Raw genomic sequence first — 115,343 nt, 5'->3', positions numbered from 1 at the left:
TGCTGGCGAAGTTCGTTATGCTGTTAATTCACTAACAGTAAATAATCTACTTGATTTACGACGCCGTACTCGTGTGGGAATGGGAACTTGCCAAGGAGAATTATGCGCCTGTCGTGCCGCAGGGCTGTTAAATCGCTTTAATGTCACAACGCCCCATGAAACTGAGCAACAGCTAGGTCATTTCTTAAATGAACGTTGGAAAGGCATTCGTCCAATTGCGTGGGGTGATGCATTACGTGAAAGCGAGTTTACCAGTTGGGTTTATCACGGTTTGTGCGGTATGAATGAGGCAACGCTGGCTAAAGCACCTCAGAAGGAGGAGGCGGATAATGAAATATGATGCTGTTGTTATGGGGGGAGGCCTTGCTGGGTTACTTTGTGGTATTCGCCTCACTCAATCAGGTTTGTCATGCGCCATTGTGAGCGCAGGGCAAAATGCCTTACATTTTTCCTCCGGTTCACTCGATTTATTAACTCATTTACCTGATGGACAAGTCGCTGAAAAACCCTTATCGATGTTAAGCGCACTGAAAGCACAAGCGCCAACACACCCTTATAGTTTGATAGGGGAGGCGCAAGTTGCTGTATTAGCGCAAATGGCAGAGTCTATCCTGCAACAAACTGGTATTCGTTTAAAAGGCTCTTGTGAAGAAAATCATTATCGCATCACACCATTGGGTCATAAGCGTATGACATGGTTAAGCCCTGAGGTTGTTCCTACAGCTTCTTTACATCAAAAAATGGATATAGGCAAAATTGCGGTTGTGGGGATTGAAGGTTTTTTGGATTTTCAACCACAGATGGTGGCTGATGAATTGCAGCGTGAAGGGCTATCAGCAAGCGCCCATTATGTGCACTTGCCACTATTGGATCGTTTAAGAGAAAACCCAAGCGAATTTCGAGCCGTCAATGTTGCTCGTTGGTTAGATAGAACCGAAAATATGACGCAAATTATTGAGGAGATTTCGCCTTTAGTTGTTGATGCGGAAGCCGTATTTTTGCCCGCTTGCATAGGTCTTGATAGTGAGGAACCAGTATTAGAGCTACAAAGAAGGTTAGGTAAGCCCCTGTATTTATTGCCAACATTGCCACCATCCTTGTTGGGGATTCGCTTGCATGAATGCTTATTACGTCAATTTCGTCGCCAAGGCGGTATCGTTATGCCTGGGGACAAGGTAACTTCAGTGAATTGTATTAATGGAAGAGTTGAATCTATTCAAACACGCAATCACGGCGATATATCTTTAAAAGCAAAACACTTTGTTTTAGCCACCGGCAGCTTTTTTAATAATGGCTTGGTAGCTGAGTTTGACCGCGTTTATGAGCCACTTATGGAATTAGATTTGTGTGATATTTCTGAACGTGCCAAATGGACAAATAAACAGTTTTTTGCCTCTCAGCCATATATGGCCTTTGGTGTAAAAACAGATGGTAAATTGCGTGCTCAAAAAGGGGGCGTAACCATTAACAACCTTTATGTTGCTGGTGCTGTATTAGGTGGTTTTGATCCACTAACCCAAGGATGTGGCGCTGGGGTTTCAATGATTAGCGCATTATTTGCTGCAAATGAAATTATTGGAGAAATAAGTAAAAATGAAGCCATGCAGGCGGAGGTGGCACAATGAGTATTCTCGATACGAGCTTTGAAAGCTGTATTAAATGCACGGTGTGTACTACTTATTGCCCTGTTGCAAAAGTTAATCCATTGTACCCAGGGCCAAAACAAGCAGGTCCAGATGGCGAGCGTTTACGCTTAAAAGACCCAATGCTTTATGATGAAGCGCTGAAATATTGTACTAACTGTAAGCGTTGTGAGGTTGCTTGCCCTTCAGATGTTAAAATTGGTGACATTATTGCACGTGCGCGCAACACTTATAGCCAGCAAAAACCGAAAATCCGGGATGCTATCCTCAGCCATACTGATTTAATGGGGTCGTTATCAACGCCATTTGCACCTGTTGTGAATACGATCACTGGCCTGAAACCTGTACGCCAAATATTAGATAAGGCATTGAAAATCGACCATCGTCGCGAGTTACCAAAATACTCTTTTGGGACTTTCCGTCGTTGGTATTCCAAACAGGCTGCGGAGCAAGCAAAATTTGAAGAACAGGTGGCATTTTTTCATGGTTGCTATGTAAATTACAACCATCCTCAATTAGGTAAAGACCTGATTAAAGTGTTTAATGGTATGAACATTGGGGTACAGCTTCTTAAACGTGAAAAATGCTGCGGTGTCGCATTGATTGCTAATGGCTTTATGAAACAAGCGAAACGCCAAGCTAATGTGAATTTAGAATCATTGCAAGAAACTATCCTTGAAAAGCATATTCCAGTCGTTGCAACATCCTCCACCTGTACGTTTACTATTCGCGATGAATATACCCATGTTCTTGATGTTGATACTTCTAAGATGCGTGACAATATTGAGCTGGCAACACGCTATATTTATCGCCTACTGGAAGAGGGGCGTGAACTTAAGTTGAAACATACCCCATTAAAAGTAGCCTATCATACACCTTGTCATATGGAAAAAATGGGCTGGACTTCCTACACATTAGAGCTGATTAAACGAGTACCCGGTGTTGAGTTGATTGTACTGGATTCACAGTGTTGCGGTATTGCTGGGACTTATGGTTTTAAAAAAGAAAACTATGAAGTTTCTCAAGGTATTGGGGCAGGCCTGTTCCGCCAAATTGAAGACAGTGGTGTCGATATGGTGATCACTGACTGTGAAACATGTAAATGGCAGATTGAAATGTCGACAAGCAAAAAGTGTGAGCATCCTATTTCGCTCTTAGCACGCGCATTATAAAATTCTCGTCATACTTCGCGCTGTGGCGTTGTTAGCTTTATTCGCGACCCCTAGTCATATACTTGTGTATGCCCCTAGGGTTTCGCTCATTTGCCGCCTAGCCACAACACGAATTATTTGGAGAATTAAGAGGGATGAGGCTTGTGTGGTGTTGGCTTCGTTGGTGATTTAACTGTGAATTGAAATATTGAGAATATTCAATGATTAAAAATTATACGGAATATTCACGGAATTTATTGAATTGTAGGGGTGTTATTCTTTGTTTTAGCTCAGTTTAACCCTTTTGGAGATAGCATTTAGCTATCTCCTTTTTTATTTTCAATGTTGACGAATTAATTGCTTTTTATCTGCATTATTAAAGAAGTACTTTAAGATTAGGTTTAACAGAACCCCATAAGCAGGTAAGAAAAACAGCATACAAATAAGTAGTTTAAAGACATAATCAACCAAAGCAATTTCAACCCAATTTGCGGCCATAAATGGGTCGCTACTGCGGAAAAATGCAATAAAGAAGAATGCAATAGTATCAATCAGGTTACCAAAAAACATGGCACAAGCAGGCGCTACATACCAGCGTGCATTTTGCCGTAACCGGTTGAATACACCAACATCTAATATTTGCCCAAGGACATAAGCCATAAAGCTTGCTGCAGCAATACGCGCAACGAATAAGTTAAATTCAAATAAAGATGCAAAACCTTGCCATTCACCTTGGAAAAATAACGCTGAAATAACGTATGAAATCAGTAATGCAGGTAACATTACAGCAGTAATAATTCTACGGGCAAGTGGTGCGCCATAAATACGAACGGTTAGGTCTGTAGCAAGAAAAATAAATGGAAAAGTAAATGCACCCCAAGTGGTATGGAAGCCCAAAATATTAATTGGCAACTGCACTAGGTAATTACTTGAAGTGATAATTAGTACATGAAATAAAGATAGCCAGATTAAGGCGGTGGCTTTTTGCCGCACAGTAAAATCAAACATATTGTACCTTTTTAGTCGCAATGGGGTGAGGGAACCCATGAAATACATCCCTAAATCGGGAATTGCGCATCATACGCTTGTTGCGCAACAAAAGCAAAACTGTTCACTCATCGCGAGCAATTTTATTATATAATTGGCTCATTGATTACTTTGAGTAGAAGCGTTTTTATGTCTGACTTATTTGCAAATGCGAGCAAAACCCTTGACACACTTGGCTTACGTTGCCCTGAGCCTGTTATGTTAGTGCGTAAAACAGTCCGTAATATGGCTGAGGGTGAAACATTGTTAATTATTGCTGACGACCCTGCAACAACCCGCGATATCCCAGGTTTTTGCCGCTTTATGGAACATGAATTATTGGCTGTTGAAGCTGAAACGACACCTTACCGTTATTTATTGCGTAAAAAGGCGGGCGGGTTGTAATATTAAGTATGCCAATTCCTGCCATAAGGCAGGGATTGAGAATATCACTGAAATTTAACTTATGAAGTATGCTGTAAGTCCAATATTTCTTGGTAGCTTAACCCAGTAAGTTGGCTAATTAGTTCAATACTGGCCCCGAGTTCTAAGCCTTTAAGGGCAACTTCATGTTGTTTTCTATTTGTACCGATGTCAATTCCTCGGTTTACACCAATATCAATTCCTCGGTTTACACCAATATCAATTCCTTCTTGCATTCCTTGATTTTTTAAGCGTTGTGCAATGTTCATAATTGCCTCTTGGTTATTTTCAATTTGATTGATAAGTTGACTGACAACAATTTTAAAATGAGGTGAATCCATTGTAAGAAATAAGTAATTGAAAATTGTGATAATGTCATCATTGTTATGATAATTATTGTTCATCGCTTGAGCTAATAGTGTAGTCACTTTCTCAACATTTTCTCGTAAATCTTTATGCTTCATTGCTAATTCCATCACGGCAACCTTGCGGTGATTCACCAGTTCATTGTCATCAATAACGGTAATATCAACGACAGGAAATGGTTGGCTATATAAATCATTGGCTATGTCAGGCCAAGGAAAGCAATGGGTCCATGGCTGTGAATACGGGTAGGGAGTGACTTTCCCATGGTAGAACAAGATAGGGAAGACTAAGGGTAAATGACGATGCCCTTGTTGTAAGTGCTGATTCATTGCTGAAAATGCATAATACATCATCCTCCATCCCATAAATTTATCAGGTGTTGATTGATGCTCAACTAGCATATAAAGATAGCCTTCGCCTTGTAGTGTTTCCACAGTGTATAAAACATCTGATAACCGAGAGCGAAGTTGCTTATCAATAAATGAAGAATTGGTGATGGCCAAGGTATCAAAATTACATAACTGTTTAATATGCATTGGTAGGTGAATATCAAAAAAATCACGAGCGTTCTCAATTTTAGACATAAAGCCTTTAAATGCAGAGTCATGAGGTGTTGAGCTGTGACTTTTTACCATATTAACCTTCCCATAATTAGCCTTCCCAAAATGTGATGACCATGACTTATTTTCAGGGGATATTCTAGCGGGGTTTGGGATGGAATGGGGGTGAAGTTAGTCCTAAATCTTTAGTCAAGATGGCAATTAACATATTGTAATGGTTAGAGTTATTTTTTCTTCTACAAAAGAAAAACGCCCCTAAGGGCGCTTTGATTAGTTGATGAAACACTATTTTTTCACTTGAGGTAATTTTACTCGAAGTAACCGTACAGCATTTGCAGTGACCAGTGCAGTTGCACCTGAGTCGGCCAGTACTGCAACCCAAAGCCCAGTGATCCCTAATAAACTGGTTACTAAGAAAACACCTTTTAACCCAAGTGCGATAGCGATGTTTTCACGAATGATTTTTCGTGTCGCACGGGATAACGCAATGATTTCAGCTAATCCGGTTAAGCGGTTGTGGGTTAACGCCGCATCCGCGGTTTCAAGAGCCACATCAGTTCCGCTTCCCATAGCCACCCCAATGCTTGACGCTTTCATTGCTGGCGCATCATTGATGCCATCGCCGACCATCATGGTACTATGGTTACGGTTAAGCTCCATGACTGCAGTGACTTTATCTTCTGGCAATAGCCCTGCTCGGTATTCCATACCTAACTGATTTGCAATTGCACTAGCAGCGCGTGGGTTATCACCGGTTAGCATCACGGCGTTCACATTAAGCGCTTTAAGCATATGCATTGCATCAGTTGCATCATTACGCAGCGTATCTTGCAAAGCGGTTAAACCGATGACACGGCTATCTTCAAGCGTGACAACGACAGTTTTCCCTTCGGCCTCTAGGGCTTCAACTTTACCTTGCCACTCACTATTTAACGGGATATCAAGGCGATTCGGTGCGCTAACAAGAATATGCTTGTTGTTAAGGAAACCTTCAATCCCTTTCCCTGCTAATGCTTTGCGCTCTTGAGCTTCTAGAACTGTTAAAGATAATTCTTCTGCTTTATTAACTACAGCTTTGGCGAGAGGATGGTGAGAGCCAACTTCTACAGAAGCGGTAATTTGCACTAATTCACCTTCAGTCATGCCTTCTGCTGGCACTAAGTTAGTGACATGAGGCTTACCTTCTGTCAGTGTACCTGTTTTGTCCAAAGCAATTGTTGTTATAGTACCTAGTTGCTCAAGTGCTGCACCACCTTTAATTAATGCTCCACGACGAGTTGCAGTGGCGAGTGCCGAGGTTATAGCTGCTGGGGTTGAGATGACTAAAGCACATGGACAACCGATCAACAGCAATGTTAAGCCTCGATATATCCACGTTTCCCACAATGCACCAAAGAAAATAGGTGGAATGACAATCACTAACGCTGAAATCAACATAATGATTGGCGTGTATATACGACTAAAGCGGTCAATAAAACGTTCTATAGGTGCTCGGCGTTCTTCTGCTTCCTCGATCAGTTGTAAAATGCGGTCGATAGCATTTTGCCCCTGTTCTGACACCACTTCCATTTGAACAGCTCTATCAACAGACAAACAACCCGCCGCAACTTTCTCACCAACATTGCGTTCAACCGGAACGGACTCCCCTGTTAGTGCACTTTCATCGAAGCTAGCAAAACCCGAAACCAAAACAGCATCTGTTGGTAGACGACCACCTGGGGCTATTTCAATAATGTCGCCTGGTCGTAATTGCGCAACAGGGATAGTGGATTTTTCCCCATCTTTGATTAAGACCGCATCTTCTGGCACTAAAGCCATTAATGCGCTAACACCGCGTCGTGCTCTACCTGCAGAATATGATTCCAGCATTTCACCTAACATGAAGAGCAAGATAACCATCGCGGCTTCTTCAGTTGCTTGAATGAATATTGCACCGACAGCTGCAACGGTCATTAATGTTTCAATAGCAAAGGGGGAGCCTGTACGAATTAAACGTAACGATTTACGGGCAATAGGGTATAGCCCAAAAAGGGTAGTTAAAATAAAAGCAATGTTACCAATTTGCGGATTGAAAGACTCAATCCCCCAACTAATGGCCATTAAAATGGCTAAGATAATGACGGGTTTAGCTTCACTCAATAAACTCTGTTGAGGAGCAAGGGACGCAGCACTGTTATTACCAACTTCAAGTAATTCATAACCCGCAGCTTCAACAGTAGAACGTACTGCCGTGCTGATGTCAGTATTTGCATCAACAACTAATTTTTCTGTGGCAAACAACACCTTAGCTTGTTTAACTTCACTAATTTGTCTTACTGCGGTTTCAATTTTATTTGCACAACTTGGGCAATCCATACCACGGATGATCCAACTAAAGCGTTGTTTCGCTTCTAGAGTTGGTTCAACGTCGTTAATTGTTTGTGTGTTAAGCCCACAGCTGGTGCCGTGTTGGTGGTCATGACTTGTGTGTTGATGTGAAGAATGCTGATGAGATTCTTCGTCATCGTCAGGATATTCCTTCACATTATTATGTTCATGAGTATGTGAGTCATTACTAACTTTTTTGCTGTTATTCGCAATAGAGGATGAACAGCTGCTATTGCTTGAGCAGCAACTGCTCGTATGCGCATGGGTATCTTTATGTGTATGTGTGTGCATAAGTGCCCCTTATCAAACAAGATATTCTATCATTGCAGATAAGCTTACACTTTGGAGTCTACTCCAGAGTCAAACTAAAAGAGAGGTGCCAATTGATAAAATTCTCAAATAGCATTTTTTATCAATTGGCGTGAGACTTGAATGAGTTGTTGTTACAGATAAATGGCACGAACAATGAAGAATTGTCCAATAAAATAGAGCGCGGCAACAACGGCTTTTGAGGCTTTAAATGGAATACGGAAATGTGCTATTAGCCAAACACAGTTAGATAAGAACAGTAGTGATGCCCCTATCATAATGGAAAAATTATATTCACGAGCTAGCCCAAAGTACTGGTCACCTGCGACCCATGCCATAATCATACACATGATTAACGACGCAAAAACAATAGCCTGTAGATTTTCGAGCTTTCCCCAAATGAAAACAAGAGTAACGGCTGCAATAATCAGAGGGACAGCTAGCCAAGGTAAGAATAGGCCAAAATTTAATTGCATCCCAAAGCTAATGGTATAAATCAGGTAACTCAAGAACATCAATGCGACTGAAGTTAGTAAGCATTCACTAGATAACATGCGAGAAAGATCCGCTACTAGAGAAACTAATAGGCCTGCTAAAATCAGGTAGTTTTGAATATTTAAATCCTCAGAACTCCACCCCCAGAGTAGTAAGAGTAGCAGTGTAATAGGGCGAAATAACCAACGTTGCCACCCTGGTCCTCGATAGGCTGCATCGACATACAACCAACCGGAAAAGAGTACAGCGAGGAATGGCCAACTAATCATACACATATCCTTATAAGTTCAATGAGTGAAACTACAGTGATTAGGTTACTTAGATAACGTGTCCTATTTATATAAATAAGATAAACTACAGTTACTGACTTTTTAAACAAAATTCACATTATGAATAAGCCAATATTACTGATTATCGTTCTTGCGATCATTGCTGTTTTAGCAACAAAGCGCTTTTTTGACCAACGCAAGCAAAATGAAATTAATGATAACTCTTTGCCTGTGACTTATTTAGTTAAAGTCGATAATAAAAAAGATTACCCTTACCCTAACATGCGTTCTAGAGAGCGAGATGTTGTCTCTCCAGAAACTTTTCGTTATGAAATTTATTTCAAAACGCTATCAAGTGGTGAAATAATCAAAACTATTGTAACGGAAGAACAATACCAAGACGTTGAGTTAGGCCGCGAAGGTAAACTTATTATGCAAGGTACGCGGTTTGTTCGTTTTGAGCCAGCCTAGGGCCTTATTGGCCGGACTGTTTTTTCTTTGCTTCTTCCAACGCGGCTTTGGTTTTTTTCTGCATAGCTAGCATTTCAAAAACCCCAAAAAAGAAAATTCGTAGTTGAACTAGACCTGAGATTTTCTCCCCTTTAGGGAGGGTCGCTTTAAGAAAGATAGTTTGCAGTGCATGCATGAAAACCATAAACACCATTGCAATATCCATAAAGTATTTCAGTGGCTTAGGGAATGGGTGAATAAGGTTAAATACCATAAAGCCCCAAACACAAATCATCAGCAGGCGTCCAATGTTAATAAACATGTTTTTTTCCCTAAAGTAAAGTTCGGATGAAAAGACGATAAGCAACTTGCCCAGCTATTTTTTCGCGGTGAAGTTGCCAATTCGCTGGAATGTCAGTAAGTGGTGACTCCGCTTCTGACTCAATGTATACCCAGCTTTCCTCTGCTAACCATTGGTTTTTTTCTAATAATTGAATGGTTTCATTAAGTAACCCTTTTCGAAATGGTGGGTCAATAAAAACCACATCAAAAGGGGCCCCTGATTGGTTTAGTATATTAAGGGTATTATTATTGACAACAGAGGCATTATCGGCTTGCAAGCGGGTTTTATTTTCGGCTAATAGCTGTGCGTTTTGTTTATCAAGCTCAATAAAGGTTACAGTCTGGGCAAAGCGAGAAAGAGCCTCAAAGCCTAAAGCCCCGCTTCCTGCAAAGCAATCTAAGCAGCGAGCATCACGAATAACAGGCATTAGCCAGTTAAATAAGGTTTCTTTTATTCTATCTGTTGTTGGGCGTAAGCCTTCACTATCGCGAACAGGTAGTTTTCTGCCTCGCCATTTTCCACCAATAATTCGAATTTGCCCTAAAGGGGCTGATTGTGGTTTTTTTGCCATAATATTTATTGCTACTTAGCTGGTTTATGTACTTAAAATTGATTGTTACTATTGTATACCTGTCAGACGATAAGTTGCAGTGTTGTTATTCCTTATTGGTTGGATTTCAATTATAGCGTTTTATTTTCACAGTTTTAACACCCAAATTTAGATTAAATTTTCAGGATTTTTCTTTCAGATATGTGTTGCTGAGCGATGAAATGGTAGACTGGATGTAATTTTATCGCGATTTAATTATCGAGTGCCATATTTTTACCGCGAGGAGTGTAGTGGCAAATGGCTAAAGACAAGAAAAAAGGGTTCTTTTCATGGTTGGGGTTTGGTCGTAAAAATGAAGAAGATACTCAGAAAACAGACCATCAACAAACAAATACGGCTGACGAAGCTGAAAAACAGCCGCAAGAGCAAGAAGTTGCAATAGATATCGCAACCGCAGAAGCAGAACGACAACATCAAGCCGAGCAGGCTGCCATTAAAGCGGCTGAAGATGAAGCTCAGCGTCAGTATGAGGAACAGCAAGCTGCAATTGAAACAGCAACTGAGCAAGCAGAAAAAGAGCGTGAAGCACAAATAGCGGCGATTCAGGCAGCCCAAGAACAAGCAGAACTTGAACGCCAAAAGGCAGAAGAAGCACGGCTCATAGCAGAGCAGGCGGAGCGTGAGCGTTTGGAAGCTGAGGCAATGCGTGTGGCTGAAGTCGAAATGGAGCGCCAGCGCCAAGCAGAATTAGCCGCTATTCAGGCTGCAGAAGAGGCTTTAGAACAACAGCGTCAAGCTGATTTAGCGACGATTAAAGCAGCGGAAGAACAAGCAGAACGTGAACGCCAAGAAGCCGAAGCGGCACGGTTAGCGGAAGAACAAGCAGAGCGTGAACGCCAAGAAGCCGAAGCAGCACGGTTAGCGGAAGAGCAAGCAGAGCGTGAACGCCAAGAAGCCGAAGCGGCACGGTTAGCGGAAGAACAAGCAGAGCGTGAACGCCAAGAAGCCGAAGCAGCACGGTTAGCGGAAGAGCAAGCAGAGCGTGAACGCCAAGACGCCGAAGCGGCACGGTTAGCGGAAGAGCAAGCAGAGCGTGAACGTCAAGAAGCCGAAGCAGCACGGTTAGCAGAAGAACAAGCAGAACGTGAACGCCAAGAAGCCGAAGCAGCACGGTTAGCGGAAGAACAAGCAGAGCGTGAACGCCAAGACGCCGAAGCGGCACGGTTAGCGGAAGAGCAAGCAGAACGTGAACGCCAAGAAGCCGAAGCCGAGCGCTTACGTTTAGAAGAAGAAAAAAATAATTCGCCAACAGAACAAGAAAAACCCAAAAAAGAGGGTTTCTTTGCTAGGCTAAAGAAAGGGTTATTGAAGACCCGTCAAAATTTAGGTTCAGGCTTTTTGGGGTTATTTTCTGGTAAGAAAATTGATGATGACCTATTTGATGAACTTGAAGAACAATTATTAATTGCAGATGTTGGTGTAGATACCACTCGTAAAATTATTAATAACCTCACCGCGCATGCTAGCCGTAAAGACCTGAAAGATGCTGAGGCTTTATATGGCAAATTGCGTGAGGAAATGTCTGATATTTTAGCGAAAGTGGATAAACCACTCGTGATCGAAGATAAAAAACCCTATGTTATTCTAATGGTTGGGGTTAATGGAGTGGGTAAAACAACCACGATTGGTAAATTAGCACGTCAATACCAGTCGGAAGGGAAAAGCGTCATGTTAGCTGCGGGGGATACTTTCCGTGCCGCAGCGGTTGAACAACTTCAAGTGTGGGGTGAACGTAATAAAATCCCTGTGGTTGCTCAACACACCGGTGCAGACCCCGCCTCAGTTATTTTTGATGCAATTCAATCAGCGCAAGCTAAAGGTGCTGATGTCTTAATTGCTGATACTGCAGGGCGTTTACAAAATAAATCACACTTAATGGAAGAACTGAAGAAAATTGTTCGCGTGATGAAAAAATTGGATGAAAACGCACCGCATGAAATTATGTTAACGCTAGATGCGAGTACTGGACAAAACGCGGTAAGTCAGGCCAAACTTTTTGATGAAGCTGTTGGTTTGACTGGTATCACATTGACTAAGCTCGATGGCACAGCAAAAGGTGGGGTAATTTTCTCTATTGCAGACCAATTTGGTATTCCAATTCGTTACATTGGTATTGGTGAAGGTATTGAAGATTTACGTCCATTTAAAGCAGATGACTTTATCGAGGCTCTATTTGCCCGAGAGGAATAATTTTCGATGATCCGCTTTGAACACGTTAGTAAAGCTTATCGCGGTGGCCGCCAAGCTCTCCAAGGGGTTGATTTTCATATTCAACCAGGGGAAATGGCATTTTTAACAGGCCACTCAGGCGCAGGTAAAAGTACGTTACTTAAACTAATATGTGGCATTGAGCGCCCAAGTGCGGGCCACATTTTGTTTAATGGTCACGATATTAGCCGCTTGAAGAATCGGGAGATCCCATTTCTGCGCAGGCAGATCGGCATGATTTTTCAGGATCACCACCTGCTATTTGATCGAACTGTTTATGATAACGTAGCGATGCCATTGATTATCTCTGGGGCGAGTACAGAAGATATTCGTAGGCGCGTTTCTGCTGCATTGGATAAAGTTGGGTTATTGGATAAAGCGAAAAATTTCCCTATCCAATTATCTGGTGGGGAACAGCAGCGAGTGGGTATTGCACGAGCCGTGGTGAACAAACCAACGATGTTACTCGCGGATGAACCAACCGGTAACCTTGATGGCGAGCTATCGGAAGGTATTATGCGTTTATTTGAAGAGTTTAACCGCGTTGGCGTGACGGTATTAATGGCAACACACGATATTGCATTGATTGAACGTCGTAACTATCGTGTTCTTACACTTAGTGAAGGCCGCATGCTTGGAGGTCAACATGGCTAAGAATGTCCGTAAAGGCAGGCCAGAACGCACCATGCAATCGAAAAGTAAAGCACTAAAGGGCGGGTGGCGTGAGCAATGGCGTTATTCGTGGCTTAATGCACTTGCCGATATGCTTAGGCAACCTTTAGCCACCTTTTTAACGGTGATGGTGATAGCGATTTCACTCGCTTTACCAAGCCTTTGTTATATTGTGTGGAAAAACGTCTCACAAGCAGCAGCACAGTGGTATCCAACACCACAACTCACAGTTTATCTGGATAAATCTCTTGATGAACAAGGGGGTCAAAATGTGGTGACTCAATTACAGGCTCTTGAAGGTGTGGAAAACGTTAATTACCTTTCAAGGGACCAAGCAATGAGCGAATTTCGTAGCTGGTCTGGTTTTAGTACCGCACTTGATATGCTTGAAGAAAACCCATTGCCTGCGGTGGCGATCATAACGCCAAAAATTGACTTTGAAGGGTCAACGGTACTGACCACACTTCGAGACCGGGTCAGTCAAGTGAATGGTATTGAAGAAGTTCGCATGGATGATAGCTGGTTTGCGCGTTTAGCATCATTAACCAATTTGGTGGGGAGCATTGCTTCCGTGATTGGTATTTTAATGATTGTGTCATTGTTCCTTGTAATTGGTAACAGTGTGCGGCTAAATATTTTTGCTCGACGAGATACGATCAATGTGATGAAGTTGATCGGCGCAACTGATGGTTTTATCATGAGGCCATTTTTAAATGGGGGGCTTTTTTTAGGGGCTTTAGGCGCCATAATCTCCTTAATTATGACCTTCTTACTGGTTTGGCAGTTATCGGCTGGTGTTGCGCAAGTCGCAAGTGTGTTTGGGACTCAATTTAATATTGAAGGGCTATTGTGGGAAGAGTCATTATTGATCCTCTTATTATCTGCAATGGTAGGTTGGGTTGCAGCATGGTTGGCGACACTTCAACATTTACGTCATTTTACACCAGAGTAATAGATTGTTTTTAGTGGCTTTTATCGAGGGCTATGGGTAATGAATGCTTATTAGCCCTTGATTTTATTAGGTCTTTATTTTAAAAGTGAACTTAGTCTGGATTGTTTTGTCTTATATTGACCTACTGTTAACAATTCCTGTATATAATTTATTTAATGCCGTTAAACTGCTAAACTCTATGTTTACTTCATGATTAACCAATACGGTTATCGACATCAAACCAATCTGTTTTCCATTTTGTTTATAGAGGATCTGAATGACCAAAGATATGCAATCCTTAGCTCTTGTTCCACAAGGAAGTATTGAAGCCTATGTTAGGGCGGCTAATGCTTACCCGATGCTTACCGCTGAGGAAGAAAAGGAACTTGCTGAACGGCTGCATTACCACGGTGATCTGGATGCTGCCAAGCAACTTATTTTGTCGCATTTGCGCTTTGTTATTCATGTTGCTCGTAGTTATGCGGGGTATGGTTTGCCGCAAGCGGATTTAATTCAGGAAGGAAATATCGGCTTGATGAAAGCGGTGCGTCGTTTTAATCCTGAGGTTGGTGTTCGCTTAGTTTCCTTTGCGGTTCACTGGATCAAAGCAGAAATTCATGAATATGTGTTACGCAATTGGCGTATCGTAAAAGTTGCAACAACTAAATCTCAGCGTAAGCTATTCTTTAATCTAAGAAAAAATAAAAAGCGTCTTGGTTGGTTTAATCAAGAAGAAGTGGATATGGTTGCTGAAGAACTTGGAGTAAGCACGAAAGATGTCCGCGAAATGGAATCTCGCATGGCCGCACAGGATATGGCATTTGATATGTCAGATGACGACGATAGCGGTGATTTCGGCGGTCCAATTGCGCCAGTCTTATTTTTGCAGGATAAATCATCGGATTTTGCAGGTTCCATTGAAGATGATAACTGGGAAAGTCACGCGACTGATCGGCTATCTGATGCATTAGATTCCTTAGATGAGCGCAGCCAAGACATTATTCGGGCACGCTGGCTTGATGATGACAACAAAACGACGTTGCAAGAACTGGCTGATAAGTACGGTGTATCAGCTGAGCGTGTTCGTCAGTTAGAAAAAAATGCCATGAAAAAACTGCGTTTAGCCATGGAAGAAGATGACGACGAGATGTAATTTGTTGTTAAATAAACTGCGGTAAATAATTATCTGCATTTGTCTTCAATAAAATGGAGTATAAATGCAGATAATCACATCTTATATTCTGTTTTTATTTCTGGCCTTATAAATAGGCAAACAACCTACTCTTAGTCGCTATACAACTCTAATGGAAGGCCATCAGGGTCAGCAAAAAACGTGAATCTTTTTTGAGTGTAAGGGTCAATCCGTATTTCTTCACAAGTCACCCCTTGTTTTGCTAAATAAGCGACCCATTTATCTAAGTTATCAACACTAAAAGCAAGGTGGCGAAGCCCTGCTGCTTCGGGGTAGCTCAACCTTGCTGGTGGATCAATAAAACTGAATAATTCAATTTGATAATGTTCCCCAAAAGCTAAGTCTGCTTTCCATGAATGGCTTTCAGCACGGTAGTATTGTGCTAGTAAGTTTAAACCTAAAATACGGCAGTAAAAATCTTTACTGACTTCAAAATTTGAGGCGATGATCGCAACATGATGGATTTTATTTAACTTCATGTAGGTAGCCTATCTGTTTTTCCCATACGTCTGGTTGTATTGTCGCATTAAACCCGCAGGCGGTTAAAAATAATTGCATGTGTTGTTTTTCTTGTGGCAAAACATGACTGAAATTGAACTGCCAGTGTTCTACATCAGGATGAGCTCGGAAAATTTCTTGCATTAAATATAAGCCAACACCTCTGCGATGAGTCGCCTCACGAACACAAAAATCACGAATAATGGCATGATGATGGTCAACGCTCACTTTAGCGGCTGCAAGTAACCTTTCATTAAAGCGAGCAGCATAAAACTGTTCCCCAGTTTTAAGTATTTCAGTAAGTTCATGTTGGCTCTGGTCAGGCCAGATTTTATGTAAGTCTAGGTATTGCTGTTCAGTAGGAATGACCAAAGGGATAATAGTGAGTCTCATGATGTTTTGTCCGTTTCCCTGTAAGGGTTGCAGTCACTGATCCTGCCAGAGTGATCTACAACTGATTTTTGGGTTTTAGAGAGAAAAATTTGGTACGACTTAATTTTCCGAGTTTAGCTCGGATTAATTTAAATTTAACTAGAATATAACACTGGTATTTACATAAAAACCACTTAAACACATTAGTTTTTTATTCTGCATCTAATGTAATTACCTACCATATCCATTTGCTATTTAGCATAATTATCTTGTTTAATGTTATGAAATATATAGCCTTATTCGCTGTATTTTGAAATATCAGGCATTGTACCTGTCAACCATAATAATCTACTACAAATCAAATACAAACACTCAGAACCATGAAGACGGGGACGATAAAATGAAGAATATGAATAAAGCATTATTAGCGGGCTGTATCGCGATGGCATTCAGCTCTGCGGGATGGGCAAAGGAAATTAAAATTGCGGTTGTTGGCGCAATGTCAGGGCCAGTGGCTCAATATGGTGATATGGAATTTACAGGAGCGCGTCAAGCTATTGCAGATATTAATGCAAAAGGTGGCATTAATGGTAATACACTAGTTGCAGTTGAATACGATGACGCTTGTGACCCGAAGCAAGCAGTTGCAGTTGCCAATAAAGTAATCAATGATGGTATTCGCCATGTTATTGGTCATCTGTGCTCTTCTTCTACTCAGCCTGCATCGGATATCTATGAAGATGAAGGCGTGATTATGATCACCCCTGCGGCAACGAACGCCGACCTCACTACCCGTGGTTACCAAATGGTATTGCGTACGACGGGTTTAGACTCTGACCAAGGGCCTACCGCAGTTAAATATATTTTAGATGAGGTTAAGCCAACTCGTATCGCTGTGGTACACGATAAACAGCAGTATGGTGAAGGTTTAGCGCGCTCTGTTCGTGAAAACCTCAATAAAGCTGGTGTAAAAGAAGTGATGTTTGAAGGGGTTACCGCTGGTGACAAAGATTTTTCAGCATTAGTGGCGAAGCTGAAAAAAGAAAACGTAGATTTTGTATACTTCGGTGGTTATTACCCAGAAATGGGGCAAATTTTACGCCAAGCGAAGCAATCTGGTCTAAACATCCGTTTTATGGGGCCTGAAGGTGTTGGTAACTCGTCATTATCGAATATCGCTGGTGATGCTTCGGAAGGGATGCTAGTCACATTACCAAAGCGCTATGACCAAGTTGCCACTAACCAACCTATTGTTGATGCAATTAAAGCGAAAAAAGAAGATCCAACAGGGCCATTTGTGTGGACAACTTATGCTGCTATCCAAGGTTTAACTACGGCAATGGAGCGTACAGGTAGTGTTGAGCCTGAAGATTTAGTCAAAGATTTGAAAGCAAATCCAGTTGAAACTGTAATGGGAACGCTAAGCTGGCAGCCAAACGGGGACTTGAAAGGTTTCGAGTTTGGTGTATTTGAATGGCACAAAGATGGGACTTCCACCTCTGTAAAATAGTCGCGAGTCGTGTTCCAAAGTAGTGAATAAGAACCGGAAGAGAGTCACTTTCTTCCGGCTTCTGTTCTCTACATAGGACAAGCAGTTCGAAAGGATAGTCTTATGTCAGATCAAATTCTTTATTTTATTCAGCAATTCCTTAATGGATTGACTCTTGGCAGCACCTACGCACTCATCGCTATAGGTTATACCATGGTGTACGGCATCATTGGTATGATTAACTTTGCTCATGGCGAAGTGTATATGATAGGCAGCTATGTTTCTTTTATTGTGATCGCAGGCTTAATGATGCTTGGGATTGACGTTGGCTGGATCTTAGTCGCTGCGGCATTTGTTGCCGCGATCGTTGTTTCCAGTGCTTATGGTTGGAGTATTGAGCGTGTTGCTTATCGGCCTGTACGTCATTCTAAACGTTTAATTGCATTGATCTCGGCGATCGGGATGTCTATTTTTCTACAAAACTATGTCAGTTTGTCACAAGGTTCACGGGACTTAGCGTTACCAAGCCTAATTACAGGGCAATGGGTGCTCGGTGAAAGTGATGGTTTTGCAGCAACAGTTACGAAAATGCAGTTAACAATATGGGTGGTAACACTGCTAGCGATGCTGGCGTTAACCGTATTTATTCGTTATTCAAAGATGGGAAGAGCCTGTCGTGCTTGTGCTGAAGACTTAAAAATGGCGAGTTTACTTGGCATTAATACCGACCGAGTCATTTCGTTAACTTTTGTTATTGGTGCTGCAATGGCCGCAGTAGCCGGTGTTTTGTTAGGGCAATTTTATGGTGTTATTAACCCATATATTGGCTTTATGGCTGGGATGAAAGCCTTTACGGCAGCAGTATTAGGTGGAATAGGCAGTATTCCTGGCGCCATGCTAGGTGGTTTAATTCTTGGTGTGGCTGAAGCGATGACTTCTGCATATTTGAGCACTGAATACAAAGATGTCGTGTCATTTGGTTTATTAATCGGTGTGTTATTAATCATGCCTACCGGCATTCTGGGACGCCCGGAGGTCGAAAAAGTATGAGAAAAGAAAATTGGATTAACGCTATTGTAGCCTCAGCCACTTTTTTTGTGCTGGCGTTATTTATGATGGGGATGCAACTTACACTTGATGGAACAAAACTGGTTGTCACAATGGGGGATTCTGTTCGTTGGAATTGGATTCTTGCAGGGATTGTCGTCATTTTTGTGTACCAGCTTGTCCGCCCAACGTTAAGTAAAGTATGGAAAGGCGTTCCTAAGAAAGCTTGGTCTATTCCTGATTTTGATGGTTCCACAACAAAACAGAAAATCTTAGCGGTCATAATCATTATTGCTGCAATTATTTGGCCATTTCTAGTTTCACGTGGAAGTGTTGATATTGCGACTTTAACACTAATTTATGTGATGTTAGGGTTGGGGTTAAACGTTGTTGTTGGCCTTTCTGGTTTACTGGTTTTAGGTTATGCAGGCTTCTATGCGATCGGCGCTTATACTTTCGGGTTATTAAATCATTACTATGGTTTTGGTTTCTGGGAAAGTTTACCGATTGCAGGGTTAACCGCGGCATTAGCCGGTTTTTTACTAGGCTTCCCTGTTCTGAGATTAAGAGGTGACTATCTTGCGATTGTGACGCTCGGTTTTGGGGAAATTGTACGTATTTTATTACTCAATAATACTGAGATCACAGGTGGGCCGAATGGGATTAGCCAGTTACCTAAACCTACATTGTTTGGTCTTGAGTTTAGCCGTACAGCAAAAGAGGGATGGGACACATTCCATAACTTTTTTGGGTTAGATTATAGCCCTGGTGATCGGATTATTTTTCTCTATTTTGTCGCGCTACTGCTAGTTGTATTGACGCTGTTTATCATTAATCGGCTGCTTCGAATGCCGTTAGGCCGTGCGTGGGAAGCGTTGCGTGAAGATGAAATTGCATGTCGCTCACTAGGCTTGAGTCCAACGCGAATTAAATTAACCGCTTTTACTATTAGTGCCGCTTTTGCGGGGTTTGCGGGGACATTATTTGCCGCAAGACAAGGGTTTATTAGCCCAGAGTCATTTACCTTTGTTGAGTCTGCATTTGTACTGGCTATTGTTGTACTTGGGGGAATGGGCTCGCAAACATCGGTGATTTTAGCCGCTATTATCTTAGTTGTATCAAGGGAAATGATGCGTGACCTTAACCAATACAGCATGTTGTTATTGGGGGCATTGATGGTATTGATGATGATTTGGCGGCCACAAGGCTTATTACCAATGAAACGTCGACAAATGCAGGTTAAAAAAGTACCTGAAGGGGAGGGCGCATGAGTCAATTAACTTCCCCTTTATTACAGGTCAGTGGCTTAACCATGCGTTTTGGTGGCTTACTTGCGGTTAATGATGTCGAACTAGGGATTAATCAGGGTGAAATAGTGTCCTTAATTGGGCCTAACGGCGCAGGGAAAACAACCATTTTTAACTGCTTAACTGGCTTTTATAAGCCGACTAGTGGCACTATCTTATACCATGATAAACACCTTGAAGGCCTATCAGGGCAAGCTATCGCGCGTTTAGGGGTTATCCGAACTTTTCAACACGTGCGGTTGTTCAAAGAAATGACTGTCATTGAGAACCTACTTGTTGCGCAACACCAACATTTGAAAAGTGGTATTTTTTCTGGTCTTTTAAAGACTCCAGGTTTTCGCCGTGCAGAGTCAGAAGCTCTTGATAATGCGGTAAAATGGTTGGAGCGAGTTGACCTATTACCGTTTGCTAATCGGCAAGCAGGTAATTTAGCGTATGGGCAACAACGACGTTTAGAGATCGCACGCTGTATGGTGACTCGCCCTGAAATTTTGATGTTAGACGAACCCGCAGCAGGACTTAACCCTAAAGAAACTAATGACTTAGATGAATTAATTGCTGAATTACGCAGCCATCATAATGTTTCTATTTTATTAATTGAACATGATATGAAATTAGTGATGGGGATTTCAGACCGTATTTATGTTGTGAATCAAGGTACGCCATTAGCCAATGGTACACCAAATGAAATTCGCCAACATCCAGATGTGATTAAGGCCTATTTGGGGGAAGCTTACTGATGTTAGAGTTTAAAAAAGTTTCTACTCACTATGGGAAGATACAAGCACTGCATGGGATCAGCTTAAATATTCAAAAGGGTGAAATTGTGACCCTAATTGGTGCTAATGGTGCAGGGAAAACAACCTTATTAAGCACCTTGTGTGGCGACCCTCGAGCATCTGAAGGCCAAGTTATCTACCGAGGTGTGGATATTACTCAATTACCCACATCGAAAATTATGCGTGAAGATATTGCATTAGTGCCAGAAGGGCGGCGTGTATTTTCTCGTATGACGGTAGAAGAAAACCTCGCCATGGGGGGATTTTTCGCTAATCGCCAAGAGTATCAAGAACGTATTGAACGAGTATATACGCTATTTCCAAGGCTCTATGAACGTCGAAACCAACGCTCGGGGACGATGTCAGGTGGGGAACAACAAATGCTTGCCATAGGGCGTGCTTTAATGAGTCAGCCTGAATTGTTGTTACTCGATGAGCCGTCACTAGGGTTGGCTCCGATTATTATTATGCAAATTTTTGATACGATTCAACAGCTACGGGAAGAAGGCATGACCATTTTCCTTGTTGAGCAAAATGCTAATCAAGCTTTGAAACTCGCTGATCGCGGGTATGTACTGGAAAATGGGCGTATTGTCCTGGAAGACAGTGGAAAAGCCTTGTTAGCCAATGAGGCTGTCAGAAATGCTTATTTAGGCGGTTAGTGAGAATATATTAAATACTTCGGGCTGTGGGAGTGTAATAGCTCGAAGTATTTAATACCAATGCTTTCTGTATTATTTTTTTATAATAGTAATTTTAAGCTTATCTTTATTATCATTAATATGTTTTAAAACACCATTATTATTATTCATTAATTCAAGTGTGCCGTCGTCACGTTTAGTTAAATAGGTTTTTCTTTCGACTGAGATTAATAAGTTTGGCAATTCACGACCAAAACTAGTAGTTACATTTATATATTTAAATTTTTTATTAGCCGTAATGATACAATCGCCATTTTCTGTTTCTTTAATCGTAAAACTAGTTCTCATATCATCAATTGATTCATCATTTTGGATTGTATCTATAGCGTTATTTCCTATAATATAATTATCATCTTTGTTTATTTTATGTAAACGAGTGAGCGGGTCGGCAAGAAAGCCTTGATGAGTGATTTGTGATATTATTTGTGCGTTTTCTGAACCGAATTTTGCAGTAAGAACTCTTGCATCTTTAATATTTACTGTGTTTTCTTGGCGATATGGGGTGTGTAAATAAACATTCATTCTATTGAAATCTTTGTTGAATTTATCAGATAGTTCCCTATCAAAAGTAAATCCATCAGATTCAAGAATGTGACCCAGAGCGGTAGATGTCGTTTTATCATCACTATTTGGAGTAAATCTTTCTATTTTAGTTTTTAATATAATTGAAGTTGAATTTTTATCATGAATAATTTCTTTTTTATATTTACTAAGATTCTTAAAGTATTGCTTAAGGGAAATCATTTTACTTTTATTATTTAATGTCTGTTTTCTTTTATTTATTATTGATAACCTGAATGATTCTAAAATTGATCCTAACGCTATTTTAATTCTGTGAATAGAACTTGGGAGTGATTTTTTATTCGAGCTGTTATTTTTTATACAGTGAGTATTTTCGGGGGAATAGACAATATTCTTAGTAATTTTAGTCATAAAGGGTCACTTAGTAATATATTTAAATTTAGGGTAGATTATCCCACCCTAAATTTAATGTATTGCAAAAATAGATAACTATTAATTTGGTATTTATCTTTTATAAGTGACCTGTTTTGTGAAGAGCTTATCTCATTAGAGTGAGTTCTAGCCGTGTTATCTGTTCATTTTTCTATTTTTACGGAATGTGAAGTATCTCCCATTTCAGCTATTTGCTTGTTTCTATGTATAAAATTAAATGTATATACAACTTTTTCCATAGAAACAGAGAGCTACTTGTTGTTGTATAACTTTTCTGACTTCCCTTTTTCCACTGTTCGTATAAAAATTCAAATTTAAATGTATATACTTTGTGAATTAAATGTATATATATTTGAATGCAAGATAAATGATTTCAATGAATAGATAGTCTCGAGCACGTTGATATTGATTTAATATATTGATTTTAAATCAGTTAACTGACCTGAAAATAAAGGTGAATTGTCGCTAACAAGGTATCTCGTAGATTATCACCGTAGAAAATTGTTAATTTAAAGTTAATTGAAAATGGATGATAGGGGATACAACCATGCAAAACCGTACAGACTTAACTCGAGTGATCCGCGCTCCACGAGGCAGTGAAAAAGCCTGTAAAAGCTGGCTGACTGAAGCCGCGTACCGGATGATCCAAAATAATTTAGACCCCGATGTTGCTGAGCACCCTCAAAGCTTAGTGGTTTATGGTGGTATCGGTCGTGCAGCCCGTGATTGGGAATGTTATGACAAAATTTTAGAAGTATTAAAAACATTGGAAGACGACCAAACCTTGTTAGTTCAGTCAGGTAAACCTGTCGGAGTATTTCCTACTCATCCAGATGCTCCACGTGTACTAATTGCCAACTCAAATATTGTTCCACATTGGGCGAATTGGGAGCACTTTAATGAGTTAGATCGCAAAGGTTTGATGATGTATGGGCAGATGACCGCGGGTTCATGGATCTATATTGGTTCTCAGGGGATAGTTCAAGGTACCTATGAGACTTTTGTTTCACTTGCAAAACAACATTTTGATGGCAATGCTGCGGGCCGTTGGATTTTAACGGGAGGGCTCGGTGGAATGGGAGGAGCGCAACCTTTAGCCGCGACGATGGCCGGTTTTAGCATGATTGCGGTTGAATGTGATGAAAGCCGTATCGACTTCCGTTTAAGAACCCGTTATGTGGATAAAAAAGCCACTTCACTCGATGAAGCATTGCAATACATTGAAGAAGCAAAAGCGACAGGTAAGCCGGTATCTGTAGGGCTATTAGGTAACGCCGCAGATATTTACAGTGAGTTAGTCAAGCGCAATATAACCCCTGATTCTGTGACTGACCAAACGAGTGCTCATGACCCTGTTCATGGCTATTTACCTCAAGGCTGGTCATTAAATCAATGGCGAGAAAAACAAGAAACCGCTCCAACTGAGGTCACGAAAGCTGCTAAGAAAAGTATGGCGGTTCAAGTGGATGCCATGTTGACAATGCAAAAACGTGGCTCTGCTGCTTTTGACTATGGAAACAATATTCGACAAATGGCTAAGGATGAAGGTATCAGTAATGCCTTTGATTTTCCTGGGTTTGTTCCTGCTTATATTCGACCATTATTTTGTGAAGGGATCGGTCCATTCCGTTGGGTCGCTTTATCGGGAGACCCCGAAGATATTTATAAAACCGATCAAAAAGTCAAAGAGTTATTGCCTGACGACAAGCACTTACATAATTGGCTAGACATGGCCCGTGAGCGCATTGCTTTTCAAGGTCTGCCAGCACGCATCTGTTGGGTAGGGTTAAAAGATAGAGAAAGGTTAGGCCGAGCTTTTAATGAAATGGTGAAAAGTGGCGAATTAAAAGGACCTATTGTGATTGGGCGTGATCATTTAGATTCAGGTTCAGTGGCAAGCCCGCACCGTGAAACAGAATCAATGAAAGATGGTTCTGATGCCGTTTCTGACTGGCCGCTATTGAACGCATTATTAAATACTGCGGGAGGCGCTACATGGGTTAGCTTACACCATGGTGGTGGTGTGGGTATGGGCTTTTCTCAGCATTCAGGCGTAGTCATTGTCTGTGATGGAACAGATGCTGCCGATAAGCGTTTAGCTCGTGTCTTACATAATGACCCAGCAACGGGGGTTATGCGCCATGCGGATGCAGGTTATGACATTGCAATTAACTGCGCCAAACAGCAAGGGCTTAATTTGCCAATGGTTAAGTAATGTTGTTTGCCGGCGACTGTTGAGCCGGCAACATTCTGGAATAATAAGGAATTCAGTATGAATGCTGCATCAATTCAGAAAAAACAAGGGCCACTGGCAGGGATCAAAGTGATCGATTTAAGCCGTGTATTAGCGGGTCCTTATTGCACCGGTATGATGGCTGATCTTGGTGCTGAAGTCATTAAAATTGAAGTGCCTAATCATGGTGATGATAGCCGCCATTTAGGGCCTTTTATTGATGGTGAAAGCGTTTATTACGGCTTAATTAATCGTGGGAAACGTAGCATTGAGCTGGATCTTAAAGCGGATGAAGACCGCGCTATTCTTTTTCGATTAGTTAAAGAAAGCGATGTTGTTGTTGAAAACTTCCGCCCCGGTGTTACTAAAAGGCTCGGTATTGATTTTGATAGCTTAAAAAATCATAACCCTAAATTAATCTATGCCAGTATTTCAGGGTTTGGTCAAAACAGCCCATTAGCAAGTTACCCTGCGTATGACATTGTGGCACAAGCGATGTCAGGTTTAATGAGTGTCACAGGGTTCCCTGAAACGGGGCCAACGCGTAGTGGCGAATCTATCGGAGATGTCTGTGCTGGTATGTTTGCTTCATGGGCGATCAGCAGCGCGTTATTTGCCCGAGAACGACACAATGAGGCGGCACAATACATTGATGTTGCTATGGTTGATGTGTTACTGAGTATGCAATTAACCGGGCTTTCAAACTTATTTGCTCATAATAAAGCACCAAGTTTAGTTGGGAATCGCCATCCTGTTTCTACGCCATTTGATACTTACCATGCAAAAGATGGTTTAGTGGTAATAGCGATTGCCAGTGAAAAACTATTTCAACGTTTTTGCGAGTGCATGGGGAAAACTGAGCTTTGTCAAGACCCCCGTTATTTTGATGACCCCACCAGAACGCAACACCAAGCGGATTTAAGAAAAGAGATCGAAAGCTGGACTTGCCAAAAAACCGTTGAAGAAGTGTGTGATTTATTGTTAAACGCAGGGGTACCGGCTTCACCAATCCATGATTTACAGCAAGCAACACAGAGCGAGCATGCACAAGTACGCCAAGTACTCACTTATTTAAATGATGGTGGTACCCCGTTGATTTCTCAGCCCGTTTTTTTCAATGGTAATAAGCCACATTCAACATTACGAGCCCCTGTATTAGGTGAGGCAAATGCTATTTATAAGCCAGCGAAAACAACAACTAAAAATGCGGAGACAATGTTATGAGCTTTGAAATTAATGAAACTGAACAGGCAATTGTTGATGCAGTAGAAAAAGTATGTCACGACATTTTGCAACCTAATGCACAACGCTATGATGAAACCGAAACGTTCTGTGCTGAAAGTCTACAAGCGTTGGGAGAAATGGGGTGCTGGGGGATCAATTTACCTGAACAGTATGGTGGTTTTGGTATTGGTAGTATTGCGATGAGTAGGGTTGTTGAGGCTGTGGCGGCAGCTTGTGCATCTACCTCATCTGCATTAACAGCCCATTTCCTAGCAACAGATTCAATTTTAGTGGGGGGAACGGAAGAACAAAAAGCATATTGGCTACCGAAAGCGGCAACAGGTGAAATGTTAGGAGCATTCGGTTTAACAGAACCAGCTGCTGGCTCTAACCCAGCCGATATGCGAACAGTCGCTACACGTGAAAACAGCGGCTGGCGTATCCGAGGTAACAAACACTATATTACCAATGCTAAAGAAGCCGATTTTATCGTGTTGTATGCCAAAACAGATGTTGAGGCAGGAGCCCGCGGGATCAGTGCTTTTATGATCCCAAAAGGCACAGAAGGCGTGGCTTTTTCACAGCCAGAGAAAACCATGGGGCTACGTGGCAGTACGATTTATGAATTAGCTTTAAATTGTTGGCTACCTGAATCTGCCTTATTAGGTGAGGAAAATAAAGGGTTCCATACGGCAATGGAAGTACTAGATAAAGGCCGTGTCGAAGTGGCAGCAACCTCGCTCGGTATTGCTCGGGCAGCGATGGAAAGTGCTTTAGGTTGGGTCAAAGAACGTCAAATTGGTAAAAAACCATTAGCTGCATACCAAGGGACACAATGGCGTATCGCCGATATGCACACGCAACTTGAAGCCGCACGTATGTTGACATGGCGCGCCGCTGAGTTACGTGATTCAGGAGAGCGCTTTAGCTTGCAGTCAGCCACAGCAAAATTATTTGCTGCTGAATGTGCTGGTTTCGTGACTGATGCTGCATTACAGCTTCATGGTGGGTATGGTTATATTCGTGACCTTCCATTAGAACGTTATGTACGTGATGCACGAATTTTACGGATTTTTGAAGGTACTTCGGAGATCCAAAAGATCATTATTTCTCGTGCGGTTTTAGATGCGATTTAATTTATTTTAAAAATAATGAGCGAGTAGGCGGGACAGGCGGCTACTCGTTCATAAGGCAGCATAGGAGCACTACCTGACAACAGGATCATGGAATTAAAACACAACAACAATCAGGTTTAAGAATGTATTTCAATTAGTTACTGTGGGTGAATAATAGATAAAACATCATCCAGCGTAATGGTTAATAACTGTACCTTACGATTGTAGTTATTGCGGGTTCATTACGATTAATTGGTTCATTCTTTAGGCCAGCCTTGCTTAAAGAGGAGTTACCATGACAGTATCAAACGACATCGCGACAGGGCAAAAAAGTCGGCAGGAGAATGTACCACTAATCGAAGCTCGTTCCATCGATTACATTCCTGAGTCTGAACGCCATGGCACCTTATCGAGTCAATTTACACTTTGGTTCGGTTCTAATTTGCAGATAACAGCAATTGTAACCGGTGCATTAGCTGTAGTACTTGGTGGGGACGTGTTCTGGTCATTAATCGGCTTATTTATTGGCCAATTGCTAGGTGGTTCAGTAATGGCTTTGCATGCAGTGCAAGGGCCAAAGCTAGGGTTACCACAAATGATTTCTAGCCGTGTGCAGTTTGGGGTATACGGTGCCGTTATCCCTATTTTATTAGTATGCATGATGTATGTTGGGTTCTCTGCCAGTGGCACGGTATTAGCGGGGCAAGCGGTTGGTCAGCTTATGCATGTAAGTGACTGGATGGGGATTTTAATATTTGGTGCCGTGATTATTGGGATCACCATTTGTGGCTACCGAATTATTCATATTCTCGGAAAAGCAGCGAGCGTGATTGGAGTGATTACGTTCTTTTATCTATTTTTCCGTCTGTTTTATATGAATGATGTTTCGGTATTACTGGAAAATCGTCATTTTGATTGGACGCACTTTTTATTAGCCATGTCATTATCAGCATCTTGGCAAATTGCATTTGGCCCTTATGTTGCGGACTACTCGCGTTATTTACCAACAAAAACGCCAACAATTAAAGCATTTATGGCAGTAGGTGCAGGGACTGTTATTGGTACGCAAGCCTCTATGATTTTAGGTGTATTTGCGGCGGCCCTTGCAGGGAATAAATTTGCGGGTAATGAAGTTGCTTATATTGTGGGCTTAGGTAGTACAGGGTTAATTGCGGCGTTGTTATATATCAGTATTTTCTTTGGTAAGGTCACAATAACGGCTCTAAATGCTTACGGTAGTTTTATGTCGATGGCTGCGATTTGGTGTGGCTTCCGTGGTAAAAGCCAAATTTCTCGTGGGCAGCGGTTATTTTTCATTATTCTGATGGTGAGTTTTTCGACAGCTTTAGGGTTGGCAGGGCAACATTCTTTTCTAAAACTGTTCTCTTCTTTCTTATTATTTTTACTGGCATTTTTCACTCCTTGGAGTGCGATAAACCTAGTGGATTATTATTGGGTGACAAAAGGTCGCTACGATGTACCTGAACTTGCAAACCCTGATGGCCGTTATGGTCGCTGGAATAAAGTAGGGATCGTGACCTATGTTGTTGGGGTATTGATCCAATTACCTTTTATTTCAACAGGTTTCTATACCGGTCCTTTAGTTGAAAAACTGGGTGGTGTTGATATTTCATGGATTGTCGGTTTAGTTGCAACCAGTATTATTTATTATATCGCGATAAAAAAATGGCCAATGTCTGTTGCTGATAAATTGATATTACCTACAACAAAATAATGTGAAATACCCCTTATTTAATTATTAACAGATTTATTTAAAAGATAATTGAGCAAGCCAATAGTAGTGAATTTTTCACTGCTAGGGCTTCTCTCAACCTAAAAACGATTTTGAATCCTCTTTATATAAGCCAATCGTTGAAGAATTGGATAGGAGTTACGATGAAAATTTTAGTCGCAGTGAAGCGAGTGATTGACCATAACGTTAAAGTGAGAGTTAAAGCTGATGGCTCTGGGGTGGAATTGGCTAATGTCAAAATGGCAATTAACCCATTTGATGAAATTGCTGTAGAAGAAGCAGTACGTTTAAAAGAATCCGGCAAAGCGACTGAAGTGATCGCTGTTTCTGTGGGGGATATTAGTTACCAAGAAACGCTGCGTAGTGCGATGGCAATTGGTGCCGACCGCGCCATTTTAATTCAGCGACCCGCAGAGTTAGCGTTAGAGCCGTTGGATATTGCTCGCTTACTACAACAAATTGTCGATAAAGAACAAGCTGACCTGATTTTGTTAGGTAAACAGGCAATTGATGATGACTGTAACCAAACAGGTCAAATGTTATCGGCATTATTAGATTACCCACAAGCGACATTTGCTTCACAAATTAAAATCGACGGTGGAACACTGCAAGTGACACGGGAAATTGATGGGGGGTTAGAAACGTTAGAAATGCCATTGCCAGCAGTCGTGACAACAGACTTACGGTTAAATGAACCTCGCTATGCAACTTTACCTAATATTATGAAAGCAAAGAAAAAACCTCTAGATATCATTGATATTGCTGATATGAATTTTTCACCATTGGGGCAAGTTAAAACGCTCAAGGTCAGTGAGCCGAAAAAGCGTGTTGGGCAATGTACATTACTAAGTAGTGCAACCGCATTAGTCAGTGAACTGCAAGCGAAAGAAGTGATTTAACAGAGGGAAATGAATATGAGCCAAACATCAGTGTTAGTGATTGTCGAACATGATAATCAAACAATAAAATCATCAACTTATCATAATATTACCGCTGCTCATGAAATTCTTGCTGCTGGTGGTGAACTACACTTATTCGTTGCTGGGAGCCAGACAGCTTCAGTTGCTCAATTAGCTGCGAGCATCAAAGGTGTTAATAAAGTTCTAGAAATTCAATCTGATGAGCTTGAAGGGCAATTAGCTGAGCCAATCACCAGTGCGATTGTTGCGGTTGCTAAAGGCTATACACATTTGTTGTTTCCTGCGACAACATTTGGGAAAAATATTGCTCCGCGTGTCGCCGCAACACTAGGTGTTGCTCAAATTTCAGATATTACTCAAGTCATTGACTCACAAACATTCATTCGTCCTATTTATGCGGGGAATGCATTGGCAACAGTGCAGAATAATGGTCAACAAGTCGTGATCACCGTGCGAAGCTCTGCATTTTCTGGCGCAAAAGAAACGCAAAATAGCGCTCAAATTGAAAATGTTACCCTTGCACAACTCCCCCAGCGAGCACTATTAAAGAGCCAATCGTTAACGCAAGTAAGCCGTGCAGAATTGAGTTCCGCTAAAGTCGTGATTTCTGGTGGTCGCGGTTTAAGTTCTGGTGAGAATTTTGCTTTATTAGAAACCATTGCTGACAAACTGGGTGCCGCAGTAGGGGCTTCGCGCGCGGCAGTCGATGCCGGTTATGTTCCTAACGATTATCAGGTTGGGCAAACAGGGAAAATTGTGGCGCCCGATTTGTATATCGCAGTTGGAATTTCTGGCGCAATTCAACATGTTGCAGGTATGAAAGAAAGTAAAGTGATCGTCGCCATTAATAGCGATCCTGACGCGCCTATTTTCCAAGTGGCGGATTATGGCATTGTTGGCGATCTATTTGAGATCTTACCTGAATTTGATAAAGCATTGGCGTAAGAGAGGGCATATGGCTATCGACAACATTGAGAATATAAACGAGGCTCCCGAGCGGGAATCGATGGAGTTCGATGTCCTGATTGTCGGTGGTGGGCCTGCAGGGTTATCGGCAGCAATTCGTTTAAAACAGCTAGCCGCAGAAAAAGGGGCTGAGCTCTCCGTTTGTTTAATTGATAAAGGGGTAGAAATAGGGGCGCATATTTTATCAGGAGCCGTAATTGACCCTCGCGCTTTAGATGAATTACTACCAGATTGGCAGCAAAAGGTAACAGCCCCTTTAACTGCAGTAACCCAAGACCGTTTTTTATGGCTAAAAGAAAATAAATTCAATCAGTTACCATTATCTTTATTACCAAGTAGTTTAAAAAATAATGGCAATTTAATTGGGAGTCTAGGTCAAATTAGCGCGGCTTTGGCGGTTGAAGCAGAGGCGTTAGGTGTAGATGTTTTCGCTGGGTTTGCGGCTACTGAGGTGCTATTTGATGACGCAGGAAGCGTGATTGGCGTGACGACAGGGGATATGGGATTAGATAAAGCTGGCTCGCCCACCGCGATGTACCAAGCTGGGATGAATTTAGTTGCTAAAATGACCTTTTTTGCCGAAGGGTGTCGGGGGCAACTAGGTAAACAATTAATTGAACGTTTTGATTTAGCTGCAAACAGCGGTAAGCAAACTTATGGGTTAGGGATCAAAGAAATTTGGCAGATCCCAAAAGAACAGCATCAGCCAGGGGTTGTGATCCATTCAGTAGGGTGGCCATTAGATAATCACACTTATGGAGGTGGTTTTGCTTACCATTACGGTGAAGACCTCGTGGCTGTTGGATTAGTTGTTGGTCTGAATTATGAAAACCCATATTTATCTCCCTTTGAAGAGTTTCAGCGTTTAAAAACGCATCCTGCTTTTAGTGGTTTTTTGTCTGGTGGTAAACGGATTAGCTACGGAGCAAGAAGTATGGTAGCAGGAGGCCTTGCTGCATTACCTGAGCTAAGTTTTCCTGGTGGTGCATTAATTGGTGATGATGCAGGCTTTTTAAATGCTGCACGCATAAAAGGAACTCATTGTGCAGTTAAAAGTGGGTCATTAGCAGCTGAGGCATTGTTTGGTTCTTTACATCATGAAACGGTAGATTATTCGCGATTTAAATCATTATTTCGCCAGCTATTTGAGGATAGTTGGCTATATCAAGAACTTTATCAAACACGCAATTTTAAGCCATATATGAAAAAAGGGTTAGTTATTGGCTCAATGTTATTTGGGGCTGAACAGCTACTGTTGAAGGGGAAAAGCCCTTGGACACTGAAGCTCAAGCAAGCTGATCATGAAAATATAAAAGAAGCGAGTAAATTTCAACCAATAATATATCCAAAACCGGATGGTGTGCTGACTTTTGATAAGGCTTCATCTGTATTTTTATCAAATACTAACCATGAAGAAGACCAGCCTTGCCATTTAAAATTGGCGGATATCACAGTGCCAATCCAAATTAATTTAGCTAAATATGCGGCTCCAGAAACGCGTTATTGCCCCGCAGGTGTATATGAAGTCTTGGGGGAAATTAACCAAGAAAAACTGCAAATTAATGCGCAAAACTGCCTACATTGTAAGGCTTGCGATATTAAAGACCCATTACAAAATATAACTTGGACTGCACCACAAGGGGGAGAGGGGCCAATTTACCAAGGAATGTAAGGGGGAAATTATTGTTTGTGATGTAGATGTGCTTGATGTTTTTTTATTTTTATCAGTCGTTTTGGGGCATTATTGCCCCATTTTTTTATAGATTATTATCAATACGGGTATGTAATTTTAATTTATAACGAGAGCCTGCAGAGGTCATGTTGACGTAGCTAATTAATGTATTGCCAGTCCAAGTGCGTCGACTGAGTTGTAAACAAGGGGAATTTTCTTTTACTGATAACGATTGTGCAATTGATTTTGTCGCAAGTGCCGCTTCAATGGTATGTTCCATTTCACTGACAGGAAAATGGCGTTGTAAATAGCCGCTTGGTGTTTCCGTATCGCCGTATTTTTGTTTTACAAATTCAGGTGCAATAGCATGGTTCACGTAGCGTTCTTCTAACATTAAAGGGATATCATTTTCAAAGTGGAGCACTTTACAATATCCGACTTCACTTCCTTCTGTAATACCAAGTTGTAATGCAATTTCTGCGGAAGCAAGGATGACTTTCAGTTGCAACTGGTGACCACTATATTTATTACCACTTACAGATATTTCATCAAAAATATCAAACGCCTTGGTAACAGGAAGCTCATGTTTTTGAGTTGCAACAAAAGTGCCCTTTCCTGCAATACGATTTAGAATACCTTTCTGACTTAATTCTGAAATAGCTTTATTTACCGTCATACGGCTTACATTGAACTGTGCACAGAGTTCAAGTTCGGTAGGGATTTGAGTTTCTGGCTTAAAAACCCCTAAATCAATACTGCGTAAAATGTAAGACTGAATTTGCTTGTATGCAGGTTGTGATGTCATCGCTTTTATTCAAAATTATTGTTAGAAGAAGGGAGAAAATGGCGCTCTTGCTACATTTTACCCACCAATTTTGTATTGAATGCAAGTTTATCAGTAATTATTGGCTTTACTAGTAGGAGTCGCCTATTTATAGGGGAAGGCCCCGAGTAATTGTTATTTACAGATGCTCGTCATTGTCTGAATTATTTTATTATAGTGTAAGTTTTTCTAGGGCAATATACCTTTATTTAATATCATAATGTTAAATTTACTATAACAAATAGGCATCATTTATGGGCGTTCAGTATTTTCAAACGACTTTAACACAGTGTGATTATAAAAATGTCACCCCGATAGGTATGGTGAGGTTGTTAGCATCAGATAAAGTGTTTTTTTTCAATCAAGATGACTTTAAAAACAGCCAAATATTTTTGGATAGGTTGAAAAAGGGTGATGTACTGATTATTTGTGCAGAACAGATGAATGATGGCAGTTATTGGGTAAACTGGGTATACCATGAAACCAAAGGACGCTTAGAGCCAGATAGAACGGTCGGTTTTACTCGTAAGCTTGGAATACAATTTTTAATTTCATTGTTTTTAATGGCACTAATACCTGCAGTGTATTACTGTTTTATTGAAGCTGATGATAATTTTTTAATGATAATACTTGTGGCAGTGTTAGGCTGCGCAGCTTTTACTGGTATTGTATTATTTGTGTTAGTGCTTGCAGAAATAAAACATATTTTAAGTTCGAAGCGTAAATTAATTTTGAAGGCACTGGATTTAGTCATTGATGAACAATATAAAACTAATGGCCAAGACCAGCAAATTGATATTTTAGGTATAAAAAAAACGAAAACTAAGCCTGCCAAATTACATAAAGCCACTAATATTGGCATAGAGCAAACCTCTTTATCTTCTACGCGTGGTAAAACCAATATTACTGCTAACCTCAGTGTCACCATTGCAGCAGGAGATACAGAACAAAAGCTTAATCAAATCAGCTTACAAATAAATAAAGAACATCTGGATGTCTTAGTGTCGGCGAATGAGCCACTCTTTAATAACCATAGTTTGTTTATCGCTCAAGGGGATGAGCTTGAGGTTTATCATAAAAATCTCCAAGAGAACTCAAAAGAGCAAGTCGTCTTTGGCATCTACAATCATCAAGATGGTTTAGCATATAGCCTTATTGGTAAAGGTGCGCCCCAAGAACGAGGGTTTTATTACGGCTTATGGGGATTCACTGGTTTGATTCTTATTTTCTTAGTATTAATGGCTCTCGGACTATCTATTGCTGAAACTATGGAAAAAGGAGGGTACTGGGACTACTGGGATTGGATAAATCTTGTTGATACGGGTGGGTTATATATCAGTTTTGCAGTTTCAATTGTGTTGGGAATTAGTTTTCTTATCGGTTTGTGTGTGGCGGTCTATTTTAAAATATCTAAGCGCGGTAATGCGTATTATCAAGCTCAGTATTTATTGAAGCATTTACGTCGACAGCAAGGCAAAACTGATTATGTCACGGAGGTTCGGTCATGAATCCATTTCTCAGTAGGCATTTTATCTTATTAACGTTGGCTTTTGCGCTAAGTTTTATTTTTATTGTATTCGTATTTGTGCGTGATGGTACAGTTGATTGGCAGTGGGAAAAACATAATGAAAATGGGCCTGTTATCGCAAATTATGACTGGGCGACTACTTTTCCTGCTGAGAATGGCATGTTGATTATTGCTCAAAAAAGTAATAACCAAAGTTACTATTATTCGTTGTATAACAACTATACAAATTTTAGTGAGTATAGCTATCAAGTTTTGTTTGCAGATAACCAAGGTGTGCGTTTTATTACTCGTGCTGATGATAGTTTTTACAATGCAGTCTGTGAAAGAAAAGAGTGTTTAATTATTTTAAGAGATGGCTACCGAAAAATTAATTTAATTGATTTCTCAATCAGTGAGTTAATACCTTGGCAAGATAAATCTGGAGAGTTATTCTCTGCGTTGATCACGGGGAAAATCTACCAATCTAAAGGCCTACCTGCATATATTGTTGCGAGTAATGAGAATATCTTTATCAGCCAAGATAAAGGTATAACTTGGGAACACTTTATGAATGTGAGAAATTTAGCCAAGTCGTTATTTCCTGAGGAAATTGAAGGTAATTCAAATTTTTCCTATGCAACGTATCGAGATAAAGTGGTGATGTGGTACAGCTACGGTAATCAGATGGGGTCACTTGAGGTTATTATGGATATACCAACGAAACAGGTGGTTAGTAGTAAATGGTTACCTGTTCGCATTAATGAAGCAGCACAAAATCTTAATGGTGATATTTTTGTTATTGCTCAAGAGCCTTCTCGCCGGTTATTTTCTTTAATGCAATTTCATACCAATGGGACTTTCGAACTGATCGCCGAAAATGGTTATAATAATATGCATGAGCTAAAAGTTGGTCATAAAGGTGTCATTGTTTCAGAGTGGGTTAGGGGTTCTCAGCAATATCTAATGATGGATTTAACGACAAAAACGCTGCGTCATCGTCCGGAATTATCACTGTATAACAAAGTCTATAATGATAGCGACCAGTCTTTTATTGATATAGGCAGTATTTATTCAGATGAAAGCACCATAGAAAAAGGTGCATCTGTTTCTTATCAATCAGTACATTAATGCTATTGTAATATATTATTAATAATATAGTTAATAAAAAAGGATAAGATTCCTCTTATCCTTTTTTGGTCATGATCTATTGCAAATTCATACAAACCCTACCAATAAAGTAATATATTGGGTTAAATTAAAAGAGCTATGATGTACGACAAGGAAATAAGCTAACGATATATAGAATGTGATTGTTTTTTATACTTTGGTTAGCTGCATGTTTATAATAATCTACTATTTGAGTGAAAAATAAACAACAGTGATTGGTTATATTATTATCTACCATTTGGCTATATAAATGGTAGATAATTTAGAATAATTTAGTTGGATGTTTTTATTGGGATAGAATAATAGTGATGATATGAAATATTACATCATTAAAGATTACTGATTAAATAATTTATGTTACCTCCATTTTTTAATCAAACAGTTGATTTCATCTAATAAACCTGAGTTACTTTATGAATATTATCAATTGGATGAAATAGAAATAAAGATAAAATCACTGAATAGGTGATATTGACTAGACCCTGTTTTATATTTGATGCAAAATAAAGCTGCAATAATTAATTCTAATTAAATTTTAATTGAGACAGCTAAATGAATATATCTAAAATCAGCATCGCATCTATTTTTATTGCTAGTGCATTATTAAGTGGTTGTGCAAAGGAATCTTCCCGTTCTTTAGCAGTAGAGAAAGTTGCGACTTATAATACTAATTACTCGGGTCCTAAAAGCCCAATATCAATTGGCAAATTTGATAACCGTTCGAGTTATATGAATGGCATTTTTTCAGATGGCGTTGACCGCTTAGGTAATCAGTCAAAAACAATTTTAATGACGCATCTTCAGCAAACTGGGCGCTTTAATGTATTAGACCGGGCTAATATGCAAGAGTTAAAAGAAGAAGCTGGAATTAAAGGCCAGTCCCAGCAATTAAAAGGCGCAACATATGTTATTACCGGTGATGTCACTGAATTTGGTCGAAAAGAAGTCGGTGATAGACAGCTATTTGGTATTTTAGGCCGTGGTAAATCACAAGTCGCATATGCAAAAGTTAATTTAAATGTTGTGAATGTCCAAACTTCCGAGGTGGTATTCTCAGCTCAGGGAGCAGGCGAGTATGAATTATCAAATAGGGAAATTGTCGGTTTTGGTGGAACTGCAAGTTATGACTCTACGCTAAACGGTAAGGTGCTAGATTTAGCAATAAGGGAAGCGGTGAATGATCTCGTAGTTGGTATTGAAAGTGGTGCATGGCAGCCAGCTAAATAAGGGAATATGATGAAATTTAAATTACTTCTTATTTTTGCTGGAGCCATTTTATTAAATGGTTGTGCTAACGAGCCAAAACCATTATATAACTGGGATGGTTATCAAACTACAATTTATCAATATTACCAGCAAACAGATACTGGCCCTCAAGAACAAATTCAAGCATTGAAAAAAAACCTTGAAATGAGTAAGGCAAACGGTCTTGCTACCCCTCCGGGGTTACACGCCCATTTAGGGTTATTGTATTCCACAACCGGAGCCATCGACCTTGCAATGCAAGAGTTCAACGCTGAAAAAGAATTATATCCAGAATCTGCGGCGTATATGGATTTTCTAATGAAAAATAAAGGGAAAGCAAAATGAGGCGTTTATTCATACTCAGTGGGCTGGTGATGGCTTGGTTATTAACTGGTTGTGCACAGCCAACAAAAGTTGATTATACTGCGTTTAATCAAAGTAAGCCAAAAAGCATTTTAGTGTTATTACCTCAGAATAGCTCTCCAGAAGTACAGGCTAGTCATGGTTTATTATCACAAACAGCCCTGCCTTTAGCGGAGGCTGGCTACTATGTTTTTCCTGTAGCGGTAGTGGAAGAAACATTTAAGCAAAATGGTTTAATAAACGCAGGGGATATCCAATCTGTTCCGCCCGCCAAAACCCGAGAAATTTTCGGTAATGATGCTGTGTTATATCTTAATATAACAGAGTACGGTACTAGCTATCAGGTTATTTCCAGTGATACACGTGTCACAGCGGATGCAAAACTTGTTGATGCGAGGACAGGGGCATTATTATGGAGCGGTTCGGCATCTGCATCGAGTGCTGAAAATAACTCTTCTTCCAATGGCATTATTGGTGTTTTAGTTTCGGCGGTTGTTAATCAAATTGTTGATACCATGACAGATAAAAGTTACACAATTGCAGGTATAACAAGTGCAAGGTTATTATCTGCAGGTACGCCTAATGGTATATTATATGGGCCTAGATCTCCTAAATATGGGAAAGATGCTCAGTAATTGTTAATTATTTGAATCATAGGTAAAGTATTCTAATCATACTTTACCCATTTTATTTTTGTTAAGTGTTATTTAAATAAAGCCAAATTACTCTTTATAATTATTAAATTACAGATATGAATAATAATTATTTTTTGTTTTTTTTATGTTTTAATATTTACAAGCTTATAAAAAATAACGAATAAAATTAAATGTGTGACTTGAGTCAATTTGTCTTAGCATTATCTAATGATTATGTGATATAGGTATAATTATATGACAATCTCTATTACTTTATATTTTTAACTGTTATATATATGATGCTGTTGGTTGTACTAATTCCTTTTTGATAGGAGTCATAGTATGTTTTCGTTAAGCAAGTCTCTCATATCAAGGCATTTCTTCTATATGAAGAAATGGTTCAATATTGATATTTCTTTAGCCTTCTTTTTCCCAAATAAATAACCTTTTTTGTTTTTCTAAACTAAAAGTTTCGTTATAGCTTATTTTTTATAAGTACGATCCTTTGTATTTATTATTTAATGAAAAATTAAAGGTATTATCATGGCTAAAAGAATTGTAGAACCATTCCGTATTAAAATGGTAGAAAATATCCGTATTCCAAGTAGAGAAGAGCGTGAAGCTGCGTTAAAAGAAGCTGGATACAATCCATTCTTGCTACCAAGCAGTGCTGTGTATATTGATTTATTGACCGACTCAGGTACTAATGCCATGAGTGATCATCAATGGGCAGCAATGATCACTGGTGATGAAGCCTATGCAGGATCTCGTAACTATTATGATTTAAAAGATAAAGTTAAAGAGATGTTCGATTATGACTATGTGATCCCTGCTCACCAAGGTCGTGGTGCTGAAAACATGTTATTTCCTGTATTATTGAAAGTAAAACAGGAACAAGGTGGTGCTAAAAAACCTGTCTTTATTTCTAATTTCCATTTTGATACTACCGCTGCTCATGTTGAATTAAATGGCTGTAAAGCAGTTAATATTGTTACAGAAAAAGCTTATGACTCAGATACCTATGATGACTGGAAAGGTAACTTTGATATTCAAAAATTAAAGGATAACATTGCACAACATGGCGCTGAAAATGTTGTGGCGATTGTATCTACTATTACTTGTAATAGTGCCGGCGGCCAGCCAGTATCAATGGCTAACTTAAAAGAAGTCTATGAAATAGCAAAACAACATAATATCTTTGTTGTTATGGATTCAGCGCGTTTCTGTGAAAATGCGTATTTTATAAAAGAACGTGATCCTAAATATAAAAATTCAACAATTAAAGAAATTATTCTGGATATGTACAAATATGCTGATGCATTAACTATGTCAGCTAAGAAAGACCCATTATTGAATATTGGTGGATTAGTTTGTATTAAGAATGATGAAAAGATATTTACGTTAGCTAGACAGCGCTGTGTACCAATGGAAGGGTTTGTTACTTATGGCGGTCTTGCTGGTCGTGATATGGCTGCCATGGTTCAAGGCCTTGAAGAAGGGGCTGGGGAAGAATATTTACACTATCGTATCGGTCAAGTTAAATATTTAGGAGACCGTTTACGTGAGGGAGGGATTTCAATTCAATACCCTACTGGTGGTCATGCGGTATTTGTGGATTGTAAGAAACTAGTACCGCATATTCCTGGCGACCAGTTCCCAGCACAAGCGGTTATTAATGCATTATATTTAGAATCTGGTGTTCGTGCGGTTGAAATAGGCTCATTCTTATTAGGGCGCGATCCCGAAACAGGCAAACAAAAACATGCAGATATGGAGTTTATGCGGTTAACTATTGCAAGACGCGTTTATACCAACGACCACATGGATTACATTGCAGATGCTCTGATTGGGTTAAAAGACAAATTTGCTACTTTGAAAGGGCTTGATTTTGAATATGAACCTCCAGTATTAAGGCACTTTACTGCAAGATTAAAACCAATCAAATAATAGGTCGCTCTTATGGTTCCCGTGCAATGCGGGAACCTTATCCTTATTCTTAAGGTGAACACCATGAATAATTTGGCAGCCAAAAAAGAACCCTCCATATTGGTAGGGGGTTTTGTGCTAGGCGGTGCAATGATAGGGGCAGGGATGTTTAGCTTGCCAACTATTATGGCAGGTGCTTGGTTTATTAACTCTGTAGTTGTTTTATTAATCGTTTGTTTCTTCATGTTTCATTCAGGAATTTATATTTTAGAATGTATATCTAAGTATGGGGCGGGAACGAATTATTTTTTTATTTCTAAAGAATTATTACCAAAGTGGGCATGCTATATTGCTAATATAGCACTAATATTTGTTCTTTATATATTAATTTACGCCTATATATCAGCAGCAGGATCAGTCATAAAAGAGGCTGCGGCTATTTATGGCTATAATGTTAATTTAAGATTAATATTTATTGTATTTACATTGATATTAGGAGCAAGTATTTGGTGGAGTGGGGTAGGAGCAAGCCGGTTAACATCTTTATTTTTATTTATTAAAATAGTTTTATTTATTTTGGCTTTCTCAGGGTTATTTTTCATTGTAAAAACAGATTTGTTATTAACATCACCAGTTGAAGGTGGGAACACATCACTATTGCCCTTTATCTTTATTATTATCCCATATGCAATTACTTCTTTTGGTTATCATGGCAATGTATGCAGCTTATATAAATTGTATCATGAAAATGAAAGGAAAGTGGTTAAAAGCTGTGTGATTGGGTGTGTATTAGCCCTTGTTCTTTATTTCTTATGGATATTAGGAACAATGGGGAATTTACCAAGAACAGAATTTTTAACAATTATTAATAAAGGTGGTAATTTAGATGCGTTTATTGAGTCGCTTTATGCGGTCCTCAATAGTAAGAATATTGCGACATTCTTACTATGGTTTTCAATAAGTGCAGTATTTTGTTCATTTTTAGGTGTTGCTATTGGGTTGTTTGATTATATTCTTGCTTCATTAAACTTTAAAGATAACCCATCAGGTAGAATGAAATCCGCCTTATTATGCTTCTTGCCACCACTTGTTCTTTGCATGTTATTCCCAAATGGTTTTCTCATTGCAATTGCATATGCAGGTATGGCCGCATGTATCTGGGCGATTATTTGCCCGGCAGTTATGGCATTAAAAGTAAGAGAGCGTTTCCCTGATTCTAGATTCAAAGTATGGGGCGGAAAAGGGCTAATCTATGCCGTTATCGCCTTTGGAGTCGTTGGCATTATTTGCCAATTTTTAGCGCAGTTTAATTTGTTACCGATATACCGTTAATTTTTCAAAATACAAGTTGTAGAATAACTGCAAAGGTACAGTGAGGGTTTGCTGTGCCTTTTTTATAACTGTATGTAATTTTAATATTATTCACTAACTCTTTTTATACAAAAATAAATAATTTCTTATATCAGTTTGTTTTTTCAATGATTGTATTATTTTGAGACTTGTATCAAGTTTCTGGAATTAAATTCCAATATCGATATTCGATAATTCTCATAACCAAATAGTAACCCCTTTGAATTATAAGTGTTTTTACTTAGTCCCAGCCTGATTCTGTGATTATCTACTTCAGTTAACCCTAAAATTATTCTCTTTATCGCCGATAAAGTTAAATATCGTCATTTTATCTCACCGAAAGAGAAATTCTATGCAGAAACTTCGCGATTACTCAATTCGTACTGCGGTCTTCGTATTATTAAGTATTTTATGCCTGATTTTGGGGGGGACAAATGTTTACAGTGGTTGGTCACTATCACGTATTGCAGATGGAAATGATATCGATAGACAATTAGTCCAGCAAATGACAGTACTTAGTCAGGGAAACGATCAATATTTTCGATTTGTCACACGACTGACTCGGGTAATGGAAAGTAAAAGTGAAGGAAAAACAGTAGATTATGCCCCTGTAAAAGAGGCTCTGTCGAATATGGAAAAATATTTAGAACAGATGAAGTCTATCTCTCCAGGACCAATGGACCCTGAAATATCAGAGCAGGTAATTTATAGTTGGCAGGCGCTATTCGATGATGGGGTAACACCTCAACTTATGCTAAGCATGGACAATGATCCGAATAAATATTTAGCCCATGCTCACAACATTACTCCTGCTTTGAGCCGCGCTTTTGGTGCTTCAATTCAAAAGTTTAATCAGACGGCTGATGCATTGATTAGTCATACTCGGCAACATGTTGATAATGTGATGGATATTACGCGTATCGTCATGATTATTACGGCAATACTAGGAATATTGATGCTCATTTTTACGGATCGCTATATGGCGACTATGATGCAAAAGCCATTAGGGGTGTTGAGACAGCACTTTATTGAAATTGCAAAAGGGAATTTAAGCCAGCCAGTGCTACCGTTTGGTAACAACTGTGTGGGGAGATTATTTCCGATCCTTGAAGAAATGAGAAAAGATCTGCATGAATCAGTAGGCTCGATCAGGCAAGGAAGTGAGAATATTTATCTGGGGGCGAGTGAGATTTCTAATGGTAATAATGACCTTTCATCGCGTACTGAAGAACAAGCGGCTGCCTTAGAAGAAACCGCTGCGAGTATGGAACAAATCACCGCCGCAGTTCAGTTGAATATGGAAAATACACTTCACGCAAACCATTTAGCTAGCGAAGCTTCTGTGGTTGCGAATAAAGGCAATGAAATTGTTTACTCTGTCGTTACAACGATGAGTGAAATTTCACAAAGTTCACAAAAAATCTCAGATATCATCAGCATGATGAATGACATTAGTTTTCAAACAAATATCTTAGCTTTGAATGCATCTATTGAAGCGGCTCGTGCTGGTGTGCATGGTCGAGGTTTTATGGTGGTTGCGGCTGAAGTTCGTAAATTGGCAAGTCACAGTGCAGATGCCGCTATGGAGATTGAAAAGTTAATTGCTAGTTCAGGTGCTTGTGTGGAAAAAGGAACGGGGCTAGTTAATGAGATGGGAAAAACGATGGAAAGTATCCTGCGAGGTATTAACGAGGTCACTGCTATTATGAAGCAAATTACGGTAGCTTCAGAGGAGCAAAGTAAAGGGATTGCACAAGTCGGTGTCGCTATTACGCAGATGGATAGCGTTACCCAGCAAAATGCGTCTTTAGTTGAACAAGTTGCTACGGCAGCTAATTCATTAAGCCAGCAAACCCAAGAGCTACAGCAGTCTGTGCAACAGTTTAATTTATCCGCATAGTAAGGTGAGATTGCGCCATTTTGTAGAGAATAAAAAGCCCTCACTGCATTACAATGAGGGCTTACAAAAGCACAGTATTTAGGAGCTAAGATTATTATTATAAGTCAGCAGTAGGCCTAATATTATTAGCTTCGTTTAAAATATTGTTTATAAATCGTAGTCGCGTGTTCTTTTAAAATACCTTTAACTACAGTGGGCTTAAATGGGCTTTTTGCGAATATTTCATCACTGCCGAGCATGATATTAAAGCCCGCAATTTCAGCTAATTCATCATGTGAAAGGCTATAAACCATTCGTCCTAATTGGCTCCAAACCATTGCTCCCGAACACATGCAGCAAGGTTCACAGCTAGTATAAAGAGTATACTCTGACAAGTCTGTAATTTTATGCTCTGAACAAAACTTTCGTATAAGACCTATTTCTGCATGATAGGTGGGGTCGCTCTCGGTATGAATATGGTTTTCTCCTATCATCACAATTTGGTTAGCTTTCACTAATATTGCCCCAAAAGGTTCATTGCCTTTTTTAGCAGCATCAGTTGCAACAGCTAAAGTTCTCGTCATAAATTGAATATCCAATTCGTGCTGTTGAACTTCTTTTTTCGAATTAATGACCATATTTATATTCCTTTATCGAGCTAGTTTATTTCATTCTATTTACATATTAACATGTTAATGCTATTTATATTTGTCGTTTCTTGATTTAAAATTATCTTAATGAAATTATAATAATTTAATTGTCCATTTTTGATGGCTCCTTTATAGACAAATACTGATTTAAACTTTTGATATACTAAAAAACTATTGATGAATCAGTAGTGTATGCTAATAAGCTAATCTTATTAGCACAATAGCTCATGAGATTATTAATAAAAATCATTTAGTCTAAGGTGATTGGGGTGTTTACACATTAATTAATGTTTTATGCTCATCTATTATTGAAAAAAGATTAAGACTAACTGTTATTTTTTAAAGTTACATGAATTCAAAAACTTTTTATTTATAGAGCCTCCAATATTAAAACCCCCGTTGCATTGCTGACTCCAGCAGACGAAGCAGATCCCATTAGAGTCGCACTTACTGGAATCGATTTACTCGTTAAGTTATCTAATTGGATCCCCATTCCATTAGCTTGAACTTGTGTACCATTCAATGATACTTGGGCAGAAACTCCATTACCAAAATTAAGACGACCGTTTGTTACATTACTTCCCGTCAACTTAAGTTTGTAATTTTTTGCACTACCCGAGGTACACGAAATCATTAAATTTACATTTTGAGTGAGGCCAGTAACATTAAAGTTTGTTGATGAGTAATTTAAATTTAAGTTTTGACTATTTAAGCTACACACTGCAGAATCTTCTAATTCTGGAGGAGTTATATCATTTGGCCCTCCTTTTGTGCATGTTGATTCAAAATCTGTCGAATAAATATCAGAAACACCTGTTGTAGATAACTGGTTTTGAAAGAGAATGCCTCTATTGCATAGCGGATATTTACTTAAATGTTTCCACACAGCTGCACTTTGTGAAGTCATAAAGTTATGTTTCACAGTATACGTATTTCCCAAATATCGACTTAGACATTTTTGATAACTAGCATTATCATTTGGTGTACAGATTAAACCCGGTACTGTTTCAGTCCATTCAATCCTCAGACCATATCCACCTCCTACCCAGTCAAATTTACCTTGACGAGAAATAGTGGTTGAATTATTTGTCGCATTAATTCTATTATTAATAGCTTGGTTTAAAGTACCCTGGGTAAGGCGTATCGTTATTTCAATTTCACCATCTAAAACAATATCATTATTATCTCTACAGTTTGCATGTGGATTGCTTGGGCCAATACAATTTGAAAGTGTGTAATGAAGCCATTTTGTTGATATTTGTTTAGGGTAAATAAATGAACTGCCTGCAGGCAATTCGGTAAGTTCTTCCGATAAGCATTGCCCTGAAAATAAAAAAAACAGAAATAATAGTCTATTCATTATTGCTTTCCATATTTATCTTTATAAAAAAATTTTATTCATATTCTAGTGTAAAAGTAGTTGTAGCTACGAAATCACCCAGAATAATATTTTTTTCTTGTAGTGCTTTAGGCTCACCTTGAATATATGCTTTAAAATTCAAATTATTACCATTACCAGAATGCAATCCTTGAATGTGACCTTTCATTTTGTTCAGTTTTATTGGCGTACCATTAGCTGATTCTAATCCCACTGCAATACCTTTTGCGTGACTTACATTATTTAAAGCTAATAATCCAGGTAAAGTTGTGCTTTCATTACCTGTAAAGGTAACTTGAACTTCTTTTCCTAATACCAAATCACAATTAATTAAGCGAATAGTAAAAGGCTGACTATGCGTACGTGTATTGAGATATAGATATTCATCAATTACAGTCCCAAAATCGAGTTCAATATTTTCATCCCCTGGGTATACTTCGCAGGCATCCTCTACCAGCGTGCCATCAAAAAGTACGTCATCTGCAAATGTTGGGAATGATATACTTAATATTACCCAAGGAAGCCAGCGGCCTAGTTGTATTTTCATCTCTTAGTCCATGGTGTATTTATTGAAATGCAATCGCTAATGTACCTTGTGCTGTAAAATCATCTCCCACTAAATCAACGCCAGTTCGCTTAATCGGAACTGCAGATAGTACTGGTAAATGCCCTGTATCAATAGCAAATGCCTTATTTAACTCCAGCGGTACACCATCTTTTTGTATTTGGATGCCTAGCTTGTTTACATTCAGTAAGCTAGAAGTACGCAATGTTGCATTATCAAATCCTGAACCGGCTAAAGTTGCATTAAAAGATAAAGTGATATCCCAAGGTTGATTTAAATCTCCTTGGCAATTAAGTTGATAAGGAATATTTTGCTTAAATAAATGCCCATCAACTTTTCGCACTCCCACCTTCCCAAAAGAAACTCTGATCGGGTCTTCATGTCCTAGCTGACAGACTGGCGGAATAATCAATGTCCCATCAAATAGCCAATTAGCTTGTGAGTTCCATGAGACAATAGTGAGGAGTATTACTCCTAGCCCGTTACGTAAGAAGCAAATTTTTTGTAATAATGTTCCCATTATGTCCCTCATTGATAATCTACTTTCAGGGTTGCTAACGCAGTAAATGCACCTCCATCCGTATTACTGTAGCTCGCAGTTAGATTTTTTATGGGGGCCACTTTAATTGTAGGTAATGCAGTATAATTCACGTTTATAGTCTCATTAATTGCTTGGCGTACATCATTTAGATAAAATGCTATACCCAGTTTAGAGTGACTAGTTTTGAGCGCTCCATTGCTATTAAAACTAGTTACATCACCTTGAATCGTAAGTTTAATTGCATTCTTCGCCAGCTGTGTGCATGTCAATTTAAATACCAATGTCTGCTGGTAGTTAATTCCATCGATACGCGTTAATAAAATATCGTTAAAATGCACAGCCTGCTGTTGTCCATTATTTAAAATACATTCTGGAGGTGTTACTATTAGGTTTCCGGATAAATTAGCTCCGATACCGAATGCCATACCAGAATTAATCAGAATAACGAAAGTTAAAATTGACTTTAAGCACCGATTTAATTTCATAAAGATTTCCTCAGCGGTAATCAACAACCATCGTTAATACACCATTAAATTCACCACCGTCAGTGAGTACTGTTCCTGTTGGTTTTACTGGGACGGCATACAATGCGGGCATGCTCCCACCATAGGTGAAGTTCAATGATGTTCCATTATTCAAGCGAGTATTATCTTGATAAATAGCTATTCCTAAATTACTTCGATTAGTGCGCACTACATTTTGGCCATTTAACGTGATGGCATTCCACGTTAAGGTCATTTTTAGCGCGTTGTTGTATACCTGTGTGCAATTTAATGCATACATAATTGGCGTGCGTTTATAACTGCTATTATTAATCAATGTTTCATGTACATCGCCAAATTGTACATCGGTTGTTGAACCTCCATTAACTGTACATTCTGGCGGTGTGACAACTAACGTACCATTAAAATTCACCGTAAACGCGGCTGATGCTGGAAATGACACTATATTGAATGTGATAAACATGTATAACCAGCTGTGGATTTTTGCCCTCATTTTTTCATCCTATTGATAATTTAAGGTCATGGTCATGGCACCAGAAAATGCCCCCGCGTCTGATAACATAGTGCCTGTCGGTTTGACTGGTACGGCATACAATGCGGGATGAGCGCCAAGTAGGTTGAAATTTAGGCTGTCTCCATTACTTAATCGAGTTGCATCTTGGTATATTGCTATTCCTAAATTAGTACGATTGGTTTGAATAGCTGATAACCCATTGAAAGTCACCGCACTCCAAGAAAGTGACATTTTCAAAGCATTTGTTGCAACACTAGTACACGCTAACCTATAGTCAATTGGAGTACGTTTATAGCTGACGCCATCTATTAACCCCTGTTGAACTTGCCCAAATGAAACCGTTATTTCATCACCATTACTGATGGTGCACTGGGGGGGTGTAATAATTGTTAGTTTTAAATTTAAATTTGCAGTATCTGCCTGTGTTTGATTAAGTACTCCTGACAATATTCCAATTACCATCATCCCTTTGAATATGGCAAGGCGGAATTCTTGTTTGTTTTTTAATGACATGTGCATTGCCTTTCTGTTAATCATAATTCAATTGAAATCGAATTAAGGCGGAGTAGGCGCCTGCATTTAACCCCATGGTTGTTCTCACTGGAGTCACGTAATACGTTAACTGATTTTGCCCAGGTGATACTAAATGAGGCAAGCTATACTGCCCTAATGCAATGGGAGAGTGAGTTGCATCACTGAATTCTAATGCTATTCCTTTTGCTCCAATAACTGCCGCTAAAGATGGATTTTGTTTATCAGCTGGTGCTAAAAAACGGATTTTCATTGCAGGCATATCGGGGCTCCAAAGTAAGTCACCCAATTGGTTTCGATTACGGCTTTCCCCACTTAAACAATCTTCCAAACGTAACACGACAGCTATGGGGGGGCCTGATTGCCCGACTTGCTGAAGTTGCCCCGTCCCGATTGTACCTAGGTCGATTGTTTGATTTGCAGAAGTCATCGCTAATCGGCAAGCACTTTCAGTTAAAGCTCCGTGAACATATAGAGTGCCATTTGCCCCATCTACATCCCAATTATCCACTTTGTCCAATTCCGTGGCGTTAACAGTAGTGGCTAGTAACACTAGCAGCATCCCTCCTAACGCATGACGATATCGTTCTAATTCCAGTACTATATTCATGGTGATTTCTCCTACTCAAACACAGTAATTGCGATTGATATCGTCTCGTTTTAAGGTTTTTGTGAAGGGACGACATAACAACTCTGAGATTGACACTGGAAAGATAGTACCGGGCGCCCGCCGTAATCATTGATATAAGTTAAAACTGGCTTGTTACCCAATGCATCAGCTGCTCCACTTATCGTTTGACTACTTTTGGGGGCAATCATAATAGGTTCAAAGCCATCAACGGTTTTACCTTCTGTGCTCGGTGCTGCATCTACTATAGTGACGTAGTAAGGCGTTGGGTTGGTCACTGTATATTGGTTATCTTTGCGCGTTAATGTCAGCTTTTCTTGCCACGGGGTGTTCATTTGTTCACGTGTCGGAATAATCGTTTTCGGGCGATAGAACAATTTAATTCGTGTTTGTAATGCGAGTTGTAACGTGTTTGGCTTATCACTTTTAGGTGGGATCTCACGCAAGTTAAAGTAAAACACCGACTCTCTGTCTTGTGGTAACACAGCTGTGCCAGGAAGTGATTGTATTTTCACCTGACTCTTAGCGCTAGGCTCTAGTCGCTGAACTGGGGGAAGAACTGTAAATGGTTCGCTGATCTTTTCCCCTTTTTCATTTTCAATCCACCCTTGCGCTAAATAAGGCAGTTGTTTATTTTCGTTACTGATGTTTAGGCTAATTGATTTATCATTTTCTGTAATAATAGCCCGTGTTCTATCTAGTGCTATTGCAGCTTGAACTGGAGATACTCCAATTATGCTGAGTATGCTTCCTAATAACCAAATAGAAGAATAGGGTAATACCGAGCCAAATAATTTATGGCATAATTTATTTGTCATTAATAATTTCATTATTTATTTTCTCATTCTGTAAAAGCAGAGTCTTTTATTTACGCTGCATTCATAAATATCGAACGAATAAAATTATTCATTCGCATTGATTTACTAGAAAAGTAGGTTGTCTTGAATTGACAATTTCATATTTGATGAAAAAAGTGCCTGTAATTGTATTGATATTTACTCAATTCATTTCCTCGAAGGTTGTGTTGATTGAGTTTTTATTACCAGCAGAGAGACACGGTAATAACCAGCTAGAAAACAATGCTTCTCCTGTTGGTAAAGTTTCCGGTAATGTCACTTCACATTGAGTTCTCTCATCCCAACGTATCTGCAAAATATCATTTGGGTTTAATCCAGTTAAATAGGCGCTTCCTTCATCACCAATCATTCCTACCTGTTGGCCTCGTCGATTAAATACCAAAGCACCAAACGGTGGGTAACTGTTATCAGCGAGCCGTAATATGGCCATGGCACTTGCACCAGCAACGACTTCAAATTGACGATAACCTATAGCACCTTCCGTTAATGTTCCTTGTTTAACCGATTGTGTTACTTGTGCATCATTGGGTAGGGCATTTAAGTCTACGCTCACTTGATTACGGTAATAGCTATTCACATCAGTTAAGATTGCTTGCCCAAAACGATTAGAGTCAACTGTTGCGCCGTACCCTCGTAAGGGAATGCCAGCTATGCCATCAGTATCGACAAAAATACGTGTTCCCCCCATTTGGTTATTTCTGTGGAATACAACACCGTCTCGTATTGCGGTGATCCCACCTTGTAAAGACAATCCAGCAGAGCGGTAGCGGTTTTGTTGATAAGTAGCATTTGCATTTAATGATGCAATATCACCTTGATGAGAATAAAAACCACTGACTAAAGCACCAGTACGAGAAATCCCTGTGCTTAGTTGGTAATTACTGCGCTCATCCAAACGGTCGTAATACCCGATCCTTTGAGTGTTATCATTTTTATTCCAACTACTATTCATATTGAGAGAACCAGAATTTCCCCATGGCACTGATAAAGAGACATATACCCCATCATCGTTCGTATTTTGATAACTATTACGATACGCCGTCAGGTTAATGCTTAAATTTTTTAGCTTATCCATGTCAAAATACTTGGCTATAGATAGGCTATAGCGGTCATTATCTGGCTGATCCCAATAGGTTTGGTGATAATAATTAAGATATGCACTTAATCCGATACTCGGAAATTGTTGGTTATATGAAACGGTATACATTTCTTTGCTGCTATATTGCTGAACCCCACTCATTTGCGCATTTAAGTACTCTGACATACTCATAAAACCTTTTTCCGCGAAACGATAACCTGCAAAGGTTACTTGGCTGTTATAAGCATCAAAGTGTTTTGAATAACTTAGGCGGTATGAGTTACCTTTATAGGTTTTATTTCCAACATCAGTCATTCCTTTTAAATTAGAGCGTGCATGTGTAATATCGAACGATAATGCTCCAAACATCATTAAATCACGTCCGATACCGAGTGCTGCAGAAGCATAATTTTCAGCGCCAATTGCGCCACCAAATAATGACCAACCGTTGTTGACTCCCCAAGAAAATTCACCGCTCGCAAAAGTTTCACCATTTACATGGTGTTGCCAATCAGTAGGACGTCCTACTGCTAACTTGTAACGTAATTGCCCCGGACGAGTTAGGTAAGGGACCGTAGCTGTATTTATTGTGAAAGTTTGGATTGAGCCATCTTGTTCTTTAACTTCAACATTTAATTCACCTGACATGGCATCATTTAAGTCCTGAATACGAAAGGGGCCAGCCGCAACTTGTGTTTGATAAATAATACGGCCTTGCTGGCTCACTATTACTGTCGCGTTACTAGTGGCAACCCCATTAATTTCAGGAGCATACCCTCTTAAATTAGGAGGGAGCATATTAATATCGGTAATTAAACTCATTCCCGTAAATCGGAAGCTATCGAAAATATCTGACACCAGATAATCTTCACCTAAGGTTAATTTTGCACCCAAAGATTTAATGGCTCGGTAAATATAATAACGAGACCAATCTAACGAATGTGTTACGCTTTGGCTTTGTTGTTTATCTAATCGCATTTGCCAATCAGCACGAGCACGCCATGCACCTAGGTTTACTCCAACTACGCCATTTCCACTGGTGTTGTAATTAGTTTGCTCGCCACCGCGTGTTTGCTGTGATACTTGTGTATTGACGTTATAATCAAAGACCATCCCTGATACGCCATCTTCCCAACGTGCAGGAGGGTCCCAATTTTCAGCGGTATATTCCAAATATGCTTGCGGCATATTGATATATAATGTTGAACTAGCTAAATCAGCTTTAACATCGGTTCCCTTTAAGCTATCAAGTGACAAACATTCTCCTTCATGCCACCATGACAGTTTGCTCATCACCTCGGGTTTCAGACCAAATTGTTCGACAATACTTGGCGTTAAGCACACTAAACTATCACCTTCATCTATAGGCGAGGTGTAGTAATAAATAGGTTGTTCTGGTAACGTCTGCTTATTCACATAAATAGCAAAACTATATTCACCTGGCATTAAATAACCGGATTTTGAAAACTGGCTCAAGTCAATGTTAGCTCGGTCGTTTACATCCAAAATATCGGTATTAAACTCAATCTCTTTCGCCTGCCCAGCAAAGCTTACTACCAGTGTAATACATAGCCCCACTACACTTGGATGAAACCACCCAAGTAACGGGGTGCGAATGAAATCCGAGGTCATTGCCCCACCTTCTCTTATTTTTATCTATGATGTTTATTTAATAACCGAAATGAACAACGACTTATGCGGTCTATTCGTAATCTAATTTAAAACGTATGTGGCTAGAGTATTGCCCTGCTATCAACGCATTTTTATTTGCTACTAACCGTAAATTGTATGACAGGTCGCGTTCACCAATTGAAAGTGTTTGGTGCGATAAACTTTTTCCTGGGATGGCAATTTCACCGTCTTCGCGTTGAATCTGCAGTCCAACACCGCTCGCCTGGCCATCTACTTGAAATAACCCTTGCGATTGTGAGCCGTCAAAGGTGACTTGAAAGTATTGCCAATTTGGCTTAGCGGGGTTTTGCCGAGCTAAAACACAATTAACTAAACGGATATGAAAAGTACGAGCAGGTCCTTGGCCATCTCTATGAATGGCGGCTAAAGGTAAACTTCCCATATCAATAGTTTGATTTCGGCTTCCAACATCAATAGAACAAGCTGTTTCAATAATAGAGCCTTGCATTTTGATGCTCGCTCCAGCATTCGCTGAAAAGGCCAAGACGATACAATGCAATCCAAATGTACCTTTGATAATTCTCATTTTATTTATCATGCGTACCTCTCACCGAATTTTAAAAGCCTGAGCGATATCCTTATCTCATCAGGCCATTTATTCGTTTACTCGTAGTTCAGTGTAAAATCAGCTATAGAGCTAAATTCACCTGTTTTTGCTTTATCACCATCACCAATCAAATATGCGGCAAAACGTAGAGTGTTGCTGCCATTTTGGATTATTTGGAATGGAGAAGGTTTGCCCAGTGTGATTACTTGGCCAGCTGGGTTAGTAATTTGAACACCTGCTCCGGAAGCTGTACCGACAAGTCCTAATGTCTTATTTGTTGTATCAAATGCTGCAGCTGCACCACTGAAAGTCAATTGGACTCCACTTTTTAAGTTTTCGGATTTGCAGTTTTCTAATGAAACATCAAATGTACGTGGGGTTGATCTACCTCCGCCCATTAATGTTGAATCTGCAATTTGTCCTAACTCAATAGTTTGATCGATAGAATTAGGCGATATTGAACAAGGTGCTGTAATAATAGCGCCTTTAAATGTAACTTTACCGTGCCCCATATCAGCGGCTAATACAGAAGCGCTCATTGCACTCGATACTAAAACTGCAAAAATAACTTTATTCATATATTCCTCAGAGAATCATAATAAATATTTGATGTGTTTTTGTTTGAAAATGTTTAAAGCCACTTTAATTATTAAACTTAATAAAGTTACTTAATAAAAGTAGATGGTATCAGATGCCGTGATGCTTTTTCTTAAAGTTACCACGTCATCATAATTTGATTTGTTTATTTCAATAATAATGTTCTTGATTAAACTTTCAAATGAGATGTTTAAAGCTACTGAGATATTAAATAACATATCGACTGTTAGCTTATTGACACCTCTTTCATAGCGAGACATTTGCTGTTGTGAAATATTTAATTTTGTTGCTAATTGAGCTCCAGTAATACCAGTTTCTTTTCTTATTCTTTTTATTACAACTCCACAATAAGAAGAAAAACAATTGGCAGAATTCTCACTTGGAGCATCTTTATGTTCTTGTAAGTTCATACAACTATTTTCCAAAAGAAAACTACTAATTTAAATTAATAAATTAGTAACTTATTATTAATATTAGTTCTTTAATTAAAGAGAAAGCTAATAATATTCATCGTTGCCTTGATTTCCTACAATTATAAAGAGTGAGAAATTTAAAAGCAAACTCACTAATTTGAAGTTTTTAATGAATAACCATAAATTTACACTTTTTACAGTTTTTATAATTATATATAAATCAATGTGTTGTGATTTTCTGCGAGATGTGTGTTTTTTAATTTATCAAAAATTGATAAATCAATGACGATACAAAAAAGCAATTCTAAAGATAAAAACAGAATATTAACTCGATATTAACATTTTTTTCATACTTTATCTTTATTTGTAACGTTTAAGTGTGTAAAAAGCAAAGAAAACACATAATGTGAGTAATCAAAACGTGGTATATATAGTGAAAAATACTTAAATATCATGGGGTTTAGTTTAAGTAAAGAAAACTCTCATTGTGAGTGAAAAATAAATATTAACTAACATAATTATCAGATAATAATAAACGCATAGGTACTTAACATCACCAATATCCTATGAGTAAACCGCTATGGTAATAATTTTCATTCAGTTTTTCCTCAATAAGTTGTTCATTGTTTTTTCTTGTTCAACTAATTCTTTTTAAGGTATATAAATCTGTATATACATCAGGAAATGACATTGACCTATTATGAAAAGTAGGTACTGTAATAAATGCTATCTTTACTAATAAAATAATTTAAATTCTTGTATAACAATGAGTTCAGAATTTATTATATAAAGTCAAATGGAAGGGTGTTAGTCAGTTATGTGATTTTTAATCAGCGTAGACTTATGTAAGTTGAACAAGGGTTATTAGGTTGGGCTATAGTTTTATTTACTATTTGAAGAGTGGTGAAATAATAATTTTTTAAACTCAGTGAGTGATTAATATTTTTTGTGTTTTAGCAAACTATTAATAATGACTGAGTACTTTAAATATTAAATTTCCTTCTGTTTTAATAGCTTATTATTAATAATTAAATTTTTTGATGTGTTTGCTGTGATGGTAAGCGCACTGTGAATTTTATTTACTGAATATAGTATTTATTATTATATTTTAGATGATGTGATTTATTGAGGCTATTTAAATTTATTATATTTAAGTTAAATCAACCTAGGGTTAACAGGGAATAAAATAGGTTATCTAATAAAATAGGTGAGTGAAGTATAAGTTTATAGGGGCTTTTAGGGATTGAAAGGGCATTGGGGGGAATGGTAATTTAACTGGTAGGGAGTAAAGCTAGGTTAGTCTAGAGCAGTACATTTTGTGTATTTAATGAGAAATACTAAATACCTGCAATAGAAGAGTAAAATATACTAGCCGCATGCGTCGCAGTACTGTGGCGTTTCTGGTGCCCAGTCATTTAAACAAAAAGGCACCTTCTAAAATATAGAAGGTGCCTGTAAAAACACTGCATTAACTGACTAGGATTAGTTCATGCCGTATTTTTTCAGTTTCTTACGCAGAGTACCGCGGTTGATACCCATCATCAGGGCTGCACGGGTCTGGTTTCCACGGGTATATTGCATAACCATGTCCAACAAAGGCTGTTCTACCTCAGCCAATACCAGCTCATATAAATCGTTAACATCTTGATTATTTAATTGAGCAAAATAGTTCTTCAGTGCTTGCTTGACTGAATCACGTAACGGTTTTTGAGTTACTTGATCTTGTGAATTTACAGTAGCAACGGTTAGTACGTCAGAATTTACGCGTTGTTCGAACATAGTTCTGTCAGCTCTTATCTTTATTTACGCAAAAATTTTCAAAAAATGCTTCCAACACCTCCAGCTGTTCGCTGGCATCCTCAATGGTGTTGAATGAGCGCCGAAACTGGTCATCAGGTGCATGTTCCTTTAAGTACCAAGAAACATGTTTGCGCGCTATACGGGCTCCTTTGCCTTGACCATAAAAGTCGTGCAATTCCTGTACATGCGCTAGCATAATGCGTTGTACCTCTGCCATTGGCATCGGTGGCAATATTTCACCTGTGTCCAGATAATGCTGGATTTCCCGGAAGATCCATGGTCTTCCCTGAGCCGCTCGTCCTACCATCAAGGCATCAGCCCCTGTGTAGTCCAAAACAGCTCTGGCTTTTAGCGGGTCAGTAATGTCGCCATTGGCAATAACCGGAATGGTAACAGTCTGCTTAACTGCCCGAATATTGTCATATTCAGCTTCCCCATTAAACAGACAGGCTCTAGTTCTGCCGTGAATGGTGAGTGCTTGAATGCCGCAATCTTCGGCCAATTTGGCAATTTCTATGCAGTTTCGCTCTTCAGGTGACCAACCTGTGCGGATCTTAAGAGTAACAGGTACATCCACTGCTTTTACGACACCTTCTAGAATCGACTTAACGATTTCTGGATAACGTAGCAGTGCAGAACCTGCAAGCTTACGATTCACTTTTTTAGCTGGACAGCCCATATTGATATCGATAATTTGAGCGCCACTCTCAACATTAATTTGAGCAGCAGCAGCCATCTCATCGGGATCATTGCCAGCTATTTGAACGGAACGTACCCCAAGTTCATCACGATGAACCATTCTGAGCCTAGATTTGTCTGTCTTCCAAACCTGAGGGTTAGAAGAAAGCATTTCTGATACCGTCATACCTGCGCCCATGTCATAACAGAGTGACCTAAAAGGTTTATCTGTAATGCCAGCCATTGGGGCAGCAATAAGACAGTTTCTCAACTGATATTGTCCGATTCGCATAACTAAATGGGGGCCATACTGTGACTGCAAGGGCGCGTATATTACGCATTTTTTACGAGATATGAAAGGACAAACTTTGAGCAAACGGTTATTTATCACTAATTTTTTTATCTTGCATTCTAGCAACTAAAAAATTAGTTATATTTAACAAATAGTTAAGCGTACTCGATAACGATTTATTAAAATAACTGTTGCGTTGTTCAAATCTCGTGCAGAACAGATTATCACCAGCTATTGAGCAATATTTGAGCTATAAGATAATCTATTCTGGCGTTATTTTCAAAGGAATTATTCCCTAATTTTGATAAAAAAAGCCATCAAAAGTGCTTGACACCGGTAATACGGCACCACTCATCTTTTTCAGCCACAGGGTCAATTTCAAACATGGGGCGATAAGCATCAGCAACCCCTTCTGCTTGAGTGGCTAATACCCCAGAAAGACCCAGTAAACCACCTGCACGAGGCAATACGCTTATCATTGGGGCTAATTCACGTAGAGGGCCAGCAAGGATGTTAGCAACTACGACATCAGCTTGTAGCGCTTCCGGTTGGTCTTTCGATAAGTAGAGAGATAAACGCTCGGAAACGCCGTTACGTTGCGCATTATCGCGACTTGCAGTAATAGCTTGAGGGTCGATATCGATACCAATGGCATGAGCGGCACCTAGTTTCAATGCTGCGATCGCCAAAATGCCCGAACCGCATCCGAAGTCGATTACCGTTTTCCCTTCGAGATCAAGGCTATCTAACCATTGAAGACACAGTGATGTTGTTGGGTGGGTCCCTGTTCCGAAGGCTAAGCCTGGGTCTAACATGACATTAACGGCAGTTGGGTCCGGAACATCGCGCCAACTTGGGCAGATCCATAAACGCTCACCAAAGCGCATTGGGTGGAAGTTATCCATCCATTCTCTTTCCCAGTCTTTATCTTCTAATTGTTCGATTTTATGAATGAACCCAGTTCCAAGAAGAGGGCTATTTTCCAATTGAGAAACCACCCATTTCATGTCGGTTTCTGCATCATATAAACCAATGACGTCAGTATCACCCCAAAGACGAGTTTCTCCAGGTAGGGGCTCAAAAACAGGGGTATCATGGCTATCTTGAAAAGTGACGGATACCGCCCCAGTTTCGATGAGTTCATCGCCAAGAGCTTCTGCTTGTGGACCTGTTGAGTTGATGCGGATCTGTATCCAAGGCATATTTATCTCTTATGTTAAAATCTAATTTGTTGATGTCTTAATTGTGGGCAATTGTACTGGATTTTTGCCAAAAAAGTTACCTATCAAGAAGGCTATGAGGCTGAAAATTAGCGATGGAACGATAGCGTGAAAGCCCATAAGTTCTATCTTAAAGGAAGCAAAAATGGCATAACATACGCCACCGACAACCATACCGCAAATTGCCCCTGTACCATTGGCTTTTTCCCAATATAGCCCAAGAACTAATGGCCACAAGAAAACCGCTTCAAGACCACCAAACGCTAATAAATTCAGCCAAATAATCATTTGAGGTGGGTTCCACGCAGCGATCAAAAGCAAAGCCCCTAAGATCAAACTAGAACAGCTAGAGATCCGAGCCAGTTTTTTCTCATTTTTAATTTGCGTGGGCACTGCATTGAGGTAAATATCTTTTACGATAGTGGCTGAGGACTGCAAGAGCTGAGCATTAATAGTCGACATAATTGCTGCCATCGGTGCTGCTAAGAAAATCCCAGCGGCAAATGGAGGAAGGACTTGTACCATCAATGTTGGTATCACTTGGTCAGGGATGGTCAGATCAGGCAAAATTGCGCGCCCTAATGCACCCGCAAAGTGCATACCAAACATCAATATTGCCATCACGATAGTGCCTAAAATAATTCCTCGGTGAACAGCTTTGCTGTCCTTGTATGAAATACAACGCACCGCGGTGTGGGGTAAACCAATCACGCCAAAACAGACTAGAACCCAAAAAGAAGCTAAGAAAGGCCCACTCAGAATATCGTCAGCCCCTTCGGGCGACACTAATTTAGGGTCAATGGCATGCATCTTTTCGATGGCTGTAGGGAGCCCACCAGCATGGTAAATGATGGCAACAAGTAGGATCACTGTCCCGATAAGCATAACTAGCCCTTGCAATGCATCATTCAATACGCTGGCTCTGAAGCCACCAATAGCTGTATAGAGGGCGATAGATACCCCAAAAATTATCAAACCATAGGTATATGGGATACCAGCTGCTGTTTCTAATAGCCTTGCGCCGCCAATAAATTGCACTGTCATGGCGCCAAAAAAAGCAATGAGTAGGCTAACACTTGCAAACCAAACTAAGAAGCGGCTTTGATAGCGAGCGTAGAGCATATCGTTAAGGGTCACTGCATTATAGCGGCGCGCTAAAATAGCAAATTTCTTACCCAGTACGCCAAGGGAAAGCCAGATTGCCGGTAGCTGGATCATCGCTAAAAGTACCCAACCTAGACCATATTTATAGGCGGCTCCAGGGCCTCCAATAAATGAACTCGCACTGATATAGGTTGCGGTAATTGTCATTGCAAGGACGAAACCGCCCATGGAACGATTACCTAAGAAATACTCATTCAGAAATTCGCCTGTTTTCCGCTTTTTATAGGCATAAATTGATAACAGAAAGACGAGGGCAAGGTAACCGATTAATGGTAGGAGAACTTCAATCTGCATCATTCTCCTCCAGAGAGATATCTTTGAATATGAGCTTAACCATCATAATACACAGTAGAATAAAGATGACGGGCAAAATTAGGCATGACCATTCAAACCATAATGGTAACCCAGTAACTCCCATCGTATTGCTAGGAAGGTATGCACAAATAACCCAGCCTATCATATAGGCTATCGTTAAATAGAGTGACCAACGGGCCTCTTTATTTGATTGAAGAAAACGTTTGTCCATCCGTTATTCCTCCTCATTCTCACAAAAATAATCGGGGATTGTACGATAATCTGGGAGTGGAGTGTGAAAAATTCAGAGAAAAGCGATTAAAGGCAGTGATTTATTTAAGATGAACTTAGCTAAATATTGAGAGATAAAGTCAAATTAAGTAGATAAAATCTTAATAACCAGCATAAAAGACATAAAAATAAGGGTGTATGACGCAAAAAATAAGAATATAGAATTGTTTATTTTTAATCCTATTTTAGGGGAGGTAGATGCATTATGTCTTTTGAATGTAATGATCAAAAATAATAATGCGCCAGCCGCAGCTGCGGTTAGCATTAGGTATGAATGATTGAGTAACCCAGAACGCAGAAATAGCAATATATTTAGTGCTAAAACAAGTAGCGTTCGGCTCCAAGCTTGCTGTGTTCTTTCTGGTTGTAGTCCGGGGTCTCGCATTGCACTGCCTATAGTAAAATATATAAGAGTGCGAAAGAGGCTGCGGTCATGATAAACAATGTAATTAACAATAAAAAAGAAGTGTATTGAAGGGGTTTATCTTGCCGCATTGCTAATTCGTTTTGTTTCCAGCGATACAATGCCATCGCCGCAGTCAGCCCACCCGCCACAGCGAGCACTAATGCCAGTGCCATTTTTATCCATGGAAATTCGATAGATTGAAATAGTTGTTCGATGGCAATTGCACCAGCTAAAAAAGCCAACGCTGTTCTAATCCAGGCTAAAAATGTTCTTTCGTTAGCTAATGTGAATCGGTAATCCGGCGCTTTCCCAAGTATTTTCCAGTTTTCTTTTTTTATCGTCATTGGAATTCCTATCTTTTTTAGAAAAAGTGAGAAGAAAATCACAAAACATTAATGTAAGTGTGGGCTTTCTTTTTCTGATGATATATTAATCTAAATGTTATAACAATATAACAAAGCATTTTGCCTTACTATACCGTAAGAGAGGATCTATGGATCTCGATAAAATATCAAAAAAAATTATAGAATTATCAGGCGGTTCTGAAAATTTCATTCACGTCACAAATTGTATGACTCGAGTGAGAATGACATTAAAAAATGAAGAAAAGGCGGATATTGCAGGTTTGAAAGCACTACCTGGCGTGCTAGGAGTGGTGAGTGATGAAACATTGCAAGTGATTGTCGGACCGGGAAAATGTAACAATATTGCTGACGCAATTAATCAACTACTATCTAACGGGGACTCTGAAAGCACTGTATTGCAGGATGATAAACCTGAAAGCGATGTATTAGCTAAAGCTGAAATCGCTAGAAATAAAGCGAAGAAAAAAACGCCAGTTAAAGCCGTGCTAAGAAGTATAGCGAATATTTTTGTTCCATTATTACCCGGCTTAATTGCTGCTGGTACTTTAATGGGGATCAATAACATTATTGTTAACTCGGCACATGCCGAGGCGCTAGCTCAGGGAATTCAAGCAACCGCTAATATGTCAGCAGCCCAAGTGGTTTTGCAACAACAAGGGTTGTTAGAAATAAGTACTATTATGGGGATTATTGCGAGTGGCTTGTTTAGCTTACTAGCTGTATTCACCGGTATTTTTGCTGCTAAAGAGTTTAAGGGAACTGAAATCTTAGGGGGGATTTTAGGGGCAATTACGATTGCGCCTCAAGTTGCTATTTTGGGACTAACTCCGGGACAAGGTGGGTTAATTGGGGTTATTTTTGCGGTTTGGATTAGCTGTTGGTTAGAAAAGCGATTACGCCGCTATATCCCGAGTATGATAGATGTTATTGCAACCCCAACGTTGACAATCATCATTATGACTGCGCTTTTGCTATTTGGTATTATGCCAGTAGCTGGCGTTGTATCTAATGGTATTTTAGGCTCATTGTCCGGAATTTTACAGCATGGTGGCTTAGCGGCTGGTTTTATCTTATCTTCTTTATTCCCATTTTTAATTTCTCTTGGTTTACACCAAGGGTTAATTCCTATCCATTTAGAATTAATTCAAGCAACAGGAAGTTCGCAGTTATTTGCGATTCAAATCATGAGTAATTCCGGTATGGTCGGCGCTGCAATTGCCGTCTTGATAATGACAAAAGATCCGGTAATGAAACGTGTCGCTAAAGGGGCTATCCCGACCAGTATTTTAGCCGTAGGTGAACCGACTATCTTTGGGGTAAACATCCCAGCAGGCTTCGCATTTATCACAGGATCGATAGGTGCTGGTTTTGGGGGAATGATGATCGTCTTATTGGATGTAACAGCCAATGGGGTCGGAGCCGCAGGGCTATCCGCACTACCACTGATAGCGGATGGTAAATATCTCCAATACATTTTTAGTTGGTTAGTCGGTGCGAGTATTGCTTTCGTATTGACTTATGTTGTTGGACGTATCAGAAAGTACCAGTAAAAAGGAAATAACAATGAAAGCTGTAATGTTAATGTTTGATTCATTGAATAAACATATGTTGTCGGCTTATGGCTGCCAAACAACCATTACTCCTAATTTTGAGCGATTACGTAAACGCGCACTGAAGTTTGATAATTTTTATGTTGGCAGTATGCCTTGTATGCCTGCAAGGAGAGAATTGCATACCGGGAGATATAATTTCCTTCATCGTAGCTGGGGCCCGATTGAGCCATTTGATGAGTCGATGCCTGAAATACTGAAAAAACAAGGTATTCATACTCATTTAGTTACGGATCACAAACATTACTGGCGAGATGGCGGTGCAACCTACCACTCGCGTTTCTCAACATATGAATTTATTCGGGGGCAAGAGGGGGATAACTGGAAAGGTGTTGTGAATAAGCCAGTTGTTCATTATGAATCAGGTGAACCTGATGAAAATAAACAGCGTAAAATAGCCAGTCGTACCCAGCACCTGATTAATCAGCAATATATGCAGGATGAAAAAGATCATCCACTGGTACAAACAATTAGTCACGGTATTGAATTTATTGAAACTAATCACTCGGATGATAATTGGTTTTTACAGCTCGAGTGTTTTGATCCTCATGAACCGTTTTATGTACCTGAAAAATACCTACAACTTTATGGTTTATCCAATGCTCATTTTGATGGCTGGCCGCCGTATTATTTTGTCACTGAGGATGAGTCTAGGCAAAAAGTGATCCGTGGTTTTTATCAAGCACTAGTAACGATGGTCGATGCATATGTTGGTCAGGTTCTTGATATATTTGATAAATACAATTTATGGGAAGATACGCTATTAATTGTAAATACGGATCACGGTTTCTTATTAGGTGAACATGATTGGTGGGGGAAAAATATCATGCCACTTTATAACGAAATCGCGAATACACCATTTTTTATTTGCCACCCTGATTTGGATACCAATGGGGTATCAAGGCAGATGTTGGCTCAAACTATTGATATACCGGCTACGTTACTTGATTATTTTAATGCACCAATCCCTAAAAATATGCAAGGAAAAAGCATATTAGCTGGGCTTGCTAAAGATGAACCTATTCGCGAATATGCGCTGTTTGGCTACCATGGCTGTCAGATTAATATCACAGATGGTGAGTATGTTTATATGCGCTCTCCTGTTGTTCAAGGAACCGAGGGGCTTCATGATTATACTTTGATGCCAACACGTATAAACCGGCGGTTTACGCCTAAAGAGTTACAAGGAACAGAGTTATATGAGGGGTTTGATTTCACACAAGGTTGCTCAGTATTAAAAATCCCTGCAACGAGTGTGATGACAACAGACTCAGACCGTTTTGGACATCGCTTATACCATGTTAAGCAAGACCCGGCACAAACGTCACCAATCCTCAATGTGGCAATAGAACAGCGTTTACTCGAAAATATTCGTTTAATGATGTTACAAAATGATGCTCCTGAAGAGTTGTATGCTCGTTATGGTTTATCGAAAGAGCAACCTGTTTCCCTTGAGCAAATTGAACAAGAGCATAAGCAGGCTGGAGCAGCGAAAACTGTATTTGACCAATATCCGCTCACGCAGGAAGTTAAATATGGTGCGATGTCATTATTACAATATATCGAAACCCGTCATTTAAAGACGATAAAGGACAGGTTTATCAAACAATTAGAAGGTGGGTTAACACAAAAACAGCTAGTTGATTTCATTATTGATAATTTTCCAGTAGAAAACCATAATGAGCTTTTATACCGGGTAGCTCTGGAAATGCGATTAAAATAAATAAGAGCATTACCCGGTGGGCTAACATCGGGTAATTGTGATTAATATATGAAAAAACAACTAGATTATAGTACGCATTCAAAACCGTTATACGCGCAAGTGTATGATATTTTAGTCGATAAGCTAAATAAAGGTGAATATAGGAAAAACGATACTTTTCCGACAGAAGCTGAATTTCAAGAAATGTTTGGGATCAGCAGGATCACGGCAAGAAGGGCACTTTCGGAATTAGAAAAAGAAGGGTATGTAAAGCGATCTCGAGGGGTTGGCACTCTTGTTATTCGAAATTCTAAAAAAGCCTATGCAACAATCCATACCCAAGTATTGGGGGCTGCAACACAAAGAGTAAAACGTAATATTATTTCGATAAACAAAGTTGCGGCAAATAAAGATATCAGTGAAATTATGAAATTGCCGGAAGGCTCAGTCCTGACCAAAGTGGAAAGGGTTATTACAAAAGGAAATAAACCGATTCAATACAATTGTTTTTATTTTCCACCTTGTATTGAAAGCATTACAGCAGAGGATTTAGAAGAGTCTATTTATCTTTTTTTAGAATCCAAAGGGCTAAATTCAAACCATTATACTGAAAAATTATCAGCACTTGTTCCAACAAAACAAGAAATGGAATTATTAGATATCGATGAGAAAACCCCCATATTTTCTCGTTGCCGTATTGACTACAACAAAGATAATGAAGCCATTTTATATATGGAAGGTAGTTATTTAAGCAACTATTACGAGTATAAAGTGAATGGCAGCTAAGATGTCCGTTGCCAAAACTTAAGAGGTTACTATGAAAAAAGCGTTTCACATAATGGCTAAGCCAACAAGTTATCAGTGCAATTTAAAGTGTGATTACTGCTTTTATCTAGAAAAAGAACACCAAACTGATTTTAATAGTAAAAAATTAAAATGTATGGACGACAATACATTACGTGAATATATTCGTCAGTACATTGAATTATCACCAAGCCATGAAATTGATTTTACTTGGCAAGGGGGTGAACCGTTAATGGCGGGGATGGATTTTTTCCAACGAGTGATCCAATACCAAAAGCGGTATGGAAAAGGAAAGCAAATCTACAATAGCATACAAACAAATGGGGTATTGTTAACCGCTGAATGGGCTAAGTTTTTAAAAGAACATCATTTCTTAGTCGGAATTTCCCTTGATGGCCCACAATGGCTACATGATATTTATCGAAAATCCAATTCAGGTAATTCGGTTTTTGATAAAGTTATCAATGCAATTCGCCTACTCAAAGAGTATCAAATTGATTTTAATATTTTGACGGTGATTAATAATGAGACGGCAAAATATCCAGAAGAAATCTACCGTTTTATTACCGAAGAACTTCAAGCTAATTACTTGCAGTTTATTCCTGTTGTCGAATATGAAATGAACAATAGTAAATTTCAACATTTGAGCTACCCACAAGAAGCGGGAGAGAAAACGCTAACCTCATGGTCAATAACAGGGAAGCAATACGGCGATTTTATTAATAAAGTCTTTGATATTTGGGTAAGAAAAGATGTTGGGAAGGTCTTTGTCCAGTTGTTTGATAACTCGCTTGCGGCTTGGTCTGGTGATATGCCTAGTTTTTGTGTTATGCAGCCGGCGTGTGGATACGGTTTAGTGGCTGAGCAAAATGGGGATATTTATAGTTGCGACCATTTTGTCTATCCCGAATTTAAACTGGGTAATTTATTAAGTAAGCCTCTCAATAAGCTAGTTTATAGTAAGCAGCAGCAACGTTTTGGCCAACAAAAACTCAACCTTTCTTCATTGTGCCAAAAATGTGAATTTAAGTTTGCTTGTCATGGGGGATGCCCAAAGCATAGGACAGAAAAAGTTGAGAATAAATGGCATAATCATTTATGTGAGGGTTATAAGGCAATTTTTAGCCACATTGACCCCTATATGCAATATATGGCGAATGAGCTACGTTTTCGTCGCCCCCCAGCCTCGGTGATGGATAATTTACACTTATTCCAGCGTGCTGCACCTATCGAAAATACAATCCCAATTCGCCATATTAATTAAATTCAATAAAAAATACCGCGCAGCTGAGCTTCGCGGTATTTTTTGACGATAAATAAAACGGGCTATTTCAAAAAATTATTCAGAAATACCCAGTTTTTTCTCCAGATAGTGGATATTAGTCCCACCTTTTTGGAAGTTTTCATCATTCATAATCATCTGGTGCAATTCAATATTGGTTTTAATACCATCGACGATCAGCTCGTTTAATGCATTTTTCATACGAGAAATGGCAATTTCACGAGTTTCACCGTAAGTAATTAATTTACCAATCATTGAGTCGTAATAAGGAGGTACAGTATAACCTGCGTAAATATGCGACTCCCAACGCACACCAAAACCACCAGGAGAGTGGAAACGGGTGATTTTACCTGGACTTGGAATGAATGTATTCGGGTCTTCAGCGTTAATACGGCACTCAACAGCATGACCGTGAACAATAATGTCTTCTTGTTTTACAGATAGCGGTAAACCAGATGCGACACGTAACTGTTCTTTAATTAAGTCGACACCAGTAATCATTTCAGTAACTGGATGTTCAACTTGAATACGGGTATTCATCTCGATGAAATAGAATTCACCGTTTTCGAATAAGAATTCGAAGGTACCCGCACCGCGATAACCAATTTCAATACATGCATTTGCACAGCGCTCACCGATATTACGGCGAATTTCAGGCGTGATACCTGGTGCTGGAGCTTCTTCTACCACTTTTTGGTGACGGCGTTGCATTGAACAATCACGCTCTGCTAAGTAAACAGCGTGACCCTGACCATCCGCCATCACTTGAATTTCAATATGACGTGGGTTTTCAAGGAATTTTTCCATGTAAACCATGTCATTATTGAATGCAGATTTGGCTTCTGCGCGTGTGAGGTTAATCGATGATTCTAAATCTTTTTCGTTACGAACCACACGCATACCACGACCACCACCACCACCTGATGCTTTGATGATTACAGGGTAGCCAATACGTTTTGCGATGGATTTATTCTTTTCTGCATCATTGCCTAGCGGGCCATCTGAACCCGGAACGCAAGGAACACCTGCTTTTTTCATCGCGTTAATAGCAGAAACTTTGTCGCCCATTAGGCGGATGGTTTCAGCTTTTGGACCGATAAAAATAAAGCCTGAGTTTTCAACTTGTTCTGCGAAATCAGCGTTTTCAGCCAAGAAACCATATCCCGGATGGATCGCTTGCGCGCCTGAAATTTCCGCTGCTGAAATAATCGCAGGGATATTTAAGTAACTTTTCGCGGATGCTGCAGGACCGATACAAATGGTTTCATCAGCCAGCAACACGTGTTTTAGATCGCTATCAGCCGTTGAGTGAACCGCTACAGTTTTGATGCCAAGTTCTTTACAGGCACGCAAAATACGTAGTGCGATTTCCCCACGGTTAGCGATAACAATTTTTTCCAGCATGGAGACGCCTCGTTATTCGATAACAACTAGTGGCTCGTCAAATTCTACTGCATCACCGTTTTGCAGCAGAATAGCTTTAACTACGCCTGCTTTATCTGCTTCTATTTGGTTCATCATTTTCATCGCTTCAACGATGCAAAGAGGATCACCAACGCTGACAGTTTGGCCAACTTCAACAAACGGTTTTGCTTCTGGGCTTGGTGCACGGTAGAAAGTCCCTACCATTGGTGAACGGACTTGGTGACCTGCAACTGCAGCTGGAGCCGCTGGTGCAGCCATTGCTTCTGATGGAGCAACAGCATTTGCTAATGCAGGCTGTTGTGCGACAGGTGCTGAGTAATATTGTTGCGGTGCTGCCATAGCCTGAGAAGCGGCAGAAATGCGGCTGATACGTACTGACTCTTCACCTTCAGAAATTTCCAGTTCAGAAATGCCAGACTCTTCGACCAGCTCGATCAGCTTTTTAATTTTACGAATATCCATGGATATGATTCCGTACTCTTATATTTGGATTGAATTAATTAGACGCACACGGTTAACTGCAGCCTGCAAAGCAAAACTGTAGCCATCCGCGCCTAGACCACAAATTACACCGACAGCTTGGTCGGATAAATAAGAATGTTGGCGAAATGGTTCTCTGGCATGCACATTCGAGATATGGATCTCGATAAATGGAAGACAAACTGCCAGTAACGCATCACGCAGAGCTACACTGGTATGTGTGAATGCAGCCGGGTTGATTAGAATAAAATCAACATCATTGCGGGAAGCATGAATTTTATCGATTAACTCATGTTCTGCATTTGACTGAAAATGGCTCAATTTTACCCCTAACTCATTGGCTTCCTGCGTCAGTTTGGAAACAATGTCTGATAGGGTTTTGCTGCCATAGGTACCTGGCTCACGCGTTCCTAGCAGGTTCAGGTTTGGCCCATTCAGGAGCAAAATGTGAATATCTTCTGTCATTATGCTGCTAACTCCGACGATATATCAATAGCCCGACAACATAACCCGATGTTGAGGGTTTGTCATCATTTATCATAAAAATAAATGTTTTTTTGGCTGACAAGGGGAGCCATTATAATTATTTCGTGGCATTTAGCAGCAAAATACTGGTCTTATCAGAGAAATTACCCGAATTTATTTTGTGAATTGTGCGGTAATCCTTATTTTTGGAGAATACCGCAGCAAATTTGTGATTAGGTGCGTAGATTGACAAGGGTACGCCCTGTTACTTCATTTTTTAAGAGTTTTTGTGCAAATTCAGCAGAATCTTCCAGTTTAATCTCTGAACTGACGTGTTCATAGAATGAGGCTGGTAGTATTTGAGAAAGCCGTTCCCACACTTTAGGGCGGTTTGCCGCTGGGTAGTAAACAGAATCAACGCCTTGTAAACGCACATTACGTAAGATAAAAGGCATCACACTGGTTGGTAAGTTAAACCCACCGGCTAAACCACAAGCTGCTACTGCCCCGTTGTAATTGGTTTGAGCAAGAAGATTGGCTAGCAATTCCCCGCCTACAGTATCAATGGCGCCAGCCCACAGTTGTTTATCTAATGGTTTGGCCGCGTGGGTGAAATCGCTGCGAGGTAATACCCTTTTAGCCCCTAAGCTTTGCAAGTAAGCGTTATTCTCTTCGCGCCCTGAAATTGCGACAACGTCATAGCCTAAAAGGGAGAGTAATTGCACGGCAGTGCTCCCTACGCCACCACTTGCCCCACTAACAATCACTTCGCCTTTATCTGGAGTGATGCCTGCTTCTTCTAACGCATTAACACATAGCATGGCAGTGAAGCCTGCCGTACCAATGACCATGGCTTGCTTCAAGGATAAATTTTCAGGTAATGGGGTTAAATACTTCGCAGGAACTCTCGCTTGGGAGGCTAACCCGCCCCAATGAGTTTCACCGACTCCCCACCCTGTTAATAACACATGCTGACCAACTTGAAACCTTGGGTCTTCACTGTGGTGGACTACCCCTGAAAAATCAATACCAGGGACCATCGGATACTGGCGTACTACGCCTGCTTTCCCACAAATGGCCAAAGCATCTTTATAATTTAACGTTGACCAGTGAATATCGACTATAATGTCTCCGGCTGGCAGCATTTCTGTTGTCAGAGATTGAATATTTGCGACAATTTTTTCATCTGCTTGATTTAGGACGAGAGCTTTCATCGTTCACTCCTAGTAAAATGATTAAATATGTCATGTAAAAATGCCGAAAATTTAACGGTATTTCATTGACGTAATAACGGTTCTTAAGCTATTAATAATGTAATTATTTTGTAAAAATTTATTTTTTTCTGGCATACATAGGCTTTTATCATGCAAAATAACGCATCGCGACTAATTCATTTTGCGTACTGATACAAATTTGCCTTATTTTTGGTAGATAATAGAGCTAACACTCGTGAAATTCATCTAATTTGTAGTGAAAATAACCAGTGAGTAGCAATAATAAAAAGATATCAATATTATTTGAACTTGTAGTTATAATTACTTGTCACACTGGGAATACAAACAATGGAGTATATAACAGCCAAAGAATAGGTTTTTTTACGTAATTTCATCTAATGATGGAAAAAGTAAAATAAATATCTATTTTTGGGGCTTTTATCTGCTTCGTTTTGATGAGAAGCATGTACAGTACAGTACGTGATAATAGATGAATTAACCATATTTTTAGAAGTCGCCCATTAACGCCTTGAGGCAGCTTCAAGTGGTTGGTAGAGTAGACGGGTTTATATTCGTCCCCAGCTTGCAGGATAACTCTTTCATTATGTTTAAAAAATTTCGTGGCATGTTTTCTAATGACTTGTCTATTGACTTGGGTACGGCCAATACCCTTATTTATGTTAAAGGACAAGGCGTCAAATTAAATGAACCCTCTGTAGTTGCTATTCGTCAAGACCGCTCCGGTTCGCCAAAAAGTGTTGCGGCGGTCGGTGGTGAAGCCAAGCAGATGCTGGGACGTACACCTGGTAATATTTCTGCAATCAGACCAATGAAAGATGGCGTAATCGCCGACTTCTTCCTGACAGAAAAAATGTTACAACACTTCATCAAACAAGTTCATAGCAACAGTTTTTTACGTCCAAGTCCACGAGTATTAGTTTGTGTACCAGTTGGGGCAACGCAAGTTGAACGTAAAGCTATCCGTGAATCCGCACTGAGTGCAGGGGCACGTGAAGTATTCTTAATTGAAGAACCAATGGCAGCAGCAATTGGCGCAGGTTTACCTGTATCTGAAGCAACGGGTTCTATGGTTGTTGATATCGGTGGTGGTACCACTGAAGTGGCGGTTATTTCTTTAAATGGTGTTGTTTATTCATCTTCAGTACGTATTGGTGGTGACCGTTTTGATGAGTCCATCATTAACTATGTGCGCCGTAATTACGGTTCACTGATTGGTGAGGCAACCGCAGAACGTATTAAACACGGGATTGGCTCTGCATTCCCAACGGATGAAGTTTATGAAATTGAAGTCCGTGGTCGTAACCTTGCAGAGGGCGTACCTCGTGGTTTCAAAATGAATTCAAATGAAATTTTAGAAGCATTACAAGAGCCACTGACTGGGATTGTCAGCGCGGTAATGCTAGCGCTTGAACAGTGCCCACCTGAACTAGCATCTGATATCTCAGAGCGCGGTATGGTATTAACTGGTGGTGGCGCACTGCTTCGTAATTTAGATCGCTTATTGATGGAAGAGACTGGTATCCCAGTTATTGTTGCAGAAGATCCGCTAACTTGCGTCGCTCGTGGTGGCGGGAAAGCATTAGAAATGATCGATATGCACGGTGGTGACCTGTTTAGCGAAGACTAAATGGCCAGCTATAAGCAGCTAGTAAACCCTAGCTGCTTTGACTATTTTTGATCCTCTGACATTAGCGAAACTTAGCCACACATGAAGCCAATTTTTAGGCGAGGTCCATCCCTACAGTTACGCATTATTTTTGCGGTAATCATTGCACTTGTGCTGGTGGTGATTGACCATCGATTTGAGCCTTTCAATAAAATCCGTACCTACTTAGACACGGCGGTTAGCCCATTCTATTTTTTAGCAAATGGGCCACGTCAATTTTTGGATAACATCTCTGAAAGTTTCACCTCTCGCGAACAATTACAGTTTGAAAACAGGGCATTACGTCAAGAATTGTTGCTGAAAAAAGCGGATAATCTTTTACTAGAGCAACTTAAACAAGAAAATGCACGTTTAAGAGAGTTGCTAGGTTCGCCACTTCGTCAAGATGAACACATGATGGTAACGCAAGTTATCTCAGGGGCGAATACACCATATCGCGACCAAGTTGTGATAGATAAAGGCAGTAACGAAGGGGTTTACGAAGGGCAGCCTGTTATTAGTGATAAAGGTGTTGTAGGCCAAGTTGTCGGCGTCAGTAACTTCAATAGTCGTGTTTTACTCATTTGTGATACAACTCATGCATTGCCCGTACAAGTACTACGAAATGATGTGCGTGTTATTGCTGCTGGGTCTGGTTGTACGGATGACATACAATTAGAGCCATTACCTGAAAATACCGATATTCGCATAGGGGATGTATTAGTGACTTCTGGGTTAGGGGGGCGTTTCCCTGAAGGTTACCCAGTTGCCGTTGTTTCTGCGGTTAAACACGATACACAACGCGCTTATACGATTATTAGTGCCAAGCCGAGTGCAGAACTACAACGTTTACGTTATCTGCTCCTTTTATGGGGAAATGATAACGACCCTAAAACTCCGTTAAAGCCGTCAGAGGTATATCGTGCGGCTAATGAACGCTTAATGAAAGTACTGCCTCAAGTATTACCTAATCCAAGTGAAATTCAGGGGCCTCCACTGCCGCCGTCAATGTCTCCAGTATCAGAACCATAGAGAGGGGAATTGAGTATGGTGAGGAGGGGAAAATAGAATGGATGAGTATCGTGGTAACGGGCGAGCCATCATTTGGTTATCTTTTTTTATTGCCTTAATTTTGCAAGTCATGCCTTGGCCTGAACAACTAAGTTTTTACCGCCCTACATGGTTATTATTGATCCTCACTTATTGGGTCATGGCATTGCCGCATCGTGTTAGCGTAGGCACAAGTTTTATTTTGGGAATTATCGTTGATTCCATTCAAGGTTCTGCTCTGGGGGTTCATGCCCTTTCTTTTAGTATAATTTGCTATCTTGTTGCTTATAAGCACCAGTTATTGCGTAATATGGCTCTGTGGCAGCAAGCTTTAGTGATTATGTTACTGACAGTCATTCAGGATTTAGCTGTTTTTTGGGCTGAGTTTCTGTCTTCACAAGTATTATTTCACCCACAAGTATTCTGGAATAGCCTAGTGAATGGTATTCTGTGGCCATGGCTATTTTTGCTTCTACGAAAAATTCGCCGACAATTTTCAGTGTGTTAAGGCTTTAGGTATCCGTTCTGACAGGGAATACAGTTTATGAATTTAATTTATCTTGCATCTGGCTCACCCCGTAGGCGTGAACTAGTTCAGCAACTTAACTATACCTTTGAGGTTTTACGCCCAGAGGTAGAAGAACAGTGGCAGCAGGGTGAGTCCCCTCAAGATTATGTCCAACGCCTTGCGCGCGATAAATCATTGGCTGGTGTTGCAATTGCCCCTGAAGATTGTCCTGTATTAGGTGCAGATACGATTGTGGTGCTTGATGGGGAAATATTGGAAAAACCTCAAGATAACAAACATGCGGAAGCCATGCTAAGCGCGCTATCGGGGAAAACACACCAAGTAATGACGGGTATCGCATTATCTAACCGCCAACAGACTATACAGTCACTGATTGTGACAGATGTGACCTTTCGCGAGTTATCTTTACTTGAAATACGGGATTATATACAGTCAGGCGAGCCTATGGATAAGGCGGGAGCATATGCAATACAAGGAATTGGTGGGCGTTTTATACGGAAAATTAACGGTAGTTACCATGGAGTTGTTGGTTTACCACTGGTTGAAACAGATGAACTCATTCAGCGATTTTTAGCGTTAGGTGATGGTAAGGGGAAGTCATGACTGCGGAACTATTAGTAAATATTACACCATCTGAAACGCGTGTTGCTTATATTGATGGTGGGATCTTACAAGAAATACATGTTGAACGGGAAGCCAAAAGAGGGCTAGTAGGGAATATTTACAAAGGCCGTGTGAGCCGCGTGTTACCCGGTATGCAGGCGGCCTTTGTTGATATTGGTCTAGATAAAGCTGCCTTTTTGCATGCCTCTGATATTATGCCGCACACTGAATGTATTGCTGGCGATGAGCAAAAAAACTTTCATGTCAGAGACATTGCTGAATTAGTAAAACAAGGGCAGGACTTGATTGTCCAAGTTGTTAAGGACCCTCTAGGAACCAAGGGGGCTCGTTTGACGACAGATATTACATTGCCATCGCGCTATTTGGTTTTTATGCCTGGGGCATCCCATGTTGGTGTTTCACAACGCATTGAAAGTGAAGAAGAAAGAGAACGGCTAAAACAGTGCGTTTCTCAATATTGTGATGAAAATGGCGGTTTTATTATCCGTACCGCAGCGGAAGGGGTGGGCGAGGAAGAAGTTAAACAAGATGCCGCCTTCCTAAAACGGCTTTGGGCTAAAGTGATTGAGCGTAAAAAACGTAATGTTACTCGGACTAAAATCTACGGTGAACTGGCTCTCGCTTTTCGTATTATTCGTGATTTTGCAGGTGCTCATCTTGATCGTATTCGCGTTGATTCCCGTTTGACTTATACTCAATTACAAGAGTTTATTGCAGAATACGTACCTGAAATGACGGCAAAATTGGAACTCTATCAGGGGAATCAACCCATTTTTGATTTGTTTGATGTCGAAAATGAAATCCAACGCGCGATGGATAGAAAGGTCGAGTTAAAATCAGGTGGTTATTTAATTATCGATCAAACTGAAGCGATGACGACCATTGATATTAATACTGGGGCGTTTGTTGGGCATCGTAACCTAGAAGAAACCATTTTCAATACTAATATTGAAGCTACTCAAGCAATAGCAAGGCAACTTCGTTTACGAAACCTTGGTGGTATAATTATTATCGATTTTATCGATATGGTTGATCCAGAACATCGCCGCCGTGTGTTAGCATCATTAGAACAAGCACTGGTTAAAGATAAAGTTAAAACGACCATTAATGGCTTTTCTCAGCTTGGTTTAGTCGAAATGACGCGTAAACGGACAAGAGAGAGCCTTGAACATGTTTTGTGTGATGATTGCCCAACTTGCCAAGGTCGAGGTACAGTTAAGTCAGTAGAAACTGTGTGCTATGAAATTTTACGGGAAATAGTCCGAGTTCATCGCACTATCGATGCAGATAGGTTCCTTGTTTATGCATCTCAAGCGGTTGTGGATGTACTTAAAGGGGACGAATCTCACGCACTTGCCGAAGTTGAAATTTTTGTTGGTAAGCAGGTTAAAGTCCAGATTGAACCACTATACAGTCAGGAACGTTTTGATGTTGTCATGATGTAGCATTATTGTTTGAAGGAGAAATGAGTGAAACGACTACCACGTGTAGTACTAGTAACCACTGCGGTTATCTTATTGCTGTGCGCACTAGTGCTGACAGGCTTGCGTTTCCTCTTGCCGAATATTGATAGCTACCGCCAAGATATCATTGCTTACATTGAAAAAAATAATGATGTCACAGTGCAAATTGGCAAAATTGAAGGGGCTTGGCAGTATTTTGGCCCAACCTTCATGTTATCTAATGTGGAATTACAAAATGAAACCACAGATATAACCGCGAGCGTGATTGACGTCGAATTAGATATTTGGAGTTCAATATTATCGTTGCGTTGGCGCTTTCGTGATTTAACCTTCTATCAGCTCAATGTCGATTATAAAGTCCCTTTTAATTTCGAAGGTTCCTCTGAGGGGGAGTCATTAGATAGCATTGAAGAATTGTTTTTACGTCAATTCGACCACTTTATCTTAAAAGAAAGTCAGTTAACTTTTCTCACGCCCTCAGGGCAAAAAACCACCTTAATTTTACCTGAACTCTCTTGGCTAAATGAAAATGAACGTCATAGGGCTCAAGGTTTTGTCAGCCTCGAAACAATCAATAAACAACATGGTTATTTGCAAGTTAAATTAGACGTATCGGATAAAAACGGTGTCTTAAGTGACGGTATTTTTTACCTGCAAGCCGATAATATTGATATGCAACCTTGGCTTAGTCGCTGGCTACGAGAAAACACGTCATTACGAGATGCTAACTTTAGCCTCTCTTCATGGATTAGCTTGAAAAACCAGCAAATTGAAAGTGGGCTAGTTCAATTGCGTCAAGGGGAAGCTAACTGGGGAACCGGCAGTTTATCGCAAAACCTGCAAGTGAATGATTTATTGCTACGCATGAAAAGGCAGGGGAATGGCTGGCTATTTAATATCCCTGAACTTGATACGTTGAAAACCAATGAATATATTTGGCCGCAAGGTAATGTTTCTGTTTTGTATTTACCCGCTTCAAAAAAATATCAGGATAACGACCACTGGCGTATACGAGCAAAAAATATTGAATTAGAACGCTTAAGTGAAGTATTACCCACTTTTTCATTTCTAACGCCCGAGATGGTACAGGATTGGCAGCATCGCCAACCAACGGGTGTCGTCAGTGAGTTTGCCCTTGATCTCACACAGAATATGCCAGAACTCATGCAAATTAGTATGGATTGGCAGGATGTTAGCTGGAAAAAATGGAAAGCGCTTCCTTCGATTAATCATTTTTCGGGTGTCTTAGCGGGTAGCATGCAAAGTGGGGGAGCCTCAGTTAGCTTACAAGATAGTCAGGTGGATTATCGTGACGAATTTAAAGCTCCTTTTGAGATAAAAATGGCTAATGGGCAGCTTTATTGGTTGGATAATGACAGTGAATTTAAGCTCTGGAGCCCATCTTTAGATGTACAAGCCAAATCACTTTGGGCAAACGGGGAGTTTCGTTATGCCAAAGCGAAGAAAGGGAATTATGCAGATTTAGCTATTTTAGCTGGCTTACGTTTGGATGATGCGGGAGACGCATGGCGTTATTTTCCACAAAAACTGATGGGGCAAGATGTTGCTGATTACCTAACAAAGGCGGTTATTGCAGGAAAGGTGGATAATGCAACCTTAGTGTATAAAGGTGACCCAGCAAATTTCCCTTATGATAATAATGATGGTCAATTCCAAGTTTATGTCCCGTTACGTGATGCAACGTTTGAGTACGATCATGAATGGCCAGCCTTATTGGATTTAGATATCGACTTGGACTTTAGGCGTGCTGGGTTATTCATGCATGTGCCAAGCGTCAAACTCGCCGATGCGACTGCAACTAACCTTGATGCCAATATCCCTGATTACACGAAAGAAATGCTGTATATCAATGCTGATGTCAGTGGAACTGGAAAACAAATCCAACAATATTTTACCCATACGCCGATGAAGCACTCAATTGGTGACACTCTAGAAGAGTTACAAATAGGTGGTACGGTGAATGGCCAGTTGGGGCTATCTATCCCACTGGTGGCCGGGAAAGATGTTGTAGCAACAGGAAGCGTTAACCTTAATAAAAATGATTTATTCATTCAGCCGATTGATAGCACAATTTCTTCTCTCACAGGAAGTTTCGTCTTTAATAATGGTGACTTACGAGGTGGGAAACTCCAGGGGCAGTGGTTTGGTCAACCTATTTCCGTAGATTTTAACACATCAGACGGGGCTAAAGATTATCAGGTAAACGTTGATATTGCGGGGAATTGGGCACTGAATAAGTTATCAATGCTACCTGAGGAAATAAAACAACGGGTTTCTGGTAATAGTGATTGGAAAAGCCATGTTGCTATCACAATACCCGAGTCGGCGAAACAACAGGTCGGTTTACAAATTGATGTCACCGCGGGCTTAAAACAACTCAAAAGCCAGTTACCTGCATTGAATAACCAATTACTGGCTGAGCTTGGGGAAATAAATGTACAAGCTAAAGGAACAACAGAGCAATTGACGGTAGGTGGTGATATTGGCAAGCGTCTTGGTTTTAACACGCTGTGGAGTTTGGGTGATGAGCCATTAAAGTTATTAAAAGCGCATGTTGCACCATGGCAAAATAAGCTCCCAGAGCTACCAAAACAATCAGTTTTTGCGGTGGATTTACCGCCTATGACCGATGAGAATTGGCAGAGCCTTGCAGGGCTATTAATGTCATCTAATCGCGGCCAAGGGGATATGAGTATCCGTTTACCTGAATCACTTGATATCCATATTCCAACAATTAACCTTGGCGGGCAAGATTGGAAAAATGTCAATTTTACCTATGATTTGCAGCGTGCAGAGCAGCAAGTCAACATTGATAGCGAAAATTTAAAAGGGTCACTACAAATTTTTGCTAATCAACCATGGCAGGTCGCTATTGATTATTTGTATTACAACCCAAGTTCACTTGCAGGTAATCAAGATAGCTTAGCGGGGCCTACTCAGTTTGATTTCAGCCAATGGCCACAATTGCACTTTAATTGTAAAGAGTGCTGGGTTGCAGGGCAGAAATTGGGGGAAATCAGCGCCAATATTCAGCCTATGGGGCACTCACTACGCTTAACGGGTGGTACATTAAATAATAGTGCGACACAGTTAAAATTAGATGCAATTTGGCACAGTCAGAACGGTAATAAAACAGAAATCGCGGGTTCTCTGACGGGGGGCGCATTTGATGAAACAGCAGCCTATTTCGGGATATTAGTGCCCATTATTGAATCACCTTATACCATACAATTCGATTTAGACTGGGCGAACCTTCCATGGTCACCGGATATTGCTACCTTAAATGGTAAGTTGTCAGCGAAATTAGGTAAAGGTGCAATAGCACAAATGGGCGGAGGTCGAGCTGGGCAAATTCTACGTCTAGTGAGTTTTGATGCGTTATTGCGTAAGTTACAACTCGATTTTCGCGATACGTTCAGTGATGACTTTAATTTTGACTCTATTAAAGGTGATGCCACTATTCATAATGGTGTGATGGCATCCAAAAATACTTATGTTGATGGGTTGGTCGCAGATATTGCGCTGAGTGGGGAAATCAACCTCGTTAAACGGCAAATTAACTTAGAAGCGGTCATCACTCCTGAAATTTCTGCTACAGTAGGTGTAGCAACCGCATTTGTGTTAAACCCTTTTGCAGGCGCTGCTGTTTTCGCAGCGACAAAAGTGCTCGGTCCATTATGGAGTAAAGTTTCTGTTATTCGTTATCGCGTGACAGGTAGCTTGGACGAGCCAAAAATTGATGAAGTATTACGCCAACTGAAGGAGACTCAAGAGTAATGAAAAATGGTAATGTTGCACTTTTGCAGTTATGTAGCGGAAATAATACTAAACACAATTTGGCACAAATAGAGCAACAAATCAAACAGTTACCTGACACTGTTAAGTTAGTACTGACACCTGAGAATGCATTATTATTTGCAGATGCAGCGGCTTACCGCAAACAAGCTGAAGCTCAGGGGAAAGGCCCGCTTCAAGATGCCGTCATTGCAATGGCTAAGCGTTATAATGTTTGGATTTTAGTTGGGTCTATGCCATTGATTAGCCGTGAAGACCCTGAGCGTATTACCAGCAGTAGTTTATTATTTGATTCCGAAGGAAATATTAAAGCACGCTACGATAAAATTCATATGTTTGATGTGAACATTGAAGATGAGCAAGGTAATTATAACGAATCCGTAATTTATCAACGTGGCGAACATATTACGGTTGTTGATACCCCGGTGGGTCGCCTTGGCATGACGATTTGTTATGATTTGCGTTTCCCTGGTTTGTTCCAAGCGTTACGTGAGCAAGGCGCTGAAATTATTTCAGTTCCAGCGGCATTTACTCGTTATACCGGTCAGGCACATTGGGAACCTCTGTTACGTGCTCGTGCGATTGAAAACCAGTGCTACATTCTAGCGCCAGCCCAAGTTGGGGTTCATGGTACACGTCGCACATGGGGGCATAGCCTCGCAGTCGATGGTTGGGGTAAAGTTATCAAAAAGAATGTGGATGCGGTCGCATCTACCGTCTTGAATATAAAAACGGACAGCTTAGGTGTCATGCGTGAGCAAATCAGAGTGGTAAAACATAACCGCTTTAGGCCGCAACTGACATCATTAATTAAAAAAGAAACCAAAGAGTAACGAATATGAGTTTAGTTTCTGTCAGCGAACATTTGCTGGCCGCCAATCGCCTTGAACAAGAAAATCTGTATGACATCTTAGGGATGTTATCTGAACGCCATCTGGATTACGCAGATCTCTTCTTCCAGTCAAGTTTCCATGAGTCGTGGGTTCTTGAAGATAGGATCATTAAAGATGGCTCTTACAATATTGACCAAGGTGTTGGAGTCAGAGCAGTGAGTGGTGAAAAAACAGGTTTTGCTTACGCTGACCAAATTTCACTGCAAGCGCTGGCACAAAGTGCGAAAGCGGCACGCAGCATTGTCAATGAACAGGGCTCTGGCAAATCACAAATTTTAACGGGTGTTGAGTATAAAAAACTGTATTCAGTGACCGACCCGCTACAGAGCCTATCTCGAGAGCAAAAAATTGATTTGTTGCACCGTGTAGATCAGGTCGCTCGTGCAGAAGATCCTCGTGTAATTGAAGTCAATGCAAGTTTAACGGGGGTTTATGAGCAAGTGCTGGTGGCTGCAACAGACGGTACACTGGCAGCAGATATTCGCCCGCTAGTTCGTCTATCGGTCAGTGTACTTGTTGAGCATGATGGTAAACGTGAGCGTGGCGCAAGTGGCGGTGGTGGCCGTTATGGCTATGAGTACTTCTTGGAGATCCATCAAGGGCAAGTTGTTGCTGAGCAATATGCACGTGAAGCTGTGCGTATGGCCTTGGTGAATTTATCTGCGGTTGCCGCACCAGCGGGTATGATGCCTGTTGTTCTTGGCGCTGGCTGGCCGGGTGTCTTACTGCACGAAGCGGTAGGGCATGGCTTAGAAGGTGACTTTAATCGCCGTGGTACCTCTGTTTTTTCTGGCCAAATTGGTGAGCAGGTGGCGTCGTCACTGTGTACTGTTGTAGATGATGGCACTCTTGTTGGTCGTCGTGGCTCTCTTGCAATCGATGACGAAGGTGTACCGGGTCAGTATAACGTTCTAATAGAAAATGGTATTTTGCGTAATTATATTCAAGATAAACTGAATGCACGCCTGATGGGAGTCTCTCCAACGGGCAATGCACGTCGTGAGTCTTATGCGCACTTACCAATGCCTCGAATGACTAACACCTATATGTTAGCGGGGTCTTCAACACCTGAAGAAATTATTGCGAGTGTTGACAAAGGTATCTATGCACCGAACTTTGGTGGTGGTCAGGTGGATATTACCTCGGGTAAATTTGTATTTTCTACATCAGAAGCTTATCTGATTGAAAATGGGAAAATTACTTCTCCAGTGAAAGGGGCGACATTAATTGGCTCTGGTGTTGAGGCTATGCAACAAATCTCAATGGTCGGTAATGACTTAGCCCTTGATAAAGGTGTCGGGGTTTGCGGTAAAGAAGGGCAAAGTGTCCCTGTTGGTGTCGGTCAACCCACATTAAAACTGGATAAACTTACCGTTGGTGGTACCGCGTAATTTTTCAGGACTATAATATAAAATAGGCTTTGTTCGCCCTAGTGACGCTATTGTGACTGGGGCGATTGTGTCTTTGCAAAGCACAAAATAACAGAGGTGTTATGAATAAACGTCTTTTATCCGTAGTGTTAATGGCTATTTTGATTGTGATTAGCCTCTATTTTAATGGCGGGGACAAAACGGCACCGGAACCACCGGCGACTCAAAATAACCCGCCTTCTCGTGAAGCGATAACGCCAAAGGAAGCTCCGCAAACCATCGATAAACTCACTGCGCAAGATAATGTAGTCAGTTTTATGGAAAAATACCAAAAGCTTCCAGCCTTTTATATGACGAAGAAACAGGCTCGTGAAGCAGGGTGGAATGCGAAAAAAGGTAATCTCTGCGAGGTTCTACCCGGCAGGGCAATCGGGGGAGATCGTTTTTCTAATCGTGAGAAAAGGTTACCTATTGCACAAGAACGCCAGTGGTTTGAAGCCGATATTAATTACCGTTGTGGGCATAGAGGGGCTGACCGTTTGTTATACTCGTCAGATGGGATGATTTTTATCACCCAAGATCATTATAAAAGCTTTAAACAAGTAAAATAAGACAAGGGGCGAATGATGAGTAAAAATGTCAGTTTTGACTTTAGGCACATTAATACATTTGACGATTTTTATCATCAGTTTGCCCAGCAATTTTCGTTACCAGATTGGTTTGGATATAACCTTGATGCCTTATGGGACATGGTTTCCGCAGGTATTGAATTACCTGTAACGATTACATTTTCACATATGACATCTGAACAGCGTATTCAATTTTCAGACATTATTGACGTTATGAATGATGCGCAAGATATGTGGGAAGAAGAGTTTATTTTTGCTTTAGATATAACAAAAAGCTCTAACTGATCTACCCATTACTCATGGTAAAGTTTAAGTAAGATAACTGAGTTGATAGGGATTTTAGAATGAGTGATTTCACATCAACACCATTACCACTGCAAAACAAAAAATTTGTTATTGTGCATGGTTATACTGCTTCACCTAAAAAGAATTGGTTTCCGTGGCTAAAATCTGAACTTGAAAATTTGGGCGCTTTTGTTCATGTTCCTGCTATGCCTGAGCCATTATCACCTGATCCGCTAAAATGGCAGCAAAAATTGCAAAGCTTACCTTTTGATATTGATGAGAATACTATCTTTATTGGTCATAGCCTTGGTTGTGTGACGGCATTACAATTTATTGATAGCCAAAACCAAGCTGTTGCCGGCTATATTTTAGTGTCGGGTTTTGATGAAGAGCAGCAGACGCTTCCTGAACTGCGCAGTCATACTACCAGCCCGCTCAATTACGCTTCATTGATTGGTGTGGCTGATAAACGTGTTTCAATCATATCAACCAATGATGAAATAGTGTCACCTCAGTCATCAAAAGCGCTGGCGGAACTGTTAAAAACGCAGGTGATTTTTGAGCAAAATGCAGGCCATTTCCTTGATAGGGAAGGTTATACAAAGTTTCCAACGCTATTAGAGACAATCAAACGCCATTTCAGCTAAAGGGAAAGCAAAGCAGACGGTGTTGTGCTTGCTTTGCTAACCTAATTAGGTGTCATCAAATGGCAAGCCTTTTAGCAATGAATCAAATCGTTGTTTAGTTTCCTGATTTGGTTCAACCTCGTAGCAATTAGCTAAAAATGCCTCTAAACCTTCCGGCCATGTTTCTCTTTTCCAACTGAATAAAGCCTTTAACGCCATATTACGGTTACGTACAACGGGGCTTTGCAAAGCGCACTGAATGAGTGGGAAGCCAATACCTGGAAAGCGATGCAGTTCTTGTAGAATAAAATCCAGTTGACCGTGTGGCAGGTAGTTGGACCCAATTCCTAAGTCATCACGAGGGCCTGTAGCAATTTCATCTAAAGCAAACTGCTCTTCAGCGAGTGCAGCTACTTGCTTAACTTTTTCAATATCATCAGTTTGCATTAACTCATACCATAGATTGCTTTCTGGTTGAGTATATTGTTTTTCATAGAGGTATGGAAAAACGTCTTGTTTGCGTGACTTTGCAACATAAGTGGCTTGGCGAAATAGTGAACTGTCATGACTGTTTAGGCCATGATTGATTAAGGTATCCCAATATGGATTATCTAAAATTAATTGTGCTAATGAAATAATGTCAGAACTGTTGTCATATTGGTTATTATGTTTTTGGAAGAACTCAAGAATTCCTTGAACAGTAAAATAGTATTCTAATGAATAATCATGCTTTTTGACTTGCTGTAAATAATTTAAGCAGCAGCGTGGTGCATCTTCATAATCATGGATATCACGGGCTGGACCACCATCGAGTAGAGCTTGGATGATATGAGTCGCCGCGGTTAGCAATGTTATATTGCTCAATGTCTCAAGTTCATCTGCAAGGTGACAGTAAGTCGCACATTGCCAAGCTGTGTATTCAATCATTACCTGATTCATATAACCGTCAGTGAGTATCCACTGCCGCGTTTCTTCACTTAACTGTTCGGGCAGGCGTTCAATAAGCTGCACTCGTCCCCAACCTTCAACTCGCTTAGCCATTTTTATCCACATTACTTCATATTCTTCAGGTGACTCAATGATGGTGTGAATGGGAAAGATAGCATAAAGGGTAAATTCATCGTGTGCTGCAAGGGTATACAGCGTGTTTAGCCGCTCGTGGCTAGGAAAAAATACACAAAAGGCAATTGCCAGCTTCACTGTATTTTTATCGGGGCTATTGTGTAACAGCCAGTCGGTAAATTCGGCTAATTTAGCGGCAGGCAAGTCTTGTTTCTTGACGATAAGCTCAATTAAATCATCAATATAAGAAATTGGCGTGTTTTGAGCCACATATTGATAAAATTGATTAACAGAAGGTTTATCCCCTTTTTCAACAGCTGCCTTTAATAGCGAATAGAGTTCATGTATATCGGTTTCACTGTTACCGAAGCCGCCATGATGCCCTAATACCCCATCTTCTGCCCCATTTGCCCAGCGAACTTGGTTATCATCCACACTTGGTGTATTAGGAAGTTCAGAGAGGGATTCAGGTAAGGGAGAAAGTTGCTCTTGCCACGGGAGTAATTGTTGGTAAATCGACGGCTTATTTGTATCCCATACACATGGGTAACCAGATTGTTTTTGGCCAAAAATTGAGGACAACCATTTTTTCATAATATCAACCATTTCATTGATTATATTCATAATATCAACCATTTCATTGATTATATTCATAATATATTGTTGAAATAGTGCAAAACTTGCAAAAAAATAATTGGCTAAGTTTACGCTACTAAGAAAGATAGCTCGGAACAGTGTCTTGTAATATTTGAACCAATTCAGGGTCCATATATTGATAATTGTCAGGGATATCAAGAATATGAAGTGGCTTGTATTCAAGTAAGCGTGAAAAATCAGCTTGTAAGCGGTTTTTATGTTTTTGTTCCATGACAAAAATCACATCTGCCCAGCGGATCAAATCCGCATTTACAGGGCACCTTGCATTACGGCTTGTTCCCGCTGAACGGGTGACCCAATTCTCATGGTTGCGCCAGATCTGTTCAGCGGTTGGACTACGCCATTGATTTTTACTGCAAATGAATAGAATATTCACTGGTTATTTTGTATCTCTTCAAGGCTATTACGTACAAGTTGGCTACGACTAACTTGCGGGTAAGCCATGCCTAGTTGAGCTGCACGGACCATTTTTTCACTTCGACCGTACATTTGTTTCCAGTTTTTTTCTGGGGTATAACAGTCAACTAAGCGTGCGTTAAGTTGATCACGTGATTTATTGATGCGAGCTTTGGCTCTGCGCCATGCTCTATCTCGGGTATTATCCATATCTTCCTCATTATTTATCGTGGTTCAGCAGCCGCGATAATACGGGTCAGAGTATGACTAACAGGGGGATAATACGTGGCATTCGGCACGCTATCAATAGCAAGGAAGGGACTTTCAGACTATTGCTTAATTTCCCCTAGCTATAAGGTAGCCTAGGGGAAAAGGAGTTAAGAAATTTCAGATTGCTCTTTCAAATATTGAAATATTTGGCGAAACGCTTTTGGTGGTTTATTGGTTTCGCGTTCTTTTTTAGCATTACGGACTAATGCACGCAGTTGTTGCCTATCAGTACTCGGGAAAAGCGCAACAACATCTTCAATCACTTCATCACCGCCTTCTAACAAGCGGGTGCGTAGATCTTCTATTTTATGTAAGATCACGATCTGCTGGTTATGACGATTTTTAAGTTTATCTAGCGCCTCGGTAATCGGCTCAACTTCTCGTGAACGCAGTAATTTGCCAATAAGTTGTAATTGACGGCGGCGTCCCTCACGCTTAATTTTTTGAGCAAGCTCAATTGCTTCAAGGAGTTGAGTATCTAATGGGATGCGCTCTAATTCGCTTTTACTTAAATCGACTAGCTCAGCACCCAGTTTTTTGAGGATCTCAGCATCGCGTTTGATTTCGCTTTTACTGACCCAAATGATCTCCTCTTCTTCTTCGTCTTGCGGCGCTGGGATATCATCCAGCCAGTCATCAGGCTGTTTGGCCATATCAATTTTCCTTTTTACCAAACACAGTAATGTAATTACGAGTAATTAGCATGATTTACTGCGTTGTGAGTGTTAACATTTGACTATTATCTATTGTAACTGGGAAAACCCCTTTATGACTACCTAGCATTTGCTTGTTAGGGTAGAAAATCACTTTTCCCCACATTATTGGATTAATTGCATGAGTATAACTGAACAAGTCACTGAACAACGTAAAAAACTCGAAGAAGCGGTCGCACGCGCATTAGAATTTGCACAAACACGTTGCGATGCTGCTGAAGTGGCAGTGAATAAAAGTACAGGGATCAGTGTAAGCACTCGTCAAGGTGAAGTTGAAAATGTTGAATTTAACAGTGATGGCGCATTAGGGATCACCGTTTATCATCAACAACGCAAAGGGAGCGCGTCTTCAACCGATTTAAGCCCTGAAGCGATTGAGCGTACCGTACAGGCAGCAATTGATATCGCAAGTTTTACCTCGGAAGATTTATGTGCGGGACCTGCTGAAAAGTCATTATTGGCCTTTGATGCACCTGATCTCAAGCTATTTCAAGCTACTGAATTTTCACCTGAAGAAGCTATTCGCTTAGCCTCTGTGGCAGAAATGTCAGCGCTAAATGCAGACTCGCGCATTGTAAATACCGAAGGTGGAAGTTTTAATGGTCACTACGGTGTCCGTGTATTTGGTAATTCCCATGGTATGCTGCAAAGCTATTGTTCGAGCCGTTATTCGATGTCTAGCTGTGTAATTGCGGAACAAAATGGTCAGATGGAACGGGATTACGCTTATACGATTGGCCGTAGCATAGATGCACTGCAATCCCCTGAATGGGTAGGTCAAGAATGCGCCCGTCGCACATTGTCACGTTTATCACCAAGAAAATTACCAACAATGAAGGCTCCCGTGATTTTTGCTGCAGAAGTCGCCACAGGGTTATTTGGTCACCTCGTTGGGGCGATTAGTGGCAGTAGCATTTATCGTAAGTCGTCATTTTTGTTAGACAGCCTAGGAAAGCAGATTCTGCCTAGTTGGTTAACCATTAATGAGCAGCCGCATTTAATTGGTGGGTTAGCCTCTTCGCCATTTGATAGTGAAGGGGTACGCACCGTTGAGCGTAATATTGTGGAAGATGGCGTTCTGCAAACTTGGTTGCTGACTAGCTATTCAGCAAGAAAACTGGGCTTACAAAGTACCGGGCATGCGGGGGGAATTCATAACTGGCGCATAGCAGGGCAAGGTCTTTCTTTTGATGGGCTACTCAAGCAAATGGGGACAGGCTTAATCGTGACCGAGTTAATGGGGCAAGGTGTGAGCGGCATTACCGGTGATTATTCGCGTGGTGCTTCAGGTTTTTGGGTAGAAAATGGGGAAATCCAATATCCTGTAAGCGAGATCACTATCGCCGGTAATCTAAAAGATATGTGGGCAAATATGGTGACTATTGCGGATGATATCGAAACTCGTAGCAATATTCAGTGTGGTTCAGTCTTGATCCCCGAAATGAGCATTGCTGGGGAGTAACACGCCTCTTATTACTAACGGTTTGACAATAAAACGCCTAATATATTTTATTAGGCGTTTTATTTTAGTATAAAGAATTCTGTTAATTAGTTGATTTTAAATTTATTATTTGAATAGCATCAGCGTGTCATATTGCAGTGGCTATTCTCAGCGCCTATTTTTATCACTGTTTAGCTATATAGGTTTAGTGGTTAAAGTAGGAAAGGGGGGTTACAAGTGTAACTTGCTCTGCAAAGTAGTCAGTACAAAAAAAGCACTCAGATGAGTGCTTGAATAGGTCAGAGGCTTTAGCCAACAGTGTGTTCCGCTAAACTCCCCTTAATTCTATTGCCATAAACATTAACGATGAAATTCACCGGCTGCTTCTGGCTGATAAACGATTTCTAGTACTCGAACTCGAGTTTGCACGCCGTTAGGTAATTCCCAGCTGATTTCATCATTAACATGTAAACCTAACAGTGCAGCACCGATAGGCGCCATTACTGATAATTGTTCAGCGCTATCTTTTAAGGAAGCCGGGTAAACGAGTGTACGCGTATGCTCTTCATTACTGATTAAATCTAAAAAGCGAACGGTACTGTTCATTGTGACGACATCTGCTGGGATTTCTTGTGGGCTAAGAATATCCGCACGGTCAAGTTCATCATTGAGTGCTTCTGCAACAGGTGTGCCCGCATAAGCCGGCTGTTCCATCAGTGCATCCAAGCGTTCAGCATCTAAATCATTGATAATAATTGTTGGCTTTGTCATACCACACTCCAATAGAGACGTACAAAGCAAACACCCCCCACCCAAAAGGTAGGGGGTGTCGCTGTAAATAAATTTGTTTAAAATATTAGGCGCTATACGCTTTAAAGGGAAGAGATCGCGATCACGATCTCTAAGCCTGCCTTTGTAAAAATACGCAGATTGAAATTTTATTGTTACAGCTTAGCTTGACTATTGTTTCTCAAATTTCATCAAACCCGCTTTCGAACAGGTTAATAATTGCGGATAAAGCCTGATTTTCATCGGGGCCGCTAACCTCAATATCAATCTTACTACCTTGTTCCGAGTCTAACATCAACATCGCAATAACGCTATCGGCCTCAGCCTCAATTTGGCTATTATTACGCAAAATAACCTTTGAGTTAAATTGTTTAACTAAATCATAGAGTAACATAGCCGGCCTTGCATGCATACCGAGCCGATTTTTTAGTGTAATAGTGGCTTTTACTGCCATTTATTTACGTTTTTCCAGTGTTCTGTGGCGAGATTGTACATTTTTGCCACGGGAACGGAAATAATCGGCAAGTTGCTCTGCAACATAAACAGAACGGTGCTTACCGCCCGTACAGCCAATCGCCACGGTCAAATAACTGCGGTTATTGGTTTCGAGCATAGGTAACCATAACTCTAAGTAGCTACGAGTCTGATAAATAAAGTTATGCACTTCAGTATGCCTATCTAAAAATGCGGCAACAGGGCGGTCAAGACCTGTCATTGGGCGCAATTTGGGGTCCCAGTGTGGGTTTGGTAAAAAGCGCACGTCAAACACATAGTCAGCATCGATAGGAATACCGTGCTTGAAGCCAAAAGACTCAAACACCATGGTTAGCTCACGCTCACGTTTGCCCATTAAACGTGTTCTTAGCATCTCAGCTAACTCATGGACTGACATCTCAGAGGTATCAATAACTAAGTCTGCTCGAGAGCGCAGTGGCTCTAGCAATTCATTTTCTTCATCTATCGCGCTTTCAAGAGAAAGGTTTTTACTCGAAAGAGGATGCAACCTGCGAGTATCACTGTAACGGCGAATAAGAGTGTTGCGATCGGCATCCAGAAACAATAGCTGAGGAGAGAAGCTTGATGGTAGTTTATCAATAGCCTCTTCGAAGATTTCTGGATTGTCGGGCATATTACGCACGTCAATGCTCACTGCTGCTGAAATATTACGATCAGCCAATGAATTAGCTAGCTCCGGTAGTAATACAACCGGTAGGTTATCCACACAATAGAAACCCATATCTTCCAGCGCACGTAAGGCAACGGATTTTCCCGAACCGGAACGGCCGCTGACAATCATCAGCACCATGAGCTTACTCCCTTTTGTTTCCTAATGATGTGTTTCTTGATAAGCGGTATCTTGCCATTTCTACATTAGAAATCATAATAATATCATTTAGCTATGACAAGAAACATAATTTATCATTTACTCTATAATTATACTGTATAGCTCATCATCGCTTTGTGCGCTGCGTAAGCGCTTGCACAATGTTTTATCTGCTAGTTTTTTAGCGATAAGTGACAATGTATGTAGGTGCGTTTTACATTGGTCAGATGGCACCAGTAACGCGAAAAGCAGGTCTACAGGCTGATTATCAATTGCATCAAAAGCAATTGGTTCCTCTAAGTGTAAAAATACACCGACAGCGCGTGCGCTATCACCTTCGCTTAGCTTTCCATGAGGAATGGCAATTCCACCGCCAATACCTGTCGTTCCTACTTTTTCTCTGGTTAATAATGCTTCAAATACCGTATTTTCAGGTAATTCCAATTCAACGGCAGCCAGCTCACTAATAATTTCTAAGGCTCTTTTTTTACTCGTGCACACAACATTATTACGTGTACAGGCTGATGATAAAACAACGCTTAACTGGATTTCTATATCACTATTCATTTTATTGTTCACTTAGGACTACAAAACCAGATGGTGTATGCCACCATCTGGTTCGAAACATTCATCGGCTCAGTTGCTAGCCGGATAAATGTATTAGTGTTGTCTCAGTTTTTCTTTGTGCTTAGTTAATTGGCGCGACAGTTTATCGACAAGTAAGTCGATAGCTGCGTACATGTCGTTTTCTTCCGCTGATGCATGGAGATCCGCTCCATTGACTTGCACGGTTGCTTCAGCAATTTGCTGAACCTTTTCAACTTTCAAGACAACTTGGATACTATTAATACGATCAAACAATTGCTCTAATTTTTTGAGTTTTTTCTCAACAGTTTCGCGCAATGCTGGAGTAACTTCAATATTGTGTCCAGTAATCTGAAATTCCATACAACCTTCCTTATTTTATCAATTAAACCAGTTGCTTACGCTGGTTTGAGGGCGGAATAGATAACGATTCACGATACTTAGCGACAGTTCTACGAGCCACTTGAATGCCTTGTTCGGCCAGCATACTCGTCAATTTACTGTCACTCAATGGTTTTGCAGGGTTTTCTGCAGCAACCAATTTTTTCACCAACGCTCGAATTGCGGTTGAGGAGGCTTCGCCACCTGTATCCGTACTGACATGGCTGGAGAAAAAATATTTCAACTCAAAAATGCCTCGCGGGCTATGGAGAAACTTTTGAGTTGTCACTCGAGAGATGGTTGATTCGTGCATATCGACCTGATAGGCAATATCAGCCAATATCATTGGTTTCATATACTCTTCACCCAGCTCAAAGAATTCTTGTTGCTGTTCCACAATACAAGTCGCCACTTTTAATAGTGTTTCATGACGGCTTTCTAGGCTTTTTATTAACCATTTTGCTTCTTGAAGATGGCTACGAATATACTGTGTGTCATCCTCATTCGCTGAATTATTAGCCATAGAAGCATAATGATTATTAATACTCAGTTTAGGGATGCTATCTGTATTTAGCTCAACTTGCCAGTGTCCTGCTATTTTTTTCACTAAAACATCAGGAATTACGTATTCTGATTCCCCAGTATTAATGGATTGGCCTGGTTTAGGGTTAAGCGTTAAGATCAAATCGATGGCGGTTTTTAACGCATCTTCTTTTAGACGCGTTAATTTACTGAGTTGCCTAAAGTCACGATTTGCAAGCAAATCAATGTGGTTGCTAATAATTAGTTTGGCTTCTTGTAGCCCGTTGGTTTCTTTGGGGTATAACGAAAGCTGAATCAGTAAACATTCTTTTAAATCTTGAGCGGCGACGCCTAATGGGTCGAAATGTTGAATTCGTTTTAAAACAGCGACAACTTCTTCTAAGCTAATTTCAGGGTTAGCAATTCCTTCATGTATATCAGAAATTGTAGTGGTGAGATAACCTGAATCATCAATTGAATCAATAATTGAGGTGGCTATCGCACGGTCTGTATCAGTAAAGGGCGTCAGCTCAGACTGCCATATTAGGTAATCTTGTAAAGTCTGTGTGGTTTCACCTTGATAAACGGGTAATTCATCATAACTGTAATCATTAGTGGTGCCTGAAGGCGTACCCGCTGTGTAGATTTCATCCCAATCAGCATCCAAAGGAAGCTCATTAGGCATGTCTTGGTTTTCAAGTGCGTCTTTGGTATCAAGTTCACTGCTGTCAGTATTATCACTCAGAGATTCAATAGATTCGGTTTCAGAATTTAATTCTTCTTGTTCAAGAAGCGGGTTAGTTTCTAACGCTAGTTGGATTTCTTGTTGCAGCTCAAGTGTAGACAGTTGCAACAGGCGAATAGCCTGCTGCAATTGGGGTGTCATTGCAAGTTGTTGACTAACTCTAAGCTGCAAACTTTGCTTCATGAAAGTGTTTTATTCTCCTTGAAAAAGAAAGCTGACACGTAATTTATAACCGGAAACCTTCACCTAAGTATACCCGTTTCACTTGTTCATTTTCTAAGATCATGGTTGGCGTACCATGAGCAATTAGGTGCCCTTGGCTCACAATGTAAGCTCTTTCGCAGACATCTAATGTTTCGCGTACGTTATGGTCTGTAATTAGAACGCCAAGGCCATAATCCCTTAAGTGCTGAATAATCTTTTTGATATCGAGCACTGAAATTGGGTCAACCCCAGCGAAGGGCTCATCTAATAAAATAAATTTGGGGTTCGCTGCCAGTGCACGCGCTATTTCTACACGACGGCGCTCACCTCCTGATAGAGACTGCCCTAGGCTGTCACGAAGATGGGTGATACTGAATTCTTCCATCAGTTCTTCAGCTCGCTGTTTACGTTGCTGTGAATTCAAATCTTCGCGGATCTCTAATACAGCCATCAGGTTATCATAAACGCTTAGGCGACGGAAAATAGAGGCTTCCTGAGGAAGGTAGCCAATACCGCGACGCGCACGTTCATGTAGCGGTAGGAGGCTGATGTCTTCGCCATCAATCAAAATTTTGCCTGCATCCCGCTGAACAATGCCGACCACCATATAAAAGGTTGTTGTTTTACCAGCACCATTTGGCCCTAGTAAGCCAACAATTTCGCCTGATTTAACTTCAAGGCTTACATCTTCAACAACCTTGCGTTTTTTATAGGCTTTTGCCAGATTTTCCGCGGTTAGTGTCGCCATAACGATTATTTACTCTTACTCGTAGTTGCTGATGAATTTTTCGCCGCTGGGCCTTTTTCTTGCAATTGTGCTGGGAGTAACACGGTTGTTACGCGTTTGCCCTTATCACTAAATGCTTCCATTTGTTGCGTCGGCACCAAATAGGTGATTTTATCACCTTGGATATTGCTATCTAACTGCTCGAGGTATGCATTACCCGTTAGTGTAACGAGCTGCTTATCAACCTCATAGCGTGCCTTACTTGCATGCCCTTTAATTGGTTTACCATCATCTTGTAATTGATAAAACGTGACTGGGCTACCAAACGCTTCAACAATTATTTTATCAGAGTCACTGCTTGGACGAGTCACAACCACTTTATTGGCTCGAATATCAATTGAGCCTTGTTTAATGATCACGTCATCTGTAAAGGTGGTGACGTTTTTTTCTAAATCAAGAGATTGTTTGACCGAATTAATCGTCATTGGCTGCTGTGTATCGCTTTTCAGTGCTACCGCAGGTAGGCTAAGAGCTAACATTGCACTGGCAACAGCCCCTTGAATAAAACGCTTCTTAGTTACTTGATTCATTTTAATGCTCTTCTGGTTGTAACACATAATGAGTTTTTACATCTTCGATTAATTCTGCCGTTCTTGTACGAAGGTTCCCCTTCATTTTCAAGCCCGTTGAATTTAGACCATGTCCAATAATGGTCACTTTATCGTCAGATGAAACGTCTTGTGTTGTCAAATTGACAACTGCACTTTCAGTTGTAATTCGTTGGATCTGTGACTCTTTAGTTAAGCTATCGACCTGAACATCACTATATAGATAGAGAATTCTATCGTTTGTTAATCTAGCTTTGAAGGCTTTGACCGTCCATGTAGGCTGACCTGCCTCGTTATAAGTGGTTAAAACAGGTTTTGAAAACCAAGTGATTTTCCCTTCAGTGTAGTTATCTATTTTATCTGATACGAGCTTATAAGCTAAATTTCCCGCTGGATTATAGACAAAAGTCACCGAATCATCAGTTTGATAATTAGGTTGCCCATCATTAATTACTTTATCCTCTGGGTTAATAGCATCATTACCGGCTAAGTTCCAGCCAATAAGCCCTAATGCAATCAAGGATAAAATAATGATTAACCACTTCTTCGCATTGCTCATGAATTTAATCTATTCGTTATATTGATAAACCTTTCGCTTCTTCCAATTTACCTTGAGAAAGAAGAATAAGGTCACAAAGTTCGCGGACTGCACCTTTGCCACCACCAAGTCGGGTGATGTAATCAGCTTTTGGCAGTAACAACGGATGTGCATCCGCTACGGCGACAGATAAGCCTACTTTTGCCATAACTGGCCAGTCGATCAGATCGTCCCCAATATAAGCTATTTGTTCATCTGATAGTTGTAGTGTATCTAACAGTTGCTGATACGCCAAAAGCTTATCGCTTTGCCCTTGGTAAAGATATGTAATGCCTAGTGTTTGTGCTCTATCTTCAAGGAGTTTGGCTTTTCTACCTGTGATAATGGCAACTTCAATATTTGATGTTAATAGGCAGCGGATACCATAGCCATCACGAACATTAAAAGCTTTAAGCTCTTCGCCATTATTTCCCATATAAATCAAACCATCAGACATTACACCATCCACATCGCAGATCAGTAATTTCACTTTTGCTGCTTTTGTGAGTATGGCGTTGGCAACAGGGCCATAGCAGGTTTCTATATTTCCCGAACTCATTGTATTTCCTTATGTTATACAACACCCGCTTGAAGCAAATCATGCATATGTAGCACACCCACTAATTGATTACCATCGGCAACTAATAAAGATGTAACATGTTTAGATTGCATTAAATTAAGGGCTTCAACAGCCAACAGATTTGGAGAAACGCGGATACCTCCAGGGGTCATCAAGTCGGCAATTTTAGCATTATTTAAGTCAATACCCATATCAAATATACGGCGTAAATCCCCATCAGTGAAAATGCCTTCAATATTCATGTTGTCATCACAAATAACGGTCATTCCAAGTTTTTTGCGTGTAATTTCGACTAAAGCCTCACGCAAAGACGCGCTTTTAGGAATATGGGGGATATCATCACCCGTATTCATTAAATCACGAACTAAGAGTAAAAGTTTGCGCCCTAGTGCGCCGCCTGGGTGAGAAAGTGCAAAGTCATTAGCTGTAAAACCTCGAGCGGTTAACAAGGCTATCGCGAGTGCATCACCCATGACCAGTGTTGCAGTCGTACTCGTGGTTGGTGCAAGTCCTAGAGGGCACGCTTCTTGTGGCACTTTTATACACAAATGGACATCAGCATATTTCCCCATATTACTATCAGGGTTGTTGGTCATACAGATTAAGGGAACCTTAATTCTTTTTAAAACAGGAAGTAAAGCTAAAATCTCCCCTGATTCACCGGAGTTGGAAATAGCTAACACGACATCTTTATGGGTAATCATCCCGAGGTCACCATGGCTGGCCTCTCCGGGGTGAACAAAAAACGAAGGTGTCCCTGTACTTGCGAGTGTAGCGGCAATTTTACGGCCAATATGCCCCGATTTTCCCATCCCCATAACGACGACTTTCCCTTCACAGCCAAAAATAAGCTGGCAAGCGCGGTCAAAGTCTGTATTGATGTATTGCTCAAGGTTTTTTATACCTTCGTGTTCGATATGGAGAACTTCTTTACCTACTTTCTGAAAATCGAAGTTTGACATTTCTAGTTCCATGCGTAGCTTTTAAGTTAATCGGATAAGCGGAATTAAATTGTATAACGAATACTTAGTATCAGTAAGTATTTTGTCTGTTAAGCTATCTTTAAGGATAGTTTTGCGTCTAATTGTTATTTCATTGCGAGACGATGTTTAATTGGTATGTAAAGTGAGATCCCATAGCATCTTGGACCAAAAAAACATGGGTAAATTCGCGTATTCTTAAGTACAATAAATTACGGAATTCTAAGAGCTGTCTGCTGTTTTTACTGATAATTTTTACTGATTATAAGTAAATACTATTGTTTATAGCCTGTTTCATTTATATAAATATACAGTTGTAACACTAAAAGTCACATTTTCGACGCTATAATACTATAAATTCTATTTGGTTGTGATATTTGACGATTTTCAGTTTATCTTTCGGTAACATCTGAACGGATAAAAAATATTCAAGCACGATGTATAACGAGTTATTTAACAATGCAAGCACAGACAGACAACTTAATTGAAGTTCGGAACATGTCCTTTACTCGAGGAAGTCGGAAAATATTTGAAAATATTAACCTAACAGTTCCTCGTGGGAAAATTACGGCGATTATGGGGCCATCAGGGATCGGTAAAACCACACTGCTGCGCTTGATTGGTGGTCAATTAAGACCAAATGAAGGTGAAATTTGGTTTGATGGTGACAACATTCCTAGTTTGTCACGTTCAAAGCTGTACCAATCACGTAAAAAAATGAGCATGTTATTCCAGTCAGGTGCTTTATTTACGGATATGGACGTATTTAATAACGTCGCTTTTCCACTGCGTGAACATACTAATTTATCGGAATCTTTGATTCATACTACGGTAATGATGAAATTAGAAGCCGTCGGGTTACGTGGCGCAGCAAAGCTAATGCCGTCTGAGTTATCTGGTGGTATGGCGCGACGTGCGGCTTTAGCTCGGGCAATTGCTCTTGATCCTGATTTAATTATGTTTGATGAACCTTTTGTGGGGCAAGACCCGATAACAATGGGGGTTTTAGTCAAACTGATCGATGAGCTTAATCAAGCACTTGGGGTAACATGTGTCGTTGTATCCCATGATGTTCCAGAAGTGTTGAGCATCGCTGATAAAGCATATATTGTTGCGCAGCAGCATGTTATTGCACATGGCTCAGGGGATGAATTACGTGAAAATCGAGATCCCCGTGTGCGGCAATTCCTTGATGGTATTGCCGATGGTCCGGTACCATTCCGTTTTCCCGCCAATGATTATCTGGCTGATTTATTAGGGTAAAATAAGATGATAATAAAGGCGATCGCAGCCTTCGGACGCCGATGGATTGATATTTTTTCTGCGTTTGGTCGAGCTGGTTATATGCTGTTTCGCGCTTTACTTGGCAAACCAGAGTTTCGTAAACAGTGGCCATTATTGATGAAACAATTGTATGCCATTGGCGTACAGTCTTTACTGATAGTTGCTGTTTCAGGTTTGTTTATTGGAATGGTTCTTGGGTTACAAGGTTACCTTGTCCTGACAACATTTAGTGCAGAGGCAAGCTTAGGGATGATGGTGGCGCTTTCCCTATTACGTGAACTTGGTCCTGTTGTGACAGCTCTATTATTTGCTGGGCGGGCAGGGTCAGCATTAACGGCCGAAATTGGTCTAATGAAAGCAACTGAACAAATCTCTAGCCTTGAAATGATGGCAGTTGACCCTTTAAGGCGAGTCATTGCTCCGCGTTTTTGGGCTGGTTTTATTAGTATGCCATTGTTATCACTGATTTTTGTTGCTGTCGGTATCTTAGGCGGCGCATTGGTTGGTGTTGATTGGAAGGGTATCGATGAAGGTTTTTTCTGGGCGTCAATGCAATCCTCAATTGATTGGCGGCTAGATTTGGTTAACTGTGTGATTAAAAGCTTAGTTTTTGCTTTAACAGTAACTTGGATAGCGCTATTTAATGGCTATGATGCAATCCCCACTTCTGAAGGGATAAGTCAAGCAACAACACGAACCGTTGTGCATGCATCATTGTCTGTTTTAGGACTGGATTTCGTACTTACCGCACTGATGTTTGGGAACTAAGTCATGCAAAGTAAAAAAAGTGAAATATGGGTGGGTTGTTTTATGTTGCTGGCGATAGCCGCAATCATTTTTTTGTGTTTAAAAGTTGCTGATTTGAAGTCGATTGGGAGCCAATCTACCTACCAAATCTCTGCCTCTTTTGAAAACATTGGAGGTTTAAAAGAAGGCTCACCAATTAAAGTCGGTGGGGTGGTTATTGGTCGAGTTGCCAGTATCACTTTAGACAAAAAAAACTATATTCCCGAAGTTAAAATTGATTTATTGAGCGAGTACGACAATATTCCTGACTCTAGCTCACTTTCAATTCGTACTTCTGGGTTACTAGGGGAGCAATATATCGCAATGAATATTGGCCCAGATGATGAAGAGTTAGGTATTGCAATATTGAAAAATGGCGGGCGTCTAGAAGACACTAAGCCTGCCATGGTGCTAGAGGATCTCATCGGACAGTTCTTGTATAAGAGTGGTGATAGTCAAGGTACAGAGCCTGCGACAGAGTAATTTGAAGCTCTCTTTGAATAGTAAAGGAATTAATTATGTTTAAACGTTTAATGATGGTTGCCATGCTTGTTATTGCTCCATTTGCTATGGCGGTAGACCAAACCAACCCTTATAAATTAATGGATGAAGCGGCAGCGAAAACTTTTAATCGATTAAAAGCAGAACAGCCGAAAATTAAGCAAGATCCTGAGTATTTAAGAACGATTGTTCGTGAAGAGCTTTTGCCTTATGTTCAAATTAAATATGCGGGCGCTTTAGTGTTAGGCACCTACTATAAAGGTGCAACCCCAGCGCAGCGTGAAGCTTACTTCAAAGCATTCGAAGCTTATCTAGAACAGGTTTATGGCCAGGCATTAGCGATGTATCATGGGCAAACTTATCAGATTGCACCAGAGCAACCTATCGGGGATAAAAACATTGTTGCTATCCGTGTAACAATCGTTGACACCAATGGTCGCCCACCTGTACGTCTAGATTTCCAATGGCGTAAAAATAGTAAAACAGGTTACTGGCAAGCGTACGACATGATTGCAGAAGGCGTGAGCATGATCACCACCAAACAAAATGAATGGGGTGATATTTTACGTAAGCAAGGCGTTGATGGCCTAACAAAACAGTTAGAAGCTAGCGCAAAAGCCCCGATTACTTTAGAAGAGAAAAAGTAATATGAGCCACCCGTTAGCATGGGAACAAACAGAAATGACATTGCATCTAACGGGGACGTTAGACCGCGATTCTTTAATGGTGTTTTGGGATAAAAAGACGGTATTACTAGAAAGCATAGGTAATATCAATGTATCCGGTTTAACACATGTTGACTCTGCAGGTCTTGCGATGCTAGTTCGTTTAAAAGGCGAGTTCCAAGCTAAGAACCGCTCGCTGAGTATTACTGGTATTAGTGAGAACTTGAAAACATTGATTGAACTATATGGGGTTCAAACGGTGATTGCGAGTTAGGTTAAATGTCCTAAACTAAGTCAAGTTATGTAAAAATAAGCGCCTCTATGTGCTTTTCAGCTCGAGAGGCGTTTTCTTTGGTTTAAGTGTTAAGCTTAATCCTTTAGGATAGGGTCTTGCCTTGACTGCTCCGATTACGATGTTTTGATATAGGCAACGAAACATGGTGAGTTAGGGTAATATTATAAATCACAAATAATTAATAAAATTGAGTCATTATGGATACCAACGAAATTAAGCAAGTATTGATGGATAAGCTGTCTCTGGATGAGGCTATTGTTACTGGTGATGGCAGCCACTTTCAGGTTATTGCCGTCGGTGACATGTTTGACGGCATGAGCCGTGTTAAGCAACAGCAAGCAATTTATGCGCCTTTGATGGAGTATATTGCGGATAACCGCATTCATGCTTTATCAATTAAAGCGTACACCCCTGCGCAATGGGAGCGCGATCGTAAACTTAGTGGTCTTTGATTTCAAAGCCTAAGCGAACAGCCTGTAAAATTCGACATACGAGAACACTTGAATGGATAAGTTTTTAGTTAAAGGGCCAACCCGGTTAGAGGGTGAGGTGACTATATCTGGCGCAAAAAATGCGGCATTACCAATCTTGTTCGCTGCTTTATTGGCTGAAGAGCCAGTAGAAATTCAGAATGTCCCTCATTTAAGGGACATTGATACCACCATTAAATTACTGAATCAGCTTGGTACGAAAGTTAAGCGTAATGGTTCTGTGTATGTCGATGCCAGCACTGTGACAACTTATTGTGCACCTTATGATTTGGTTAAAACGATGCGTGCTTCTATTTGGGCATTGTCACCATTAGTCGCGCGTTTTGGTCATGGTGAAGTTTCTTTACCAGGTGGTTGTGCTATCGGTGCGCGCCCTGTTGATTTACATATCTCTGGTTTAGAACAATTAGGCGCAAATATTGTTCTAGAAGATGGTTATGTAAAAGCAACAGTAGACGGCCGTTTGAAAGGCGCATGCATTGTGATGGACAAAGTCAGTGTGGGTGCGACTGTTTCTATTATGACAGCAGCAACGTTGGCTGAAGGTACGACAACGATTGAAAATGCGGCTCGTGAGCCAGAAATTGAAGATACTGCTAATTTTCTTAATACCCTTGGTGCCAAAATTACAGGTGCAGGTACTGACCGTATTGTGATTGAGGGGGTTAAGCGCTTAGGTGGCGGTGTCTACCAAGTTCTACCTGATCGTATCGAAACAGGGACATTTTTAATCGCCGCCGCAGTTTCTCGTGGGAAAGTGATTTGTCGTAATGCACGCCCAGATACACTTGATGCTGTATTAGCTAAATTACGTGAAGCTGGTGCGAAAATCGAATTAGGGGATGACTGGATTAGCTTAGATATGGAAGGTAAACGCCCGAAAGCAGTTACTTTACGTACAGCACCACACCCAGGTTTCCCAACGGATATGCAGGCACAATTTAGTTTGCTCAACCTTGTTGCTGATGGTGCAGGGATGATCACCGAAACGATTTTTGAAAACCGTTTCATGCATATTCCAGAGTTGATCCGAATGGGCGCTCATGCTGAAATTGAAAGTAATACTGTGTTGTGTCATGGCGTTGAAAAACTGACCAGCGCCCAAGTGATGGCAACAGATTTACGCGCTTCAGCAAGTTTAGTTATTGCGGGTTGTATAGCCGAGGGGACTACGACGGTTGACCGTATCTACCATATTGACCGCGGCTATGAGCACATTGAAGATAAATTACGTGGTTTAGGTGCCGATATTCAGCGAGTACATTCTGACGATTAGTCATATTGTTAGCACAGGTCGGTAGTAAACCTATTGACTTAGTTAAACCCAAAAAAAGGTTGTTCTTCGAATGGAACAACCTTTTTTATTACAAAGAGAATGAATAAATTAACCCGCTTGGCCTTCAGGGATTTCCTCAATAATAACATCAATATTTTTGACTTCGCCATCCCGTAATATTTGTACTGCGGCTTTACTTCCGGGGCGAATTTCAGCCACTAAATCCATGGTTTCTGCCGCAGAAATGGCAGGCTTACCATCAACGGATAAAACAATATCACCTTGCAAAATCCCCGCTTTGGCGGCAGGCCCATTCGGAGCCACTTGGAAAACACGTAAACCTTGTATTTGATTGATATTATTATTGTTTGACCTAATTTGTGGTAGTTCGCGGGCGGTGATCCCAATGTAACCACGGATCACCCGACCATCACGGATTAGTTTATCCATGATTTTAGTCGCTAGTGCCGTTGGAATAGCAAAACTTAGCCCTTCAGAGCTAATACCTTGGCCTGCGGTAAATGAAAGCGTGTTAATACCAACTAATTCCCCTTCAGTATTGATTAATGCACCACCTGAGTTACCTGAATTAATTGAAGCATCAGTTTGTAGGAAGTTTTGTCGGCGTGTTGAGCTTAGCCCTACACGGCCAGTTGCGCTAATAATACCTTGGGTGACGGTTTGACCAATATTATAGGGGTTACCAATAGCAAGAACGACGTCACCAACATGGGTAACACGCTTGGTGTTAATGGGGATTACAGGCAGGTTGTCTGCGTCTATCTTAAGCACAGCGAGGTCAGTTAATGAATCCGAACCGACTAACAAAGCATCAAAGATAGCGCCATCTTGTAAGGCTACAAGGATTTGGTCTGGGTTATCAACAACATGTTTATTCGTAATGATATAGCCATTTGGGCTCATGATTACGCCAGAACCGAGAGATTTTAGTTCACGACCAGATTGGGAAAAACTGCCCTTGGAACTACTATACACATACACTACAGCTGGAGCCGCACGGCGCACAGCTTTATTATAACTGACGGGTTCGCTATTTGTTTTACCATACAGTAAGTCAGCTAAGCCTTGAGGACGCAACGAAGGAACCGCAACGATAATAATCAATGCAGTTAACAGGCCAAGCATGACGGATAAAGTTAGCTTCTTAACCATAAAATATCGAACATTCAGTTATTTTTTCAACGTACCCTTGAGCATAACATAAAAAAACAGGCACAGCAGAGTGATACTGTACCTGTTTTATTGATTTTAAGATGGAGTTTAATAAATTAATTTTTCATTAATAGATACAAGGTTTCCCCATCACGCAATACTTTCATTGCCAGCACTGGTGGCTTACCGTCAATAATTTTACGGAATTGGTCAATGGTCTCCACACGTGAGTCATTGACACCAAAGATTAAGTCACCTTTCATTAGGCCAATTGCAGCCGCAGGTGATTTTGGAGCCACGCTATCTACTTGGACACCTTTGGTATTACTGATAATTGCATTAGAAATAGTTGCACCTAATAAGGATTCACTTAGTTTTTCTGCTTTAGTTGCCGTACCTTCATCGTTCTCTAATACCACTTTGACATCAATTGGTTTACCAGAGCGGATTAAGCCAATGGTAATTTCTTTACCTATTTGGCTAGTACCAATTTTAGCTCTCAATTCAGCGAAACTGTTAATACGTTTACCATCAACTGAGACTAAGACGTCACCAGATTTAATACCCGCTTTAGCAGCAGATGATTTAGGAATAACTTCACTTACAAAGGCACCGCGTTGTGCATCAATGTTAAATGCTTTTGCGATATCGGAGTTCATCTCCGTACCTTTAATTCCTAAAATACCGCGTTTAACTTCCCCATGTTTAATCAGTTGTTCACTTAGGTTTTTAGCCATATTACTTGGGATAGCAAAACCGATACCGATATTACCGCCACCAGGGGCTAATATTGCAGTATTAATACCGATTAGCTCACCATTTAGGTTAACTAATGCACCACCTGAGTTACCACGGTTAATTGAGGCATCTGTTTGGATAAAGTTTTCCAAACCTTCAAGATTTAATCCACTACGACCTAATGCTGAGATAATCCCTGAAGTTGCCGTTTGGCCTAACCCAAATGGGTTACCAACTGCGACAGCAAAATCACCAACACGTAGTTTATCTGAATCTGCAATGCTAACAGCCGTTAAGTTTTTAATATCTTTGTTATTCGTGATTTTCAGTAATGCGATATCTGTTTGTGGGTCTTTACCAATCAATTTTACCGCGATTTCACGGCCATCATTTAATTGGATTTGAATTTTGTCCGCACCATCAATTACATGGTTATTAGTTAAAATATACCCTTGTTCTGCATCAATAATTACACCGGAACCAAGCCCTTCAAATGGGCGTACGCTTTGTTGTTGTGATGGAACATTTGGGCCAAAAAAGAATTTTAGCTCTTCAGGGATTTGTTGATTTTGTACACGAGTCCCTGATACATGAATATTGACCACTGCGGGTAATACTTTTTCAAGCATTGGGGCTAGGCTTGGTAAATTTTGACTTTGTGCTGTTACGGGTAATGAAGCGGGTAATGCTGCACTGCTAACGGCAGGAATAGCGGCTAATGATAACCCTAGGCTCATTGCTACAGCGGTAAGAAAAAAGTTTTTTCTTTTCATAATTTAGTCGATTCTCTCAAAAATAATTATCAATTCACTGTGGATACATTTTTGGGAGTAACACAATGAGTTGAGATATTGGTTGGTATCAGATTCAATTTTACTGAAGACTATGACTATAGATTATGCGCAAAAGTTCCCTTTACGGGTAGCGAATATCCATTCTTTTACATCTATTTACATGCAACTTAAGTGAAACTTTAACTTCTATACAGTTGCTAAATAAATCATTAAGTTACATTTAGATGGAAATTTTGTTCAGATTTATTAAATGAGTATTTAAAAGCAGAAGATACAGGTGGAATAATAAAATTCAGTGAATGTTATAAGAAATCACCAGTAAGTGGCACTTACTGGTGATAAACGAAGAAAATTACTTTTCTTTCTCTTCAAGAGGGCGGAACAAGCCTGATGCGCCATCAGAGTAATCTCTTGGTGGCATTTTAACTGGTGCTTGGTCGTTATCTGCCTCAGATTCCGTTAAGCGATAGTTAAATGGGTTATCTTGTGCAGGCATATCAGGCATCAATTCAGACGAACTTTGTGCCATGTGTTGATACAGTTGACGGTAGTCACGCGCCATTTTATCCAATAGTTCTGCGCTGCGAGCAAAATGGCTAACAAGCTCTTTACGGTACTCTTCAAGTTCAGTGCTTTTTTTGTCTAACTCAGCTTGCGCTGTTTTTTGTTGGCGAAGTTTTGGGTTACCATAACGGACAACTAGTGCGCCGATGATAAAACCAACAATTAATCCTATTAATGCATACTCCCAGGTCATGCTGACTCCTTCATTACTTCAATGTTCACAGATTCAATGTTCGCAGAAATTAAGTGTCGTTACCGTTACTATACCTTAAATAATTCAAGTTGCATGTAAGCGTCAAGTAAAGCATTTCAACATATTGTAATTTGACAATTAAGTGATGAGAAAACCCACAAAACTTGAACTAGCTAAACTAAAGTTATTCAGAACTTAAAGGTAGAATCTTAAGTTGAATTTCCTTACTCTATATCGATTCGTTAACCGAAAGTTAAATGATAACTGAATCTGGTTATAATAAAGGCAGTGTATATCAAATAACGGTAAAAAAACCGAAATTTTTAAGGATTATTCAGTTAATGTCACCAATGAGCCCTACAATGCGTTATCAACAAGCGTTAGCTGATGGGAATTATCAGCCTGATGACGTACAAAAGCTTGCTGTCGAACGCCTAGATAAAATTTATCAGAACCTCGTTAATGCACCTTCAATTGTTCCTAGTGAAAAACCTTCTGGTTTAAAGCAACGTTTTAGCCGCTTATTAGGCAAAGCTCCGACTACATCGATAGTGCCTGTACAAGGGTTATATATGTGGGGGGGAGTGGGCCGTGGAAAAACATGGCTAATGGATATGTTTTACGAAAGTTTACCAGGAACACGTAAACTTCGTTTGCATTTTCATCGTTTTATGAAAAAAGTACAAGAAGATTTAATGGCGTTACAGGGGCAAGAAAACCCGTTAGATATTATTGCCGATGAGTTTAAAAAACACACTGACGTGTTGTGCTTTGATGAGTTTTTTGTCTCTGATATTACTGATGCAATGATTTTAGGTACTTTACTTGAGGGGTTATTTGCTCGGGGTATAACGTTAGTGGCTACCTCGAATATTATTCCTGATGATTTGTATCGTAATGGTTTGCAGCGTGCTCGTTTTTTACCTGCGATCGAGCAAATTAAAAAGTATTGCGATGTAATGAACGTCGATGCAGGGATTGACTATCGCTTACGGACTCTAACTCAAGCTCACCTATTCTTGTCGCCAATTAATAGTGAAAATCGTCAACATTTGGATGACATTTTTGTTAAATTGGCCGGGAAGCAAGGTGAACAATCACCGGTGTTAGAAGTTAATCACCGCAAAATGCAGGCGATCCGTACCGCGGAAGGGGTTTTAGCAATAGAGTTTAAGGTGCTTTGCGAAGAGCCTCGTAGCCAAAACGACTATATCTATTTATCGAACTGTTACCATACTATCTTGTTATATAATGTACCCGCCATGGGTACGAACGATGAAAACTCCGCTCGCAGGTTTTTGGCCTTAATTGATGAGTTTTATGAGCGTAAAGTTAAATTAATTATTAATGCAGCAGTACCGATGGAATCGCTTTATCAAGGGCAATTACTGGCGTTTGAATACCAACGTTGTTTGTCCCGTTTACAAGAAATGCAAAGTGAAGAATACCTTAAAATCCCACATTTGGCTTAAGTGGACAAACCCTTAAGTCGATAAACCATTGGTATTTTATCGAGCAAACGCCTTGGAATGCACAATTTAAGTACAAATTAGGGTGTTTATTCGAATAAACGTAAAAAAAATGCATTTGGGGTCGATTTTTGTTGCTGACTTCTCTATAATCTTGCGACCCCACGTTACAGCATTGTTTTTTATTTCCCAAAAAATAATGCATTAATGCCAGTTAGGCTGCTCGAAGGGGTAGGTTTACTGGACAAAGAGTCGTGTGAACCTCAGAAAGCTTATGAACATGAGTGTTCACCAACGTGTAACTTCAATATTGGGTAAGTTTTAATGAAAACTTTTACAGCTAAACCAGAGACCGTAAAACGCGACTGGTATGTTGTTGATGCAGATGGCAAAACTTTAGGCCGTCTTGCAACTGAAATTGCTAGCCGTTTACGCGGTAAGCATAAAGCGGAATACACTCCGCACGTGGATACTGGTGATTACATCATCGTTCTGAATGCAGAGAAAATTGCTGTTACCGGCAATAAACGCGAAGACAAAATCTACTATCGCCACACTGGCCATGTAGGTGGAATCAAGCAAGCAACTTTCGAAGAAATGATTGCTCGCAGTCCTGAGCGTGTGCTTGAAATCGCGGTTAAAGGCATGTTGCCAAAAGGACCTCTGGGTCGTGCAATGTACCGTAAACTGAAAGTTTACGCAGGTAATGAGCACAACCACGCGGCTCAACAACCGCAAGTTCTTGACATTTAATCGGGATTATAGCAATGGCTGAAAATCAATACTACGGCACTGGTCGCCGCAAAAGCTCATCTGCTCGTGTCTTTATTAAGCCGGGTAGCGGTAACATCACAATCAATCAACGTACACTGGAACAATACTTTGGTCGCGAAACTGCGCGCATGGTTGTTCGTCAGCCGTTAGAGCTGGTTGAAATGTTAGAAAAACTGGATCTGTACATCACTGTTAAAGGTGGTGGTATTTCAGGTCAAGCAGGCGCAATCCGTCACGGTATTACACGTGCACTGATGGCTTACGACGAGACTCTTCGTTCTGATCTGCGTAAAGCTGGTTTTGTTACCCGTGATGCGCGTTCTGTTGAACGTAAAAAAGTGGGTCTGCGCAAAGCACGTCGTCGTCCGCAGTTCTCCAAACGTTAATTTATTGCCCTTTGGGCATGAAATTAATGAAAAAACCCGCCTTTATGGCGGGTTTTTTATTGTCTGTTGTTTTTGATTAATTAATATTGGTAATACTTGATTAAATATAGCGATTAAAAAGAAATTGATATAATTTGTAGAAAAAAGAATTATTTAGTTTAGAATTTAAAATTATTATTAGTTGGGTGTTATTTAGTTCATTTATTTATTATTAAATAACCAAAGTATGGACTCAACTCCAAGGATTTAAATCCATATATAAGTATATTTTTAGTTAATAAAACTATTTTTTTTGTGATTTAACCTGTCATTGAAATATACTTATGATTTTTTCGATGCTTCCCCCCTAAGCTGTACAAAATCTGTTAGAATATGTGCCTGTTTTTTATTTCGGATTTCTCGCCTTTATTGTGCGGGAGGGTTGTGTTGGCTTTCAGTATGGATAAATGAAAGACGGACACTGGGGATTTTAAAATGGGTAATCGGTAATTAAATACTTAATTACATTTCGTCCATTTTGTATTTTGGAGGTTTTAATGGCTGTCGCTCCTAATAAACGTTCGGTAATGACATTGTTCTCTAGCCCAACTGACATTTTTAGCCATCAGGTACGTATTGTTCTGGCTGAAAAAGGAGTTAGTGTTCAAATTGAATATGTTGAACCTGGTCAGCAACATAAAGATTTGATTGACCTCAACCCATACCATAGCGTTCCAACGTTGGTTGATCGTGATCTAACGCTTTATGACCCACATATTATCATGGAATACCTTGATGAGCGTTTTCCTCATCCACCATTAATGCCTGTTTATCCAGTTGCACGTGGTACAAGCCGTCAATTAATGTATCGCATTAAAAATGACTGGTATTCATTGATGGACAAAATTGAGAAAGGCACGGCACAAGAAGCTGCAAATGCCCGCCGTCAATTATCTGAAGAGCTGATCGCAGTTTCTCCTGTTTTTGCTGAAATGGACTTCTTCATGAGCGAAGAATTTAGCATCGTCGATTGCTATTTGGCTCCATTGCTGTGGCGCTTACCTGTACTCGGTATTGAAATTAACCCATCAATCAGCAAATACTTACATTTTTATATGGATCGCGTTTTTGACCGTGACGGATTCAGCGCGTCATTGACGGATGCTGAAAAAGAAATGCGCGAGTCTAGACAGCCTATTAGAAGAGGCTAAAAATGATGGAAATGACACCAATGTCACCACGTCGTCCTTATTTGTTACGTGCCCACTACGAGTGGTTACTTGATAACGATATGACTCCGCATTTGGTGGTTGATGTCACCGTTCCCGATGTAAACGTTCCTATGGAGTTTGCTCGGGATGGGCAAATTGTTTTGAATGTAGCGCCTCGAGCCGTCGGTAATTTCGAAATCACCAACGAAGAAGTGCGTTTCAATGCCCGTTTTGGTGGTGTGCCGCGTCAAGTGTATGTTCCAATGTCAGCAATTATGGCGGTATATGCACGTGAAAATGGGGCTGGTATGATGTTTGAACCTGAGACTGCTTATGATGCAGAGTTATCCTCAGGGGTCGAAGATATTGAAGAACCAGAAGATAATATTACTTTAGTTCATGAAGCTGACCTTCCTGATGAAAGTTCGCAAGAACCATCAGGTGATGAGCCACCTAGGCCTCCGAAAGGTAGACCTGCACTAAGAGTTGTCAAATAACAGGCTTATCAGTTTTCATTACTTTAGAAATCAAGTAATAACGATCAACAGAGGGGATAATCCCTCTGTTTTTCTTTTTTTTAAAGTATTATTCGGTAATTAAACACCGAGAAAAAGCAAAATTCCTTCAGCTGCTCCGCGGCCATCAGCAATCGCAGTGACTACAAGGTCAGAACCCCTAATGGCATCTCCCCCTGCAAATATCTTTTGATTGGATGTTTGGTATGGAAAACCCGTATGATGACTAGCTAAGATATGACCGTGCTGATTATGCTTAACATCTTGCTCTGCTAACCAAGATTGAGTGTATGGGTGAAAACCAAAAGCAACAATAACCACATCAGCTTCGATAAAAGTATTTGAATTTTCAATGAGTTCTACTTGATAACGCCCATCTTTGAGTTCACCTTTTTGGGTTCGAGAAGCATAAATGCCAGTAATCTGACCATTTTCATTGGTGGCTACTTTGGTCGCTTGGGTATTAAAATAAAATTGAACACCTTCGTCTAATGCATTCGTTATTTCTTTTTGCGACCCGGGCATGCTTGCTTTATCTCTACGATAGACACAATTAACCTGTGCAGCGCCTTGACGAATAGCACTCCGAGTGCAATCCATCGCGGTATCCCCCCCACCTAAAACAACCACGCGTTTTTTATGTAAATCAATGTAGGGTTGGTCTGTAGATGCAGGTAGTGCCATTAAATGACGGGTATTCGCGATTAAATAGGGCAGAGCCTCATACACGCCTTGAATTGATTCAGTTGAGAGGTTCCCTTTAATTGACTGATAGGCACCTGTAGCAATAAAAATAGCGTCATAGGTGCTAAGAAGCGCATCTAACGAGAGGTCAACACCTATTTCAGTATTAAGCTGAAACTGTACCCCCATTTCTGCCAAAATTTCATGTCGCTGCATCATAACGTGTTTTTCTAACTTAAATGCTGGGATACCAAATGTCAGTAGTCCCCCAATCTCGGGATGTTTATCAAAAACGATAGCCTCGACACCATTACGAACAAGAACATCGGCACAAGCTAGCCCAGCGGGGCCAGCCCCAATAATAGCAACACGCTTATTGACTGGAGAAACATGAGAAAGGTCGGGGCGCCAGCCTAATGCAAAGGCAGTATCATTAATATAGCGTTCAATGTGGCCAATAGTCACTGCACCATGGTCGTCATGTAGTACACAAGCGACTTCGCATAACTTATCTTGGGGGCAAACACGGCCACATATTTCGGGTAAACTATTGGTGTGATGGGACAATTCAGCGGCTTCAATGATACGCCCTTCAGCTGCAAGTTTAAGCCAACTAGAGATTGGGTTATGTAAAGGGCACTTCCATTCACAAAAAGGGCTACCACAAGACAGACAACGACTTGATTGTTGTTGAATATCAGAAACGTTATCAGGCTCATAAATTTCAACAAACTCTATTTTACGGGTTGCCAGTGCTTTTTTGTGTGGCTCGCGGCGTTGTAGGTTGAAACTGTTAGAATTCATGGTGTTCCTTAATGAACTTTGTCTGATTTCACTTGGTAAAACTTGGCGTTTTCTTTTAAGTTTATCGCCCATATTTAAAGATAAACAGCATTAATATTTTGTTTTTCAATTGATTGTGATTAAGATTTACTCAGAATGAGTTTTTACCCGAGTAGAAGCAAAGAAAATTCCTGATTGTTATTTATCATTAATAATAAAAAATGGCTATTGAATGAGCAGGATCGACATTTTGTATTAATAAACATCCGAAACTGTCCTGTTTGATATATGATTCAAAGAGAATTTAACTAAGGGGTGGTTATGAAAGTACTTCGCGGCCTTGCGCAATACTATGTCGATTTGATGATGAAACTAGGGCTGGTGCGGTTTTCACTATTACTAGCATCCGCGCTGGTTGTTCTTGCCATGATAATGCAGATGGCCGTGACAATCTTTTTGCGAGGGCATGTTGATAGCCTCGATATGGTCGGGTCGATTTTCTTTGGCTTAATCATTACCCCTTTAGCGGTTTATTTTCTTTCGGTTGTTGTTGAGCAGTTAGAAGAGTCGCGGCAACGTTTGTCGCGCATGGTCGATAAACTTGAAGTCATGCGTAAGCGCGATGCGGAATTAAACATTCAATTACATGGCAATATTGAGCAGCTAAATCTTGAAATACAAGAGCGCGAAAAAGCTGAAAGAGCGCACTTGGAACTGCTTGAACAACTCAAACAAGAAATGAAATATCGAGAGCAAACACAGGTTGAACTTGAACAACAATCGGTGTTGCTGCGCTCATTCCTTGATGCATCACCGGATTTAGTTTATTACCGCAACGAAAATAACGAGTTTTCAGGTTGTAACAGAGCAATGGAACTGTTGACTGGTAAAAGTGAAAAACACTTAGTTGGGTTAACACCTCTAGATATTTATGATGTCGAAATTGCGTCTAAAGTAATGGAGACCGATGAAAAAGTTTTCCGCCATAATGTTTCCCTCACTTATGAACAGTGGCTGGTTTACCCTGATGGCAGAAAAGCCTGTTTTGAGTTACGAAAAGTCCCATTTTATGACCGAGTAGGTAAACGACATGGCCTTATGGGCTTTGGTCGCGATATAACAGAGCGTAAACGCTACCAGGAGGCGTTAGAGAACGCGAGCAGGGAAAAGACTACCTTTATCTCAACGATAAGCCACGAGCTTCGTACGCCGCTTAATGGCATCGTTGGTCTTAGTCGTATTTTACTCGATACGAATTTAACTTCAGAACAATCTAGCTATTTAAAAACGATTCATGTCAGTGCAGTGACATTAGGGAATATTTTTAATGATGTCATTGAGATGGATAAAATTGAGCGTCGTAAAGTCCAACTAGATAACCAACCCGTCGCATTACCTGAGTTTGTGAATGATTTAGAGAATCTAAGTGGGTTATTAGTTCAGCCTAAAGGGCTTAAATTTGTTATGGATGTGGCACCTACTTTGCCAAAAACGGTGTTAACTGATGGGACGCGTTTACGGCAGGTATTATGGAATTTAATTGGGAATGCGGTTAAGTTCACGCAACAAGGTGAGGTCAAAGTAAGTATTTGGCAAGAGCCTGAAAACAAAATCTTTTTTAGGGTAAAAGACAGTGGTATTGGCATACCTCAGGATGAGTTAGATAAAATCTTTGCGATGTACTATCAAGTAACAGATTCTGCTGGTGGTAAACCTGCAACAGGGACGGGGATTGGTCTTTCTGTATCACGTCGGTTAGCACAAAATATGGGGGGCGACATACAGGTTGAGAGTGAAATAGGCCAAGGTTCTACTTTTACTTTATCAATTACAGCGCCTGTGGTTGAAGAAGAAGTCGCTGAACATCAAGACAGTGATGATGATTACCCACTACCAGCCTTGCATATTTTATTAGTGGAAGACATTGAACTCAATGTTGTTGTTGCGTGTTCTGTATTAGAAAACCTTGGCAATACAGTTGATGTAGCGATGAATGGTAAAGATGCATTAGCAATGTTTGCTCCCGGTGAATATGATTTAGTGTTATTAGACATTCAATTACCAGATATGACAGGTTTAGATATTTCTAGGCAGCTTAAACAACAGTATGACAAAGAAGATTTACCGCCATTAATAGCCTTAACGGCAAATGTCCTTAAGGATAAAAAAGAATATTTTGATGCGGGAATGGATGGGGTATTGAGTAAACCGTTGTCGGTTCCTGCTTTAACTCAAGTTATAGAACAATTTTGGGGGGAGCATACTTCCCAAAATGAGGAAGTTGAAAACCGCGATGTCACATCACAAGTTGATGAGTCTATATTAGATTGTGACATGTTAGAGCAATACATTGAATTAGTCGGCCCCAAACTGATTTATGATGGGTTAGATGTTTTTGAAAAAATGTTGCCGGGTTATTTAGCTATTCTTGATTCGAATATGGTGGCTAAGGACCAAAAAGGTATTGTTGAAGAGGCCCATAAAATTAAAGGTGCCGCTGGCTCTGTTGGTTTAAAGAATTTACAGAAAATCGCACAGCAAATTCAATCTCCTGATTTACCAGCATGGTGGGATAATGTTCAGGAATGGGTTGATGAATTAAAACAAGACTGGAAAGCAGATATAGAAACTTTAAGAAACTGGGTTGATGAGCGTACAAAAAAATAACCCCAACCGAAGTTGGGGTGCGCGAATACTGCGCCAACACCAGGGAAATCGTTGATCTGCATGTATTTTTTGTTCTTGGCAAATCATTAAATTAGGTATATCACCGTAAAGGGCAACATCAAGATACCAAAATTTAGCGAATCTGTTACAAGATTCATTAAAATCTGTGATGAAGATTGATGTTTCTACCCTTTAGCGCTTGAGAGATAATTTACTACAAATGGAGGAAGATATGAAATCAATTGCGGTTATTTTAAGTGGCTGTGGTGTTTTTGATGGAAGCGAGATCCATGAGTCTGTATTAACTATGTTGGCTTTGAGTCAAAATAATGCTGAAGTTCATTTTTTCGCTCCTGATGATAATCAACCTACTGTTATTAATCATATAACTGGTGAAGAAAAATCAGAGAAACGTAACCAATTAGAAGAATCTTCTCGTATTACTCGTGGGAAAATATCGCCTTTGTCGTCAGCTGATGCATCAAAGCTAGATGCCCTCATAATTCCTGGTGGTTTTGGTGCTGCAAAAAACTTATGTAATTTCGCAGTTAAAGGAAGTGAGTGTGAAATTAATAAAGAACTATTAAGTTTAGTACGAGAAATGCATCAGCAGAAAAAGCCGCTAGGGCTGATGTGTATTGCTCCTGTCATGCTTCCTAAAATGTTAAATACATCAGTAGAACTAACTATTGGTGATGATAGTGAAACGATTGCTCAGATAGAGAGCATGGGAGGGAAGCACGTCAAATGTACTGTAGATGACATTGTAGTTGATGAGGTTAATCGAGTTGTTACAACACCTGCTTATATGCTGGCTCAATCAATTTCTGAAGCAAATATAGGTATTAACAAGCTCGTTAAGAAAGTATTGGAAATGGCGTGATTATTTAAATGCTAACTTTTGTTTCTAGATTGTGGCACTGGTTAAAGAAGATCACAATTTCATTACTTGTGGTGTGGCTTTTTTCCGTCATTCTTTTTAAATATGTACCAGTGCCATTTTCAGCAGTAATGGCAGAAAGACAAATTACCGCATGGTTAAACTTAAACTTTTCTTATGTATCTCATTCTAAATGGGTAGATGAAAATCGTATTTCTCCGTATGTTTATTTGGCTGTAATTGCCGCTGAAGATCAAAATTTCCCTCATCACTGGGGTTTTGATCTTGATGCAATTGAGAGGGCTTATCAACATAATATGATCAATAAACAGTCAGTCAGAGGGGCATCTACCATTTCTCAACAAACTGTAAAAAACGTATGGTTATGGGATGGAAGAAGCTGGATAAGAAAGGGGTTTGAAACAGCAATGACTCCAGTTATGGAGCTCTTCTGGTCTAAAAAAAGAATACTCACTGTTTATTTGAATGTTGCTGAGTTCGGAGAGGGGGTTTTTGGGGTAGAAGAGGCTGCAAATAAATTCTTTAATAAGCCTGCTAGCAAGCTTACAATGAATGAAGCTGCATTATTAGCAGCAGTTTTACCTAATCCTCATAGGTATAGCGTAAAATCACCCTCTTCTTATGTTTTAAAAAGGCAAGCGTGGATCTTGAATCAGATGCGCTTATTAGGCGGTAAGAATTTTCTGAAAATAAACCAATTGGCTTCGGAATAAGATAAAAGCCATGGTTTTTAACTCATGGCTTTTATTTTTATACCAATATATTATTGTTTATGATTAATTGAGATAAGTGAATGCTGTGGTTACTCGGCGAACACCGTCTGTTTCGCTCGCAATTTTTGCTGCTGCATCACCTTCTTGCCTTGTTAATACCCCCAATAAAAAGACTTCACCATTTTCTGTGATGACTTTTACACTGCCCGATTTAACACTGTCACTGGCAAGAATTTTGGATTTTACTTTGGTTGTTAACCAAGTGTCTTTTGAGGCTGTGCCTAAATCAACAGGTTCACCACTACGAACCTCATTATAAACAGCAGTAGTTCCTTCAACATTCGAGGCGATTTGTTTCGCACGCTCAGCCCAAGCCATGTCAGGGCTTTGCCCCGTTAATAACACATTTCCTTTATACGCAGTCGCGATAATGCGTGCTTTACCTGTTATTTCCTTATCTTTATTAAGTTGTCCACTAACACGTGCTTCTAAGGTGCCATCGTCAACTTGCTGACCAACTGTGCGAGGATCTGTAGCGCTTTTCGTTGCAACAGCAGCAGAGCCGACAACAGCAGCACCAATACAACCTTGTAAAAGAATAGTACTCATGATTATGGCAAAAACTGGTATTAATCGCATTTTGTCTCCTTAATCGTCCTGATGAGGGAAAAGGGTATTATCTATGAGGTCGCACAGACAATTTACAGTAAGTAAATGAACTTCTTGGATACGAACACTTCTTTGAGATGGGATCCTAATTTCAACATCTTGTGGGCCAAGTAACCCTGCGAGCTCTCCACCGTCATAGCCAGTGAGAGCGACAATGGTCATATCTCGCGTTACCGCCGCTTCAACAGCTTTAATAATATCACTGCTATTACCATGAGTAGATATTGCCATTAGAACATCACCATGCTGCCCCAATGCCCTAACTTGTTTAGCATAAATTTCGGACGGTTGTTTGCTGCCTGAGATAGCGGTTAATACAGCATTATCGGTATTAAGTGCCAATGCAGGCAGGCTAGGACGTTCAGTTTCGAAACGGTGGATCATACTCGCGGCGAAACGTTGTGCTGTGGCAGCAGAAGCACCATTACCACAACATAAAATTTTGTTACCATTTAGCAATGATTGAACCATCATCATTGCAGCTCTGGATATAGCATCCGGCAGCGCTTCAGCAGCTGCTATTTGAGTTTGAATACTTTCAGTGAAACAAACTTTTATACGGTCTAGCACTGGTTTTTTCCTATCAAAATTTACCCGTCATACTTCGTGCTGTAGCGGTGTTGGCTACGCTCGCTAACCCTAATCACATACTTATGTATGCTCATAGGGATTAGCTTACTTGCCGCCTTGCTACAACACGAATTATTTAGGGTAATCCCGTCATATCCCATGCTGTAGCGGCGTTGACTACGCTCGCTAACCCTAATCACATACTTATGTATGCTCATAGGGATTAGCTTACTTGCGGCCTTGCTACAACACGAATTATTTAGGGTAATTCCGTCATATCCCATGCTGTAGCGGTGTTGGCTACGCTCGCTAACCCTAATCACATACTTATGTATGCTCATAGGGATTAGCTTACTTGCCGCCTTGCTACAACACGAATTATTTAGGGTAATCCCGTCATATCCCATGCTGTAGCGGTGTTGGCTACGCTCGCTAACCCTAATCACATACTTATGTATGCTCATAGGGATTAGCTTACTTGCCGCCTTGCTACAACACGAATTATTTAGGGTAATTCCGTCATATCCCATGCTGTAGCGGCGTTGACTACACTCTTGCAGCCCTGCTACAACGAAAAGTAATATTTGTAGCGTTGTTGATTATACTCGCTAATTTATTCAGGTAGCTTATTTGTCATTCAGATTACGAATACTAGCCATCTTCGTTAAATGCGTTTTGTATCCATTCAAATTGGTTACCCGTTATTGCGCAGATATCAAAACGGCACGAGCTGGTATCGAAACTTTCTTGCCTTTGCGCAAGCCATAATTTTGCAGCGGCTAATAATTTTCTACGTTTATGCCAGTTTACTGATAAAAGTGCAT

116 protein-coding genes (2 of these 116 cut by a window edge) are annotated in these 115,343 nt (G+C 40.3%); 60 read left to right on the top strand and 56 right to left on the bottom strand.

Features of this window, described 5'->3' with window-relative positions; all coding sequences use genetic code 11:
* The 3 genes in view from glpA to glpC are tightly spaced (each overlapping or abutting the next) and all read left to right on the top strand, a layout consistent with a single transcriptional unit that may run on beyond the window.
* On the top strand, positions 1 to 340 hold the end of the coding sequence (gene glpA, locus ABE954_RS18865; protein ID WP_042846352.1) for an anaerobic glycerol-3-phosphate dehydrogenase subunit A. 1,319 nt of this gene lie to the left of the window's left edge; 340 of the gene's 1,659 nt are visible here — the last part of the coding sequence; its start codon lies beyond the left edge, outside the window; its stop codon occupies positions 338 to 340.
* Positions 330 to 1,625, top strand: a complete 1,296-nt coding sequence (glpB, locus tag ABE954_RS18860; RefSeq protein WP_129466451.1) for a glycerol-3-phosphate dehydrogenase subunit GlpB — start codon at positions 330 to 332, stop codon at positions 1,623 to 1,625. The genes glpA and glpB overlap by 11 nt, the downstream gene beginning before the upstream one ends.
* Complete coding sequence (gene glpC / locus ABE954_RS18855; protein ID WP_048606099.1) at positions 1,622 to 2,815, top strand: anaerobic glycerol-3-phosphate dehydrogenase subunit GlpC; 1,194 nt, start codon at positions 1,622 to 1,624, stop codon at positions 2,813 to 2,815. Before glpB ends, glpC begins: the two co-directional genes overlap by 4 nt.
* 318 nt (positions 2,816 to 3,133) lie before the next feature.
* Here the strand turns inward: glpC and ABE954_RS18850 are convergent, their stop codons facing one another.
* Positions 3,134 to 3,802, bottom strand: coding sequence for a 7-cyano-7-deazaguanine/7-aminomethyl-7-deazaguanine transporter (locus ABE954_RS18850; protein ID WP_048606101.1), 669 nt, complete (start codon positions 3,800 to 3,802; stop codon positions 3,134 to 3,136).
* A gap of 168 nt (positions 3,803 to 3,970) precedes the next feature.
* On the opposite strand from ABE954_RS18850, the gene tusA reads away from it, so the two are divergent.
* The gene (tusA, locus tag ABE954_RS18845; protein WP_042846344.1) at positions 3,971 to 4,225 is read left to right on the top strand and encodes a sulfurtransferase TusA; all 255 of its coding nucleotides are present in this window, start codon (positions 3,971 to 3,973) and stop codon (positions 4,223 to 4,225) included.
* Between the two features lie 59 nt (positions 4,226 to 4,284).
* Here tusA and ABE954_RS18840 read toward each other — a convergent pair whose 3' ends face one another.
* From ABE954_RS18840 to ABE954_RS18830, 3 genes are all read right to left on the bottom strand, one after another.
* Entirely contained in the window at positions 4,285 to 5,244 is a 960-nt protein-coding gene (locus ABE954_RS18840) for an Rpn family recombination-promoting nuclease/putative transposase (protein WP_371025656.1), read from the bottom strand.
* Between the two features lie 210 nt (positions 5,245 to 5,454).
* On the bottom strand, positions 5,455 to 7,827 hold the full coding sequence (locus ABE954_RS18835; protein ID WP_166686608.1) for a zinc/cadmium/mercury/lead-transporting ATPase: 2,373 nt from the start codon (positions 7,825 to 7,827) through the stop codon (positions 5,455 to 5,457).
* Between the two features lie 152 nt (positions 7,828 to 7,979).
* Positions 7,980 to 8,609, bottom strand: coding sequence for a lysoplasmalogenase (locus ABE954_RS18830; RefSeq protein WP_371025655.1), 630 nt, complete (start codon positions 8,607 to 8,609; stop codon positions 7,980 to 7,982).
* A gap of 120 nt (positions 8,610 to 8,729) precedes the next feature.
* Here ABE954_RS18830 and ABE954_RS18825 point away from each other — a divergent pair, with 120 nt between their 5' ends.
* Positions 8,730 to 9,080, top strand: a complete 351-nt coding sequence (locus ABE954_RS18825; protein WP_042846338.1) for a DUF2500 family protein — start codon at positions 8,730 to 8,732, stop codon at positions 9,078 to 9,080.
* Between the two features lie 4 nt (positions 9,081 to 9,084).
* Here the strand turns inward: ABE954_RS18825 and ABE954_RS18820 are convergent, their stop codons facing one another.
* Positions 9,085 to 9,381 carry a DUF1145 family protein gene (locus ABE954_RS18820; protein WP_042846336.1) on the bottom strand — a complete coding sequence of 99 codons (297 nt, stop codon included), beginning with the start codon at positions 9,379 to 9,381 and terminating at the stop codon, positions 9,085 to 9,087.
* Between the two features lie 10 nt (positions 9,382 to 9,391).
* Positions 9,392 to 9,973 carry a 16S rRNA (guanine(966)-N(2))-methyltransferase gene (gene rsmD, locus ABE954_RS18815; RefSeq protein WP_048606105.1) on the bottom strand — a complete coding sequence of 194 codons (582 nt, stop codon included), beginning with the start codon at positions 9,971 to 9,973 and terminating at the stop codon, positions 9,392 to 9,394.
* Positions 9,974 to 10,249: 276 nt separating this feature from the next.
* On the opposite strand from rsmD, the gene ftsY reads away from it, so the two are divergent.
* From ftsY to rpoH, 4 genes are all read left to right on the top strand, one after another.
* On the top strand, positions 10,250 to 12,202 hold the full coding sequence (ftsY, locus tag ABE954_RS18810) for a signal recognition particle-docking protein FtsY (RefSeq protein ID WP_226693171.1): 1,953 nt from the start codon (positions 10,250 to 10,252) through the stop codon (positions 12,200 to 12,202).
* A gap of 6 nt (positions 12,203 to 12,208) precedes the next feature.
* Positions 12,209 to 12,874, top strand: coding sequence for a cell division ATP-binding protein FtsE (ftsE, locus tag ABE954_RS18805; RefSeq protein ID WP_042846331.1), 666 nt, complete (start codon positions 12,209 to 12,211; stop codon positions 12,872 to 12,874).
* Entirely contained in the window at positions 12,867 to 13,844 is a 978-nt protein-coding gene (ftsX, locus tag ABE954_RS18800; protein WP_042846328.1) for a permease-like cell division protein FtsX, read from the top strand. The genes ftsE and ftsX overlap by 8 nt, the downstream gene beginning before the upstream one ends.
* 256 nt (positions 13,845 to 14,100) lie before the next feature.
* The gene (rpoH, locus tag ABE954_RS18795; protein WP_042846326.1) at positions 14,101 to 14,976 is read left to right on the top strand and encodes an RNA polymerase sigma factor RpoH; all 876 of its coding nucleotides are present in this window, start codon (positions 14,101 to 14,103) and stop codon (positions 14,974 to 14,976) included.
* Between the two features lie 131 nt (positions 14,977 to 15,107).
* Here rpoH and ABE954_RS18790 read toward each other — a convergent pair whose 3' ends face one another.
* Positions 15,108 to 15,494: a VOC family protein gene (locus ABE954_RS18790; protein WP_048606112.1), complete on the bottom strand. Its 387-nt coding sequence runs from the start codon at positions 15,492 to 15,494 to the stop codon at positions 15,108 to 15,110.
* Positions 15,481 to 15,906 (bottom strand): aspartate 1-decarboxylase autocleavage activator PanM, encoded by a 426-nt coding sequence (panM, locus tag ABE954_RS18785; RefSeq protein WP_129466448.1) that lies wholly within the window; start codon positions 15,904 to 15,906, stop codon positions 15,481 to 15,483. Before panM ends, ABE954_RS18790 begins: the two co-directional genes overlap by 14 nt.
* Positions 15,907 to 16,285: 379 nt before the next feature.
* On the opposite strand from panM, the gene ABE954_RS18780 reads away from it, so the two are divergent.
* From ABE954_RS18780 to livF, 5 genes are all read left to right on the top strand, one after another.
* Positions 16,286 to 17,395 (top strand): branched-chain amino acid ABC transporter substrate-binding protein, encoded by a 1,110-nt coding sequence (locus tag ABE954_RS18780; protein WP_042846321.1) that lies wholly within the window; start codon positions 16,286 to 16,288, stop codon positions 17,393 to 17,395.
* Positions 17,396 to 17,497: 102 nt separating this feature from the next.
* Positions 17,498 to 18,424: a high-affinity branched-chain amino acid ABC transporter permease LivH gene (livH, locus tag ABE954_RS18775; RefSeq protein ID WP_042846319.1), complete on the top strand. Its 927-nt coding sequence runs from the start codon at positions 17,498 to 17,500 to the stop codon at positions 18,422 to 18,424.
* On the top strand, positions 18,421 to 19,692 hold the full coding sequence (locus ABE954_RS18770) for a high-affinity branched-chain amino acid ABC transporter permease LivM (protein ID WP_042846314.1): 1,272 nt from the start codon (positions 18,421 to 18,423) through the stop codon (positions 19,690 to 19,692). The genes livH and ABE954_RS18770 overlap by 4 nt, the downstream gene beginning before the upstream one ends.
* Positions 19,689 to 20,468, top strand: coding sequence for a high-affinity branched-chain amino acid ABC transporter ATP-binding protein LivG (livG, locus tag ABE954_RS18765; protein ID WP_048606117.1), 780 nt, complete (start codon positions 19,689 to 19,691; stop codon positions 20,466 to 20,468). Before ABE954_RS18770 ends, livG begins: the two co-directional genes overlap by 4 nt.
* Positions 20,468 to 21,169, top strand: a complete 702-nt coding sequence (gene livF / locus ABE954_RS18760) for a high-affinity branched-chain amino acid ABC transporter ATP-binding protein LivF (RefSeq protein ID WP_042846311.1) — start codon at positions 20,468 to 20,470, stop codon at positions 21,167 to 21,169. Before livG ends, livF begins: the two co-directional genes overlap by 1 nt.
* A 72-nt stretch (positions 21,170 to 21,241) precedes the next feature.
* Here the strand turns inward: livF and ABE954_RS18755 are convergent, their stop codons facing one another.
* Positions 21,242 to 22,141, bottom strand: coding sequence for a hypothetical protein (locus ABE954_RS18755; protein WP_131680127.1), 900 nt, complete (start codon positions 22,139 to 22,141; stop codon positions 21,242 to 21,244).
* Between the two features lie 568 nt (positions 22,142 to 22,709).
* On the opposite strand from ABE954_RS18755, the gene hutU reads away from it, so the two are divergent.
* The 7 genes from hutU to ABE954_RS18720 all read left to right on the top strand — a co-directional run bounded on the left by hutU (position 22,710) and on the right by ABE954_RS18720 (position 32,045).
* Entirely contained in the window at positions 22,710 to 24,377 is a 1,668-nt protein-coding gene (gene hutU, locus ABE954_RS18750; RefSeq protein WP_042846308.1) for a urocanate hydratase, read from the top strand.
* Between the two features lie 57 nt (positions 24,378 to 24,434).
* The gene (locus ABE954_RS18745; protein WP_042846307.1) at positions 24,435 to 25,619 is read left to right on the top strand and encodes a CaiB/BaiF CoA-transferase family protein; all 1,185 of its coding nucleotides are present in this window, start codon (positions 24,435 to 24,437) and stop codon (positions 25,617 to 25,619) included.
* A complete protein-coding gene (locus tag ABE954_RS18740; RefSeq protein WP_042846305.1) occupies positions 25,616 to 26,755 on the top strand; it encodes an acyl-CoA dehydrogenase family protein in 1,140 nt (379 codons plus the stop codon). The genes ABE954_RS18745 and ABE954_RS18740 overlap by 4 nt, the downstream gene beginning before the upstream one ends.
* Positions 26,756 to 27,029: 274 nt before the next feature.
* Positions 27,030 to 28,469 (top strand): cytosine permease, encoded by a 1,440-nt coding sequence (locus ABE954_RS18735; protein WP_042846304.1) that lies wholly within the window; start codon positions 27,030 to 27,032, stop codon positions 28,467 to 28,469.
* Between the two features lie 161 nt (positions 28,470 to 28,630).
* On the top strand, positions 28,631 to 29,386 hold the full coding sequence (locus tag ABE954_RS18730) for an electron transfer flavoprotein subunit beta/FixA family protein (RefSeq protein WP_042846303.1): 756 nt from the start codon (positions 28,631 to 28,633) through the stop codon (positions 29,384 to 29,386).
* A gap of 15 nt (positions 29,387 to 29,401) precedes the next feature.
* Positions 29,402 to 30,352 carry an electron transfer flavoprotein subunit alpha/FixB family protein gene (locus ABE954_RS18725; RefSeq protein WP_048606123.1) on the top strand — a complete coding sequence of 317 codons (951 nt, stop codon included), beginning with the start codon at positions 29,402 to 29,404 and terminating at the stop codon, positions 30,350 to 30,352.
* A 10-nt stretch (positions 30,353 to 30,362) separates the two neighbouring features.
* Positions 30,363 to 32,045 carry an electron transfer flavoprotein-ubiquinone oxidoreductase gene (locus ABE954_RS18720; RefSeq protein ID WP_042846300.1) on the top strand — a complete coding sequence of 561 codons (1,683 nt, stop codon included), beginning with the start codon at positions 30,363 to 30,365 and terminating at the stop codon, positions 32,043 to 32,045.
* Between the two features lie 85 nt (positions 32,046 to 32,130).
* Here ABE954_RS18720 and ABE954_RS18715 read toward each other — a convergent pair whose 3' ends face one another.
* Complete coding sequence (locus tag ABE954_RS18715) at positions 32,131 to 32,850, bottom strand: UTRA domain-containing protein (RefSeq protein ID WP_042846298.1); 720 nt, start codon at positions 32,848 to 32,850, stop codon at positions 32,131 to 32,133.
* Between the two features lie 272 nt (positions 32,851 to 33,122).
* Here ABE954_RS18715 and ABE954_RS18710 point away from each other — a divergent pair, with 272 nt between their 5' ends.
* The 8 genes from ABE954_RS18710 to ABE954_RS18675 all read left to right on the top strand — a co-directional run bounded on the left by ABE954_RS18710 (position 33,123) and on the right by ABE954_RS18675 (position 42,961).
* Positions 33,123 to 34,376, top strand: a complete 1,254-nt coding sequence (locus ABE954_RS18710) for a hypothetical protein (protein WP_048606127.1) — start codon at positions 33,123 to 33,125, stop codon at positions 34,374 to 34,376.
* On the top strand, positions 34,373 to 35,503 hold the full coding sequence (locus tag ABE954_RS18705; RefSeq protein ID WP_048606129.1) for a hypothetical protein: 1,131 nt from the start codon (positions 34,373 to 34,375) through the stop codon (positions 35,501 to 35,503). The genes ABE954_RS18710 and ABE954_RS18705 overlap by 4 nt, the downstream gene beginning before the upstream one ends.
* Before the next feature lie 591 nt (positions 35,504 to 36,094).
* The gene (locus ABE954_RS18700) at positions 36,095 to 36,769 is read left to right on the top strand and encodes a CsgG/HfaB family protein (RefSeq protein ID WP_042846294.1); all 675 of its coding nucleotides are present in this window, start codon (positions 36,095 to 36,097) and stop codon (positions 36,767 to 36,769) included.
* A 9-nt stretch (positions 36,770 to 36,778) separates the two neighbouring features.
* On the top strand, positions 36,779 to 37,132 hold the full coding sequence (locus tag ABE954_RS18695) for a DUF4810 domain-containing protein (RefSeq protein ID WP_173424815.1): 354 nt from the start codon (positions 36,779 to 36,781) through the stop codon (positions 37,130 to 37,132).
* Entirely contained in the window at positions 37,129 to 37,785 is a 657-nt protein-coding gene (locus tag ABE954_RS18690) for a DUF799 domain-containing protein (protein WP_042846292.1), read from the top strand. The genes ABE954_RS18695 and ABE954_RS18690 overlap by 4 nt, the downstream gene beginning before the upstream one ends.
* A gap of 543 nt (positions 37,786 to 38,328) precedes the next feature.
* Positions 38,329 to 39,732 carry a tryptophanase gene (locus tag ABE954_RS18685; RefSeq protein WP_042846291.1) on the top strand — a complete coding sequence of 468 codons (1,404 nt, stop codon included), beginning with the start codon at positions 38,329 to 38,331 and terminating at the stop codon, positions 39,730 to 39,732.
* Positions 39,733 to 39,795: 63 nt separating this feature from the next.
* The gene (locus ABE954_RS18680) at positions 39,796 to 41,043 is read left to right on the top strand and encodes an aromatic amino acid transporter (protein ID WP_048606131.1); all 1,248 of its coding nucleotides are present in this window, start codon (positions 39,796 to 39,798) and stop codon (positions 41,041 to 41,043) included.
* A gap of 370 nt (positions 41,044 to 41,413) precedes the next feature.
* Positions 41,414 to 42,961 (top strand): methyl-accepting chemotaxis protein, encoded by a 1,548-nt coding sequence (locus ABE954_RS18675; RefSeq protein ID WP_129466444.1) that lies wholly within the window; start codon positions 41,414 to 41,416, stop codon positions 42,959 to 42,961.
* 125 nt (positions 42,962 to 43,086) lie between these two features.
* Here the strand turns inward: ABE954_RS18675 and ABE954_RS18670 are convergent, their stop codons facing one another.
* The 20 genes from ABE954_RS18670 to ABE954_RS18575 form a co-directional block, all read right to left on the bottom strand.
* Positions 43,087 to 43,578 (bottom strand): nucleoside deaminase, encoded by a 492-nt coding sequence (locus ABE954_RS18670; RefSeq protein WP_048606135.1) that lies wholly within the window; start codon positions 43,576 to 43,578, stop codon positions 43,087 to 43,089.
* A 382-nt stretch (positions 43,579 to 43,960) separates the two neighbouring features.
* Complete coding sequence (locus ABE954_RS18665) at positions 43,961 to 44,950, bottom strand: hypothetical protein (protein WP_042846286.1); 990 nt, start codon at positions 44,948 to 44,950, stop codon at positions 43,961 to 43,963.
* A 34-nt stretch (positions 44,951 to 44,984) separates the two neighbouring features.
* A complete protein-coding gene (locus ABE954_RS18660) occupies positions 44,985 to 45,515 on the bottom strand; it encodes a fimbrial protein (protein WP_166686615.1) in 531 nt (176 codons plus the stop codon).
* 19 nt (positions 45,516 to 45,534) lie between these two features.
* A complete protein-coding gene (locus ABE954_RS18655) occupies positions 45,535 to 46,053 on the bottom strand; it encodes a fimbrial protein (protein WP_042846284.1) in 519 nt (172 codons plus the stop codon).
* 8 nt (positions 46,054 to 46,061) lie between these two features.
* The gene (locus ABE954_RS18650; RefSeq protein WP_042846282.1) at positions 46,062 to 46,559 is read right to left on the bottom strand and encodes a fimbrial protein; all 498 of its coding nucleotides are present in this window, start codon (positions 46,557 to 46,559) and stop codon (positions 46,062 to 46,064) included.
* A gap of 10 nt (positions 46,560 to 46,569) precedes the next feature.
* Positions 46,570 to 47,070 carry a fimbrial protein gene (locus tag ABE954_RS18645; protein ID WP_129466440.1) on the bottom strand — a complete coding sequence of 167 codons (501 nt, stop codon included), beginning with the start codon at positions 47,068 to 47,070 and terminating at the stop codon, positions 46,570 to 46,572.
* A 9-nt stretch (positions 47,071 to 47,079) separates the two neighbouring features.
* Positions 47,080 to 47,604, bottom strand: a complete 525-nt coding sequence (locus ABE954_RS18640; RefSeq protein WP_225833058.1) for a fimbrial protein — start codon at positions 47,602 to 47,604, stop codon at positions 47,080 to 47,082.
* Between the two features lie 16 nt (positions 47,605 to 47,620).
* On the bottom strand, positions 47,621 to 48,232 hold the full coding sequence (locus ABE954_RS18635) for a fimbrial protein (RefSeq protein WP_129466439.1): 612 nt from the start codon (positions 48,230 to 48,232) through the stop codon (positions 47,621 to 47,623).
* A gap of 50 nt (positions 48,233 to 48,282) precedes the next feature.
* Positions 48,283 to 49,068 (bottom strand): fimbria/pilus periplasmic chaperone, encoded by a 786-nt coding sequence (locus tag ABE954_RS18630; protein WP_042846414.1) that lies wholly within the window; start codon positions 49,066 to 49,068, stop codon positions 48,283 to 48,285.
* Positions 49,069 to 49,249: 181 nt separating this feature from the next.
* Complete coding sequence (locus ABE954_RS18625; protein ID WP_371025654.1) at positions 49,250 to 51,817, bottom strand: outer membrane usher protein; 2,568 nt, start codon at positions 51,815 to 51,817, stop codon at positions 49,250 to 49,252.
* Between the two features lie 70 nt (positions 51,818 to 51,887).
* Positions 51,888 to 52,415, bottom strand: a complete 528-nt coding sequence (locus tag ABE954_RS18620; protein WP_155405707.1) for a fimbrial protein — start codon at positions 52,413 to 52,415, stop codon at positions 51,888 to 51,890.
* A 65-nt stretch (positions 52,416 to 52,480) separates the two neighbouring features.
* Entirely contained in the window at positions 52,481 to 53,002 is a 522-nt protein-coding gene (locus tag ABE954_RS18615; RefSeq protein WP_042846276.1) for a fimbrial protein, read from the bottom strand.
* A 90-nt stretch (positions 53,003 to 53,092) separates the two neighbouring features.
* Positions 53,093 to 53,431, bottom strand: a complete 339-nt coding sequence (locus ABE954_RS18610) for a helix-turn-helix domain-containing protein (RefSeq protein WP_042846274.1) — start codon at positions 53,429 to 53,431, stop codon at positions 53,093 to 53,095.
* A gap of 1,485 nt (positions 53,432 to 54,916) precedes the next feature.
* Positions 54,917 to 55,213, bottom strand: coding sequence for a DNA-binding transcriptional regulator Fis (fis, locus tag ABE954_RS18605; protein WP_004258438.1), 297 nt, complete (start codon positions 55,211 to 55,213; stop codon positions 54,917 to 54,919).
* Positions 55,214 to 55,220: 7 nt separating this feature from the next.
* Positions 55,221 to 56,204 carry a tRNA dihydrouridine synthase DusB gene (dusB, locus tag ABE954_RS18600; protein ID WP_004908195.1) on the bottom strand — a complete coding sequence of 328 codons (984 nt, stop codon included), beginning with the start codon at positions 56,202 to 56,204 and terminating at the stop codon, positions 55,221 to 55,223.
* A 317-nt stretch (positions 56,205 to 56,521) separates the two neighbouring features.
* Positions 56,522 to 57,406: a 50S ribosomal protein L11 methyltransferase gene (gene prmA, locus ABE954_RS18595; protein WP_042846272.1), complete on the bottom strand. Its 885-nt coding sequence runs from the start codon at positions 57,404 to 57,406 to the stop codon at positions 56,522 to 56,524.
* A 21-nt stretch (positions 57,407 to 57,427) separates the two neighbouring features.
* On the bottom strand, positions 57,428 to 58,882 hold the full coding sequence (gene panF / locus ABE954_RS18590; RefSeq protein ID WP_042846270.1) for a sodium/pantothenate symporter: 1,455 nt from the start codon (positions 58,880 to 58,882) through the stop codon (positions 57,428 to 57,430).
* Positions 58,872 to 59,114 carry a YhdT family protein gene (locus ABE954_RS18585; RefSeq protein ID WP_042846269.1) on the bottom strand — a complete coding sequence of 81 codons (243 nt, stop codon included), beginning with the start codon at positions 59,112 to 59,114 and terminating at the stop codon, positions 58,872 to 58,874. The genes panF and ABE954_RS18585 overlap by 11 nt, the downstream gene beginning before the upstream one ends.
* A 144-nt stretch (positions 59,115 to 59,258) precedes the next feature.
* Complete coding sequence (locus tag ABE954_RS18580; RefSeq protein WP_042846268.1) at positions 59,259 to 59,558, bottom strand: DUF202 domain-containing protein; 300 nt, start codon at positions 59,556 to 59,558, stop codon at positions 59,259 to 59,261.
* Between the two features lie 8 nt (positions 59,559 to 59,566).
* The gene (locus ABE954_RS18575; protein ID WP_042846266.1) at positions 59,567 to 59,923 is read right to left on the bottom strand and encodes a YidH family protein; all 357 of its coding nucleotides are present in this window, start codon (positions 59,921 to 59,923) and stop codon (positions 59,567 to 59,569) included.
* Positions 59,924 to 60,072: 149 nt separating this feature from the next.
* Between ABE954_RS18575 and ABE954_RS18570 the strand changes: the two genes are divergently transcribed.
* Genes ABE954_RS18570 through ABE954_RS18555 form a run of 4 tightly spaced genes read left to right on the top strand, consistent with a single transcriptional unit; the run spans position 60,073 to position 65,324 of the window.
* On the top strand, positions 60,073 to 61,494 hold the full coding sequence (locus tag ABE954_RS18570) for a PTS transporter subunit EIIC (RefSeq protein ID WP_042846264.1): 1,422 nt from the start codon (positions 60,073 to 60,075) through the stop codon (positions 61,492 to 61,494).
* A 13-nt stretch (positions 61,495 to 61,507) separates the two neighbouring features.
* Complete coding sequence (locus tag ABE954_RS18565; protein ID WP_166696499.1) at positions 61,508 to 63,277, top strand: sulfatase; 1,770 nt, start codon at positions 61,508 to 61,510, stop codon at positions 63,275 to 63,277.
* A gap of 48 nt (positions 63,278 to 63,325) precedes the next feature.
* A complete protein-coding gene (locus tag ABE954_RS18560) occupies positions 63,326 to 64,042 on the top strand; it encodes a GntR family transcriptional regulator (protein ID WP_048606178.1) in 717 nt (238 codons plus the stop codon).
* Positions 64,043 to 64,073: 31 nt separating this feature from the next.
* On the top strand, positions 64,074 to 65,324 hold the full coding sequence (locus ABE954_RS18555; RefSeq protein WP_129466436.1) for an anaerobic sulfatase maturase: 1,251 nt from the start codon (positions 64,074 to 64,076) through the stop codon (positions 65,322 to 65,324).
* A 75-nt stretch (positions 65,325 to 65,399) separates the two neighbouring features.
* Here the strand turns inward: ABE954_RS18555 and accC are convergent, their stop codons facing one another.
* The 4 genes from accC to ABE954_RS18535 all read right to left on the bottom strand — a co-directional run bounded on the left by accC (position 65,400) and on the right by ABE954_RS18535 (position 68,926).
* Positions 65,400 to 66,746 carry an acetyl-CoA carboxylase biotin carboxylase subunit gene (gene accC, locus ABE954_RS18550; RefSeq protein ID WP_042846261.1) on the bottom strand — a complete coding sequence of 449 codons (1,347 nt, stop codon included), beginning with the start codon at positions 66,744 to 66,746 and terminating at the stop codon, positions 65,400 to 65,402.
* A gap of 12 nt (positions 66,747 to 66,758) precedes the next feature.
* Complete coding sequence (gene accB, locus ABE954_RS18545; protein ID WP_129466435.1) at positions 66,759 to 67,229, bottom strand: acetyl-CoA carboxylase biotin carboxyl carrier protein; 471 nt, start codon at positions 67,227 to 67,229, stop codon at positions 66,759 to 66,761.
* A gap of 18 nt (positions 67,230 to 67,247) precedes the next feature.
* A complete protein-coding gene (aroQ, locus tag ABE954_RS18540) occupies positions 67,248 to 67,712 on the bottom strand; it encodes a type II 3-dehydroquinate dehydratase (protein WP_042846258.1) in 465 nt (154 codons plus the stop codon).
* Positions 67,713 to 67,945: 233 nt separating this feature from the next.
* On the bottom strand, positions 67,946 to 68,926 hold the full coding sequence (locus ABE954_RS18535; protein ID WP_042846256.1) for an oxidoreductase: 981 nt from the start codon (positions 68,924 to 68,926) through the stop codon (positions 67,946 to 67,948).
* Between the two features lie 604 nt (positions 68,927 to 69,530).
* Here ABE954_RS18535 and ABE954_RS18530 point away from each other — a divergent pair.
* The 11 genes from ABE954_RS18530 (at position 69,531) to ABE954_RS18480 (ending at position 81,898) form a co-directional block, all read left to right on the top strand.
* A complete protein-coding gene (locus ABE954_RS18530) occupies positions 69,531 to 70,574 on the top strand; it encodes a rod shape-determining protein (RefSeq protein ID WP_004908213.1) in 1,044 nt (347 codons plus the stop codon).
* 81 nt (positions 70,575 to 70,655) lie between these two features.
* Complete coding sequence (gene mreC / locus ABE954_RS18525; RefSeq protein WP_042846254.1) at positions 70,656 to 71,624, top strand: rod shape-determining protein MreC; 969 nt, start codon at positions 70,656 to 70,658, stop codon at positions 71,622 to 71,624.
* A 37-nt stretch (positions 71,625 to 71,661) separates the two neighbouring features.
* The gene (mreD, locus tag ABE954_RS18520) at positions 71,662 to 72,150 is read left to right on the top strand and encodes a rod shape-determining protein MreD (protein ID WP_042846252.1); all 489 of its coding nucleotides are present in this window, start codon (positions 71,662 to 71,664) and stop codon (positions 72,148 to 72,150) included.
* A 36-nt stretch (positions 72,151 to 72,186) separates the two neighbouring features.
* Complete coding sequence (locus ABE954_RS18515) at positions 72,187 to 72,774, top strand: nucleoside triphosphate pyrophosphatase (protein ID WP_129466433.1); 588 nt, start codon at positions 72,187 to 72,189, stop codon at positions 72,772 to 72,774.
* On the top strand, positions 72,771 to 74,240 hold the full coding sequence (gene rng, locus ABE954_RS18510; protein ID WP_042846247.1) for a ribonuclease G: 1,470 nt from the start codon (positions 72,771 to 72,773) through the stop codon (positions 74,238 to 74,240). Before ABE954_RS18515 ends, rng begins: the two co-directional genes overlap by 4 nt.
* A 24-nt stretch (positions 74,241 to 74,264) precedes the next feature.
* Entirely contained in the window at positions 74,265 to 78,056 is a 3,792-nt protein-coding gene (gene yhdP, locus ABE954_RS18505) for an AsmA2 domain-containing protein YhdP (protein WP_371025653.1), read from the top strand.
* Positions 78,056 to 78,907, top strand: coding sequence for a deaminated glutathione amidase (nit1, locus tag ABE954_RS18500; protein ID WP_206226748.1), 852 nt, complete (start codon positions 78,056 to 78,058; stop codon positions 78,905 to 78,907). The genes yhdP and nit1 overlap by 1 nt, the downstream gene beginning before the upstream one ends.
* A 5-nt stretch (positions 78,908 to 78,912) precedes the next feature.
* Positions 78,913 to 80,358, top strand: a complete 1,446-nt coding sequence (gene tldD / locus ABE954_RS18495) for a metalloprotease TldD (protein WP_071548617.1) — start codon at positions 78,913 to 78,915, stop codon at positions 80,356 to 80,358.
* Between the two features lie 101 nt (positions 80,359 to 80,459).
* Entirely contained in the window at positions 80,460 to 80,948 is a 489-nt protein-coding gene (locus ABE954_RS18490; protein WP_042846243.1) for a ribonuclease domain-containing protein, read from the top strand.
* 12 nt (positions 80,949 to 80,960) lie between these two features.
* Complete coding sequence (locus ABE954_RS18485) at positions 80,961 to 81,251, top strand: barstar family protein (RefSeq protein WP_370661198.1); 291 nt, start codon at positions 80,961 to 80,963, stop codon at positions 81,249 to 81,251.
* 59 nt (positions 81,252 to 81,310) lie between these two features.
* Positions 81,311 to 81,898 (top strand): alpha/beta hydrolase, encoded by a 588-nt coding sequence (locus ABE954_RS18480; RefSeq protein ID WP_173424814.1) that lies wholly within the window; start codon positions 81,311 to 81,313, stop codon positions 81,896 to 81,898.
* Between the two features lie 45 nt (positions 81,899 to 81,943).
* On the opposite strand, the gene ABE954_RS18475 is transcribed toward ABE954_RS18480, so the two are convergent.
* The 4 genes from ABE954_RS18475 to yjgA form a co-directional block, all read right to left on the bottom strand.
* The gene (locus tag ABE954_RS18475; protein WP_371025652.1) at positions 81,944 to 83,563 is read right to left on the bottom strand and encodes a hypothetical protein; all 1,620 of its coding nucleotides are present in this window, start codon (positions 83,561 to 83,563) and stop codon (positions 81,944 to 81,946) included.
* A gap of 88 nt (positions 83,564 to 83,651) precedes the next feature.
* Entirely contained in the window at positions 83,652 to 83,972 is a 321-nt protein-coding gene (locus ABE954_RS18470; protein ID WP_129466431.1) for a low molecular weight protein tyrosine phosphatase family protein, read from the bottom strand.
* Positions 83,969 to 84,202, bottom strand: coding sequence for a hypothetical protein (locus ABE954_RS18465; protein ID WP_042846238.1), 234 nt, complete (start codon positions 84,200 to 84,202; stop codon positions 83,969 to 83,971). Before ABE954_RS18465 ends, ABE954_RS18470 begins: the two co-directional genes overlap by 4 nt.
* A 167-nt stretch (positions 84,203 to 84,369) precedes the next feature.
* A complete protein-coding gene (gene yjgA, locus ABE954_RS18460; RefSeq protein ID WP_042846237.1) occupies positions 84,370 to 84,915 on the bottom strand; it encodes a ribosome biogenesis factor YjgA in 546 nt (181 codons plus the stop codon).
* Between the two features lie 181 nt (positions 84,916 to 85,096).
* Between yjgA and pmbA the strand changes: the two genes are divergently transcribed.
* A complete protein-coding gene (gene pmbA / locus ABE954_RS18455) occupies positions 85,097 to 86,437 on the top strand; it encodes a metalloprotease PmbA (protein ID WP_042846236.1) in 1,341 nt (446 codons plus the stop codon).
* 339 nt (positions 86,438 to 86,776) lie between these two features.
* On the opposite strand, the gene rnk is transcribed toward pmbA, so the two are convergent.
* The 11 genes from rnk to kdsD form a co-directional block, all read right to left on the bottom strand.
* Positions 86,777 to 87,187, bottom strand: coding sequence for a nucleoside diphosphate kinase regulator (gene rnk / locus ABE954_RS18450; protein ID WP_042846235.1), 411 nt, complete (start codon positions 87,185 to 87,187; stop codon positions 86,777 to 86,779).
* Between the two features lie 199 nt (positions 87,188 to 87,386).
* Positions 87,387 to 87,659, bottom strand: a complete 273-nt coding sequence (gene npr / locus ABE954_RS18445) for a PTS phosphocarrier protein NPr (RefSeq protein ID WP_042846234.1) — start codon at positions 87,657 to 87,659, stop codon at positions 87,387 to 87,389.
* The gene (gene rapZ, locus ABE954_RS18440; RefSeq protein ID WP_042846233.1) at positions 87,660 to 88,511 is read right to left on the bottom strand and encodes an RNase adapter RapZ; all 852 of its coding nucleotides are present in this window, start codon (positions 88,509 to 88,511) and stop codon (positions 87,660 to 87,662) included.
* Between the two features lie 117 nt (positions 88,512 to 88,628).
* Positions 88,629 to 89,096, bottom strand: coding sequence for a PTS IIA-like nitrogen regulatory protein PtsN (gene ptsN, locus ABE954_RS18435; protein ID WP_042846232.1), 468 nt, complete (start codon positions 89,094 to 89,096; stop codon positions 88,629 to 88,631).
* Between the two features lie 93 nt (positions 89,097 to 89,189).
* Positions 89,190 to 89,477, bottom strand: coding sequence for a ribosome hibernation promoting factor (gene hpf / locus ABE954_RS18430; protein WP_042846231.1), 288 nt, complete (start codon positions 89,475 to 89,477; stop codon positions 89,190 to 89,192).
* Between the two features lie 22 nt (positions 89,478 to 89,499).
* Entirely contained in the window at positions 89,500 to 90,945 is a 1,446-nt protein-coding gene (gene rpoN / locus ABE954_RS18425) for an RNA polymerase factor sigma-54 (protein WP_129466429.1), read from the bottom strand.
* 43 nt (positions 90,946 to 90,988) lie between these two features.
* Complete coding sequence (gene lptB / locus ABE954_RS18420) at positions 90,989 to 91,714, bottom strand: LPS export ABC transporter ATP-binding protein (RefSeq protein WP_042846227.1); 726 nt, start codon at positions 91,712 to 91,714, stop codon at positions 90,989 to 90,991.
* A 5-nt stretch (positions 91,715 to 91,719) separates the two neighbouring features.
* Positions 91,720 to 92,283 carry a lipopolysaccharide ABC transporter substrate-binding protein LptA gene (gene lptA, locus ABE954_RS18415; protein ID WP_042846225.1) on the bottom strand — a complete coding sequence of 188 codons (564 nt, stop codon included), beginning with the start codon at positions 92,281 to 92,283 and terminating at the stop codon, positions 91,720 to 91,722.
* A 1-nt stretch (position 92,284) separates the two neighbouring features.
* The gene (gene lptC / locus ABE954_RS18410; protein ID WP_042846223.1) at positions 92,285 to 92,860 is read right to left on the bottom strand and encodes an LPS export ABC transporter periplasmic protein LptC; all 576 of its coding nucleotides are present in this window, start codon (positions 92,858 to 92,860) and stop codon (positions 92,285 to 92,287) included.
* Positions 92,861 to 92,876: 16 nt separating this feature from the next.
* Entirely contained in the window at positions 92,877 to 93,437 is a 561-nt protein-coding gene (gene kdsC / locus ABE954_RS18405; protein ID WP_042846222.1) for a 3-deoxy-manno-octulosonate-8-phosphatase KdsC, read from the bottom strand.
* Positions 93,438 to 93,451: 14 nt separating this feature from the next.
* Positions 93,452 to 94,420 carry an arabinose-5-phosphate isomerase KdsD gene (kdsD, locus tag ABE954_RS18400; protein WP_042846220.1) on the bottom strand — a complete coding sequence of 323 codons (969 nt, stop codon included), beginning with the start codon at positions 94,418 to 94,420 and terminating at the stop codon, positions 93,452 to 93,454.
* Between the two features lie 477 nt (positions 94,421 to 94,897).
* Between kdsD and mlaF the strand changes: the two genes are divergently transcribed.
* The 7 genes from mlaF to murA all read left to right on the top strand — a co-directional run bounded on the left by mlaF (position 94,898) and on the right by murA (position 99,736).
* Positions 94,898 to 95,701 carry a phospholipid ABC transporter ATP-binding protein MlaF gene (mlaF, locus tag ABE954_RS18395; protein ID WP_042846218.1) on the top strand — a complete coding sequence of 268 codons (804 nt, stop codon included), beginning with the start codon at positions 94,898 to 94,900 and terminating at the stop codon, positions 95,699 to 95,701.
* 6 nt (positions 95,702 to 95,707) lie between these two features.
* Entirely contained in the window at positions 95,708 to 96,490 is a 783-nt protein-coding gene (mlaE, locus tag ABE954_RS18390) for a lipid asymmetry maintenance ABC transporter permease subunit MlaE (RefSeq protein WP_042846216.1), read from the top strand.
* A 3-nt stretch (positions 96,491 to 96,493) separates the two neighbouring features.
* Complete coding sequence (mlaD, locus tag ABE954_RS18385; protein WP_042846214.1) at positions 96,494 to 96,991, top strand: outer membrane lipid asymmetry maintenance protein MlaD; 498 nt, start codon at positions 96,494 to 96,496, stop codon at positions 96,989 to 96,991.
* A 35-nt stretch (positions 96,992 to 97,026) separates the two neighbouring features.
* Positions 97,027 to 97,656: a phospholipid-binding protein MlaC gene (gene mlaC / locus ABE954_RS18380; protein WP_042846213.1), complete on the top strand. Its 630-nt coding sequence runs from the start codon at positions 97,027 to 97,029 to the stop codon at positions 97,654 to 97,656.
* A gap of 1 nt (position 97,657) precedes the next feature.
* On the top strand, positions 97,658 to 97,948 hold the full coding sequence (mlaB, locus tag ABE954_RS18375; RefSeq protein WP_042846211.1) for a lipid asymmetry maintenance protein MlaB: 291 nt from the start codon (positions 97,658 to 97,660) through the stop codon (positions 97,946 to 97,948).
* A 218-nt stretch (positions 97,949 to 98,166) separates the two neighbouring features.
* On the top strand, positions 98,167 to 98,421 hold the full coding sequence (gene ibaG / locus ABE954_RS18370) for a BolA family iron metabolism protein IbaG (RefSeq protein WP_042846210.1): 255 nt from the start codon (positions 98,167 to 98,169) through the stop codon (positions 98,419 to 98,421).
* 52 nt (positions 98,422 to 98,473) lie between these two features.
* Positions 98,474 to 99,736 (top strand): UDP-N-acetylglucosamine 1-carboxyvinyltransferase, encoded by a 1,263-nt coding sequence (murA, locus tag ABE954_RS18365; RefSeq protein ID WP_371025651.1) that lies wholly within the window; start codon positions 98,474 to 98,476, stop codon positions 99,734 to 99,736.
* A gap of 108 nt (positions 99,737 to 99,844) precedes the next feature.
* Here murA and degS read toward each other — a convergent pair whose 3' ends face one another.
* The 3 genes from degS to zapG form a co-directional block, all read right to left on the bottom strand.
* Complete coding sequence (gene degS / locus ABE954_RS18360; protein ID WP_042846208.1) at positions 99,845 to 100,909, bottom strand: outer membrane-stress sensor serine endopeptidase DegS; 1,065 nt, start codon at positions 100,907 to 100,909, stop codon at positions 99,845 to 99,847.
* A 116-nt stretch (positions 100,910 to 101,025) separates the two neighbouring features.
* The gene (locus ABE954_RS18355; protein WP_042846207.1) at positions 101,026 to 102,420 is read right to left on the bottom strand and encodes a Do family serine endopeptidase; all 1,395 of its coding nucleotides are present in this window, start codon (positions 102,418 to 102,420) and stop codon (positions 101,026 to 101,028) included.
* Between the two features lie 373 nt (positions 102,421 to 102,793).
* On the bottom strand, positions 102,794 to 103,198 hold the full coding sequence (gene zapG / locus ABE954_RS18350; RefSeq protein WP_042846206.1) for a Z-ring associated protein ZapG: 405 nt from the start codon (positions 103,196 to 103,198) through the stop codon (positions 102,794 to 102,796).
* Between the two features lie 341 nt (positions 103,199 to 103,539).
* Between zapG and zapE the strand changes: the two genes are divergently transcribed.
* The 5 genes from zapE to sspB all read left to right on the top strand — a co-directional run bounded on the left by zapE (position 103,540) and on the right by sspB (position 107,514).
* Positions 103,540 to 104,670, top strand: a complete 1,131-nt coding sequence (gene zapE, locus ABE954_RS18345) for a cell division protein ZapE (RefSeq protein WP_131680149.1) — start codon at positions 103,540 to 103,542, stop codon at positions 104,668 to 104,670.
* Positions 104,671 to 104,991: 321 nt separating this feature from the next.
* Complete coding sequence (gene rplM / locus ABE954_RS18340; RefSeq protein WP_004258237.1) at positions 104,992 to 105,420, top strand: 50S ribosomal protein L13; 429 nt, start codon at positions 104,992 to 104,994, stop codon at positions 105,418 to 105,420.
* A 14-nt stretch (positions 105,421 to 105,434) separates the two neighbouring features.
* Positions 105,435 to 105,827: a 30S ribosomal protein S9 gene (gene rpsI, locus ABE954_RS18335; protein ID WP_004258235.1), complete on the top strand. Its 393-nt coding sequence runs from the start codon at positions 105,435 to 105,437 to the stop codon at positions 105,825 to 105,827.
* A gap of 536 nt (positions 105,828 to 106,363) precedes the next feature.
* Positions 106,364 to 107,017: a stringent starvation protein SspA gene (gene sspA / locus ABE954_RS18330; protein ID WP_042846204.1), complete on the top strand. Its 654-nt coding sequence runs from the start codon at positions 106,364 to 106,366 to the stop codon at positions 107,015 to 107,017.
* A 5-nt stretch (positions 107,018 to 107,022) separates the two neighbouring features.
* Positions 107,023 to 107,514: a ClpXP protease specificity-enhancing factor gene (sspB, locus tag ABE954_RS18325; protein ID WP_042846406.1), complete on the top strand. Its 492-nt coding sequence runs from the start codon at positions 107,023 to 107,025 to the stop codon at positions 107,512 to 107,514.
* 99 nt (positions 107,515 to 107,613) lie between these two features.
* On the opposite strand, the gene ABE954_RS18320 is transcribed toward sspB, so the two are convergent.
* On the bottom strand, positions 107,614 to 109,020 hold the full coding sequence (locus tag ABE954_RS18320; RefSeq protein ID WP_042846203.1) for an FAD-dependent oxidoreductase: 1,407 nt from the start codon (positions 109,018 to 109,020) through the stop codon (positions 107,614 to 107,616).
* A 300-nt stretch (positions 109,021 to 109,320) separates the two neighbouring features.
* On the opposite strand from ABE954_RS18320, the gene arcB reads away from it, so the two are divergent.
* From arcB to mtgA, 3 genes are all read left to right on the top strand, one after another.
* On the top strand, positions 109,321 to 111,666 hold the full coding sequence (gene arcB / locus ABE954_RS18315; protein ID WP_042846202.1) for an aerobic respiration two-component sensor histidine kinase ArcB: 2,346 nt from the start codon (positions 109,321 to 109,323) through the stop codon (positions 111,664 to 111,666).
* 232 nt (positions 111,667 to 111,898) lie between these two features.
* On the top strand, positions 111,899 to 112,549 hold the full coding sequence (elbB, locus tag ABE954_RS18310; protein WP_048606189.1) for an isoprenoid biosynthesis glyoxalase ElbB: 651 nt from the start codon (positions 111,899 to 111,901) through the stop codon (positions 112,547 to 112,549).
* Positions 112,550 to 112,557: 8 nt separating this feature from the next.
* The gene (gene mtgA, locus ABE954_RS18305; RefSeq protein ID WP_071548612.1) at positions 112,558 to 113,280 is read left to right on the top strand and encodes a monofunctional biosynthetic peptidoglycan transglycosylase; all 723 of its coding nucleotides are present in this window, start codon (positions 112,558 to 112,560) and stop codon (positions 113,278 to 113,280) included.
* A gap of 63 nt (positions 113,281 to 113,343) precedes the next feature.
* On the opposite strand, the gene dolP is transcribed toward mtgA, so the two are convergent.
* From dolP to ABE954_RS18290, 3 genes are all read right to left on the bottom strand, one after another.
* On the bottom strand, positions 113,344 to 113,919 hold the full coding sequence (gene dolP / locus ABE954_RS18300) for a division/outer membrane stress-associated lipid-binding lipoprotein (protein WP_042846198.1): 576 nt from the start codon (positions 113,917 to 113,919) through the stop codon (positions 113,344 to 113,346).
* Between the two features lie 9 nt (positions 113,920 to 113,928).
* Positions 113,929 to 114,519 (bottom strand): DnaA initiator-associating protein DiaA, encoded by a 591-nt coding sequence (gene diaA / locus ABE954_RS18295; protein ID WP_004908326.1) that lies wholly within the window; start codon positions 114,517 to 114,519, stop codon positions 113,929 to 113,931.
* Between the two features lie 651 nt (positions 114,520 to 115,170).
* Positions 115,171 to 115,343, bottom strand: partial view of a YraN family protein gene (locus ABE954_RS18290; RefSeq protein WP_042846196.1) — the final stretch only. 202 nt of this gene lie beyond the right edge of the window; 173 of the gene's 375 nt are visible here — the last part of the coding sequence; the start codon falls outside the window, past its right edge — the gene reads right to left on this strand; the stop codon is at positions 115,171 to 115,173.

Source organism: Providencia sp. TYF-12, from assembly GCF_041344805.1.
Lineage (GTDB): Bacteria > Pseudomonadota > Gammaproteobacteria > Enterobacterales > Enterobacteriaceae > Providencia > Providencia huashanensis.
The sequence above is the reverse complement of the archived record's forward strand: the minus strand, read 5'-3'. Positions and strand labels throughout refer to the sequence as shown.

Bases quoted from the DNA above. Each gene is read 5' to 3' on its own strand.
- glpB (WP_129466451.1), top strand. From the start codon at position 330: ATGAAATATGATGCTGTTGTTATGGGGGGAGGCCTTGCTGGGTTACTT.
- glpC (WP_048606099.1), top strand. From the start codon at position 1,622: ATGAGTATTCTCGATACGAGCTTTGAAAGCTGTATTAAATGCACGGTG.
- ABE954_RS18850 (WP_048606101.1), bottom strand. From the start codon at position 3,802: ATGTTTGATTTTACTGTGCGGCAAAAAGCCACCGCCTTAATCTGGCTA.
- tusA (WP_042846344.1), top strand. From the start codon at position 3,971: ATGTCTGACTTATTTGCAAATGCGAGCAAAACCCTTGACACACTTGGC.
- ABE954_RS18840 (WP_371025656.1), bottom strand. From the start codon at position 5,244: ATGGTAAAAAGTCACAGCTCAACACCTCATGACTCTGCATTTAAAGGC.
- ABE954_RS18835 (WP_166686608.1), bottom strand. From the start codon at position 7,827: ATGCACACACATACACATAAAGATACCCATGCGCATACGAGCAGTTGC.
- ABE954_RS18830 (WP_371025655.1), bottom strand. From the start codon at position 8,609: ATGATTAGTTGGCCATTCCTCGCTGTACTCTTTTCCGGTTGGTTGTAT.
- ABE954_RS18825 (WP_042846338.1), top strand. From the start codon at position 8,730: ATGAATAAGCCAATATTACTGATTATCGTTCTTGCGATCATTGCTGTT.
- ABE954_RS18820 (WP_042846336.1), bottom strand. From the start codon at position 9,381: ATGTTTATTAACATTGGACGCCTGCTGATGATTTGTGTTTGGGGCTTT.
- rsmD (WP_048606105.1), bottom strand. From the start codon at position 9,973: ATGGCAAAAAAACCACAATCAGCCCCTTTAGGGCAAATTCGAATTATT.
- ftsY (WP_226693171.1), top strand. From the start codon at position 10,250: ATGGCTAAAGACAAGAAAAAAGGGTTCTTTTCATGGTTGGGGTTTGGT.
- ftsE (WP_042846331.1), top strand. From the start codon at position 12,209: ATGATCCGCTTTGAACACGTTAGTAAAGCTTATCGCGGTGGCCGCCAA.
- ftsX (WP_042846328.1), top strand. From the start codon at position 12,867: ATGGCTAAGAATGTCCGTAAAGGCAGGCCAGAACGCACCATGCAATCG.
- rpoH (WP_042846326.1), top strand. From the start codon at position 14,101: ATGACCAAAGATATGCAATCCTTAGCTCTTGTTCCACAAGGAAGTATT.
- ABE954_RS18790 (WP_048606112.1), bottom strand. From the start codon at position 15,494: ATGAAGTTAAATAAAATCCATCATGTTGCGATCATCGCCTCAAATTTT.
- panM (WP_129466448.1), bottom strand. From the start codon at position 15,906: ATGAGACTCACTATTATCCCTTTGGTCATTCCTACTGAACAGCAATAC.
- ABE954_RS18780 (WP_042846321.1), top strand. From the start codon at position 16,286: ATGAAGAATATGAATAAAGCATTATTAGCGGGCTGTATCGCGATGGCA.
- livH (WP_042846319.1), top strand. From the start codon at position 17,498: ATGTCAGATCAAATTCTTTATTTTATTCAGCAATTCCTTAATGGATTG.
- ABE954_RS18770 (WP_042846314.1), top strand. From the start codon at position 18,421: ATGAGAAAAGAAAATTGGATTAACGCTATTGTAGCCTCAGCCACTTTT.
- livG (WP_048606117.1), top strand. From the start codon at position 19,689: ATGAGTCAATTAACTTCCCCTTTATTACAGGTCAGTGGCTTAACCATG.
- livF (WP_042846311.1), top strand. From the start codon at position 20,468: ATGTTAGAGTTTAAAAAAGTTTCTACTCACTATGGGAAGATACAAGCA.
- ABE954_RS18755 (WP_131680127.1), bottom strand. From the start codon at position 22,141: ATGACTAAAATTACTAAGAATATTGTCTATTCCCCCGAAAATACTCAC.
- hutU (WP_042846308.1), top strand. From the start codon at position 22,710: ATGCAAAACCGTACAGACTTAACTCGAGTGATCCGCGCTCCACGAGGC.
- ABE954_RS18745 (WP_042846307.1), top strand. From the start codon at position 24,435: ATGAATGCTGCATCAATTCAGAAAAAACAAGGGCCACTGGCAGGGATC.
- ABE954_RS18740 (WP_042846305.1), top strand. From the start codon at position 25,616: ATGAGCTTTGAAATTAATGAAACTGAACAGGCAATTGTTGATGCAGTA.
- ABE954_RS18735 (WP_042846304.1), top strand. From the start codon at position 27,030: ATGACAGTATCAAACGACATCGCGACAGGGCAAAAAAGTCGGCAGGAG.
- ABE954_RS18730 (WP_042846303.1), top strand. From the start codon at position 28,631: ATGAAAATTTTAGTCGCAGTGAAGCGAGTGATTGACCATAACGTTAAA.
- ABE954_RS18725 (WP_048606123.1), top strand. From the start codon at position 29,402: ATGAGCCAAACATCAGTGTTAGTGATTGTCGAACATGATAATCAAACA.
- ABE954_RS18720 (WP_042846300.1), top strand. From the start codon at position 30,363: ATGGCTATCGACAACATTGAGAATATAAACGAGGCTCCCGAGCGGGAA.
- ABE954_RS18715 (WP_042846298.1), bottom strand. From the start codon at position 32,850: ATGACATCACAACCTGCATACAAGCAAATTCAGTCTTACATTTTACGC.
- ABE954_RS18710 (WP_048606127.1), top strand. From the start codon at position 33,123: ATGGGCGTTCAGTATTTTCAAACGACTTTAACACAGTGTGATTATAAA.
- ABE954_RS18705 (WP_048606129.1), top strand. From the start codon at position 34,373: ATGAATCCATTTCTCAGTAGGCATTTTATCTTATTAACGTTGGCTTTT.
- ABE954_RS18700 (WP_042846294.1), top strand. From the start codon at position 36,095: ATGAATATATCTAAAATCAGCATCGCATCTATTTTTATTGCTAGTGCA.
- ABE954_RS18695 (WP_173424815.1), top strand. From the start codon at position 36,779: ATGAAATTTAAATTACTTCTTATTTTTGCTGGAGCCATTTTATTAAAT.
- ABE954_RS18690 (WP_042846292.1), top strand. From the start codon at position 37,129: ATGAGGCGTTTATTCATACTCAGTGGGCTGGTGATGGCTTGGTTATTA.
- ABE954_RS18685 (WP_042846291.1), top strand. From the start codon at position 38,329: ATGGCTAAAAGAATTGTAGAACCATTCCGTATTAAAATGGTAGAAAAT.
- ABE954_RS18680 (WP_048606131.1), top strand. From the start codon at position 39,796: ATGAATAATTTGGCAGCCAAAAAAGAACCCTCCATATTGGTAGGGGGT.
- ABE954_RS18675 (WP_129466444.1), top strand. From the start codon at position 41,414: ATGCAGAAACTTCGCGATTACTCAATTCGTACTGCGGTCTTCGTATTA.
- ABE954_RS18670 (WP_048606135.1), bottom strand. From the start codon at position 43,578: ATGGTCATTAATTCGAAAAAAGAAGTTCAACAGCACGAATTGGATATT.
- ABE954_RS18665 (WP_042846286.1), bottom strand. From the start codon at position 44,950: ATGAATAGACTATTATTTCTGTTTTTTTTATTTTCAGGGCAATGCTTA.
- ABE954_RS18660 (WP_166686615.1), bottom strand. From the start codon at position 45,515: ATGAAAATACAACTAGGCCGCTGGCTTCCTTGGGTAATATTAAGTATA.
- ABE954_RS18655 (WP_042846284.1), bottom strand. From the start codon at position 46,053: ATGGGAACATTATTACAAAAAATTTGCTTCTTACGTAACGGGCTAGGA.
- ABE954_RS18650 (WP_042846282.1), bottom strand. From the start codon at position 46,559: ATGAAATTAAATCGGTGCTTAAAGTCAATTTTAACTTTCGTTATTCTG.
- ABE954_RS18645 (WP_129466440.1), bottom strand. From the start codon at position 47,070: ATGAGGGCAAAAATCCACAGCTGGTTATACATGTTTATCACATTCAAT.
- ABE954_RS18640 (WP_225833058.1), bottom strand. From the start codon at position 47,604: ATGTCATTAAAAAACAAACAAGAATTCCGCCTTGCCATATTCAAAGGG.
- ABE954_RS18635 (WP_129466439.1), bottom strand. From the start codon at position 48,232: ATGAATATAGTACTGGAATTAGAACGATATCGTCATGCGTTAGGAGGG.
- ABE954_RS18630 (WP_042846414.1), bottom strand. From the start codon at position 49,068: ATGACAAATAAATTATGCCATAAATTATTTGGCTCGGTATTACCCTAT.
- ABE954_RS18625 (WP_371025654.1), bottom strand. From the start codon at position 51,817: ATGACCTCGGATTTCATTCGCACCCCGTTACTTGGGTGGTTTCATCCA.
- ABE954_RS18620 (WP_155405707.1), bottom strand. From the start codon at position 52,415: ATGATAAATAAAATGAGAATTATCAAAGGTACATTTGGATTGCATTGT.
- ABE954_RS18615 (WP_042846276.1), bottom strand. From the start codon at position 53,002: ATGAATAAAGTTATTTTTGCAGTTTTAGTATCGAGTGCAATGAGCGCT.
- ABE954_RS18610 (WP_042846274.1), bottom strand. From the start codon at position 53,431: ATGAACTTACAAGAACATAAAGATGCTCCAAGTGAGAATTCTGCCAAT.
- fis (WP_004258438.1), bottom strand. From the start codon at position 55,213: ATGTTCGAACAACGCGTAAATTCTGACGTACTAACCGTTGCTACTGTA.
- dusB (WP_004908195.1), bottom strand. From the start codon at position 56,204: ATGCGAATCGGACAATATCAGTTGAGAAACTGTCTTATTGCTGCCCCA.
- prmA (WP_042846272.1), bottom strand. From the start codon at position 57,406: ATGCCTTGGATACAGATCCGCATCAACTCAACAGGTCCACAAGCAGAA.
- panF (WP_042846270.1), bottom strand. From the start codon at position 58,882: ATGCAGATTGAAGTTCTCCTACCATTAATCGGTTACCTTGCCCTCGTC.
- ABE954_RS18585 (WP_042846269.1), bottom strand. From the start codon at position 59,114: ATGGACAAACGTTTTCTTCAATCAAATAAAGAGGCCCGTTGGTCACTC.
- ABE954_RS18580 (WP_042846268.1), bottom strand. From the start codon at position 59,558: ATGCGAGACCCCGGACTACAACCAGAAAGAACACAGCAAGCTTGGAGC.
- ABE954_RS18575 (WP_042846266.1), bottom strand. From the start codon at position 59,923: ATGACGATAAAAAAAGAAAACTGGAAAATACTTGGGAAAGCGCCGGAT.
- ABE954_RS18570 (WP_042846264.1), top strand. From the start codon at position 60,073: ATGGATCTCGATAAAATATCAAAAAAAATTATAGAATTATCAGGCGGT.
- ABE954_RS18565 (WP_166696499.1), top strand. From the start codon at position 61,508: ATGAAAGCTGTAATGTTAATGTTTGATTCATTGAATAAACATATGTTG.
- ABE954_RS18560 (WP_048606178.1), top strand. From the start codon at position 63,326: ATGAAAAAACAACTAGATTATAGTACGCATTCAAAACCGTTATACGCG.
- ABE954_RS18555 (WP_129466436.1), top strand. From the start codon at position 64,074: ATGAAAAAAGCGTTTCACATAATGGCTAAGCCAACAAGTTATCAGTGC.
- accC (WP_042846261.1), bottom strand. From the start codon at position 66,746: ATGCTGGAAAAAATTGTTATCGCTAACCGTGGGGAAATCGCACTACGT.
- accB (WP_129466435.1), bottom strand. From the start codon at position 67,229: ATGGATATTCGTAAAATTAAAAAGCTGATCGAGCTGGTCGAAGAGTCT.
- aroQ (WP_042846258.1), bottom strand. From the start codon at position 67,712: ATGACAGAAGATATTCACATTTTGCTCCTGAATGGGCCAAACCTGAAC.
- ABE954_RS18535 (WP_042846256.1), bottom strand. From the start codon at position 68,926: ATGAAAGCTCTCGTCCTAAATCAAGCAGATGAAAAAATTGTCGCAAAT.
- ABE954_RS18530 (WP_004908213.1), top strand. From the start codon at position 69,531: ATGTTTAAAAAATTTCGTGGCATGTTTTCTAATGACTTGTCTATTGAC.
- mreC (WP_042846254.1), top strand. From the start codon at position 70,656: ATGAAGCCAATTTTTAGGCGAGGTCCATCCCTACAGTTACGCATTATT.
- mreD (WP_042846252.1), top strand. From the start codon at position 71,662: ATGGATGAGTATCGTGGTAACGGGCGAGCCATCATTTGGTTATCTTTT.
- ABE954_RS18515 (WP_129466433.1), top strand. From the start codon at position 72,187: ATGAATTTAATTTATCTTGCATCTGGCTCACCCCGTAGGCGTGAACTA.
- rng (WP_042846247.1), top strand. From the start codon at position 72,771: ATGACTGCGGAACTATTAGTAAATATTACACCATCTGAAACGCGTGTT.
- nit1 (WP_206226748.1), top strand. From the start codon at position 78,056: ATGAAAAATGGTAATGTTGCACTTTTGCAGTTATGTAGCGGAAATAAT.
- tldD (WP_071548617.1), top strand. From the start codon at position 78,913: ATGAGTTTAGTTTCTGTCAGCGAACATTTGCTGGCCGCCAATCGCCTT.
- ABE954_RS18490 (WP_042846243.1), top strand. From the start codon at position 80,460: ATGAATAAACGTCTTTTATCCGTAGTGTTAATGGCTATTTTGATTGTG.
- ABE954_RS18485 (WP_370661198.1), top strand. From the start codon at position 80,961: ATGATGAGTAAAAATGTCAGTTTTGACTTTAGGCACATTAATACATTT.
- ABE954_RS18480 (WP_173424814.1), top strand. From the start codon at position 81,311: ATGAGTGATTTCACATCAACACCATTACCACTGCAAAACAAAAAATTT.
- ABE954_RS18475 (WP_371025652.1), bottom strand. From the start codon at position 83,563: ATGAATATAATCAATGAAATGGTTGATATTATGAAAAAATGGTTGTCC.
- ABE954_RS18465 (WP_042846238.1), bottom strand. From the start codon at position 84,202: ATGGATAATACCCGAGATAGAGCATGGCGCAGAGCCAAAGCTCGCATC.
- yjgA (WP_042846237.1), bottom strand. From the start codon at position 84,915: ATGGCCAAACAGCCTGATGACTGGCTGGATGATATCCCAGCGCCGCAA.
- pmbA (WP_042846236.1), top strand. From the start codon at position 85,097: ATGAGTATAACTGAACAAGTCACTGAACAACGTAAAAAACTCGAAGAA.
- rnk (WP_042846235.1), bottom strand. From the start codon at position 87,187: ATGACAAAGCCAACAATTATTATCAATGATTTAGATGCTGAACGCTTG.
- npr (WP_042846234.1), bottom strand. From the start codon at position 87,659: ATGGCAGTAAAAGCCACTATTACACTAAAAAATCGGCTCGGTATGCAT.
- rapZ (WP_042846233.1), bottom strand. From the start codon at position 88,511: ATGGTGCTGATGATTGTCAGCGGCCGTTCCGGTTCGGGAAAATCCGTT.
- ptsN (WP_042846232.1), bottom strand. From the start codon at position 89,096: ATGAATAGTGATATAGAAATCCAGTTAAGCGTTGTTTTATCATCAGCC.
- hpf (WP_042846231.1), bottom strand. From the start codon at position 89,477: ATGGAATTTCAGATTACTGGACACAATATTGAAGTTACTCCAGCATTG.
- rpoN (WP_129466429.1), bottom strand. From the start codon at position 90,945: ATGAAGCAAAGTTTGCAGCTTAGAGTTAGTCAACAACTTGCAATGACA.
- lptB (WP_042846227.1), bottom strand. From the start codon at position 91,714: ATGGCGACACTAACCGCGGAAAATCTGGCAAAAGCCTATAAAAAACGC.
- lptA (WP_042846225.1), bottom strand. From the start codon at position 92,283: ATGAATCAAGTAACTAAGAAGCGTTTTATTCAAGGGGCTGTTGCCAGT.
- lptC (WP_042846223.1), bottom strand. From the start codon at position 92,860: ATGAGCAATGCGAAGAAGTGGTTAATCATTATTTTATCCTTGATTGCA.
- kdsC (WP_042846222.1), bottom strand. From the start codon at position 93,437: ATGAGTTCGGGAAATATAGAAACCTGCTATGGCCCTGTTGCCAACGCC.
- kdsD (WP_042846220.1), bottom strand. From the start codon at position 94,420: ATGTCAAACTTCGATTTTCAGAAAGTAGGTAAAGAAGTTCTCCATATC.
- mlaF (WP_042846218.1), top strand. From the start codon at position 94,898: ATGCAAGCACAGACAGACAACTTAATTGAAGTTCGGAACATGTCCTTT.
- mlaE (WP_042846216.1), top strand. From the start codon at position 95,708: ATGATAATAAAGGCGATCGCAGCCTTCGGACGCCGATGGATTGATATT.
- mlaD (WP_042846214.1), top strand. From the start codon at position 96,494: ATGCAAAGTAAAAAAAGTGAAATATGGGTGGGTTGTTTTATGTTGCTG.
- mlaC (WP_042846213.1), top strand. From the start codon at position 97,027: ATGTTTAAACGTTTAATGATGGTTGCCATGCTTGTTATTGCTCCATTT.
- mlaB (WP_042846211.1), top strand. From the start codon at position 97,658: ATGAGCCACCCGTTAGCATGGGAACAAACAGAAATGACATTGCATCTA.
- ibaG (WP_042846210.1), top strand. From the start codon at position 98,167: ATGGATACCAACGAAATTAAGCAAGTATTGATGGATAAGCTGTCTCTG.
- murA (WP_371025651.1), top strand. From the start codon at position 98,474: ATGGATAAGTTTTTAGTTAAAGGGCCAACCCGGTTAGAGGGTGAGGTG.
- degS (WP_042846208.1), bottom strand. From the start codon at position 100,909: ATGGTTAAGAAGCTAACTTTATCCGTCATGCTTGGCCTGTTAACTGCA.
- ABE954_RS18355 (WP_042846207.1), bottom strand. From the start codon at position 102,420: ATGAAAAGAAAAAACTTTTTTCTTACCGCTGTAGCAATGAGCCTAGGG.
- zapG (WP_042846206.1), bottom strand. From the start codon at position 103,198: ATGACCTGGGAGTATGCATTAATAGGATTAATTGTTGGTTTTATCATC.
- zapE (WP_131680149.1), top strand. From the start codon at position 103,540: ATGTCACCAATGAGCCCTACAATGCGTTATCAACAAGCGTTAGCTGAT.
- rplM (WP_004258237.1), top strand. From the start codon at position 104,992: ATGAAAACTTTTACAGCTAAACCAGAGACCGTAAAACGCGACTGGTAT.
- rpsI (WP_004258235.1), top strand. From the start codon at position 105,435: ATGGCTGAAAATCAATACTACGGCACTGGTCGCCGCAAAAGCTCATCT.
- sspA (WP_042846204.1), top strand. From the start codon at position 106,364: ATGGCTGTCGCTCCTAATAAACGTTCGGTAATGACATTGTTCTCTAGC.
- sspB (WP_042846406.1), top strand. From the start codon at position 107,023: ATGGAAATGACACCAATGTCACCACGTCGTCCTTATTTGTTACGTGCC.
- ABE954_RS18320 (WP_042846203.1), bottom strand. From the start codon at position 109,020: ATGAATTCTAACAGTTTCAACCTACAACGCCGCGAGCCACACAAAAAA.
- arcB (WP_042846202.1), top strand. From the start codon at position 109,321: ATGAAAGTACTTCGCGGCCTTGCGCAATACTATGTCGATTTGATGATG.
- elbB (WP_048606189.1), top strand. From the start codon at position 111,899: ATGAAATCAATTGCGGTTATTTTAAGTGGCTGTGGTGTTTTTGATGGA.
- mtgA (WP_071548612.1), top strand. From the start codon at position 112,558: ATGCTAACTTTTGTTTCTAGATTGTGGCACTGGTTAAAGAAGATCACA.
- dolP (WP_042846198.1), bottom strand. From the start codon at position 113,919: ATGCGATTAATACCAGTTTTTGCCATAATCATGAGTACTATTCTTTTA.